Here is an 82,801-nt window from a genome sequence, read left to right as displayed (position 1 = left end):
GCCCCCGGGGCCCGGCCCCCCGCCCGGGGCCCCGGGCCGGGGCCGGCCCGGCCCCCCCCCCCCGCCCCCGGTCCGGGTACCAGCCGCACGAGGGACCTTCCCCGGCCGTCCGGCCTCGCCACGTATGAGCGCAAACCTCGCAGGGCAATGATCTGGGTGGCACCCGGTTGACGCGGTTGACGGACGAGGAGTGGCGCATGCAGTTCGAGGTGTGGGCACCCGAAGCGGAGACGGTCGGGCTACGGGCGGCGGGCGTGACGCAGCCGATGGAGCGTGACGCGACGCGGCCCGGCTGGTGGACCGCACTCGCGGAGTCCGCCGACGGGGACCGTTACGGCTTCTCGGTGGACGGCGGGCCCATGCTCCCCGACCCCCGCTCGCGCCGCCAGCCGGACGGCCCCGACGGCGAGAGCGCCGTGTTCGACCAGAACACCTACGTCTGGCGCAACGAGTGGGAGGGGCGCGGACTGCCCGGCGCCGTCCTGTACGAGCTGCACATCGGTACGTACACGGAGGCCGGGACCTTCGACGCAGCCGCCGAACGGCTCGGGCACCTCGCGGAGCTGGGCATCACCCATGTGTCGCTGATGCCCGTCTGCCCCTTCCCCGGCACCAACGGGTGGGGGTACGAGGGGGTGTCGCTGTGGGCCGTGCACGAACCGTACGGCGGCCCGGCGGGGCTGAAACGGTTCGTCGACGCCGCACACGGTCTGGGCCTCGGCGTCGTCCTGGACGTGGTGCACAACCACCTGGGCCCCTCCGGCAACTACCTCCCCGCGTTCGGCCCCTACTTCACCGACACCCATCACACCCCGTGGGGCTCGGCCGTCAACCTGGACGCTTCGGGGTCCGACGAGGTGCGGGCGTATCTGCTGGGCAGCGCGCTCGCCTGGCTGCGCGACTACCGTCTCGACGGGCTGCGGCTCGACGCGGTGCACGCCCTCGCCGACAGCCGGGCGCTCACGTTCCTGGAGGAGCTCACCACGGCCGTCGACACCCTCGCGGAGGACACCGGCAGGCCGCTCTCGCTCATCGCCGAGTCCGATCTCTGCGACCCGCGTACGACGACACCGCGCGAGGCCGGTGGGCTCGGGCTGCAAGCCCAGTGGAACGACGACTTCCACCACGCCCTGCACACCGCGCTCACCGGCGAGTCCCAGGGGTATTACGCCGACTTCGCCGCCGCCCCGCTCGCCGCCCTCTCCAAGACCGTGACCAGCGCGTTCTTCCACAACGGGACGTACTCCAGCTTCCGCGGCCGTACGCACGGCCGCCCCGTCGACGTCACCCGGACCGCCGCCCACCGCTTCGTCGGCTACGCGCAGACCCATGACCAGATCGGCAACCGGGCACTCGGCGACCGGCTCGCCGCCTCCCTCTCCCCCGGTCTCCAGGCGTGCACGGCGGCCCTGGTGCTCACGGGTCCTTTCACCCCGATGCTGTTCATGGGCGAGGAATGGGGCGCCCGCACCCCGTGGCAGTTCTTCACCGACCACACCGATCCGGAGCTGGCGGAGGCCGTACGCAACGGCAGACGGCGCGAGTTCGGGGCGCACGGCTGGGCGGAGGAGGAGATTCCCGATCCGCAGGACCCGGCCACCCGGGACCGTTCCTGCCTGGACTGGAGCGAACCGGAGCGCGAGCCGCATGCCCGTCTGCACGCCTGGTACCGCGAACTGATCGCGCTGCGCCGGGCGATGCCCGATCTGCGCGACCCCGACCTGGCGACGGTGAAGACCGCGTACGACGAGACCGGCCGCTGGCTGGCGTACCGCAGGGGCGATCTGCGGATCGCGGTCAACCTCTCCGAGAAGCCGGCCACCATCCCGCTGGGCGGTGGCCGGCACCGCGGCGGTGGCGGCAGGGTGCTGGCGGCGTGGGAACCGGTCGACGCACCGGGTGCTGACGGGCTGCTGCATCTGCCGCCGGAGTCGTGCGTGGTGCTCGCCGACGACTGACGCGTACCGGATTCTTGATTTCCGCTACTCGACGATCGCCAGCTCGCGCGGCGTCGAGTTCAGCCTGCGTCCGCCGTCCTCGGTGACCGTCACGATGTCCTCGATGCGGACCCCGAAGCGCCCGGGGAGGTAAATACCGGGTTCCACGGAGAAACACATGCCCGGCACGAGCGGCTGTTCCTCGCCCTCGATCATGTACGGCGGTTCGTGGGTGGTGACGCCGATGCCGTGACCGGTGCGGTGGATGAACCGCTCGCCGTAGCCGAATTCGGTGATGACGGCGCGGGCCGCCCGGTCGATCTCCTGGCAGGCGACGCCGGGCCTGACGGCACGGCAGCCCGCTTCCTGAGCCTCGCGGACGATGTCGTGCACCCGCTGCTCCTCGGCGGTGGGCTCGCCGACGTGGACCGTACGGGAGGTGTCGGAGCCGTAACCGTGCTTGAGGCCACCGAAGTCGAGCACCACCATGTCACCTTGCTCGATGACACGTTCACCCGCCTCGTGGTGCGGGTTGGCGCCGTTGGGACCGGAGCCGACGACGGTGAAGTCGACCTGGGAGTGGCCGAACCGCTTCAGCAGCGCCGACAGGTCGGCGGCCACGTCGGTCTCCTTGCGGCCGGAGAACCGCACCTTGAGGATCTCTTCGTACGTGGCGTCGGCGGCGGCTCCGGCTGCCGTGAGCCGCTCCAGTTCGTGGGCGTCCTTCACCGCCCGGAGCATGGGCAGGGCCTCGGTCAGCGAGGCGTACGAGGTGCCGGGGAGGAGCTGCTGGAGGCCGAGGAGATGCATCGCCCAGGCGTTGTCACTGATCCCGAACCGGCCCGCGGCGTCGAGCAGCGGTGCGGTGACGGCGTACGGGTCCTTGCCGTCGGTCCAGTCGCGCAGGGTGAGCGCCGGGGCTCCGACAGCACGCTCGGCGTCCGGTGCCTCCAGGGTCGGGACGACGAGGACCGGGTCCTGACCTGCGGTGAGGACGAGGACGGTGAGACGTTCGGTGATCGCGGTCGGCTGGTAGCCGGTGAGGTAGACGAGGTCGGGGCCCGGTGCGACGAGGAGGCCCGCGAGGCCCGCAGAGGTGGCGGAATCGACGGCGCGGGACATACGCGCCCGGTAGTCGTCGGCGGTGAACGGCACGGGCTGGTTCGGGCTGGACATGCGGACCTCCTGGCGGCGCGACACGGCACACAGCATCCTGCCCGCACGGGCGGGCGCGCGCGAGCGGGGGTTCGAGCGGGGGGTTCGCGCGGGGGTTACGGTGCCGGACGCAGGTGTACGACGAGGTCGGCGCGGGCGCGGCCCCGCTCGACGAGACGGGCGTTCGGCTCGTCGGAGCCCGCCACCCAGCGCTCGGCGTACGGGCGGGGCTTACCGAAGCGCACATGCCGGTCGACGAGCCGGCGCACCCGCAGGCCGGGGTCGATGTCGAGGTACCAGGCCTCGTCGAGCAGCCCGCGCACGGATGCCCAGGGCCCGTCGTCGTAGAGGAGGTAGTTGCCCTCGGTGACGACGAGCGGGATGTCCGGGGGTACGGGGATGGACCCGGCGATCGGTTCCTCCAGTGCGCGGTCGAAGGCGGGGGCGTAGACGGGACCGGGGCCGGGGTCGCGGAGTCTGCGCAGGAGGGCCGCGTATCCGGCGGCGTCGAACGTGTCGGGGGCGCCCTTGCGGCCTGCGCGGCCGAGGCGGTCCAGTTCCGCCTGGGCGAGGTGGAAGCCGTCCATGGGGACGAGGACGGCGAGCCCGTCGAGTGCGTCGACGAGACGGGCGGCGAGCGTGGACTTCCCCGCGCCGGGCGGGCCCGCGATGCCGAGGATGCGGCGGCGGCCGGGCACGGCGAGGAGCCGGGCGCGGGCCGTCAGCGCGGCGAGGTCGAGGTCACTCGTGTCCATGCCGGTCATTGTGCTGGCGGGGGTGGCGGGAGCGTTAGTGTTACGTACAACGTCACGAGCCGCCGTCACGCGTCACATTGAGGTATGACATGTCACAGATCGCCCTCGTCGCCCTGGTCGTCACCGACTACGACGAAGCCATCGCCTTCTACCGCGACGCCCTGGGCTTCGAGCTGGTGGAGGACACCGACCGCGGCGACGGCTCCCGCTGGGTGGTCGTGCGTCCGCGCGGCGGAGCGGCGGGTGCGGGGACCGGCGGGACCGGGTTGCTCCTGGCCCGCGCCAAGGACGAGGCACAGCAGGCGAGTGTCGGGGCGCAGACCGGTGGCCGGGTCGGCTTCTTCCTGCACACCGAGGACTTCGCGGGCGACCACGAGCGCATGCGGGCCGCCGGGGTCCGGTTCCTGGAGGAGCCGCGGCACGAGGTCTACGGTTCGGTGGCGGTCTTCGAGGACCTGTACGGCAACCGCTGGGACCTGTTGCAGCCCGCGTGACATTGCAATGTCACCGCGTTCGCGCGGTGAGGTTCTCCTCCCGTGTGCCCGCCGCGCTCAGCGCGTCCAGGACCGGCCTGATCAAGGGGTGACCCTCCGCCCCCTGCCGTACCGCGGCGAAGACCCGGCGGGTGGGTGCGCTGCCCTCCACCGGGCGGACGACCACGCCGGTCAGTTCCATCCCCCGCAGCGCCGACCTCGGCACCAGCGCCACTCCCGCGCCCGCCCCGGCCAGCGCGACCACGGCCCGGAAGTCGTCCGACGAGTGCTCAAGACGGGGTTCGAAGCCGGCGAACTCGCAGGCGAGGACGACCACGTCGTGGCACGGGTTGCCGGGGTACGGACCGATCCACGGGTCCTTCGCGAGGTCAGCGACCGCCACCTGGTCCTGGCCGGCCAGGCGGTGCCCGACCGGCAGCACCGCGTCGAAGGGTTCGGAGTACAGCGGCACCCTGGTCAGCCGCTCGTCGTCCGCCCCGGGCGCACCCCGGTACTCGACTGCGACGGCCACATCCACCTGCCGGTCCAGGACCATCGGCACGCTCGCGTCGCCCTCGGCGTCCTGCACCCGGACCCGGATGCCGGGCGCGGTCAGGTTCAGCTCGGTGATGGCGGGGGCGAGGACGAGGCCGATGCCGGTGGCGAACGCGGCGACCGTCACCGTACCGGCCTCCCCCGCGCTGTACGCCGCGAGCTCGGCCTCCGCCCGCTCCAGCTGTGCCAGCACCGCGTTGGTGTGGGTCAGGAGGATCTCGCCCGCCGCCGTGAGACGCGCCCCGCGCGCCCCGCGTTCGACGAGCCGGTGGCCGGTCTCCTGCTCAAGGGCGGCGAGCTGCTGGGACACGGCGGACGGGGTCAGATACAGCGCGGCGGCTGCAGCGGTCACCGTGCGGTGGTCCGCCACCGCACGGAGAATTCGCAGCCGCCGTGCATCGATCATTGCCCTATTGTCCCAGGTCCGGCGGAAACTCCCGGACAGCCCGGCGGGCTACGCCGCCAGCGCGGCCCGGGCGTCGACGAACGCGTCCACGGCACGGTTCACGTCGTCCGTGGAGTGCGCGGCGGACAGCTGGACACGGATGCGTGCCGCACCCTGCGGGACGACCGGGTACGAGAACCCGATCACGTACACACCGCGCTCGAGGAGCAGCTCCGCCATCCGGCCTGCCTTCGCCGCGTCCCCGAACATGACGGGGGCGATGGCGTGGTCGCCGGGCAGGACGTCGAAGCCTTCCTCGGTCATCCGGGTCCGGAAGAGCGCGGTGTTGGCGTTGAGCCGGTCGCGCAGCTCGCCCGCGGACTCCAGCAGGTCGATGACCTTGAGGGAGGCGGCGGCGATGACGGGCGCGAGCGAGTTGGAGAAGAGGTACGGGCGCGAGCGCTGGCGCAGCAGGGCGACGATCTCGGCGCGGGCTGCGACGTAACCGCCGGACGCACCGCCGAGCGCCTTGCCGAGGGTGCCGGTGATGATGTCGACGCGGTCCATGACGTCGTGCAGCTCGGGGGTGCCGCGCCCGCCCGCGCCGACGAAGCCGACGGCGTGCGAGTCGTCGACCATGACCATGGCGTCGTAGCGGTCGGCCAGGTCGCAGATCTCGCGCAGCGGAGCGACGTAACCGTCCATGGAGAACACACCGTCGGTGACGATGAGCCTGCGCCGCGCGCCGGACGCCTCCTTGAGCTGCTGCTCCAGGTCTGCCATGTCACGGTTGGCATAGCGGAAGCGCTTGGCCTTGGAGAGTCGGATGCCGTCGATGATCGAGGCGTGATTGAGGGCGTCGGAGATGACCGCGTCCTCGGCGCCGAGGACGGTCTCGAAGACTCCGCCGTTGGCGTCGAAGCAGGAGGAGTAGAGGATCGTGTCCTCCTGGCCGAGGAACGACGAAAGCCGCTGCTCCAGCTCCTTGTGGACCTCCTGGGTGCCGCAGATGAAGCGGACCGAGGCGAGCCCGTAGCCCCAGCGGTCCAGCGCCTCGTGCGCGGCGGAGACGACCTCGGGGTGGTCGGCGAGGCCGAGGTAGTTGTTGGCGCAGAAGTTGAGGACCTCGCCGGGGCGTCCGCCGGAGGTGACCGCCACGGTGGCGGACTGCGGGGTGCCGATGACGCGCTCGGGCTTGTGGAGCCCGGCGGCCTTGATCTCGTCGAGGGTGGTGCGCACGTCGTCGCGTACGGAGTCGAACATGAGGAGTGTCTCCCGGCTCAGTAGCTGGTTACGTCAGTAGCGGGACTGGATACGCGGTGGTCAGGCGGTCCAGTCGAGGATGACCTTGCCACCGAGACCGCTCGCCGCGTCGTCGAACGCCGCTTCGAAGTCACGGAAGCCGTATCGTCCGGTGATCACGGGGGCCAGGTCGAGGCCGCCCTCCAGCAGTACGGACATCGCGTACCAGGTCTCGTACATCTCGCGGCCGTAGATGCCCTTGATGGTGATCATCGAGGTGACGACGCGCGACCAGTCGACGGCGAACTCCTCGGACGGCAGTCCGAGCATCGCGATGCGACCGCCGTGCGTCATGTTCGCGATCATGTCGCGCATCGCCTCGGGCCGGCCGGACATCTCCAGGCCGATGTCGAAGCCCTCGCGCAGTCCGAGGTGCTTCTGTCCGTCGGCGATGGTCTCGTCGGCGACGTTGAGCGCGAGGCTGACGCCGACCTTGCGGGCCAGGGCGAGGCGCGCCTCGCTGACGTCGGTGATCATGACGTTGCGGGCACCCGCGTGGCGGGCGACGGCCGCGGCCATGATGCCGATCGGTCCGGCGCCGGTGATCAGGACGTCCTCGCCGACCAGCGGGAACGACAGCGCGGTGTGCACGGCGTTGCCGAAGGGGTCGAAGATCGCGGCGATGTCGAGGTCCACGGGGACCCGGTGCACCCAGACGTTGGACGCGGGCAGTGCGACGTACTCGGCGAACGCACCGTCCCGGCCGACGCCGAGCCCGACGGTGGAGCGGCAGAGGTGGCGGCGGCCGGCCAGGCAGTTGCGGCACTTGCCGCAGACCAGGTGGCCCTCGCCGCTGACGAGGTCGCCGACCTTGATGTCGACGACGTCGGAGCCGAGCTCGGCGACCTCGCCGACGAATTCGTGGCCAAGGACGAGCGGGGTGCGCACGGCCTGCTGGGCCCAGCCGTCGTAGGCCCGGATGTGCAGGTCGGTGCCGCAGATGCCGGTGCGGAGCACCTTGATGAGTACGTCACCGGGACCGATCTCCGGTTCCGGGACGTCCATCAGCCAGAGCCCCGGCTCGGCCTTCTGCTTCACGAGTGCCTTCACGGCTGCGGCTCCCTGTTCTGGTACGGCGTTGCGTACCCCGGGCCGGGGGCATGGGGAAGAAAGCCTGCGGCCCGGGGAAGACATGAGGTACGGCAGATAGCCGGTGCGCGTCGGACGTCCGGCTGCGCGCACCACTCTCTGCCGTCAGGGAGCAATCTGCCGCACCCCGCGCCGCAGGTCCATCGAGGATTTCTTAAGCGCCACCGCAGCTCCGCTTCACGCCGTCGGCGCCTCGGCTCAGCCCTTCAGCAGGAACGTGCTGATGTGCGCGGCGAGCACGGCGGGCTGGTCCTCCGGGATGAGGGTGTAGCTGTCGGCGACCTCCACCAGCTGTCCCTGGGGCAGGAGCTCGGCGAGACGGCGCCCGTGCTCGGGTGGCATGACCTTGTCCTCCGCCGCCCAGACGACGAGCGCCGGGCGGTCGAATTCGCGCAGCTTGTCCGTCCAGCGCAGGAGTTCGGCCTTGGGCGGCACTCCGAGGACGTACTTCCGCAGATCGCGGCGGATCTCCGGGGAGGTCCACAGCGGCCGGAACCACTCGTCCATCACCTCGTGGGGGACGGGTCGCTTGCACATGCGGCCCCAGGTCATCGGCAGCCGCCGCATGGGCTTCAGCTTCAGCAGGGCGAAGGCGAGGTTCAGCCCGCCGGGCATTTTCGCGGAGGCGTGGAGATTTGAACCGGGCAGCCCGGGAGGGTAGTTGTCGAACGCCTCGCAGGACGTGATCACCAGCTTGCCGATCCGCTGGTCCCGGCCGTCCGCGACGAGGGACTGGGCCCCGCCCCAGTCGTTCATCACGAGCGCGACGTCCTGGAGGTCGAGCGCTTCGAGGAATTCCGCGACCAGCCGGGCCACCCCGAGGACCGAGAGGTCCGCGTCCGGCCGCATGGGCGTCCGGTGGCCGCCGAGCGGCAGGGTCGGTACGACGCACCGGAAGTCGGCGCGGAGTCCGGCGACGACGTTGCGCCAGAGTGAGCCGTCCATCGCGACGCCGTGCAGGAGGACGATCACCGGCCCGTCCCCGCCCGTGTCCTCGTAGGTGATCACACCTGCGGAGAGCTCGACTTCGGACACCACCGGCAGTTCGGACGCTTCAGCCATCGGTCCAGTCTGTCAGCCCGGCCGGACGGGGTTCCGCCGTCGTCCACTTTGAACACAGTGGTGACAAAGTATGGACGCCGTCAACAGAAGCCTCCTACTGTTTCCGTCGCAACCCCCCGACTTCCACTCAGGTATGGCGCCGCCGGACCACTCCCGTAGAACGTTCGCCCACGTGCTCCTCACTGGAGGAGCCAGGAGGAAGAATGAACTCACGGCTGTACCAACGCTGTCGCAGACGCCTGGTGGGTCTGCTCGTCGCCTCGTTCCTCGTCGGCGCGTTCTCGACGTCACCGGCCGGTGCCGAACCCTCGGAGCGGGCCGAACTCCCCCCGCAGGAGCCCGGTGTCACGCTGCGCGTCTTCGATGTGCAGGTGCCGCTGAGCGAGTTGTGCGACATCAAGAGCGGACAGACCCCGAACGTCGACAAGTTGATGCCGGTGATCGACTGGAGTTCCACGGACGACTTCGGCTTCGGTGACTACTTCGTGGCCCATGTGATCGGCAATATCGCCGTCCCGCAGGACGGCGAGTACACCTTCCGGCTGACCAGCGACGACGGCTCGCGGCTGCTGATCGACGATCAGCTGGTCATCGATCACGACGGACTGCACGGGGCCGATCCCAAGGACGGCAAGGTCACCCTGTCGGCCGGCTACCACTCCCTGCGTATCGAGCACTTCGAGCGCACCGGAGGTCAGCAGATCACGCTGGCATGGCAGCCGCCGGGCGCCTCCGGCTTCTCCGTCGTGCCCAACTCCGTGCTGAGCACCGACGCCGACGTCGTACGTGTCACGGCGCCCGGTCGCAAGGAGTGCGAGGGCGTATCGGACGCGCCGGGCGACGGGCTGCCCCTCAACTCCGTCCACCCCGACTACGCGCTGACGGATCTGCGCCCCGCGGGATTCGAACCGCAGGTCACCGCGATGGACTGGCTGTCGGACGGCCGCCTGGCCGTGACCACCTGGGGCGGCAGCACCAACACGGCGGGCGAGGTCTACCTCCTCGACAACGTCCAGGGGAACACCGATACGAGCAAGGTGACGGCCAAGAAGATCGTCGGCGGGCTCAAGGAACCCATGGGCATCAAATCCGTCGACGGCAAGCTGTACGTCTCCCAGAAGCACGAGCTGACCGAGCTCACCGATGCCGACGGCGACGACGTGATCGACGGGCAGAAGACGATCGCCACCTGGCCGTACGGCGGCAACTTCCACGAGTTCGCCTTCGGCCTGCTGTACAAGAACGGCTTCTTCTACCTCAACCTGTCGGTCGCGATCAACTACGGCGGCGCGACGACCGATCCGCAGCCCGCGAAGAACCGGGGCTCCACGATCAAGGTGAACCGGAAGACCGGTGACATTTCATATGTCGCAGGTGGTCTGCGTACTCCCAATGGCATCGGCTGGGGGCCGGACGGCGACATCTTCGTCACCGACAACCAGGGCGGCTGGCTGCCCTCGTCGAAGCTGGTGCACATCAAGCAGGACCGCTTCTTCAACCACTACACGAACCCCGACGGCCCGTTCGACGCGAACCCGGTGACCAAGCCGGTGCTGTGGCTGCCGCAGAACGACATCGCGAACTCGCCCAGCACACCGCTCCAGCTCACCGAGGGCAGGTTCGCGGGGCAGATGCTGTTCGGTGATGTGACATACGGCGGTATTCAGCGCGCGTACCTGGAGAAGGTCAAGGGCCAGTACCAGGGCGCGGTGTTCCGCTTCACCCAGGGTCTTGAGGCCGGGGTCAACCGAATCAGCATGGGGCCGGACGGCGCGATCTACGCCGGTGGTCTGGGCGCGGGCGGCAACTGGGGCCAGGAGGGCAAGCTCACCTACGGTCTGCAGAAGCTGTCACCCAGCGGCGACAAGGCGTTCGACATCCTGGCGATGCGTGCGAAGCCGGGCGGTTTCGAGCTGGAGTACACCCAGCCGCTCTCCGACGAGACGGTGACGGAGCTGGCCGAGAAGTACAAGGTCAAGCAGTGGTACTACGTTCCGACCCCCTCGTACGGCGGTCCGAAGGTCGACGAGGAGACCCTGTCCGTCAGGTCGGCCACCGTGTCGTCCGACCGCAAGAAGGTCACCCTGGACATCCCGGGCCTGAAGGCGAACCGCGTCGTCCATGTCCGCTCCCCGCGCCCCTTCAGCTCCGCGAGCGGGGAATCACTGTGGAGCACGGAGGCGTGGTACACGCTCAACTCCCTTGCGGGTAAGCAGCCTCCGTCGCCCTTGTACGAGGCGGAGGAGGCAACACTGACCGGCGGCGCCTCCTTCGCCACCGACCACCCGGGTTACTCGGGCGGCGGCTTCGTCGCCGGCTACGGCACCCATGGCGCTTCCACCGCCTTCGATGTCGAGGTCGAGGAGGAAGGCACGTACGACGTGGGCCTGCGCTACTCCAACGGCCCGAATCCGTTCACCGGCACCAAGAGCGTCAGCGTCTACGTGAACGGTACAAAGATCAAACAGACCAGTCTGCTCAGCACACGCGACTGGAACACCTGGTCGACGCAGACCGAGCCGCTGGCCCTGCGTGCGGGGAACAACACGATCACCTACCGGTACGACAGCGGCGATACGGGCCACGTCAACCTCGACCTGATCAGTGTCCGCCCCCAGGGCGAACGCATCCCCCTGTTCGACGGATCGAGCCAGGCGGCCTGGCAGCACACGGACGGCCGCAAGGTGCAATGGCCGCTGACCGAGAAATCCATGGAGGTCTGCTGCGGTGACATCCGCACCAAGGAGGCGTTCAAGGACTTCACCCTGCACGTCGAATTCTGGCTCCCGAACCTCCCTCCGGACGTGACCGGCCAGAACCGCGCCAACAGTGGCGTCTACCTCCAGGACCGCTACGAAGTCCAGATCCTCGACTCGTACGGTGACACGACGCTCGCGAACAACGAGGCCGGGGCGATCTACACCAAGAAGGCGCCGGACATCAACGCGGCGACGGCACCGGAGACCTGGCAGTCGTACGACATCACATTTCACAGTGCACGCTTCGATGCCACGGGTAAGAAGACCGCCGATGCCCGCGTGACGGTGGTGTGGAACGGCAAGACCGTCCACGACAACGTGGCCATCAACGGACCGACGGGCGCCGGAGCCCCGGAGGGCCCGACGGCCGGAGCCATCCGCCTCCAGGACCACGGAAGCAAGGTCCGCTACCGCAACATCTGGATCGAGCCGCTGACCTAGGCACTTAGACCAGCAGGCTCAGGAGTCGACAGAAGGCAGCGGCCGGGGTTTTCTCCACACCCCGGCCGCTCAGCCCGTCAGGCCTTGCTCCTCGCCTGAACCGGGCGCGAAGGTGAGGTCGAGCGCGTACCTCGCTATCCCGAACGGCAGGAAATCCGCATCGGCAAGGATGCGGTAGAGGAACTCCGAGGTGGACATGTCGTACCGGTGCCATGGGTCACCGTCGTGGGTCCGCGCGAGGACGGGGTAGTCGCCGGGATGCTCGGCATCGATCAGCCAGCAGTACTCGTCGGCCCATTCGGTGCTGGCCCAGGGGACCAGCCCCTTGCCGCCCGGCGCGTAGATCGCATGGGGCTGAACGGCGGAGATGCCTCCGAGTCTGAGGTCCTGATCGACCGACAGGGAAACCCGCCACTGCGTCAGGAAGTCGAAGGCGAGGCCCGCGTCGCGCCCCAGAAAGTAGACGGAGTCACTGAAGACGCCGCCGCCGAAGGCCTCGTAGAGCTCCTTGTAGTCCGCCGGAAGCGGGACTCCCAACTCACCCTCGATCGACGCCCAGTCGACGGAGATGCCGAGCGGCTCCCACCCGGTCAGTTCGATCACTCGCTGAACCCACATGCAACAACCCTTCATACAGCGAGCGGTTGCGGACTCCCAGTGGCGTAATCCGCAACGGAAAGTCCGCAACCTCCCCGATTTAGAGGGGGTTCAGGCGGGCCTTGAGCAGGCAGAACTCATTGCCTTCGGGGTCGGACAGGACATGCCACTGCTCCTCCCCCGTCTGGCCGATGTCGGCCGGGCGCGCACCGAGCTTCAGGAGGCGTTCGAGCTCGGCGTCCTGATCGCGGTCGGTGGGGTTGACGTCGATGTGCAGCCGGGGCTTCCCCTTCTCCGGCTCATCCCTGCGACTGAGGATGATCGTCGGCTGCGGACCACCGAAGCCTTCGCGCGGCCCGATCTCGTAGCAGTCGTCCCCTTCGACGTCGAGAACGACGAAGTCCAGGACCTCGCACCAGAACCGCGCGAGCATCTCAGGGTCGCGGCAACCGAGCACGAGCTCACTGATACGACATGCCATAACGAAACCTGCTCTCAAGCCTGGCGAAAACAACCCCGCGACCGTATCGGACGAGTCGAGCACGGGCGAGATGTTTTCGGACCGCGCCCACGGGCTGCTTGTGTGTGTGCCGACTACGTGTCGGCGGTGAGGCGGGCCACGGCCTGACGGGTCAGGGCGCGGTCGTGTGGTGAGTCGTCCAGTGCACGGTGCAATGTCATACCCTCGATCAGCGCGTCCACCTGGCGCGCGGTGTCCGCGTCGAAGTGCTGCTCCAGGAGGTCGCGGCTTCGCCGCATCCACTCCTGCGTCAACGACCGGTACTCCACGTGCCGGGCAGCGAGCGTGTAGAGCTCCTGTGCGAGGACGAGGTCGCGGCGGGGGCCTTCGGAGAGTGTGTGGATGAGGTCGGTCACCGCTTCGCGGGCCTGTTCGGCGCTGTCGGCCCGGCCCAGGTGCAGTGCGAACACGTCCTCGATATGACGGGCGAATCCGGTGAACGCTTCTCGCAGCAGGTCGTCGATGCCGGAGAAGTGGTATGTCATCGATCCGAGGGGCACCTCGGCTCGCGTGGCGATCTTGCGGTGGGAGACGCCTGCGACCCCGTCGTCGGCGATCAGGTCGAGTACGGCAGCGAGAATCCGCTCGCGCCGCTGAGGATCGGTCTGTCCGGTGGCCATGGAGGGGTGGCCGCCTCAGATGCTGCGGACGGGCCGCGCGGGATTACCGACCGCGACCACATTGGCGGGGACATCCTTGGTCACTACCGCACCAGCACCGATGACGGAGTTGTCGCCGATCGTCACACCGGGGCACACGATCGCTCCACCGCCGAGCCAGACGTTGTCACCGATGGTGATGGGGAGTGCGGCTTCAAGTTTGTCGCGCCGGGGCTCGGGCTCAACGGGGTGGGTGGGCGTGAGGAGTTGAACGTTCGGGCCGATCTGGCAGTCCTCGCCGATGGTGATCCGCGCGACGTCCAGCGCGGTCAGGTTGTAGTTGACGAACGTACGGGCTCCGATGGCGATGTTGCTGCCGTAGTCGACGTGGAGCGGCGGCCGTACGTCGACACCCTCACCCACGGAGGCGAGCAGTTCGGCCAGGAGCGGCCCCGCCTCGGCCGTGTCCTCAACGTAAGCGGCCTGGTAGCGCGCGGCGATCTGCATGGCGCGCCGCTGACGGCGGGCCATCTCCGGGTCGTCGGCGATGTAGTGGTCACCGGCGAGCATCCGCTCCAGGTTAGTGCGCGGGTCGTCAGCGAAGCAGTCCGTCGGCGTCGTCATGTGTACGATCGTACACTCCTAGGCGTGGCCAGTCGCTGTGGTCAATCGCTGTGATGCGTACCACTCTCCGGGTGACCTGGGTCGGGCCCGCGCGATCATGACCGGCATGGACGAGGCGTCGCTGGTGCTGTGCGCCGGCTTCGTGGTGGCGGAGGCAACGGCTCGGCTTTTGCGGACGCGCAAGGGCGACACGGTCACATTCGTGGTCACTGGCGACGACGGGCAGGCCGATGAAGACCTGGCGTGTGCTCAGTACATCGCACAACGGGCGTCCCATACCCCGGCAGGGCGGTCGCCCACTGGACCGGGGCAGAAGCCGCCGACGCTCTGACCTTGATCGTGGACCTGCCCGGCAGCGAACAGTCCCGCTGCTGGTTCTCACCGGGCTGGAGCATTCGGGCGTACGAGGACTCTATTGAACTGGCGCTGTTCGAGGCGGCGTTCTGTTTCAGTTGCCACGAGGTCCGCATGCACGGCACGGCCGTGCCACCCGCGACCGCGATGCCCTGCCTCGGCTTGTGCATCGGCGACGCCGTCACGGGGCGGGTGGTGAACTCCCCGCGCAAGGGCTCCAGCTTGCCCCGTACCTGACTTCTCGATCAGTACAGCAAGTCCAGTTCCGCGCGGACCGTCTTGCCGGGCGGCCGGCGGTCGAGCACTTCCCAGCGGTCGGCCAGGGCATCGACCAGGACCAGGCCCCGGCCGCTCTCGGCGTCGGGCGGGGGTGCGGTGATGTCGCCGGGGGAAGGCGGACGAGCGTCGCCGCGGGTGTCGGAGAGCTCGATACGGAGAGTGCTGAGGGCCGGGCCGCGCGGGGTGAGCGTCAGGGCGAGCTCGAAGTCCCGGCCAGGGACACGGCCGTGGGTGGCGGCGTTGGCCGCCAGCTCCGCGACGAGCAGCGCGGCCGTTTCGGACACGTCGCCTTCGTACGGGATGCCCCAGCGGTCCAGTTCGAACCGGGCGAACCGCCGGGCGAGGCGGGCGCCTCGCGGGGTGGCGCTGAAGCGCTGGGTGAACTCACGCACAGTGAGCGGACGTTGGGTGAGGGGAGCGGCTTCCATGGGACGAGCGTGGCGGTCACATCCCTCGTACCTCCAGATCGCGCGGCCGTACGCGGGGCTGCGTACGGGTACGCCCGCCGAACCGTCGGGGTTACGGACCGTAACCCCCGAGCCCGCCCGTCCCGCTCCTGAGAGACTGGTGCGCATGGATGCGATAGAGCGGTTCCGTCTGGCGGTCACGGAGTGGGCAGCCGGCGGGACGGGGGCTGCGGCAGCCTCCGAGGCCGCACGCGAACTGGCTGCCGCATCCGCTGTGCGCACGGCCGTGCTCGTGGAAGGGGTCAGCGACCGGGTGGCGCTCGAAGCGCTGGCGGCACGTCACGGCCGCGACCTCGGTGCACAGGGCATCGCCGTCATCCCGCTCGGAGGTGCGACCAGCATCGGCAGATTCCTGAATCTGCTGGGTCCTCAAGGGCTCGACATCAGAGTGGCCGGACTGTGTGACGCCGGCGAGGAAGCGCACTTCTCGCGCGCCCTGGAGCGAGTGGGCCTCGGCAGCGACCTCGCTCGCGCCGACATGGAGGCGCTCGGCTTCTACGTGTGCGTCGCCGACCTGGAAGAGGAGCTGATCCGCTCTCTCGGCGCCGGCGACGTGCAAGAGGTCATCGACGCCCAGGGTGACCTGCGGGCCTTCCATATCTTCCAGAAACAGCCCGCCCAGCGGGAACGGAACGTCGAGCCGCAGTTGAGGCGCTTCATGGGGACCATCAGCGGCCGGAAGAGCCAGTACGCACGCTCGCTCATCGATGCCCTGGACCTCACCACCCAGGTGCCACGGCCACTGGATCGCCTGCTTGCGCATCTGTCGTAACAGTGGCCCGCCCCGAAGCTCGGGGCTGGGGGCTCGGGGCTCGGGATGCGAGATCCGGGGCGGGTCGCTCACTCTTTGGAGCGTACGTACGGGGGTGCGCGCCCCGAAGCTCAAGACCCGGGATTCGGGCGCCGGGACGCGAGACACGAGAGTCGAGCTTCTTCCCAACCACCGGGTAAATAAAGCTGGTTAAGGAAAACCAACCCCACCTCCCCCACCCGTCACGACGAGTAAGTACGACTAGTCGGGACCGGCTTGCGGCGCGCCCGCGCGGCTGCTTACGGTGCCGACACACAACAAAAAAGCGACCCCGACTCGGTGTTAGAGCACCAGGCCGGGGTCTCACCCCAAGATCGAAGTATGGAGTCGATCCCGTGGCTAATGAGAACTTTAGCGCTGCCCTGTCAGCGCCCGCATCCCCGTCCTCGTACCCGATGGCCAGTCCCGGTTACGGCAAGCGATCCACCCCCGACCAGGCCCCGCGCCACGCCGAGGACTTCGCCCTCCTGCCCGAGCGCGAGCGGTACATCGCGTCCTTCGTCGACCGGCTGCCGGAAGGCGCCGCGATGACGGTCAAGACCCTCGCCCAGCAGCTCCCCCGCTACGGCCAGCAGGCGGTCGGTACCGCGCTCACCGCCCTGTCGGTGGCGGGACACCTTCGCCGCGTACGGCGTCCGGCCGGCACGGGCGACCAGATCCGCTGGGTCTTCCGCACCTTCTGGTCCCGCACGGCGCGCGACAACGAGTGGTGGGCCGCGTTCATCGCCGCCGAGGACAGTAAGGGTGGTGTGGCGGTGGGCGAGTGTGCCCCGGTGCCCGCAGCACCCGTCGATGTCGTCGAACCCCCTGCTCCGCAACATGACCACTCCCCCACGCCCGCCTACCTCGCGCTCGCTCAACTTGGCTGCCGGGAGCGGCGCCTGGCTCTCTCGGCCGCCGACTGCGAGGCCCTGGAGGGTCTTGCTGCGGAGTGGATGGCGCGTGGTGCGAGCGCGGAGTACCTGACGCACGCCCTGACCGCCGGACTCCCGGAAGCGGTCGACGTGCCGCGCGGTTTCGTACGCCGCCGCCTCCGCGACAAGATGCCGCCCCGCATGCCTGCCGCTGTTCCGTCCGATGTTCCCGTACGCAGCACGATGGTCGAGTGCACCAATTGCGGGGTCCCCGGCCGTGCGGAAGCGCTCCCGGACGGGCTCTGCCGCGCCTGCCGCCCCACGCTCGCGACGGCTGCGGAATGCGTCACCGACAGCACCGTTGCGCGCGACGTCCACGCCCTCGTCGACCAGCTCCGCGTACTGACTCGGACTCCGTGACTCGTACGCTGCGTCAGCGTACGGGTACACACCGTGGACAGTACGCCTCACGGAACGTGACGATGGATCAGTTGGGTTGGAGCGGTTGGGGACAGGCGCGAAGGGTGACCGGACATGGCTGACATCGGGGGCAGTACGAGTGGAGTTACGAGCGGTGGGGAGCCGGAATCCTCGGACAGCCTCAAGGCGTTCGGCGAGGTCGTGAAGGCGTTCCGGAAGCGTGCCGGTCTGACACAGGAGGAATTCGCGCCGTTGGTCTGCTACTCGGTACCGACGATCGCCTCCATCGAGCAGGGGCGGCGCTTCCCCCCGGCCGACTTCGTGGACCGTGCGGAAGTGGTGCTGGACGCGTTCGGGGCGATCAGGGGTGCGGCACGGCATCTGTCCCGGCGGCCGGGGCTGGCGAGCTGGTTCCGCCAGTGGGCGAAGCTGGAGGCGGAGGCGGTGAGCCTCTACACGTACGAATGCCGGTTGGTTCCGGGGCTGTTGCAGACGGAGGCGTACGCGCGGACGTTGTTCGTGAACCAGCTGCCGCCGCTGGGCGACACCCAGGTCGAGGAGCAGATGGCGGCACGGTTGGACCGGCAGCGTCTCCTGCGGGAGCGGCCGAACACCCCGTACAGCTTCATCGTCGAGGAGCATGTGTTCCGGCGGCTGATGGGCGGGCGGGAGGTCACGCGCGAGCTCATCGGCCATGTGCTGGAACTCGCCCAGTTGCGGAACATCGAAGTGCAAGTGATGCCGCTCGAAAGCACGGGCCATGCGGGGCTGGCCGGGCCCATGCAACTGTGCGAGACCCCGGAGAATCGATGGCTCGCATACTGCGAGGGACAGAAAAGCGGACAGCTCATCGGCGACTCCAAGGTGGTCAGCACGCTCCAGATGCGGTATGCCAGGATGCGGTCACAGGCTCTCTCTCTGGAGGACTCCCTGGGCCTGTTGCGGCAGATGCGAGGAGCGGTATGAGCACCACGGAACTGACCTGGTTCAAGAGCAGCTACAGCAGTGGCGACGGCGACTCCTGTGTAGAAGTAGCCCTCTCCTGGCACAAGTCCAGTTACAGCGGTGGTGACGGCGACTCCTGCGTAGAAGTAGCCACCTGCCCCGACACCATCCACATCCGCGACTCCAAAGTGACCGACGGCCCGCAGCTCGCGCTCCGGCCCGGTTCCTGGACGAGTTTCGTCTCGTACGCCGCTGGGGCCTGAGCCCGCACATCAGTGCGCCCCGGCTTGATAGCGTCGCCCCCACGGCTGCGGGACTTCTCCCCACCCCCAGCCGTGGGGTGCATACGGGGACGCTCGCGGCAGGGACGAAGAGGGCCGACGCATGAGCCTTGCACAGTTGCACTACACCTCCGCCGCGCCGGGGAGCGAGGCTACGGGGGGACGGTTCACAGCGGTCGGTCCCGGGATCTCGGCGGCGTTGCTCGCGGAGATCGAGCCGTTGATCGGGTACGAGTTTCCGGCCGATGTTCCGTTCCTGCCGTCGGATTCCGAACTGTGGTCGTTGCCGCAGGCGTTCAGCTTCAGTGTGCTGTCCGACGGCAGTCGGCTGCTCTGTCGCACGGTGCCCGTGCGCGGGGCGGGCTCCGCTCCCGTACGGTTCCATGCCCATGCCGTGCATCTGCCCGTGGATGCGCGACTGACAGGCAGCCGTTTGCCGGTCGACGCGTGGCGGTCGCCTCAGTGGGTCTCCGTGACGCCCGGCGGCGCGATACCCGATCCCCTCAGCAGCTTGCCGCCGGGGCACGGGGCGGTGCGTGAGGGGCTGGGTGACTTCGCCGTTTCGCGGAGTCCGTGGCTCGCGTCCGTCTTCGCCGATCTGCGACGGGTGAGCGAGGAGAACCCGCCGGTATCGCCGGTCGTGCTCGTCGAGCGGCAGAGTGCGGACGTGGCGCGGTGGATCGCGCTGGCCGGGGCCGCGTTGCCACGGGAGAGCGCGGAGCGGCTGACGTTCACGACGTACACCCGGAAGCCGGGGGGTGCGCCGCACCGGGTGGTGGGTGTACTTCCCGACGATGTACGGGAGTTGGGCGGCGATCTCCGTGTGCATGCGTGCACCGGGGCCCGGCCGCAGGGGGTTACGGGGGATGCCTGGGCGGAGACGGCTGCCCGGATCTGGCGGAGTCGGGCGCCCGAGCTGTTCCGGGAGGCGGGCGAGCTGCACGGGGAGCCGTTTGCCGCCGGTCCGCTGGCCGTGACGGCGCTGTGTGCGGGGATTGCGCTGGCCGCCAATGAGCGTGCTGCCGCCGCTGGTTGGGCGGCGGAGCGGCCGTACGCGCTGGATGACAAGCAGACGCGGCAGTTGGTCGAGGCGCTGACGTCGGCCGGGATCGATGACCGTACCGGGCCCGAGTTCGACGCGGTGGGGCGGCTGTTCGGTGCGCTCGACGGGCGTTCGCCCGTCACGACGACCGCTCCGCTCGCGGCGATGCTGGTCACGGAGGCGGTTCGTGGAGGGAATGGTTCGCTCGAACTGCCGGGCCGCTCCGCATTCGCGGGTCCGGAGGGCGAGGCGATCGGGACCGTACTCGGGCCGGAGATTCTCGCGGAGCTGAGTGCTCCCGCGACCAGTGGTGACGTGGCGCGGACGGTGCAGTTGCTTCGGGTGGCGCGGCTGCTGGACGTGGACTGTGCGGAGTTCCTGCCCGGTGTCGTACGGCGGTTGGCGCCGGCGCTGCTCGCCGAGGACGATCCGGAGTTCGGGCCTGCGCTGCTGGAGTTGCTGGACGAGCAGTTCGACGTACGGACGGCGCTGCTCGGTGCGCTGGACCGGATCGCGCCGGACGACCCGGTGGCGGTGGAACGTCTACTGGGACGTGTGACATTGCCCTTCACGGGGACGCAGGCGCTTCCGCATCTGCGGATGTGCTCGGAGGCCGCCGGGGCGCGGGCGACGCTGGGTGGTGACCGGGCGGCCGTGTGGCAGCGGGTGCTGCGGGCGGCCGGGCTTTCGCCGTTCGCGGAGCCGATGGTGCTGCGTACGGCTGCGGGTCTGGTGTGGGGGGATCGTGCCCCGACGGCCGGGGAGGCGCGGCTGTTGCTGGAGGCGGCCACGTCGGATGCGCATCGGACGGCGGGGACGTGGTCGAGGCTCGTCGAGGCGGCGCTCGCCGCGTCCGCCGACGACGAGGAGGCGGCCGGGCTCACGCACGATCTGCTGCGCGGCTTCCCGCAGGAGATCGAGGGGCGGGTGCGGGGGGCGCTGCTGCTGCTCGATTTCGCCCGCGAGGTGGGTTCCGGGGTGGCCGAGGAGGGCTGGGTGGAGCGGGCCAGGGAGTTGTGCGCCCAGGCCGAACCCGTCGAACCGGCTGTACGGGAGCGGGCGTTCGGGGCCTTGGCCGTACGGCTGCTCGCCCATGACCGTCCGGAGGCCGAGGTGTACGCCTTCGTGCACAGCGAGGACGCCGACCTGGTGGCGGCGTACGACCGTGCGGCCCGTACGGACGGTGTCGCGCAGAGGCTGAGGACCGATGCCGGGTATACGGCGGGCTGCTTCGGCGTCTGGACCGCGTACCCGCACGCGGGCAAGGCGTGGAACACCACGGCCGACGCCCTGCTCCGGGATGTGCTGCGCCCCGCCGTGCGCACGCTCCCGCCCGCCCTTCTGAAGGAGGTCGAGCAGGCCGTGGAGAGTGCCGGAAGCAGCGGCCGGGCGGACGCGTTCCGTGCGTGGAACCGGCCCAGCACCCTGGGGCGGCTCGGCCGGCGGATCTCGGGGCGGGTGCGGCGGGGGTGAGGGCGGTTGCTGACCGGTCGGCGGGACCGGGCCGGCCGGATCGGAGCGGTTCAGCGGGATCGGAGAGCGGTTCGGCGTGCCTGTGGCCCGGGCGATGTGTGATCAGTAAAGGTTTCTCCCGCGGTACAACCGTTGGCCGGATCCGGCTGTCACAGCGTGTGTAGATCAACTCCAACCACACGAAGGAGTCCGCGTGGCATCCCGTGCGCTCGGCGTAAACCTGGCCCTCGCCATCACCGTGGCATCCGCCGTCGTCAGCCTGCCGACCGCCGCCCAGGCCGCCGCGCCGTCCGCCGCCCAGGCCGCCGCGCCGTCCGGCCCCGTACGGGCGACGACCGCCGCCGCCGGGCTCCAGGACGATTTCAACGGCGACGGGTACGGCGATCTGGCGTTCTCGGCGCCCGGTGCGAGCGTCAACGGTTTCGCGGGTGCCGGGTTCGCCGGAGCGGTCTACGGGTCCAGCAGTGGCCTGAAGGTCACCACCAAGCAGGTCATCACGCAGAACTCGGCCGGCATACCCGGCGTGGCGGAGGCCGGTGACCGCTTCAGCAGCACGCTCGTCTCCGCCGACCTCGACCGGGACGGTTATACCGACCTGGTGGTCGGCTCGGCGGGTGAGCAGGACGGCACCGCGGTGCGGGCCGGGGCGCTGTCCGTCGTATGGGGTGGTGCGGCCGGTCTTTCGGGCGGCGCCACGCTTCTGGTGGGCGCCGCGTCCAGTGAGGTCGGCAGCGAGCTGACGGCGGGCGACTTCGACGGGGACGGGTTCAAGGACCTCGCCACGTTCCGGTACGAGGACCTCCAGGTGCTGGCGGGTCCGTTCACGCGTGCGGGAGCCTCGGCCGGTGTCACTCTCACTCCTGACGTGGATGACAACCGCTGGCACGATCTCGCGGCGGGCGATGTCAACGGCGACGGGCGCGATGACATCGTGGGTCTCTCGCACAACGGCAACGAGGACGACATGCGGCGCGTCAGCATCGCTGCCGGTGGCCCTGCCGGTCCGGGGCCCTTCGGCCAGGTGACCGGCAGCAATGGGTCCGGGCTTGAGGCCGGGGAGACTCTTGCCGTCGGCAATGTGAACGGTGACATGTACGCAGACCTCGTCGTGGGCCGGCTCGAAGGCTACGACAGCGATGCCGAGAACCCCCTCTCCCTCGGCGGCCAGGTGACGTATGTGCCGGGCGGGGCCACGGGTGCCCAGGGCGCCAAGGCGCAGGTCTTCAATCAGGACTCGGCGGGCGTACCCGGCGCAGCGGAGCGCGGTGACCTGTTCGGTTCGTCCCTCGCCATCGGCGACACCAACGGTGACGGCTTCGGCGAGGTGGCGGTCGGTGTGCCGGGCGAGGCGCTCGGCACGACCACGCGGGCGGGCGGGATCGTGATCCTGCCCGGTACGGCAGTCGGTCCGACGGGGACGAAGTCCACGGGATTCAACCAGGACACCGAGGGCGTCACCGGGACCGCGGAGCAGGGCGACCTGTTCGGCGAGGCCGCCGCCTTCGTGGACGGCAACAAGGACGGCCGCGCGGAACTGGCCGTGGGCGCGCCGGGCGAGAACGCCGGCGAGGGCTCTCTCTGGGTCTTCCCGTCCATGACGACAGGGACAGGCTCCTTCACCTTCGGTCACGGCACGCTGGGCACGGTGGCGGTGAAGGCGGCGCTGGGTTCGTCCTTCGGTCGCTGAGGGGCGCGGCACCGCCCCCGGCTCTTCTGCCGGGGGCGGTGCCCGGTGATGACCGTACTCAGTACGCGAACGTGGACTTGCCCGTCGTCGCAGCGGCGACGTGAGCGACACCGCTGCCTGCCGGAAGTACGGTCACCGGCTTGCGCGTCGGGGTGACCGTGCCGTCGCCGAGCTGGGCGTTGGCGTTCGCGCCGAACGAGATCACGGCGCCGTCGTCCATGGCGGCGACCGTGTGGTCGTAGCCGCTCACGACCTCCGTTGCGCCCTGGAGCGGGGCGATCTGGACCGGGGTGGTGCGGGTGGTGGTCGTGTCGTCGCCGAGCTGGCCGACGCTGTTCCAGCCCCAGGCGCTGACGCTGCCGTCGTCCAGGATCGCGAAGTTGGTGTAGGCGTTGGCGGAGATCTTCGCGACGCCTTCGAGGTGGTGCACATCCACCGGGACGTTGCTGTCGGCCACGGAGTCGTTGCCGAGCTCGCCCTCCGTGTTCTTGCCCCAGGACTTGACGGTGCCGTCGGCCGTGAGTGCCAGCACGTGGGCGCAGCCGACCGAGATGGACACGACGTCCGCCAGGTCCTTGACCTTCTGCGGGGTGTTGCGGGCGGTGTTGTCGCCGTTGCCGATACGGCCGTTGGCGCCCTCGCCCCAGGCCCAGACCGTGCCGTCCTGGCGCAGGGCCACGCTGAAGTCGCAGCCCGCGCCGACGTCCTTGACCTTGTTGAGGCTCTGGACGTCGACCGGGGTCTTCTGCACTCCGGCCGGGTCCGCGGCGTTCAGGCCGTTGCCGAGCTGGCCCTTGGTGTTGCTGCCCCAGGACAGGACGCGTCCGGCGCGCACGGCGAGTACGTGGTTGCTGCCGGCGGAGACCTCGCTGACTCCGGCGAGTCCTGCGACGGCGGCCGGGAATGCCTGGCCGAGGACGGTGCCGTTGCCGAGCTGGCCGGTGAGGTTGGCGCCCCATGCCTTGACGGTGCCGTCCTTGAGGAGGGCGACGGCGAAGGAGTTCTTGTCGGCGTCGCCGCCGCCGGACATCTCCCGTACGGAGTCGCGGGCGATGCCCTGGACGTCGGCGGGTGTCTGCTGGTTGATGACGCTGCCGTTGCCGAGCTGCCCGAGGTTGTTGATGCCCCAGGCGCGGACCCAGGGGTCGCTGGGGGCGGCGTGCGCGGGGAGGCAGGGGGCGGCGAGCGCCGCGAGGGTGAGGGTTGCGGTGAGGGTGGTGCGCAGGGTGCGTGGGATGGTGCCCATGTGGGACCTTTCGGAGGTGTGTGGGTCAGTACGCGTACGTGGACTTGGCGAAGAAGCCCGCCGCGACATGCGTGGCTCCGCTGCCTGCGGGCAGCGCGACGACCGGGGTGCGGGACGGGGTGACTGTGCCGTTGCCGAGCTGGCCTGCCGCGTTGTCCCCCCAGGTCACGACGGACTGGTCGACGAGGACTGCGACGCCGACCTCCCTGCCCGGGACCAGCTCCTGGACGTTGTGGAGGGCGTCGAGCGGGACAGGTGTGGTGCGGTCGACGGTCGTACCGTCACCGAGCTGACCGGACGCGTTGCCGCCCCAGGCGCTGACGGTTCCGTCGTCCAGGACGGCGAAGTTGTGCCGCCAGCCCGCGTGGATGCTGCTGACGCCGTCCAAGTGGGCGACATCGACAGGCGCGTTGACATCGACGACTCCGTCGTTGCCCAGCCGTCCTCCTTCGCCCGCGCCCCAGGACTTGACCGTGCCGTCCGCTGTCAGGGCGAGAGCGTGCTGGCATCCGGTGGAGATCGCCACGATGTCGGCAAGGCCGTTCACCTGCTGGGGCGTGTTGTTGCTCGTGTTGCTCCCGGTGCCGAGACGGCCGCTATCGCCCGCGCCCCAGGTCCAGACGGTGCCGTCCTGGCGCAGAGCCGTACTGAAGACGCAGCCCGCGCCGATGTCCTTGACCTTGTCGAGGCTCTGGACAGCCACCGGCCGGTTCTCGGTGCCTTCCTTGTGAGGCACGGTGCGCCCGTTGCCGAGCTCTCCGTAGGCGTTGCCGCCCCAGGCGAGCACCTTGCCCTCGCGCAGGGCCAGGATGTGGGTGGTGCCCGCGGCGATCCGGCTCACTCCGGTGAGACCGGTGACCACGGCAGGCGTGTTACGGCTGGTCGTGGTGCCGTCGCCGAGCTGGCCGAGGGCATTGTTGCCCCAGGTCGTCACGGTGCCGTCCTTGAGCAGGGCGGCGCCGAACGCCGTGGTGTCGGCGTAGCCGCCGGCCGCCAACTGGCGTACCTCGTCGAGTACCAGGTCCCGCATCGAGCCGGGCGTCTGCTGACCGACCGTGGACCCGTTGCCGAGCTGGCCCGCCGCGTTGCTGCCCCAGGAACGCACCCACGGATCGCTCCCGGCGGACTGCGCGGGGACGGTCGCGGCGAGCGCGAAGGCCATGGTCAACGCGGCGCCGGTGGCGGCTCGGAGACCGTACGCCTCAGTACGCATAGGTCGTGTTGCCGCCGAGGGACGCTGCCACGTCCTTGATCGCGGAGCCCTCGTTGAGGATTTTCACGGACTCGTAGCGCGGGACCGTGGTGCCGTTGCCGAGCTGGCCCTCGCCGTTGTGGCCCCAGGTGTAGACGTCGTCGGCGGTGACGGCGACGCCGTGGCGGGCGCCTGCCGCCAGGTGCTGGACGCCCTTGAGGCGGGGGATCTGGACGGGGGCGGTGCGGTTGGTGCGTGAGACGTTGGCGTCGAACGCCTCGTCGGACTCCAGCAGCTGGCCGTACTGGTTGTTGCCCCAGCCCCAGACCTCGCTGTCGCTGGTGATCACGTAGTTGTGGTGGGCGCCGGCCTCGATGTCGGAGACGTCCTCGATCCAGTCGACGTCGACGGGGGTGACGGCGGACTTGGTGGAGGAGTTGCCGAGCTGTCCGTAGAGGTTGTAGCCCCAGGACTTGACGTTGGAGTCGGCGGTCAGCGCGAGGGCGTGGTGGCAGCCCGCGTCGATCTCGGTGATGTTCTCCAGACCCTCGACCTGGCGGGGTACGGAGCTGACGGCACGGCTGCCGTTGCCGAGCTGTCCGTAGACACCCCGGCCCCAGGCGTACACCTTGCCGTTCTCCAGGAGGGCGAGGCTGAAGTCGCAGCCGGCCGAGATCTGCTTGACCCGGGGCATGCCCTGGACGCGGTCCGGGACGGTGCGGCTGTCGCCGGTGCGGTTGTTGCCGAGCTGCCCGTAGGCGTTGTCGCCCCAGGAGTAGACCTGGCCGCTGGTGTCCAGGGCGAGACCGTGACCGCCTCCGGCGGCGACGTCCTTGATGTTGGTGAGGCGCGGGACCGTGGTGGGGACGGTCTGGTTGATGGAGCCGCCGTTGCCCAGCTGGCCCATGGAGTTGTTGCCCCAGGACTTGACGGTCTTGTCGGTGCGGGCGAGCACGAAGGAGTCGGACGAGGAGGTGCCGCCCGCCGAGATCTGGTCGACGTCGCCGCGGAAGAGGCTCGTCACGGAGGCGGGGCTGAGACTGTCGGTGCTGGTGCCGTTGCCCAGCTGGCCGGTGCGGCCGGCTCCCCAGGCGAGGACCGTGGGATTGCCCTCGTTGGCACTGGCCGGGGAGATGAGTGCCGGTACTGCGGTGAGTGCCGTGGCCGTCGCGGCGAGAGCGGCCAGGGCGCGCAGGCGCGGGGTACGACGCGTGAAATGTGACATGGGCGTCCTTCGGTGTGGGGTACGTGGGACGAGTCGAGGCGGGGCGGGTCCGGGGCATGGGGACGGCCGCGGGCATGGGAGGCCCACGACGATGCCCGGCGGACCGGGTCACGGCCGCCGCGCTCACTTCAAGACTGTCCACGCAAGATCGTTTACGCGCGCCGAACCGGCTTCACCACCCGAGCGACGGGCCGCTGTACGGGGTACGGGGTGAGCGCCGGCGGCTCGCGGCGGGGTGCGACGGGCCAGTCGGGAGTAAGGCCGCAGGCGTCTGGAGCCTTGTTGCGAAAGGGACTTGGGCGCCACTACGCCGATGCGGTGAGCTTCCCTCCCGGGCCATGACTCCCGTGTGTCCCGGGCCCGGGAGCCCGCGGTTTATGTACTTTTTCCCTGCGCTTGATGATCTTGGCAGGGCCGTCCCCCGGCCCCGCCCCGCGCCCCTTTTCCCTTGCCGATCCCCCTGCCGACCGACGGCCCGCCCCCACGGGCCGCGCGTCCCGAAGGGCCCTCCCACGGGCCCGGCCGTCCCCCACCCCCCGATCGCCTGGAGTTCCCCCATGCGCATCCGTTCGCTGCCCACCCGCACCGCCCTGCTGGCCGCCGCCGCGTGTGCCGTCGCCGTCTTCCCACTGGCGGGCGCCGCCTCCGCGTACGGCGGAAGCCACTCCGTACAGGCTTCAACTGCCGTCCCCGCCGAGGAATGCAAGCCCGACGACCAGGAGTGCAAGGACCGCGAGACCAACGCGAACGAGTCCAAGGACATCGAGAAGGAGCAGAAGAAGACCCAGGAGGCTGCGACCCAGGCCGGCAAGGACATCGAGGCGGCCGAGAAGAAGCTGAAGGAGTGCCCGCCGGACTCCAGTTCCTGCATGGGGAAGCTGGCGGGCTCCGGCAAGGCCGAGAAGGACGGGATCGCGGACATGACGGCCACCCTCGGCTCGTTCAAGCCGGATCCATCGGACAACGCCTCTTCGGCCGTCGAGTCCACCTGCGCCGACTTCCCCGGGTCCCTGCCGGCCGGTGCCGCCGACGACGGTGCGGCGCCCTTCCCGGCCTCGCAGCTCTGCTCGCTGCTCGGTTCCTGAGCCTCCCCCGCTCTCCCGCTCCCCCACTTCCCCGCTCCCCCACTTCCCCGCTTTCCCACAGCCGGAAGGAATTCCGTCATGCCCAAGCGCGCCCTGCACCGCTCCACGCTGCTCCTCCCCCTGATCACCCTCGGCCTGATCGCCCCGCTCGCCCCCGCGATGGCCGGCACCGGCGCGGACAGCGTGCCCACCGCCCGTGCGTTCACCGCCGACAACCGGCCCGCGAAGATCAGTGACGTGCTGGAGTACTGCGAGAAGAACAAGTCCAGGAGCAACGCCTGCACGTTCACGATCGACCCGGCCAAGGGCCGTGAGTTCGCCACCGCTGTCAAGTCGCTGGGCAATGCGGTCGTCAATTGCACCGTGGACCCCATCGATGTAACGCGAACTGTGACATTGCGTACCAGCAGCACCGACAACATCGGCGGCGAGATCTCCGGCAGTGTCACCGCCACGGGCACCGTCTCCGCCACCGGCGAGGTCTCCACCTCGCTCGGCAACGACATCACCAGCAACCACAAGACGCCGAACCTCAAGGAAGGTCCCACCTCCGAGAACGGCACCAAGACCAGCGTCACCGCCGGGGCGAAGGCATCCGGCACGATGACCGCCGCCCTCGCGTTCCAGGCCGCCTTCAAGGCCACGTACTCCAAGTCCTGGACGGTCGACAACACCGAGGCCACCGCCTACAAGAGCACCGTCAAGCCGTACGACATGCTGGTGTTCGGAGCCAGTGCGGCGATGCGCCGGGTGGTCGGCAGCCTGGTCACCGACAAGGGCCAGAGGATCAGCAACATCGCGGTGGACAGCCCCTCGATGGTCAACAGCAGCACGTTCGTGGCGCAGACCTACCCGGTCCCCGACAGCCTCTGCGGTCGCAAGCGGCCCACGGGGAACACGGCGGGAGACGGTGACACCGGCCGTTCCGCGAAGCCCCAGTTGCGAGAGGTGCCCGCCCAGGGCCTCGTACCGCGCGGAGCCCTGCCCACGCACGAAGACGCCCTGCTGCCCGCCGAGCGCTGACCCCTGCCCCCTGTCCCCAGGAGCCCCGCCATGACTCTCCCTCTTCGCACGCTGGCCGCGCTCGGTATCGCCGGGCTCGCGCTGCCCGTCACACTCGGCGCCGCCCCCGCCGGTGCCGCGGCCCCGTCCCAGTCCGTCCCCGTCCTCAACAGCGACTTCGCCGAACCCGTCATGAAGGGGGACGGCCCCACCACCGTCGGTATCGACTTCTGGACCGGCACCAACCAGCGCTACTCACCGTCCGCTTCGGGCCGCACCGACAGCGCCCACGGCGTCGCACTCCAGAAGGACAACAACTCGCTGCACCAGCGGCTGCGCGGCGTACGCACGGGAGCCAAGGTCACGGTCAGTTACGAGGACAGCCCGGCCGTGTCCAAGGAGTGCGCCCCCGAACAGGTCGCCGACGGCCAGCCGTACACCGTGGAAGGCACCGGGGGCACGGTCCGCGAGGTCACCACCGCGGGCGACCCCGGCCGTACCAAGGGCAGGGCGGGGAACGGCCGTTGGACCGCCCGCAGCTACGAGTTCACCGCCACCGAGAACGAACCGCTGCTCACCTTCACCTCGAAGGTCACCGACTCCCGTACACATGTGACATGTTCACCGATGATCGCCAAGGTGCGCGCGGTGGAGGTGCCGCCCGATCTGGACAAACGGGTGTCCAGGATGAGCCTGGAGCGCTCGGAGGCGTACAAGGGCAACGAGCGCGAGAAGACCCTGCACAACGCCGCGGCCTCGTGCAACGGCGAGAACGCGTGCGTCTTCCGGCCCGACACCCGGATGTCGTTCCGCTACTACGGCTTGGCGCGGGTGATCGGCGAGGCGTTCGTCAACTGCACCCGCAACCCGCTGGAACACACCCGGGTCCTCAGTTACGCCGAGCGCACCCACGACAGCATCGCGCAGACCTATGTGGACGCGGGGCTCGCGCTCAACGAGGTGGCCAGGCTGCCCAGTACCGGGGAACGCGAGGAGGACAAGAAGCGCCTCAAGGAACGCCCGATGGCGACGCAGTTCGCCCTGGCCTACGAGAAGGGCTGGCAGCGGCCCTGGCAGTGGTTCTCCAGCGACCGGCGCGAGATCGAGGAGAAGATCCAGCCGGGCGAGGTGAGCTGGGTGGAGCTCCAGCCGAGCAGGGAACGGATCGAGGGCTGGTTCCACAGCAACAAGGAGGACTACCGGCTGCACGCCGTCATCGACGGCCCGTCCCGCGCGGTCCCGGACCGCATCCTCCAGCGGACCGGCCCGATGTCCGAGTCGGAGAAGCAGCGGTGCGCCGCCGCACGGCCGATGACCACCACCCCGGTGGGCGCGGACGCCCCGGCGGACTCCGCCGACAAGGGACTCCTGGAGATCCCGGCGCCGACGGCCCCGGGCGTGCGCGCGGTCCACGGCACTTCGGCGGACTGATCCCGGCCTACCGCCCCGAGGGGGTGGCCCCCTCGGGGCGGTAGACGTCGGCGGGTCAGACGTTGGGCACCTTGAGCTTGTCCCAGCTCGACTTGCCCGGGATGCCGTCGGCGTCGCTCCCCGCGAAGCCGAGCTTCCGCTGCCACGCGGCGTACGACTTGCGGTCGGCCTCCGACCAGTCCGGGCCCGGACCGACCTCGTACCGTCCGCAGCCCTCGGCCACCAGCCTCTTTCCCATCGCCGTGATGACGGGGCTGCGACGGCCTGCCCGGAAGAACGCGGCTCCGGGGAACGGCTCGTACGTCGCCGGGGGCTTCGGTGCGGGCGGCTTCGACGGGCCGTCGGGGCCGGCGCCGAGCCGTGCCTTGATCCGGCTGCGCATCGAGTCCATCGTGAACCCGCGCGGGTCGATCTTCCCCGGCTGCCACTCCTTGTGACCGATCACCGAGCGGTGAGTCCAGCCGTGTACCCGGCAGAGCGCGGCTGCCGCCTTCTCGATGGCTTCCAGCTGGGCGGCCGGCCACGGGTCCGTGCCGTTGCCGAGGTTGACGCACTCGAAGCCGTAGAAGGAACGGTTGCCGTCGGTGTTGGCCTCGTTGTCGGCGGGCAGCGCCGATTCGTTGATCACCGCGCGCAGGACGTCGTCGTCGCCGAGCCCGGCGTGATTGGTGCGGCCGTGGCCGACCAGGTGGACCGAGCCGTCCTTGGCGATCACCCCGTGGCACAGCGGGCCCGGCAGGCTCGAATGGCCGTTGTAGCAGATGTCCACGGAGTTCTGGGTACCCGAGGTCACAGTGTGATGGACCATTACACCGTGCACTGGCCCCCACGGACCCTTGTGGTTGCGGTTGTGCGTGCGCCAGCTCCGGTGCTCGACGACATGCAGACCTTCGTCCCGGAGGGCCTTGAGCAGTCTGTCGGCGGACAGAGGCGTTGCCATCGTGGTGTTCCTTTCCCAGTGATGCGGGTGATGCGGGTGATGCGGGTGATGCAGATGACGCGGGTGATGCGTCAGTTCTCGGGCTGTCCCTCGTCGTCCTGCCCCGCAGGACGCGGGACCGAACCGGCCGCGGCAGCCGCCTCCGCCGCCGTGGCCTCCGCCTCGGCCGCCGCCTCCGCCGCCAGCTCCTCCTCGTCGGCCGCGGGAATGACGGCGGCCAGCGGTGCGAACGTCATCCGCAGATCCGGGACCGTGGCCTCACCCAACACCCAGGCCAGGGGCGCGTAGTGGACGTCGATCCCCATCGGGGACCGCAGCAGCGGCCGACGGGCCGCGTCCGTCGGCCACTCGACGTCGCCCGTCGCCGTACGGGCCGGGACGGTCCAGAAGTCACCGGCCCGGTACGTCCTGCCCGGCTCGAAGTACACGAGCACACCGTCCTCCAGAGGAAGCCAGCCGCCTTCCTCGATCCGGACCGCGCCGCCTCGCAGTTTCGCGGCGGCCCGCTTCGTACGGCCGGAGCCGGTTCCGTGGCCGGAACCTGAGCGCTGGTCCCAGCGCCGCAGGAACGGGTGGAGTTCGGGGCGCCGCCCGACCGAGGGATCGGGCTCGTCCGAGAGCCGCACCCGCCGCCCCGGCAGGTCGATCTCCTCGATCCGCAGCAGAGGCAGCGGCTCACCCCTGCTGGTGTAGGCGGTGTCCACGAACTCCACCTGGTCACCGACGTTCAGATCCAGTTTGTCGTCGCTGCCCAGCGAGGCCAACTCCACCCAGGTTCCGTCGACTTCGTCGACCGAAAAGGTCACCGCACCGTTCTCCCGCGACCATTTGAAGGTGGCGTCCTTCGCCTGGCCGCCCTCATGGATCTCCACGCGGTACATCTGGTTCTCCGGGCCCCGGTACCGGGCGTCCGGCCTCACCAGGCAGGGGTCCTCGTCCGCCTGCTCCGGACGCAGGCTGCGCGCCGCCATCCGCGCGGTCGGCGCCTGCGCAGCCGTCCACCGCGCGAACGCCGCACGGACCTCGTCCTTGCTCGCCCCGTCCTCCAGCTCCAGCTCCGAGCCGGGCAGGGGCAGCACCTGCCACACGGTCTTGAGCCGGGCCGCCGTGTCGGGCATCGCCGACCCGAGCGCCACCTCGCGCAGCAGCGGGTCCTCGGCCGCGGTCACCGAGCGCTCCCACACCTTGAGGTAGGCCAGGTACGGGAATTGGGTGGGCAGCCGGTCGCCGGGGCGCTCCGCGTCCCGGTATCCGTCGGGCTGGTCCCAGTACGTCCAGGTCGCCGGGGCCGCGGCCGGTGCCTCGCCGCCCTCGGGGGCGGCGTCGGCGTCGTCATCGGCCGGGACGCCCGGCTCCGGGCGGGTCGCGTCCAGCAGGATGCCGTCCACGTAGTACCGGCCGCCGCCGATGGACAGATCGTCGAGCTCCCGGCCGCCGCCCACGAACGTCAGGCCGAAGCCGGTGGCGCCGCGCGGGCCGCCGTGCTGCCCGATGAGGTCGGCCGCGGTCGTGCGGGCCCGGAGCAGCTGGATGGCGGCCTGTTCGTTGGCATCGGCGTCGAGCTGGACCCGGCCCTGCTGTGCGATGACGGCCGAGTAGTGCCGGTCCGGCCGGAAGGTGATGCGGGAGATGTCTGCGTGCATGGGAAGGGGTCCCCCTTGGAAGTTCGGCAGTCGGAAGAAGTCGAGTTGGGTGCCAGGAATCCGGTGACGGGCATCAGGCGACGGGAGTCAGGTGACGCGGATGATCCCGGCGTCCGTACCGGCCGGGGTGTACTCGGCGAGCCGGGCCCGCAGGCTGTCCTCGCGCTGCGGTTCGTACAGGTCGTGGAAGACGCCCAGCTCGGAGCCGTCGTCGGCGCCCCGCCGGAGCTGCCACGGGCCGGCGTCGGCGAGCCGCCCGTACGCGGGTGTGCCGTACCGCTCGCTGCTCAGCAGCGGACGTACCGGCTGCGCCTCGTCCGTGCCCACGGGGCCGGGCAGGCAGCGGTGGCGGCGCGGGGTGCGGGAGCCGGGCGGCACGTACGAGTACCGCAGGCAGCCGATGCCGCGCCGGGCCACCCGCAGCTGCCCGGTGAAGATGCTGTTCTCGGCGATCTGCACCGCGTGGGTGTGGACCTCGCCGATGACCGTGGTGCGGTGGGCGTGCAGCACGGCGTGCGCGTGGCGGCAGTCCGGTGCGGAGAGCGCTGCCCGGTCGTGGCCGGTGGCGTCCAGGATGCTGTCGCGGATGTGGATCGGCAGCGGGTCGTGGCTCACCTCTTCACCGATCACCTCGATGGTGCCGAGGATGCTGCGGTCGATGGACACGCACGCGGTCGTGCGGTCCAGGACCAGGCTCGGCTCCTCGGGCGAGTGCGGGTCGCACTCCGGCTCCAGCGACCAGCCCGGTACGAGCGTGCAGTGGCGCAGCACGACCGCGCCGACGGGGCCGCTGACGTGGAGCCCGCGCCCGGTGATCAGCAGACCGTCCAGCACGATCCGGGGAGCATCGCCCTCACCGCCGTCACTGCCCGCACCGCCCTCACCGCTTTCCCGCGCCCGGATGTTGAGCGCGTCGGGCCGGTTGCTGTACCAGTCGAGCAGCCGGATCACCGGACGGCAGCCCTCGGCCGCACGCAGCTCAAGACGGTCGCCGCGGTCGAGGTCGAAGTCGAGCTGCTCCTGATAGGCGCCGCTGTGCGTGATCTCGATGACGCCCTCGGGACCGCAGTGCCCCGCGCGCCGGTCGGTGCACCACTGCTCGTACGCGTCCATGATCCGCTGGTGGCCCTCTCCCGGGCCCACCCGGTAGAGCCGTGCCGCGGGCGAGGTGACGCGCTCGCGCGGGTACTCGCCGCCGCCGGTGTCGTCGCCGAAGGCGTAGTGATACGTCACCCAGACCCCTTGCCGGGGCGCCGAGCGTGACCCGAAGGCGATCCGTCCCAGCACCGGGTCCACGGCCACCTGCCCGAGCTTGGGGCGGTAGCGCCAGTCCGTCAGGTCCGCGACGACGATGTCCGACATCGGCACCGGCTCGTCCTGGCCGTCGCGCCAGACCGTGAAGCTCTTGCCCGGCCCGTAGTAGTCCGCGAGCCGGTCGGCGAGCTGCCGCCTGGTGATGTACGCGGGCACGTTGTCGACGGTCGCGATGTGCGTGACCGACGGCTCCGGCACCGGCAGGGTCACGAGCGGACTGTCGTTGCCGAGGATCGAGAACGTGTACAGACTGCGGGCGCGGTCGATGCAATATGCCGGTGCACGTGTGACGTGGTACGGCTTCAGCCGCCACACGAACAGCCCGACGCCGGCCGGGGAATGGCCGCCCTGGCGGCGTACGGAACCGGCCCTGCGTACGTCCACGGAACGGGCCGTCGTATCGAACGGGCCGCCCGCCAGGTCGAGTTCCGCCCCTTCCCGTACGTCGGCCAGCCTGCCGCGTCCCAGCCTGCGTACGTCGTCGGGCGCCGCCCCCGTCCCGTACAGCTTGACCGGCTGCTGGTGGGAGACCAGCCGGGAGAACTCCACGGCCCTGGCCGGCCACCCGGCGACCTCCTGCGCCAGCTCCTCCAGCAGCGCGAGGGTGCCCTTGCGGCGGCGGTTCGCGACCGTCGCGGCGACATCGCGGCGCGGCGCGAGCGCCTCGGCGAGCCGCGCGCGGGCATCGCCGCCGCCCCCGCCGTCGCCCGTGCCTCCGCCGCCGAGACCGGTCGACTGGACGCGCTCGTACCCGGGAAGCGGGCGGTAGCCCACCAGGTCGCCGAGGTACGGCAGCACCCAGGGCGCGGCCGTCTCCACGAACAGGTCCTCGTAGCTCTGCTCGACACCGTCGCGCACCCGGTCGACCTGTTCGGCGATCACCGCGAGCAGTGCGCGCAGCGGCTCGCCTTCCTCGGCGTCCCGCAGCCGGTGCCACTGCGGGAGCAGCTCCGCGAGCCCGTCCGGTTCCCTGCTCATGCGAGGCTCCTTTCCTGGGTGTTCATCCGGTGACCTCCGTGAGAGTCAGCGTGTCCGGGACGTCCGGTGACAGCAGGGCGAGCTGGGCGGGCCGGATTCCGCGGAAGACGAACACCGCGCGGCCCTTCTCCAGGCGCCGGGTGTCGGTGATGTCCGGGTTGAGGCGCAGCAGTTCGGCGAGGGCGATGCCGTACCGGGCGGCGACGTCGGTGAGCGTCTCGCCCTCCGGTGCGGTCACGCGGTGCACGTCCTCGTCGTACGCGGCGAGCCGCGCCGGGACCGTCGTCCATGGCTCGGCGAGCGCGTCCGCGAGTCCGGGCAGATCGGCGGGCGTGAGGGATGCGGGTACTCCGCCGAAGACGTCCACGTCCACGTGGTCGACGCCGGGCACCGAGTGGGCCGTCGCGAGGACGTCCGAGAGGTGCGCCGGGGTGCCCAACTCGCGCCGGCTACTGCCGAACCGGGTCAACAGGGCCTGGCGCAGCCGGGGTTCGACCACCTGCCAGCTGTGGTCGCGGGCCACTTTCACCTTCGCCGCGAGCAGCAGCAGGACCAGTTCGCGGACCTGCACCCGTACCGGCAGCCGGGAGTCGCCGTAGCGGGCGAGCGAGGAGCGCAGTGCGGTGAGTACATCGGAGTCCTCGGCGATCGGGATGTCCTGCACCCCGGCGACCGTCACGTGCAGCATCCGCCGCCTGCCGTCGAAGATCTCACGGGCCGCCGCCCGGCCGATCCCGCCACGGGCACGGGCGAAGTCCTCGTAGTCCGCGACCGAAACGAGCCGGTCGAGAGCCGCCACGGCGAGCGGGATCGTGGACCGGGTCGCTCCGGGGCCGTCCGCGTCAGCGCCGCCCGTCGCGGGCTGCGGGTTGGTGACCCCGGTGACGCCCAGCGGCCGGGTGACCGCCTGGGTGATCCTGTCGGCCCGGACGTTGGCGGCCCGGCCGGTGCCGAAGCGGTAGCGGGCCCGGACGTTCTCGTGCCCGCCGGGCAGCCGGGCCCCGTGCACCCCGTCGCCGAAGGTCACCGTGGTCCGGTCGCCCGCCACTCCACTGACGTAGACCCGTTCGCGGGGCCCGTGCCCGGCGAGGCTGTCCACCTCGCGCCACAGCAGCCCGTCGACCCGTACTTCGAGGGTCGGGGTGGCCCCCAGCGGGTTGTCGGCGGGCAGCCAGGTCAGCGGTGACTGCCACAGGGCGAACGTCTGGTTGGTACGGTCCGGGTCGCCGCTGCCGATCGGCTCCTCCCGGCTCTCGCCGTGCGTGGCTCCCACGACGTTGCCCCGTACCCGTACGGTGGCCCGCCGGTAGCGGTGGACCAGGTCCGTCGTCAGGGTCAGCCTCGTGTGCACATGGTCGCCGGGAAGCAGCAGGTCGAGCACCTGCTCGACGCCCGCGATCGTCACCAGTTCGGCGGCCTGCGCCGCGGGGACGTCCGTGCGTTCCCCGGACACCATCAGCCGGCGGCCCGGGCGCAGCCCGTCGTACAGTTCGGCCAGTTCCAGTTCGTTGCCGTGCACGTCCTCGCCGAGCGGCTCGTCGGCAAGCCGCAGTGGCTGCCCGCCCGCGTGCACGGTCGCGTCCCGGACGGTGGAGAGCAGTACGTCGTGCTCGTCGAGCCAGGGGTCTGCGAGCGTCAGCTCCGTACCTCGGCCTGTGATGCCGAAGTCGGTGTACACGGCGGTGCGTACGGCGGTGACCCTGGTGGTGACGAACCCGAGTTTCCCGTCGCCCGGAATGCCGTCCGGTCCCTCGGCGCCCTTGCGGGGGCGCTCGATCGCGACCCAGCTGCCGACCGTGACCGAGTCCTGCACCGAGTCGAGCGCGATCACTTGGCGGTTGGCGGGCTCCGGCACCGTCGCGATGCCGATGACCACGTTCGCCGGTTCGCTGCCGACCGTGTACCGCACGGTCAACTCGTAGCCCTCGTGCCTGATCTGCTCGTGATCGCCGGGTGCGAGACGCCAGCTCCTGGGCTCTCCGTTGTGCACGGCGACATGGACCCGGCCGTCGTCCGCGGGCCGGGAGACGAACAGCGTCCGCTCGGGCAGCCCTTCGTGCAACTGGGCGGTGACACCCGGCTCTTGAGAGTCGGCGGGCCGCCGGTTCAGCCAGCTCAGGTCGTGGTCCTGGCCTGCCCTGGTCTTGATCGTGACCCGGCCGGGTCCGAGGTCGAACGTGGCCTCCGACGGCAGGATCTCCGACTGCTGGACCGATGATCCCGTCTCGGTGTGCTGGAACTCGGCACGCACCGGGACCTTGCCCGCGGTGTCGAACACCACCCTCATCGTCGTCAGTGCCGAGCCGGTCAGCGGCCAGTCCGCCTGCCTGATCACCCGTCCCCGTTCGTCCTGGACAGGCCGCAGCGGGGCCATCGCGCCGAACGGCGCCGTCGTCACCCGCAGCGCCTGCACCTCGTGCAGGAGCGGCGGCGTGGTGGGGGCGGACTGCCGCCACGCCGGATACATCCCGTCGGTGATCCGCGGGTCGAGCGCCGCCAGCAGCCGCGCCCCCAGGTCGGAGCCGGGAGCCGACAGGCGGTCCGCGCCGGCGTCCGCCGACACCGAACCGTCACGGGAGCCGGGCCGTACGACCTCGCTGCGCAGCGCGGGAAGCACCGCGCCGAGCGCCCGCAGCGCCGCGGAACCGGCGGGCGCGGCAGCTCTCAGTGCGTCGGGCGCGGGCCTGGAGGGCTCCAACTCGGCTGCCTGCGCGATTACTTCGCCAACCATGGCCTCCAACTGCTCGAACCAGGCGGCGACGTCCTCGTACGCTCCGGCGACGGCCTGCGCCTCGGCCAGCCGCTCGTGCGGTTCGGTCAGCCTGGCAGCGAGGCGGGCGGGCGAGGCAATGCCGTCCAGATCAGCCCGCAGCGGGGCGAGCACCTGGGCGTCGAAGTCCGCGATGAACCGGCTGACCGGACGCGGGTTGGGGTTGTCGGGGGCGGGTTCGCCGTCCTCGGCCGCACGGTCGTCCTCGGTGATCCACTCGCGCAGCAGTGCCACGAGTTCGGCCAGTGACGGCGGGGCGGACCGGTCGAGGCCGATCCCCGTCACGTCTTCCTCGCGGTCGGTACGGAGCCGGGCCACGGTGCGGAGCAGCCGCTGCCCCTTGTTGTCGCCGTCCCCCTGCTGCCCCTTGAAGACGAACAGCAGCCGGTCGCCGGTCTGGAGGCCGGTCGTGGTGCCCGCTACCTGGATCTCGGAGCGCCGGCTCAGGTCCTGCTCGGTCAGAGTCGAGGGCCTGCGCCGGCGCACCGCGAGTTCGTTCCATGCCGCGCGGGCCACGAGATCGGCATCCGTCTCGAAGACCTGCGATTCCTCCTGGGAGGTGAGCGGAACGCTGTTGCTGCGCGCCCCTCGCGGGATGACCACCTCCACGTCCGTGCCCCGCGGGTCCTGGTCCAGGGTGTACGCGAGATGGGTGTCGGCGGCGATGCCCGGCCTCGGGCGGTGCCCCACCAGGCGCCCGAGAAGCGCCAGTGAGCGGTACTCGTTCGCGGTGCGCAGATACGCCTCGTCCACGATCCGCTCGGAGTGGAACGTCAGCAGGTCGCCGACGACGGCCCACGAGTCGAGGAGGCCGATCGCCGGATCGTCCGGGGTGCGGACCGTCAGCCCGCGCAGCGCCGGATAGGCGGGCGAGGCGAGCCGGTCCGTCATGGCTGCCAGGAAGGAGCCGTAGTCCCCGACCCGGTAGTCGAGTGCCGTGCGCCCCGGCGGGTTGTACAGGGCCTCGGGGGCCCGGCGCTCGTCGTGTCCGCCGCAGCCGCAGCCGCAGTTGCCCGTTTCGCTCATCGGGTGCCTCCGGCGAGTTCGATGGTCAGCCGCCCGTTCTCGGGCCGGTCGGGGTCGTTGTCGCACCGTGCGATCTGGAGCGGGCCGATCGGCAGCACGCCTGCCTCCAGGGCTGTGTCGTCCCCGTCGTCCCCGTCATCCCCGTCGCCCCCGGCCGTGTCGTCGAAGAGCCGGCGCAGCCGGGTCACCGTCACGCTCTCCACCCCTTGTACGGCAGCCGCGGCGGCCACCAGCCGGCTGAGCCGCACCGGCTCGCCGAACACCAGGGCATCGGGATGGAAGAAGCCGAGCCGCCCGTCCGGCATTCGCCCACTGCCCAGCAGCCGGTACAGCTCGGCGAGGATCTGCCCGTGCTGATGGCCGGGGGTCGCACAGACCGACAGTGCAATGTCCAGCGGTACATTGCGCGCGGCGCCAACCACCAGGTCGTGTCCGATCCGTCGGTAGCTCTCCAGTGCGTACGCCACCGAGTCGAGGAGCTCGGGCGCCGGTTCGCCGGCCCCCAGCGTGTCGACGGCGACATGGGCCTCCTGCACACTGCCGGTCCAGCGGATCTCCGCCGCTGCCCGCTGCACCCCCGGCAGGGCGGAGGCCAGTGCGGCGTAGTCCTCGGCGGTCACCGCGCGGTGACGGGTGCGCTTCAGGTCGAGCGGGGCCAACTGCCGTACCTGCTCTATGGGTTCGGGCTCCGTTCCGCCGACGGCGGGCAGCGGATTGCGTACCCCCGCGACCGGGAGCGCCTCTCCGGCATCCTCGGTATCGGGATCGCGTCGCAGCACCAGATGGCCGACGGCCTCGGCGCCCACGTTGCCCGCCGTGCCGCCGCCGAGCCGGTAGTGCAGTTCGAGCCGGGCGCCGGGTCGCGGCCGGGCACCATGCCGACCGTCGCCGAACCGCAGCGCGACCCGCCCGTCGTCCTCCAGCTCACCGACGAGATGCCGGTCCCGGTGCCCACTGGCGAGCAGATCCCGCCGCGCGGTCCACGTCTCGTCGCCGTCCACGCCCGTCACCGCGGGCAGCGCGGCACGCGGGTCCTGGACCAGGGCGGCCGCCGGGCCCCGCAGCACCGGCTCGTCCGGATGCAGCCCGGTCGCGTAGCCGGGGCCCCAGCTGTGCGCGATCTCCCAGGCGATGCCCGCGTCCAGCACCGCTCCGGCGCGGGCCCGGGCGGTGAGCACGTGGAGCCTGCGCAGCTTCGGTGCCAGCAGCCGCTCGCTGCGGTGGAGGAGCTCGCGCAGCGCATGTACCGGGTGATGGTGCAATTTCACATGTTCCAGGGCACGTAACCCGAACAGCACCGTCAGCTCATCGATCTCCGCCTCGGTCAGCCCGTCGCAGTCACGGGCGCTGCGCCACAGCTCCACCAGCCGCTCCCGCACCCTCCCGGGCACGGCGGCCAGCCGGTCCGCCTGCCCGGCACAGACGTGCTCCGGCAGCGGGAAGGGCGCCGCCTGGACGACGGGTGACCGCTGTAGCACCGGCCGGAACCGGGGCCGGATTCCCGGGTACACCACCTGCGCGAGCAGCGTGGCCAGCGCCTCGGCCTGCTCGTACGCGGTGCCCGGCACGACCTTCTCGCGCCGTCGCCCCGCCAGCTCCAGGCCGAGACCGGCGCGCGTCAGCTGATCGTCGCCGACCTGCGTCGACAGCTCCCGTATCTGCTCGGCGGTGAGCAGCCGTCCGTGCCGGGTCTGTTCCAGACGTTCGCCCAGGAGGCGGGCCGTCGCGTTGCCCGCGTCGATGTCCCCGCACCCGAAGCCGGACGGCTCGCAGGAACCGAGCACGGCGGGCTCCGGGGGCACGACCACGGTCTCCGGCAGGGCCCCGCCGAACGTCAGCGACCTGCCGTGATCGACGAGGACCACATTGCCCCGCGCGACACTCACGTCCGCCACCGGTTCGCAGCCCGGCCCGCCGCGCGTCGTCAGACACACGGGGAACGCGAGCGCGTCCTCCCGGGCCCAGGTGACCTCCAGCACCGGCCGGCCGCACAACGTGTCCACGCCCGGGGTGACCGAGGTCAGGCGTACGGCCTGCCGGTGCGCGGGATCCGCGTCACCCGGCGTACCCGAACGTGCTCCGCGTACCTCCTCGAACAGCAGCAGATCGCCCGGCGCCAGGGCCAGCTCCCGTACCGTGCACTTCTTGTCGGTCCACTCGTCCCGCAAGGTCGCCGACATGGCGCCCTTCGGCAGGGCGCGCACCTCGCCGCCCCAGGTCCACAGGCGGATGGTGTTGTGCGCGGGGCGGAGCTCGGCCGGTTCGCCGGCCACCAACGGCTCGAACACCTCCACCGACCCGCGCTCGGCCAGCACCGCGAGATCGCGGTCCTCGATGACGGTGCCGATCTCGGGCCGGTCGCGCGGCCCCAGCGTACGGACGTCGACCGCGGCGAAACGGAACGTACCCGGCAGCAGCGTCAGCCGCTTCGTCACCTCGACGGTGACCAGGGCACGGGCATTGCACCCGTCGTGCATCGGATAGTCGATCAGCCGCACGTGCCGGCGCACCGACACCCGCCTGCGGGCGGTGTCCAGATACGCCTCGGTGGCCACCGCGTCCTGCTGGTAGCTGATCCGGTCCGCCATGTGTGCCAGCAGTTCGACGAGAGTGACGCCGAGGTCGGCGGGGTTGCGCTCGACCCAGTCGGGTGTGGTCAGCGCGAGCCGGTCCAGAATGAGCCGTCGGATGGAGTCGTAGTCGCGTGCCGTGTAGTCGATGACGGGCGCCTCGGTCCGGGGGCCGGGGTCACGGCCCGCCGAGTCGTCCGCGCAGTCGAAGGGCGTGGGGCAGTCGGGCCGGAACTCGAACTCCGCCCGGAAGTACCGATGATCGAAGCCGGGGAACGGGTCCGTACCCGGCCGCCCGTACGGATCGGTGTCCACGACCGAGAGCCGGTAGCGCGAGGTGTCCCCGGTGCGGTCGACCGTAACGAGCAGGCGGTCGTCGAGCTCCGGGTCCTCCTCCCGCTCCACGGTCACTTCGACCGCCTCGATGCCCGTGATCCGGCGGCCACCGTCGATCCGGATGTTCTCCGGGCACAGCCCGTGCGGCGCCTTGCCGAGGAACGTCACCGTCAGCGTCAGACCGTCGTCACCGGCCTCCACCGCGTCCACGCCGTCGAGCCGTGCCGCACGCACCTTGTCTCGCCTGCCGTCCGTACGGCAGACCAACTCCCCGCTGGGGCTGCTCATGCGGGCCCGCTCCCTTCGAACACCTCGTCGCGCCGGCTCCCGGTGGAGCGCACCACATAGCTCAGATACACCCGGACCACGTTCTCCTCGCTCACCACGTCCAGGGACTCCACGTCGATCAGCTCGCCCAGCCAGCGCTGCAGCGCGGCCTGCACCGACAGCTCCAGGGCCGAGGCCAGCTCGGGGCTGTTCGGTGTGAACACCAGGTCCAGCAGCCCGCAGCCGAAGTCGGGCCGCATCACCCGCTCGCCGGGGCTGGTGAACAGCAACTGCTCGACCAGATCGCGCACATGCTCGTCGTGCGCGGCGTGGGCCGTCCGCCCGCGCCGGTCGCTGCGGAACGGGAACGCGATGTCGCCGCGTACGGTCCTCATCGGCATGTCGCCCCCTGCTGCGTCGCGGTCACGACCGGCGGCCCCTGCGGTACGAGCGCCGAGCTGTAGCACTGCGCCCCGCTCGTGTGCAGCAGAACGGGCGCGCCGTCGACGAGCACCCCGCCCCCCTGCGGGCTCCACCGGACGGTGGTGCACGGGTGCGGCACCCCGTCGACGGTGTGCGGGCACCCGGTCACGGCGAAGGTGTCGGACGCGGTGTGCACGGGCAGCCCGTCGAGGCGCACGGCCGAGTGCGCCGAGGTGGCGGATGCCCGGCCGCCGTGCGGGCAGTGGAGGGTGGCGGCGGCGCTGACGATGGTCCCTGAGCGTGTGGACAAGAGTCCTCTCCCCGTTGTCTGTTGTTACTTCTTCTTGGCCACGATCAGCCGGCCGTCATTGACGTTGACCTCGCCGCCTGCCAGCACGATCGAGGCCCCCTGGCCGTTGGCGATCGTCACGCCCTTCTCGTCGACCTGGATGTACGCCCCCGTCGCGGCCTGGAGGCGGATGCCGTTCCCGCCGTCCGGCACGTCGCCCATGACGAACTTGTGCCGGTCGGAGGTCTGGATCACCACGTTCTGGTGCGCCGGGCCGCCGGTGAGCGCATCGGGTGGCACCTCGCTCCTGTCTCCGTACCAACACCCGGTCCAGACAGGGAAACTGACGTCCCCCTGCTCGAACTCCACCCACACCCCCGCCCCTTCGGCCGGCACCGCGTACTGCCCCGACTGCGGCCCCGTGAACGGCAGACACGGCAGGGCCCAGGTGGACGTCTCGTCCCCCAGGACGTCCGGCACCTTGACCGTCACCCGCCCGATCCTCAGCGGATCGTCGTTGCTCACCACCCGCCCCCGGAACTTGCCGAGAAACCGGTTGTTGGGCCCTGCAGCCATACGAAGCTCTCCTGGTTCTTGGGGGCGCTACGGCCGTACGGTGGCGCTCCGGGCGATGAGGCCCTCGCGCGAGAGCGTGAAGTTCTGCTGGTAGGAGCCCGGCCTGATGTTGTGGGTGACGGACTTGACGAAGTAGTCGCCGTCGTACGTCACCCCGGCGCCTCGCACCCCGACGAGCTCGCGCGACCGGAGGATGTAGCCGTGCCGGTTGACGTCAAGGGACCCGGAACCGGAGATGGCATCGGCCGACAGCGCGGCGCGTGCCAGCAGCTCCGCCTGGGCCTGCGCCGATTCCTTCTTGGCCGTGCCGGACAGCGTCCTGCGCTTGAGCGCGGGAGTGGCGCGGCGGCCCAGCGGCGGGCGCAGCGGCCCGATGTCGGGCTGCGGCAGGAGCCGGCTGTCCCGGGTGGCGGGGTCCTGCACACGCGCCTGCGGTTCCTCGCGGGCGGTCCCGTCGTACGCGAACGTCAGCTGGTCCACGGTGGAGTTGACGTCCATGTTGACGTTGAGCGCGTGCTGCCGCTGCCCGATCCGGGCCTCGGGGCCCCAGACGGCTGTGGAGTAGCCGGGGCGTGGCCCGGGTTCGAGATAGAACGTGTATCCGTTGGCCCGCGCCAGCTCGTTCACGTAACTCAGGTCGGTGCCCGACTGGTAGTCGACCCTCAGCCGCTCGCGCGGCGGCTGCTCGATCTGCTCCTGGAAGACGCGGGGTTCGATGCCGTAATCGGCATACTTGGCCAGGATGCGTGCGACGCGTCCGGCGGGACGCAGGTTGGGATACCGGTCGGTGCGCTCCTCGAGATCCATGAGGAGGGTGAGATCCTCGCCGGTCACCGTGAGGGTGGAGTGCCCCGGCTGATTGCTGGCGCCGACCTCCTGCCGCACGATGAGTCCGTCGAGCAGTACCCGGGCGGTGCCCTTCACGCTGACGCTGAGAATCACCCGGGTCTTCGGGTCGAAGAACCCTTCGGGTAACAGCCTCCGGGACAGCGCCCCCGTCTTGGTGAGGTCGAAAGCCATCTGGAATCCGCTGCGTTCGCCCGCGGTCGCCGTGATCTGCGCCGACAGCAGCGCCTCGGTGACCTCGGGCGGAACGGGCCGGGTCAGCCGCGAACCCGTCTGCAGGGTGATGTGGATGGGCCCGCCCCCCACGGGCTGGTCAGGCATACCGCGCCCCCGCCCCCGGGAAGCCCCCGGCGTGCGGGACGGCGATGGTGCGGCCCGCCTCTTCGGTCAGCTCGCGCGGGTCCAGCACTGGATTGGCATCGGCGATCTGCCACCACTGTCCCGGGTCCCCGAAGTACCGCTGGGCCAGCAGATCCGGCCGGTCGCCGCTGCTGACGGTGTGCGGTGCGCTCTCCTGTGCCGCTTCGTCCAGCGATGGCAGCAACCGCCGCTTGGCGTACCGCACTTCGGTCCCGTCGGGCATCCGGTGCACGCCGATCTCGGCGTCGTGGTACCGGCTGGAGCGGGGGTAGGGGTGGGCGCCGGGTATCGCGTCCAGCGCGTTCTCGTACGCTTCGATGTCGGCCATGTCCTTCACTTCCTCCCCGTGACGGCGTTGCCGCCGGCGAGCCCCAGCGAGCCGAGCCCGCCACTGCGCGCGGCCCTGGCGAGCCGCTCCTTCTGCGCGAGATGGGCCAGGTACAGGTCGGCCCCGCGGTGCCCGGCCGGCAGATCACTGACGCTGAGCACCTTCATGCCGATGCTCAGTGCGGCCCGGATCGGATTGAGATTCACGTCGAACGCGGACTCGTTGATGGACAGTTCGGTGAGGCGCACGGGCATGACGCGCTTGCTGCCCCAGGTGAAGAGGGTGAGCGGCATCTCGATCGGACTGATCTCGATGGTCCCCTTCTTGGCGAGGCGGCTCGCTTCGCGCAGCTGAGCGGTGGTCGGATGCACCAGCATTTCGAGGGTGGCCAGCTCGGGGTGGATGCCGTCGGGAGCGGCCACCTCGAACTGATCGGTGGCATCGATCTCGGCGGTGAACTTCCAGGTCTCCTGAGCGGGCCCCTTGAGCCGAAGAGCCTCGTTCCGGTCCCCGGACCCACTGCCCCCTCCCCCGGAGTCCCCACCGGAGCCGGCCGACTGGGGCGCGAGGCTCCGTTCCAGGGTGTCGGGGTTGAACTGGAGGACGATGATGCGCTGGGGGGTGCCGCGTTCGGGGTCCACTACGACTATGCCGGAGCGGATGGGCTTGGGTATGTCTGCGTAGCGGGTCATTGTCAGCCCTCCAAAAGGTCATGCCGGGGTAACGCCGAATCAACTTTTCACATGCTCAGTTCCCCTGGGAAAGCCCGTCCAGGAGTAGTTGCGCGTTCCGCCGCACATGCTCTACGGGGTCGCTGTCCCGCAGCTCCCTGACCAGGTCGACAAGACCTGGGTACGGGAAATACCCTGCGGCAAGGATCACCGACTGGCGAATTCCTGCATCGGGGTCGCGCGTGACGTTCCGGAATTCCTGAGTGACCTGCTCCCCATCTTCTTCACCGGCAGCCAGAGCCGCGGCGTAGACGCAGACAAGCTTATCGCTCCTTGCGCTCACCCCACGCAACTCACTCAATGCTTCCTGCGTGGACCAGAGTTCACAGTCCTCACGAATATGTTGAGAAACTTCGCCACTGCCGGGCCCACGCAGGGTGAAGTACCGAGTACCGATGGGCCGGTCGTCGACCTGGTGGATCTCCGTCTTGCGATCGAGTGTCACCCAGACGTCAATAAATGCTCCGGACTCAGGTTTCTGCGCCTGCTTCAGAATCCAGCCTCGTTGCATGGAGACGAAGTCGACATCGTCCGATGTGAAACTGGCCTTGATAACCAGTCGTTCAATGAAATCCGTCATGGGGGACACCTCTCCTCGTTACAGTCCGTAGAACTTTATCAGGAACTCTCTGATGATTTCTCGAACCTTTCGCTCGGCATCCTGCTTGTCGTCGAACTTGATTCCCTCGCCGCCGATCTTGGCAAGCAGCCATTTTTCCGCGAGGTCCGCTTCGCGTTGCTTCAGCTCATCTCGTTGCGCCTTGCTCCCCTTCAGTCCTGTTTTCTGCCCCTTGGCTTCCTCCTCGTTGCCTTGCGCGGCAGGGGATGCGCCGACCATGGACATCGGGAACTGGCCGCGCCCTCCGAGCCTCTTCCCTTCGTGCTCGGCGAACGCCTGGTGCGGACTCAAGCCACCCCGTTCGGAGCCGTAGGTGAGGAGATCCGCGGTCATGGCCGCGTAGGCGAGGTTGGTCGGGTTCCGATGGGATTCACGGACGAACATCAGCCAATGGGCGTTCTTCACCAGTTCGGCCTGAGCGTCCGTGAAACCGTCCGGCGCCTTTCCTTCGAGGATGTACGAGCGCAGCCCGATCGCGAATCGTGGACCGGACAGACCGACACTCTTCAGACTCTCCTCGGGCTTCCGTCCCTTCGGCTTTTTAGGAGCTCCTTCCGGTAGGTGCTGGTACTTACCTATTCCTTGCGTGACTGAATTGGTCTGCCCCGTCTTCTTCTGTTCCTTGACCCGTTCCTGGTTCCCGCCGATGTCGTAGAGCTCCATCTTGCCCCAGCCGACATCATAGGGATCCGCAATGTCCGGGTCCTCGCCCGGCTTCGATACATCCAGCTGATCACCGCGGTCGCGGAGATATCGCACCGCCGCAGGGATGTCCCGGCCGCCGCCGATCTGCAACGCCTCGTCAATTCCTTGACGTTCGTCGTCCCCTTCTGCCTCGTGCTTCTTCCGCCGCATCTCCAAGGCTGCTTCAGCCACGTCGTCACGGTCCAGGATGTCGTTCGTGACCTCCCTGATCAGCGGTCGAATTTCGGCTCCGGAAAGCTGGTATCCGTCCTCCGCCTTTCCGGTCGGGTTGAGTTTGGCCACCACCTCGAAGGCCTGGGACCCGTTGCGCGTGAGATCCGTCAATCGATGCCAGGCTCGCATTCCTGTGAGTACGGCATCGAACGGTCGTTGCGGAACCGACTTTCGCAGCAGGCTGCCGATCTTCGGGCGTATGCGTCCGATGATCTTCCGCAGCCGTTCTTCCTTCGACTCCTGCGAGTCCTCGTCCTTCTTCCGCTGGTCCTTCTTTTCCTGCTTCTCCTGCTTCTCCTTGGCCGGGTCCTTGTCCTTACCGGGCTTCGGCTTCTTCGGGTCCTTGTCTGCGTCCTTGGGCTTCGGCTTCGGCTTCTTACCGTCGCCGTCCTTGTCTTTGTCCTTGGGCTTGGGCTTGGGCTTGCCCGGGGTGTCGTCCTTCGGTTTGGGCTTTGTGTCCGGCTCCGTCTTCGGCTTGGCCGGGGGTTCCGGCTTGGGCTTGGGCTTCGGGGACGGCGTCGGGCGGGTGTCCGGCTTGGTGCCGTCCTTTTCCTTCGGCTTGCCATTCCTGTCGTTGCCCGGGGTGTTCTTGGGTTTGCCGGGCTTGGTCAGGTCCGGCTTCGGGGGCGAGGGGTCCTTCTTCGGGTCCTGCTCCTGGTTCTTCTTGTCGCCGCCCTTGTCCTTGCCGAGCTTGGCCGCGACGCCCTTGAGGCGCTTGCCCACCTTGGAGACGTACTTGCCGATGCCGGTCATCAGCGCCTGGTAGAGCACTTCGAGGAGGGCGACCACGCCCGCCGCGACCGCCTTGGCGAAGAGGATGCCGGCGCCGCCGCTCCGGACCGCCTTCAGCCAGTCCAGGACCATGCCCAGCGCGCTCAGGATCGCGCTCAGCGCACCCCAGGCCGTACGGATGGCGTCGATGACGGCCATCACCCAGCCCGCGCCCGGAATCAGCTTGGCGACGATCTTGGTCATGACCAGTTCGCCGATGATCAGGGGGAGTTGGGGGACTACGGCGTCCCAAGCCTCCTTGACGATCTCTTCCATCTTGATGCCGCCCTTGAGCAGCTTGTCCAAGATGGCCTTCGGGACGCCGATGATCTCCTGGATCTTGTCGTTGAACCACTGCTTCACCGCGGCCTTGACCTCGCGGAACAGGTGGTTCTTCGCGCCGTCCACCGCAGAGTTCTTCGCGCCGCCCAGCCAGCCGCCGGGGTCGGAGAGGAAGTCGACAGCGATCAGCATCCAGTCGCCGAGCGCGCTCAGCAGCTTCGAGGCGAAGTCGAGAACCGCCTTCACCGCCGCCACAACCGCCTTGACCGCCGCCTGCAGCATCTTCTTGAGCAGGTCAAGGATGCTGCTCAGGAGCTTTCCGATGGCGTTCAGCAGATCCGTGATGATCTGCTTCAGCGCCGTGGCCAGCTTGTTCACGAAGGCGATCGCCGCCGCGATCAGACCGGTGATGAACTTCCTGATCCGGTTGGCGAGTTCGATGATCGCCCGCACCATCGCCTTCGCGAACTCGATCAGATCATTGATCAGATTCTTGATCGCGTCGACGATGAACTTACGGGCCTCGTTGATCCAGCGCTCGACCGTCTCCTTGAAGTTCTTGATGAAGCCGACGACCGCTTCACGCGCCTCCTTGATGACGCGGACGATCGCGTCCTTGATCTCGATGACCTTCTTCTTGATCCAGTCGAAGGCCTTGCTGACCCAGTTGCCCGATTCCTCGACACTGTCGTCGCGCTTCTTCTCCGCGTCCTTCTCGGCCTTGGTGTTCTCTTCCTGGATCTTCTTGTCGCCGTCGTCCTTCTCCTTGACGACGTCTTCGTCGGTCTTCTTCTCCTTGTCCTTGACGTCCGTGCGGACCTTCTCGTGCCGCTCGGTCTTCTTGGTGCCGAGGGTCTTGAGCTCCGCGTCCTGCTCCGTGCGCCAGTCGGCCCGCTCGGCGGTGACCTCGTTCAGGGCCTTCTCGCGCTCGCCCGCCTGGCTCTTGGTGTTGGTCGCGATCTCGGCGTCGACCTTCGCCTTGTGCTTCTGCTGCGAGTCGCGGAAGTCCTTGTCCTTGGTCTGCCGACCCTCGGACATGCCCTTCTGGCCCTCGCCGAACGCGGCCTGGAACTGCGGCCCCTGTTCGTGCTCCGCCACTTCGGAGGCCGCCTCCGGGGGTACGGCTCCGGTTCCGGCGCTGCTGTCGGGCGCTCCTCCGTTGCCGCCCTGCCCGCCAGGCACCTTCGCCGTCATCTGCTCCTTGGGAGCATTGGGGTAGACCTGGTTCTCGCCCATCGGGCGTGCGGCGTCGTCCTTGCCCGTCGCCACCGTTTCCTGGCCCTTGGTGTCGACGGCCGTGCCCTGCTCGCCCGCCGTCTGCTCGGCGGCGCCTTCCATCTCCACGCCCGGCGCGTTGCCCGCCTGGGCCTTCTTGAGTGCTTCGTCCTTGGTCGGCAGCCCTGCGAACTTGGCGGCAAGTTCCGACGCGTCGATGTCGGCGCCGAAGAAGTTGGCGACCTTGGCCAGGCCGAAGCCCAGGGCCATCTTGAAGGTGTCCCAGCCGCCGGGTTCTTCCGCCTTCTCCGCCTCGATCTGCCCCTCGGGCTCCTTGGCCCCCTTGACCTCGGCCTTCTCGTCCTTCGGGGCCTCGGACTTCGCCGCCGCATCCTGGGAGTACTGGGCCGGCGCATCAGCCTTCGGCTTGCCCTCCAGGGTCTGCGGGGCGCCCGCCGGGCGTTGCATCGAGGGCGGCGCGGCTGCGAGGGTCCTGTGCTCGTCGCCGACGGTGCGGTCAACGGAGCCGCTCACACCGGTCATCGCCTGAAGTGCCTTGTGCGGCTTGAGCTTCGAGGCCGTCGTCAGGCCGGCTTCCGGGGCCACCCCGGAGAGGTTCGGAGTCGATGCCGAGTCCTTCTTGCCCTTGCCCTTGCCCGGTGCGGCAGCCTTCGCCCCGCCGCCGCCTCCGCCGCCACCTCCGCCGCCCGACCCCTTGGCTGCGGGAGCCGGTTTGGACGCTGCGGCCTTGGGAGCCGGTGCGGCCTTCGCCGCGGTCGGGGCGGTGGTGGCCTCCGTGGGCTCCGGGGCGGCGGGTGCGGGTGCTGGTGCAGAGGTCTTCGGCGCCGGGGTCTCCGTACGGGAAGCGGGCTCGCTCGGTGCACCGCCCGACGTATCCACGTTGGACCCGCCGGAGACATGCGTGTCCCGCGCGGGTGAGGGGGCCTGCGCATCCGCCGTCGGCTCGCTCCCGCCCGCAGGCGCCGCGTCCGTCCTCTTCTGCTCCTCCCTGGCCGCCGGTTCCGGCGCCGCCGCGTTGCCTGCCACCGCCTGCGGGGACGCCTTCTCCTGCCCACCCGCCGACGTCCCGCCCCCGGCGGCAGTGCCCTTCTCCTCCTTGGCCGCCGCCTCCTTGGCATCGCTGCCGCTCTCGGACGTGCCCGGCGCCTCCTGCACCGCCGTCTGCGCGGCGACGGGGCCTGCCTTCGGGTCGGCGCCGCTCTTCGGGTCTCGTGAACCCGTCACCGGCCGTACCTCGGCGGCCTGTTCCAGCGCGAGTCCGCCGAGCTGTGTGTCCCCCTGCGTGCCCTCGTCCGCCTCAGCCGACGGGTCCGTATCCGCGAGTGAAGCGGCACCGTCCTGCTCGGGCTCGGGCTCCACCGCCGCGTCCTCGGCGTCCTCCGCTTCCCGCTCGGCCTGCACCCGGTCGGCCTTGGTCACCGGTGGCGCGGGGAAGGACGGGGTGGCGGACGAGGCGGAGTCCAGCTTGTCCGCCGTCGGTACTGAGGACACGTCGAGGTCCTGCGCGGGCAGGAAGTCCTCCGGCTGGAGCTTTACGTCCCAGGCGCTCGGCTCTCCGCCGCCGACCTCCACCTCCGACTCGCTGCCGGAGCCGAACGGGTCGTCCTGGGACTTCTCCTCCGGGCCGTCGAGATCCTGGTTGCGTATGCCGTCGAGCGTGCTGAACGCACCGGGCAGCTGGTCGTCCTTGCCCGAGGCGGCCGGCGAACCCGCGGGCTTCTCCGAGCCACCCTTGTCCTCCTGCTTCAGCTGCTGTCCCGCTACGAGCGCATCGACCGCGCCCGGACGGTTCCTGGCCGCGGACTCCTCCTTGCTCGCGGCCGGGGCGCCCTGCTGATCCGTGCCCTCCGTGCCCTCCGTACCTGCCGCGCCTGCCTGGCCCTCCTGACCGGCTTTGCCTTCGGCGGCGCCTGCGGGTTCCTTCCCGCCGCCCTCGGACGACGGCTGCTGCTGCGGCGCGGCAGCCGGCGCCTCGGGAGCTGCTTGAGCTGCCGAATCCTGGTCCCCCGCCGTCGCGCCTTCGCCCGCCTCCTGGCCCGTGTCCGTGTCCTTCTCCGGACCCGGCGCGGGCGCGGGCTGCTGCTCCTCTTCCTGCTGTTCCTCGGCCGCACGCCGTTCGGTCTCGCGCTCGTACCAAAGCTCCTGGACCGGATCGTTCTCGACGGTCGGGGCTTCGAGGGAGTTGCGCTCCAGATCGTCGTACGCCTCGACCTCGTCGACAAGGTCGAGCACCCGCTCGTGCTCCGAGCTGAGCAGCCTGGTCTCCAGGCGCTCAAGGACGTTGTCCTGCAACTCCTCGGGCAGCCTGGCCAGTTGCTTGCGGGTGCGCTTCGACCGGTCTTCCGGGTCGCCGCGCAGCGAGCGTACGACCGAGTTCGCCAGCCGCTCCACGAGCGTTGCCGGGTCGATCTGCTCCATACGGTTCCGGTCCGCGTCCACCGTCGCGTACCGCAGCCAGCCGGGCGTCGACTGACCCTCCTCGACCTGGGTTTCGGACTCCTCGTCCCGTACGAGATCCTGCGCCGCCGACTCCGCCTCGCGCTCCATCGCCTGCTGCGGCATGCTCACCGCGCCCAGGTCGCGCCCGGCCCGCAGCGCGCCGAGACCGTGCGGGTTCTGCACCGTGTGCAGCAACTCGTGGGCGAGCAGCCGCTGACCGTCCGTCGTGCCGGGACGGTAGGTCCCCTCGCGGAAGAAGATGTCCTGGCCGACAGCGACCGCGTCCGCGCCGAGCATCTCGGTGAGCGCGCCCGCTTCCGGGTCGGTGTGCAGCCGCACCCGGCTGAAGTCGTGCCCGAGCTGCTCCTCCAGCTCCCGCCGTACGCTCAGGTCGAGCGGCTGGCCCGCACCGCTGACGATGTTCTTCGGCTCGGGCCCGCGGGATGCGGCGCGTTCCTTGCGCTTGCGGCGCCTGTCGGACTGGTCGGACCGGGCCTCCTGGGAGTGGGACGTACTCATCGCGTGACCTCACCCCCGCCCGAGAGCCCGGTGTGCACCGCGCGCGCCAGCTCCTGGCCGAGGCGCCGCGCGGAGAGCGACGCGGGCAGCGGGGGCAGCCCCGCCAGGGCGTCCAGCGCCTGGCCGCCGTCCGCCGCCAGCGGGACGCCCCGTTCCCGTACGAGCCGCCCCAACTCCGCCTGGAAAGCCTCCGATACGCGTTCCGGGTCCACTCGGCCGAACCCGTCCAGCACCAGCTCGCCGATGTCCACCCGTACCGTGTGCTGCTGCTCGTTCAGACCCATCCGTGCACCTCCGAAGGCGTCAGGGAACGGTCGAGCTTCAGGTATTCGGTACGGGCGGCCTCCAGCATGTGGCGCATCTGGAGCCTGTCCCCCTCCTCCGCGGCGAGGAAGGCACCCGACAGCGCGATATTGCGGATGGAGCCGCCCGCCACGGTCAGCCGGGCCAGCAGCTCCGGATCGACGCCCTTCATCGGTGCACGCGACGGCAGCACCCGGCGCCAGATCTCGGCCCGCTCGCTCTCGCCGGGGAAGGGGAAGTCGACGACGAAGCGGATACGGCGCATGAACGCTGTGTCCAGGGCCTGCTTCATGTTCGTCGTGAGGATCGCGAGCCCTCGGTACGCCTCCATCCGCATCAGCAGATAGCTGACTTCGAGGTTGGCGTACCGGTCGTGGCTGTCCTTGACCTCACTGCGCTTGCCGAACAGCGCGTCGGCCTCGTCGAACAGGAGCAGCGCCCCGCCCTGCTCGGCGGCGTCGAAGACCTTACGCAGGTTCTTCTCGGTCTCACCGATGTACTTGCTGACCACCTGGGAGAGATCGATGATGAACAGGTCCAGGCCCAGTTCCTTCGCCATCACCTCGGCGGCGAGGGTCTTGCCGGTGCCGGAGCCGCCCGCGAAGAGCGCGGTGACGCCCAGGCCCCGGCGCAGCGTCTCCGCGAATCCCCACTCCTGGTACACGGTCGGCCGCTGCCGCACATGCGCGGTGATCTCACGCAGGACCCGCAACTGCCCTTCCGCCAGCACCAGATCGCCCCAGGCAGCCTGCGGCTCGATCCGCCGGCCCAGCTCGTCCATGCCCATCCGGGCCTCGGTCAGGCCCGCCTGCCAAGCCAGCCCCGTCGCATCCAGCTCGTCCTCGCCCGGCAGGTCCCGGGCCACTGCCGCTCCGGCCGTACGGACCAGATGGGGTGGCAGTGAGAACTGGGCCACGAGGTCGCGCAGATCGGCCGGTGAGACATCGGGTACGTCGGCGAACGCGTCGGTCCACACCCCGAGTTGCTCGTCCGCGTCCAGCGGCGGAACGGTGACGCGTTCGCCTCGGGGGCGTGCCGTCTGCCGCGGATCGGGACTCGACACGACCAGCGGCACGGCCGCACTCTCGACGAACACGTCGGTGGCGGCGGTCTGTTCGCGGTCCAGCTCGCCGACCTCCACCAGCAGCGCAGCCGGCAGCAGAATCGCCTCGCGTTGCCACAGGCGGGCGAGCAGGTCGCGTCGGTCCGGAGCGGTCGGAACGTCGGCGGCCGACATCTCGTAGAGGCCGAGTCCGGAGCGTTGGGCCGCGACCGCGGCGATGTCCGCACGGGTACGAAGATCGCCGCCGACCAGCTCGACGCGGAGCGGCGCCCCGCGCCCCGCCCCCGACCAGCCCGCCGCGACCCGGCTCGCCGCCAGGTCGTACGAGGTGGGCAGCGAGTCCGGCACGGTGGTGCGGCGCAGCAGCCCGTGCAGCCGGGCGTCCAGGTAGGGCGAGCCGACCAGGAAATGCAGGATCCGCTCGTCGAGCCGGAGCCGGGACGTGGTCAGGCGGGTCTCGTCGTCGAGCTCGACGATCCGCCAGCGCCGCAGCGGGGCGACGGGCGTGAGGGCGCTCCAGTGCGGATCGCCGAGCGCGGCGAGGGAGAGCGAGAAGGTGGGGTACGTACGCTCCGGGTCGCCGCCGGCCGCGGCGCACCGGGTGCCCGTGGTGGGCTCCAACTCGGCTGCTGCGGCCAGCAGGACGATCTCGCGCTCGAACGGGCTCAGGCCGAAGCACGCGACGAGGGCGTCGAGGGCGGCGGGGGTGGCGCTGTTCGAGGGGGTGACGTCGGTGCCGGTGCTCTGTGCGGGCTGCGCGGCCCGTGCGGGCTGTACGGGCTGTGCGGCCCGGGCGGGACGTGCGTGCTGCGCGGCTCCTGCCGTGTCGGCCGCCCCCGCCGCTCCTGCCGCGCGCGGGGGACGCGTCGCGCCCGTGGGACGTGTCGCGCGCCCGGCGTGTGCGTCGACGCGGGCGAGTACGGCGTGGATGGCCGCCGAGAGCGCCCGTCCCTGCGCTGCCGCGTCCCGGCCGCCCTCGCTCCGACCGGCCCCTTCGTTCGTACCCATGCCCTCACCCCCCGTGTTCCGCACTCCCGCTCAGCCCTTGTCGTCCGGCGTCGGCGTATCGCTCCCGGCCGCCCTGCGGGGCCGAGGCGGAGCCGCTCGCTTGGCGGGCGCCTTCTTCGCCGCGGCCTTCTTCGCCGGGGACTTCTCAGCCGTGGGTGCCGGGGCCTTCTCGGCCGCGGCCGGGAGCGGGTTGCCTTCGGCAGTCACCGGAGGCGTCTCGTCCGCCCCCGGCGGCACCGGAGCCCCAGGCGCCCCGAACGGAAGCACCCGTACCGTGCGTTCCTGCACCGGCTTCGCCGGGACCGGCTTCTCGCGGCCCTCGATCACCACCAGCGATGCCTGGTAGGCCACCGACAGCGTGTAGGGGGTCTGGTGCAGCATTCCCCAGAGCTTGGACGTCTCGTCGACGTCCATGACCGTCGGCGTGAAACGCACCTTCTGCAGTGAGGCCGCCAGGTCGCTGCCCGCCAGATACGGTCGATCGGCAGCCAGTTCGATCAACTCCAGGGGCAGTACGGGTATTTCGTGCAAGGTGCGGATCACGCATCCCAGCAGCCGCTGCCCGACCAGCTCCGTCTCCTCCCCGTACGCGCTGATCACGTAGTGCAGGTCCAGCGGCGCGGTCGCACGGTTGCGCAGGGTGCCGTCGGCGGCGCGTGTCGGCAGGTCGTTGTTGCGCATTCCGGCGTTCGGCGTCACCTGGTAGAGGAACACCGTGATGGTCGGCTCGCTCGGCGGTTCCGACGGCGGTTTACGGGTCTCCACCTTGACCGCGATGTCCATCTCGGGCCCCAGGTTGCTCTCGATCAGCAGAGCGAGCGCCTGGGTGACCGTGGCGACGGCGAGTGCGTTGCTCATGTCGTCAGTCCCTCTTCCCGCCGCGCGACAGGTAGTCGTCCAGAGTCAGTACGGGGGCCGGCCGGCCGGCCTGTTGTGCGGGGCGCCCGGCCGGTGAACCGTTCGCACCGGGCCGCGCTGCCGCGCTGACCTCCAGCCGGCCGATCTGTACGTGCACGACGCGTTCGGCCGGGCGCGGCGCGCGCCGCCCCACCGAGCCGAGCGCCGCACCGCGCGCGGCAGCGGTGTCGGAGTCGCGTGGCGCGGGCAGCGCCGCCGCACGCGCCGGTATTGCGGCCAGCGGTGGGGGGCCGGCCTGCACGGCAGGCGCCGACGTCGCGTCCTCCGGCGTGGACGGCCTTCCCCGGCGTCCCGCACGCGCGCCCTCCGCCCCGGCGGGCCGGGCCATCGGCGAAGGGGCGGACGGGGGCCGCAGGAGTGGTGCCGGGGCCGGTGTCCCGGGCGGGGCCTGCGGAACCGGCTCGCCGGACTGCGGCGCCCGCTCCGTGCGCACCACGGTGTGGCGCTCGGTGCGCACCTCCCGGTCCGGCCGCACCGACCGGGGCCGGTCCGGGGCGGCCGTCGGAGCGGAAGGGATCAGCGCGGCCGGCTCGTCCGCCTCTGGCGGCCCGTACCGCAGCGCCTCGGCCCGCTCGAACGGGCCGGCCAGTCGGGGCCTCACCCGCACCCGCGCACCGGAGTCGCCGGTGCCGGTGGCCGCGGCCACCGGCGTGTACCGGGCGAGCAGCCGGTCGAAGTAGTCAGGCATCGGTGCACAGCTCCAGGTAGTAACGACGCCGAATGGGGCTGAGCGCCAGAATTTCCGGTTCGGACCACCCGTAGGCGGTGGCGAGCAGATGGACATCGAGCAGCAAGTCCCGTGCCCAGTTGTCCAGTTCGGTCCACAGGTAGAAGGTGATGTCCAGCTCGGCCGGGGTGGCCTCACCGCATTCGGGGCACGCCACGTTCAGCGTCACCTCGGCCGTCGGGTCCGCCTCGGCGGCCTTCTCGGCGATGAGCCGCTCCACCCGTTCGGGCAGCAGAGCCGCCAGGTGCTCCGCGGCGACGGGCTCCCCGCCGCGCAGCGCCCGTACCGTGCAGTCGGTCACGAGCAGCCGACGGGCCTCGGCGGGCGAGCCTGCCGCGCCGGCCGCCGCGAGACCGGCGACGGTGGGCAGCCGGAACTCGACCACCCAGTCGTCCTCCGCCACCCGTAGCGGCCGGTCCCGCGCCGCCGGACGCGCGCCCAGCGCACCGGCGTCGAGGTCGAACTCCATGGCCTCGCCGCAGGCACCGCACTCGACCCGCACCTGCATGCGCTCACCGAACAGCGACCGGCGCAGCGCGAACAGATCGGCCTCCCGCTCACCGACCGGTACCGACAGCAACTCGTCGGTACCGGCCCCCGGGCGGGCCGCCCGGTGCAGCAGCAGTGACTTCTCCGCCGCCCCCAGGGCCAGCCCGGTCTCCCAGGCGGCCAGTAGCTCGGCGGGCCCCACCGGGGCTGTCCCAGGGTTCACGGTGTCGTTCAGGCCGGGTGGGTGAACGACGGCTCGACCGGTTCCGGAATCTCGTAGTCCCGCTCCCAGCCCTCGCACTCCAGCTTCACGCTCTGGATGGCGACGGCATTGGCGTTCGCGTCGAGTTCGCCCATGACCTGGTACTCGCTGACCCAGGCCCGGTACAGCTTGTGCGAGACGGCCACCTGCCCGGCCTCGTTGAGGACCTGGATGATGATGTCCTTGCGGAAGTCCCGGAGCGAGACCTCCGAGCCGAGCCCGGCACCGACCTGCCAGACCTTGTTGGCCCACCGGTCGAATTCGGGGTCGTGTGTGACACCGCGCTCCAGTGTGACGCCCTCGAATTCGGAGCGGCCCGGCGACTTGCGCGGTGAACTCGGGTCACCGCCGTGGCGGTGCTTGACCACCTCGGTGGTGCGCTTCAGGGGACTGATTTTGCTGATGCCCGCGACCGTTCGACCGTCCCAGAGGACCAGGAACTTGAAATTCTTGTAGGGGTCGAAGCGATGGGCGTTTATCTGGAACTCAGCCATCGGTTTCCTTCGTGTTCCTTTGCTTGGTTACGAGAGGGAGAACTCTCCGGCGACCTGCTGGATCTTGACGATCACGAACTCCGCGGGCTTGACGGGCGCGATGCCGATGACGACGTTGACCACTCCGCGCTCGATGTCGGCGTCGGTGGTGGTGTCCTTGTCGCACTTCACGAAGTACGCCTCGCGCGGTGTGCCGCCCTTGAACGCACCCTGCCGGAACAGATCGTTGAGATAGGCCGATGCCTTGAGCCGGATCTGCTGCCAGAGCTGCTCGTCGTTGGGTTCGAAGACGACCCACTGCAGACCGCGGAAAAGGCTCTCCTCGACATGCAGTGCGAGCCGGCGCACCGGTACGTACTTCCACTCGCTGTCGAGCGCGTCCGCGCCTTCGAGCGTGCGGGCGCCCCACACCAGCGGACCCACCACGGGGAAGGTGCGCAGGCAGTTCACGCCCAGCGGATTGAGCAGCCCGTTCTCCCGGTCGGTCAGCTTGACGGTCAGCGACCGGACGCCGGCGAGCCGTGCCTCGGTCCCGGCGGGCGCCTTCCATACACCGCGCTCGCCGTCGGTACGGGCGATGACCCCGGCGACGGCACCCGAAGGCGGGAAGGAACGCAGCCGTCCGGTCAGCGGGTCCGTCAGCCGCAGATGCGGGAAGTACAGCCCCGCGTGGTTGCTGCGTACGGGTTCGAAGGCCCCGATCCCGGCCCGTGCGGCGTCGACGCTGCCCCAGGTGGAGGGCGAGTCGACAAGCAGGAAGATCCGTCGCTCGCGGCAGAGCTGCTCGGCCGCGGACAGGACGGTGACCATGTCCTCGGTGGACTCGTACGCCGAGAGTTCCGGCAGGACCAGCAGGTTGACGTCGTCCACGTCGCGCAGCGCCTGCACGCCGGTCTTGCGCGCTTCGCTGCCGATGAGGTCGCGCGGGCCGGGCGGGTCCCCGTCCTTGCCGCCCTCCAGCGGGAAGACGGGCGGGTTGACCGAGGCCTCAAGACCCAGGTCGTTGGCGCACTCGCCGACGAAGCGGACCACGTCGTCCGGGTCGACGGACCCGGCGACGACCTGGAGCCGCCGGCCGAAGGCGGTGACCTCGGCCCCGGCGAAGGCGTGCTTCCCCGGGGCGTCGGGCAGCGCGCGCAGCTTGCGTTCCAGCAGAAGCGCCAGCTCGGTGACGTTGGCCGGCGGCTCGCCGTCTCGGTCGGGCTCGTACAGCGTGAACTCGCGCTCCACATCGCCGATCTTGACCTTCAGCTCGACTTCCAGGTCCGGCAGTTGCGCCGCGAAGGGCTTGGAGACCGTGCCGGACGGGTCGGGCCGGTCCTCGTCGAGGGCCTTCACCCGGACGAGGGAGGAACCCGCGTTGACGACCGTCTCGACGAAGCGGCCGTGGCCCGCGTTCATCGAGAGGCCGGTGAAGGACTCCCGCGCCCCGCCGCGCGCGTCGAGGATCTGGAGATTGAACGTCTTGTCCGGAGCCGGGGTGTCGTGGTCGATCGCCACCCGCAGGCCCGAGCCCCAGACGCCGGGCTCCTTCGCGTGCACCTCCAGCACCGGGCACTCGCTGTGCCCCTCGGTGGAGTGGAGCGTGACGCAGGCTTCCTCACCGGTGCCGGCCTTGGCCACCCGGACGACGACGGCCTGGGTGCCGCCGTTGCCGAAGAACTGGTGCACCGCGTAACCGACAGCGCTCTGCGAGGTGAGCCCGCCGAAGCGGCGCTCGAAGTCGGCGAAGCTGGTGACCCGCACCGGTTGGTTGAGCGGGCCCCGGCGCGTGTGCCCGACGAACGCGGTCACCGAGGTGGTGACCGAGGCGATGGTACGGATGCTGCTGGGAAGTTCTTCGATGTAAACGCCGGGATAGCCCATATGCGTCGGCATTCCCCCTCCATTCCCTTCGCGCATCAAGAGATGAGACAAGAGATGGGAGAGGACGTGAAGGAATTGCGTGCATGCGTGGATTCCGCATGAACGATCCCCGTGCTTTCCCCCGCCGTTCACCCCGTGCGATATCGGTCTCGCAGGGCCATCCGTATGCGAATGCGCTCGGTGGCTCCTGATGCATGAGTGCCTCTTGGGAGTCTGTATCGCGCCAAGAGGCCGGTCAAGGGAGGGTTTCGGTCAACCGGCGATCATTGCCGGTTGAATCGGCCATGGACCGTTTTCGGTGGTCAGGGTATTTCCGCGTCGGAATATGAAGACCGAATTCACGACCGCTTCACAGGAAAGTCAAGATCAGGGCGGAGGAACAAGCCGAATGAACTCGACGACGGCGCGCCGCCTTGCGTCCCACTCGCGAGGAATAGTCACTTTGTTCGGTTCTCGGCCGAAGCGCCCCGGACCGGGCAGGGAGTGCGGGGACCGCCGGTGCGGCGCGACAGGTACCGTAGGGAGAACGATTTCGTGGGCCTCCTGACGGGCTGCGTACACCCAGGAGGAACACATGACGACCAACCGCGGACGCAAGGACGTGATCCGGGACCGGATGGCGGCCACCGGCGAGTCGTACAACGTCGCCGCCCGGAATCTGAAGGCCATGAAGGACATGGGGCAGACCCGGGAGGCCCTCCTCGTCCAGCACTGGCGCCCCGCCGAATCCCTCGACGTGCCCTGCCCGTGCGGCGGGACCTGTGAGCCGGGCGAGAAGTGCGACCGCTGCCACGCGCGGCACCTGCACGTGAAGCGGTACCCGGGAAGCGTCACGGACGTGGAGACCTGGGCCGACCGCTACGAGTGCACCGGCTGCTCGTCCTCGTACACCATCACCGTGCAGCTGACCGGCCGCCCCTGGGGCGTCGCCGAGACGGTCATCCAGGGCGGCTCGGCCGAGCCGGTCGTCCGCGCCCGGGTCTTCCCCAGGGTCGTGCACCCGCTGCTGCGCCCCGAGTCCCCCGAAGAGGACTAGGGGCGGTTCAGCGGATGAGCTCGGCTCAGCTCTCGTCCGGCGCCAGCTTCAGCGAGATCGAGTTGATGCAGTACCGCTGATCGGTGGGCGTCGGATAGCCCTCGCCCTCGAAGACATGGCCCAGGTGGGAACCGCAACGGGCGCAACGCACCTCGGTGCGCACCATGCCGTGGCTGCTGTCCTTGATCAGCTCTACCGCGTCCGTGTCCTTCGGGTCGTAGAAGGACGGCCAGCCGCAGTGCGACTCGAACTTCGTGTCGGAGCGGAACAGCTCGGAGCCGCACGCCCGGCAGGAGTAGACGCCCTCGGTCTTCGTGTCGGTGTACTCGCCCCTGAAGGCGGGCTCGGTGCCGGCCTGGCGCAGCACGGCGTACTCGGCGGGGGACAGCTCCGCCCGCCATTGCTCGTCCGGCTTCTCGATGTCGTACGCCACAGTGGCTCCCTCAGCTCGACAGGTGGTCCAGGATCTGCGGGCCGAGGTCCGTGACGTCGCCCGCTCCCATGGTGAGAACGAGGTCACCGGGCTTGGCCATTCCCGCGATGACCCCGGGGATCGCCGCCTTGTCGTGGACCGCCACGACGTCGGCTCCGGCGGCCTTTGCCGCGTCGACGATCAGGTTGCTGGTGATGCCCGGGATCGGGTCCTCGCGGGCCGGGTAGATGTCGAGGACCACGGAGGCGTCGGCGAGTGCGAGCGCCTGGCCCATCTCGGTGCCGAGCTCCTGGGTGCGGGAGTAGAGGTGGGGCTGGAAGACGACCAGGAGGCGGGCGTCGGACGCGGCGCCGCGCATCGCTTCGAGGTCGGCGGTCATCTCGGTGGGGTGGTGCGCGTACGAGTCGATGACCTGGACGCCCGCGGCCTCGCCCTTGAGCTGGAGGCGCCGCTTGACCCCGGTGTACTTGCCGAGGGCCGAGGCGAGGTTGTGGGCGGGGATGCCGAGGGCGACACCGGCGGCGAGTGCGGCGACCGCGTTGTGGGCGTAGTGGCTGCCGGGCACGGAGACGGTGAAGGTGAGGTACTTCCCGTTGAGGACGACCGTGACCTCGCTGGTCAGGCCGCGCGGGGTGACCTTGTGGACGCGTACGTCGGCGGTCGGCGCTGAGCCGTAGGTGACCACGTTCAGGGTGGAGATGTCGCGGACCCGCTGGACCAGCTCGACGGCGCCCGCCTGGTCGGCGGAGACGACGAGGGTGCCGCCGGGGACGACCTTGCCGACGAACGTCTCGAAGGAGTCGTAGATCTCGTCCATCGAGGCGTAGTTCGCGTGGTGGTCCAGCTCGACGTTGAGGACGATCGCGACCTCGGGGTCGTACTTCTGGAAGCTGCGGTCGCTCTCGTCGGCCTCGGCGACGAAGATCTCGCCTTCGCCGTGCCGGGCGTTGGTGCCGGGACCCTCCAGGTCGCCGCCGATGGCGTACGAGGGGTCGAGGCCCAGCTCGGACAGGGCGACGGCCAGCATCGACGTGGTGGTCGTCTTGCCGTGCGTACCCGCCACGGCGATCGCGCGCAGGCCCGTCATCAGGGAGGCGAGCGCGTCGGAGCGGTGCACGACCGGGACCGACAGCTCGGCGGCGCGGACCAGCTCGGGGTTGTCGGCGCGGATGGCGCTGGAGACGACCACACAGGTGGCGTCGTCGGCCAGATGACCGGCGGCGTGCCCGATGTGGACGGTCACCCCCAGCGCCCGCAGCGATTCGGCGGTGGCGGACTCCTTGGAGTCACTTCCGGCCACCTTCGCGCCCCGCTGGGCGAGGATCTTCGCGATGCCCGACATTCCGGCGCCGCCGATGCCGATGAAGTGCGGCCGTTCAAGGGCGGCAGGAATTCCGGGTGCCATGCGCGTGTCTCCCAGGGTCGAGGCTAGTAACGGTCCCCCAGCCTATTCGCTGTGCGCGAAGAGCTTGAGCACCGGTACGCCGACCTTGTGACGGGCCCTGGAGGCCCAGTCGCGGTGGAAGAACTCCTCCACGTAGTGGGGTGCGGTCAGGACGATGACCTCGTCCGCGCTCGCCTCGTCGACGACGGTCTTGAGCTTGTCGAGGGGGTGGTCCTCGACCACCTGTCCGACGGCGTCCGAGCCGGCCTGGCGCAGCGCCCGCAGGGAGAATTCCAGGGCGATCTCGGCGGGTTCCCGGGCGGCTCTGCCGGCCGGTTCCTCCCCCTCGCGGGTCGCTTCCTTCAGCTCTCCGATCGCCACGTCGTCGATCGCGCGCAGGAGTACGTCGGCCTGGTCACCCCGCGGCTGCATCAGTACGACGAACGAGATCCGCTCCTCGCCGTGGAGGGTGGTGACGAATTCCACGTCCTCCGGGGTGAGGGGCTTCTCGATCATCAAAACGCTTGTGAACACGACAGGCGCCCTTCCGCTTTGTCCCATCGACCGTGACGGCCGCTGCTGAAACCATCCTTCCCCGCGCTGCCACGGGGTCTGCAGAAGTAAGTGTGCCCATCCGGAGCTAACCGGAACGGGAAATTCCGTTACTTGTCAGATCGCGTGTCAACGAGACGGATCACGACGGTACCGAGTGAAGAGAAACCCGTCCTCCTCCAGCAACGACGCCAGGACGAATCGTTCCGGCACACCGACCGACGGGCCGACCGCGATCCGCTGCGCGTCACCCGCCGACAGCATCGGGGAGACGGTCAGACAGAGCTCGTCCACCGCGTCGGCCGCCACGAACTGGCCGAGCAGCCGCGGTCCGCCCTCCGTCAGCAGCCGGGTCAGACCGCGGGCGGCCAGCTCACGGACCGCACGCTCCGGCGCGACCGCGGAGCCCTCCCCGGCGACGACCACCTGGACGCCCGCCCGCTCGGCCTCGCGGACCCGGTCGGCAGGGGCTCCCGCCCCGGTCAGGACCAGGGTCGGGACGAGGGGCGAGGTGAAGAGCGGAAGTGAGAAGTCCAGGTTCAGGCTCGCGCTCACCACGGCGATCGCGGGGGCGGGGCCCTGGCCGGCCGCCGCGCGCCGCGCGGCGAACGCCTCGCGGGCCCTGGCCGGCCGGTACCCCTCCAGACGCGCGGTCTCCGCGCCGACCACCACCACGTCGGCCAGCCCGCGCAGTGTGCCGAAGATCCGCATGTCGCTCGCGCAGGAGATGCCCTGGGAGCGGCCGTCGTGCTGGGCCGCACCGTCCAGGGTGGACACCATGTTGGCGCGCAGCCACGGACCGACCCTGTCCGGATACGCGTACGCATCGGCCAGCTGTTCGAGACTCCACTCGCGGTCGTCGGCCGCGTTCGCGGGGACGCTCGTCGGGGCGGTCGCGTCGGCGGCCCGGCCGCTTGCGCCGGCGGCAGGGCCGGTCTCGTCGGTTGTCAGGTCCGTCACAGGGAGCAGGCGTCGCATGTGGTGCAGTCTGGCATGGCCCTTAAGGTGGCGAGTTGTGTCGTCATCCACCGCCGTTCCGGGGCAGAGCCCCATAGCCGAAGCGGCCCCCCTGTCCCTGTGCGCCCGTGAGCCGCGCGTTCCCGCCGACCGTCTGGTCGCCGAGATGGTGCCGCCGCCGCGCTTCGATTCGGTGCGCTTCGCCACGTACGTCCCCGACCCGAACCAGCCGAGCCAGACCGAAGCGGTCAGGGTGCTGAGCGATTTCGCGGGCGGCCTCGGCGGAGCGCACGCCACGGGGAGCGGGAAACGGAAGTGGTTCGGCCGGAAGGCGGCCGTTGCTCCGACCGGGCCACGCGGGGTCTATCTCGACGGTGGTTACGGGGTCGGCAAGACCCATCTGCTGGCCTCCCTCTGGCACGCCACGCCCGCGGCACCTGAGCTCAAGGCGTTCGGCACGTTCGTCGAGCTGACCAACCTGGTCGGCGCGCTGGGCTTCCAGAAGACCGTGCAGACGCTCAGCGGGCACCGGCTGCTCTGCATCGACGAATTCGAACTCGACGACCCGGGTGACACCGTGCTGGTGTCCTCGCTGCTCAGCAGGCTGGTCGAGGCGGGGGTCGCACTGGCCGCCACCTCCAACACCCTGCCCGGCAAGCTCGGCGAGGGCCGCTTCGCGGCCGCCGACTTCCTCCGCGAGATCCAGGGTCTGTCCTCGCACTTCCGGCCGCTGCGCATCGACGGCGAGGACTACCGCCACCGCGGGCTGCCCGAGGCTCCGCCGCCGTACTCGGACGAGCAGGTCACGAAGGCCGCGTACGCCACGCCCGGCGCCGCCCTCGACGACTTCCCCGGTCTGCTCGAACACCTGGCCAGGGTCCACCCGAGCCGGTACGGGGCGATGACGGACGGCGTCAGCGCCGTCTGTCTCACCGGAGTGCAGCCGGTGCCCGACCAGTCGACGGCGCTGCGGCTCGTGGTGCTCGCGGACCGGCTCTACGACCGGGAGGTCCCGGTGCTCGCCTCGGGGCTCCCCTTCGACAAGCTGTTCAGCGAAGAGATGCTGAACGGCGGGTACCGGAAGAAGTACTTCCGGGCGATCTCCAGGCTGACGGCGCTGGCGCGCGACGCAAAGGGACTGGTGGCGCAGTAGGTTCGGGGGCGTAACGCCGTACGAGGCACCTTCGGGAGGCTCGTACATCCCGTACAACCGCGCACACCGTTTGAAGGGAATCCAGCATGGCTACCACGCGTCAGGCGCACACGGTCTGGGAAGGCAACCTGATCGAGGGCGAGGGCGTCGTCACCTTCGACTCCTCCGGCATCGGCGAGTACGCGGTCTCCTGGCCGTCGCGCGCGGAGAAGGCGAACGGCAAGACCAGCCCGGAGGAGCTCATCGCCGCCGCGCACTCCAGCTGCTTCTCGATGGCTCTGTCCAACGGGCTCGCCAAGGCGGGCAACACGGCGACCCGGCTGAACACCCAGGCCGATGTGACCTTCCAGCCCGGCACCGGCATCACCGGAATCCACCTCACCGTCGTGGGCGAGGTGCCCGGTCTCGATGAGGCGGGCTTCGTGAAGGCCGCCGAGGACGCCAAGTTGAACTGCCCGGTCAGCCAGGCGCTGACGGGCACGACGATCACCCTCTCGGCCTCCCTGGCCTGATCGCACGGGCCCCTCGGACCGCTGAGGTCCCAGGGGCCGCTGTGAGGCTCAGTGGCCCGCATGGTTCCCGCGCGGCAACACGCGTGGTACACACATGCGGGTCACTTCACCTGTCCGCCAACAGGGAGTTGCCTCATGTCATCAGCATCACGACGCCCCGCGACACGACGTCAGGTCCTGGCCGGGGGCGGCGCAGCCGCCGTCTCGGTCACCTTCGCCGGCGCCTTCTCCGAACTCTTCGCGGGCACCTCGGCCGCCGTGGGCCACAGCGGTTACGGCCCCCTCGTCCCCGATCCGGACGGCCTGCTCGATCTGCCGGAGGGGTTCCGCTACCGAGTGCTTTCCCGGCAGGGCGACGAACTCCGCTCCGGTGAGGGCATCGTCCCCGGCAACCACGACGGCATGGCCGCCTTCCGGGGCCACCGCGGCCGAGTCCATCTCGTGCGCAACCACGAGAACCGGGCCACCGCCGCGCTGGGGGTCCCCACGGTCGACGGCCTCACCTACGACCCGATGGCCAAGGGCGGCTGTACGGCCCTGGAGCTCGACAGCCGCGGCAGGGTCCTCGGCGAGCGCGTCGCCATCGCCGGTACGGCGGTGAACTGCGCGGGCGGCCCCACCCCCTGGAACACCTGGCTGACCTGCGAGGAGACCGAGGACAAGGCCGGTACCAACGGCTACACCAAGGACCACGGCTTCGTCTTCGAGGTGGACGGCGCCGATCCGCGCCGTACCGGAGCCGTACCGCTCACCGCGATGGGCCGCTTCCAGCACGAGGCCGTCGCCGTCGATCCGGGGAACGGGATCGTGTACGAGACGGAGGACGCGTTCCAGCGGCCGTTCGGGCTCTTCTACCGGTTCCTGCCCGAGAAGCCACTGGGCGGGCGGGGCTCGCTGCGGGCCGGTGGCGCACTGGAGGCCATGCGGGTGCCCGGCGTGCCCGACCTCTCCGCCGTCCAGGAGACAGGGGCGAGCTTCGGCGGGGTCGAGTGGGTGCCCGTACCCGATCCGCTGGCGGCCGTAACCCCGATCCGGCTCCAGGACTTCGGCCCGAAGGGCATCACGCACGCCCAGAAGCTGGAGGGGTGTTACTGGGGCGGGTCGTCGGTCTACTTCGTCTCCAGTTTCGCGCGCCGCTCGGAGGGGTCGTCCGGTGACCACTACGGGCAGGTGTGGCGGTACGAGCCGAAGCGGCGCCGCCTCACGCTGGTGGTCGTCTTCGGCCCGGATACGGACATCCAGCTGCCCGGCGAGTCCCCCGACAACATCTGTCTGTCCGCCGACGGCGGGCTGATGGTGTGCGAGGACGGCAACGGGGCCCAGTACGTGCTCGGGGTGACCCGGCGGGGCGAGGTGTACACGATGGCGCGCGGCCGGCAGAACACGGGGACCCCGGAGGAGCCGGAGTGGGGCGAGTTCGCCGGAACGACCTTCTCGCCGGACGGTCTGACGATGTATCTGAACTGCTATGCGCCGGGGACGACCTTCGCGGTGACGGGGCCGTGGCGCTGACCGGCTGACCTCCGGAGGGCCGTCCGGCGGCGCGTGAGCGCCGTCGGCGGCCCTCCGCAGGGTGATCGGTTAGTTTCCGGGAGTGACCAACTCTGTACGGAAAACGACTGTTCTGACCGTTTTGGGGGCAGTGCTCGGAAGCGGCCTCCTCGGTTGCGGGAGCTCGGCGGGGCCGCGTAACCACGTCCCCCCGACCGCGACCCCCTCCGCACCCGCCCCCTCGGCACCCGCCGCCTCCGCGCCCGCCCCCGCCGGTGCGCCGGCCACGCCGCCCGCCGCCGGACGGAAACCGCCCACCATGGCGCCGGGACCTGCCGGACTGACCCCGGTCTTCCTGCGCGCCCCACGCGGGCGGGCGGGCAACACCGGGTCCCGCGACAAGGTGGTGGCGCTGACCTTCGACGCGGACATGACCGCGGACCAGGGAGCGCGCGCGGCCTCGGGCGAGCGCTTCGACAACCCGGAACTGATCGCGCTGCTGCGCCGGCTGAAGGTCCCTTCGACGGTCTTCATGACGGGCCGGTGGGCGCAGGAGTATCCGGCGCAGACCCGGTCCATCGGCACCGACCCGCTGTTCGAGATCGCCAACCACTCGTACCGCCACTACGCCTTCACGTCCCCGTGCTACGGCCTGCCCGTCGTCGAGAAGGCGGACATGCGCGACGACGTACGGCGCGCCTTCACCGCGTTCCGGAAGGCGGGGGCACGCAACGTGGTGCCGTACTTCCGCTTCCCCGGCGGCTGCTACGACGACGCGGCGCTGCGCACCCTGGCATCGGAGAAGGTGACGGCGGTGCAGTGGGACGTCGTCAGCGGTGACGCGTTCGCGAAGGACGCGGACGCCGTGGCCGAACAGGTACTTGCGGGAGTCACTCCGGGATCGCTGGTCGTCATGCACTGCACGCGCAGCGCGGCACCGGTGACCGACGAAGCGGTGCGGCGGGTGGTCCCGGAGCTGCGCAAGCGCGGTTACCGCTTCGTGAAGGTCTCCGAGCTGATGCGCGGCTGAGCCCCTGGCACCGCCTCAGCCGGAGCAGGCCCTGCGGGCCGCCTCCTGCCACTCGCACACCGGGCACAGGGTGATGCCCTTGGCCGACTCCGGATACTCGGTCGGCTCGCGGCACAGTAGGCATTCGGCGAACGGAGGCCCCACGTCCGCGCCGGTGACCACAGGCTTCGGAGGCGCAGGAGGCTCGCAGTACGAATCGTCCATGAGTACGAGCCTACTCAGCCGCGCCGCGAAACGAGTCCGGCGGCCAGAGCGGCTGCCCCGGCGGCGAAGGCCGCGGCACCGAGGAGCGGCAGGGCGGGCACCGCGACCACCCCGGTCCGCGAGCCGGAGACCAGTGCGGTCACCGCGTACTTCGCCGGCGAGCCGGTCGTGACCAGGGCCAGCAGGGCGCCGAGCACGGTGGCGGCGACGGACCAGCCGCGGGCGTGCAGCAGCGGTCTGGTGCAGAGCGCGCCGACGGCCGCACCCACCAAGGCGCAGCAGACGGCGGCGAGGAGTCCGGCCGTGGCCGCCTGGACCGGGGAGACGGCGACCGTGCGGTCGTTGCTGACCGGGCTGCTGACCAGCAGCACGACCGCGGTGGCCGCGGCGCCCAGCGCCGTCGCGCATCCGATGGCCGCAAGGAGCGTGGCCAGATGGAGCCGGTGCGGTCCGGCGGCGGCTGCGGCGACAGTCCGGGCGGCGGGCGGCTCCTGACCGGCGCAGAGCTGGACGAACCAGGCTGCGACCGGCAGCAGCGCGGCGGCTGCGTAGCCGAGCGAGTCCAGCACGGGCTGCCCCGCCTGAACGCCGACGCCGAGGAACGCCGCGTACAGGAGGACGGGGGCGAGCCAGCGCTGCGAGCGCAGCAACAGGGCCGCCTGGTACCGGAGCAGGGCCGTCATGTCACACCTTCCGGTGACCGGTGACCGGGCTCGGAGCCCGAACGCGCGGCTCGGGGGGACCGGCCGCGCGTTCGGGCTCCGGCACGGGGAACAACTGCCGGATACGCCAGGGCGGGCGGGCCGCGAGGAGCGCCCGCAGCAGATCGTCCGAGTGCGTGGCGCCGACCGTGAGGTGCAGGGTCCCGGCGGGCCCGGATGCCTGGACGGGTGCGCCCGGCAGTCCGGTCGGGAGTACGGCCCGGGGCGGGCCTTCGACCTCGATACGGATCCGCGGTTCGGGCCGTTCCGCCCCTTCCGCCGCCGGCTCACATACCCGGACCACGGAGTGCCCCTCGACGCGGTGGACGGCGCGGACCGCTCCCGCGAGGCGGCGCGGGTCGTGGTCGACGAAGACGACGGTGGCGCCCGCCGTGACGCGTTCGGCGACGGCCCGGTCCAGTTCCTCGCGGGCCGCGGTGCCCAGGCCGGTCCATGCCTCGTCCAGGACGAGCAGTCCTGGTTCGGCCAGGAGCGCCTGGGCGACGGCCACTTTCTGGCTGGTGCCCTTGGAGAGCTCCGCGAGGGGTGTCCCGGCATGCTCGGCGGCCCCGAACCGCGCCAGCCACGCTTCGGCGCGCCTCTTCGCCTCGGCGGTGCGCAGGCCGTGGATGCGCCCCAGGTGGACGAGGTATCCGGCGGCGGTGAACGGCAGGGCCGCCGGGAAGCGCTCGGGGACGTACGCCGTACGCGGCCTGTGGCCGGTGATCCGGCCCTCGCTCGGTGCGTCGATCCCGGCGAGCAGCCGCAACAGGGTCGACTTCCCGGTGCCGTTGGCCCCCTCGATCCGTACCAGGGTCCGCGCGGGCAGGTCGAGATCGACCCCGCGCAGGACCCAGGGGCCGCCGAGGCCGTACCGGCGGCCCACCCCTCGCAGATTCAGCTGGACGTCGCCTTCTCGGGCCTGGCCTCGCTGGGGCGCACGATGACGAACCCCTCGCCCTGGAGCATCAGCTGGACGGCCTCGCCCGAGCCGCCGCGCACCATCGAGCCGAAGCTCTGCGAACGGTGCAGGGACGTGGTGAGCTGCTCGCTCCAGCCGACGACGGCGTCCGTGTCGACGTACACCGGCTGCTGGGCGGTGACGGGGATCACCAGCGGGTGGCCCTCACATATCAGGCCGAGCTTCCCGTATCCACTGAAGACGCTGTTGAAGAGGCCGCCGCCGGTCATTCCGGCGCCCTTCACCGTCTTGATCTCGTACGAGAGGCTGGCGTCGAAGCACAGGACGTTACGGCCGTTGACGGTCAGGACGTCGCCCTGCTCCATCTCCACGATGAAACAGCTCGCCGCCTCGTGGGCGAACCACGCCTCGCCCTGGCCGCGGACCGCCATGAGCGCAAGACCCTCGCCGGTGACCGCGCGCTTCAGCATGCCGCCGAGGCCCTGGCCCTTGCGCTCGAACTGGAGATTGCCGCGGAAGGCGATCATCGAGCCCTGGCGTGCGTGCATCTCACCGTTGACGGCGTACTTGATGGACTTGCTGTTCTGCAGGGTCATTCCGGGGACGGTGGCCGGCTGGACCATGTGCTCGCTGGAAAAGAGATCGCTCTTCATGCCGTGCATCCTCACCCGGAGCGTTTCGTTCCGCCAAGAAGCGGTGGTCGATCGCCTGGCAGACTGGGCGGGTGAGCAGCAACGACATCCCCGCATCCGAGTCCCCCGCCGTGCCCGGGGCCGAGTCCCCCGCCGCGTCCCTTCCCGAGGACAGTCCGTTCCGCACGGAGCCGACCGGCCGCGACGAGGCGCCGCAGTTCGTCCTGCCGCTGGTGGTGCACATCGAGAAGACGGCGCCCCCGGCCCGTACCGACGCACTGCGGACCGCTGCCCGTGCGGTGCTCACGATCCTCTCCGACGAACGCTCGCTCGACGAGGGCGAATGGGCCCAGCTCATGCGGGACTGGCAGGACGCCCGGATCCGCAAGGTGGTGCGCCGGGCACGCGGTGCGGAGTGGCGCAAGGCGTCCGCCCTGCCCGGGATCACGGTCACGGGCGACAGCGCCGAGGTGCGGGTGTTCCCGCCGGTGCCGCTGGACGGCTGGCCCAAGGAACTGGCCAAACTCCAGGTGTCGGGCACGGACCTGGACGACCCCGAGCCCCCGGCCGCACCCGACCCCACCGGCCCCGTGCTGTGGCTCAACCCCGGTCTCGACATGTCGGCCGGCAAGACCATGGCCCAGGTCGGACACGGTGCTCAGCTCGCCTGGTGGGAGCTGTCGGAGACGGAGCGCAAGGAGTGGCGCGAGGCCGGTTTCCCGCTCTCGGTGGCAACCCCGGACGCGGCCCGCTGGCGGGAACTCACTGTGAGCGGGCTGCCGGTGGTGCGTGACGCCGGGTTCACCGAGATCGCGCCCGGAGAGACTGTCGTAGCCGAAGGGGGCAGTCGCTTTTGCCCCCTCCCGCGAGCACCGCGGTAGGCGTCAGGGCGTCATTCGGGCCACACGGAGCCGCCCGAGAGCAGCGAGCGGGCGGCGTACCGGGTTTCGCCCATGTCGAAGAGTTCGATGCGCCAGGTCGTCGAGCGCACGCTGCCCCGGTTCCGGTAGGAACGCACGATCCGCACATGGTCGTGGCGCGCCACGAAGCCCGCGAGACCAGACGGTGGCCGGCATGGCGTTCTCCTCGCGAGAGCGGGACGGGGGACTTGCTCGGCATATAACAGCACGGTCGTTCGTGCTAATTTAACACTCCGATACCGACCGAGGAGCACTGAGCATGATTCCCACCGAGGCACTTGCCGGCACCGCGCTCAACACCGTCTCCCGGATCCCGGGAGGGTTCGCGGGTGCCGGCGCCTACACCTTGTTCCACATGCCGCTCGCCCGGAGCGGCATGCGGGACACGGAACGGGAGCTGTTCACCATGGCCGACGTCACGAGGCTTGAGATCAACGGCAAGTCCGCGGTGACCTACCGGTGGGGCAGCGGCGAAAGGCCCGTAGTCCTGGTGCACGGCTGGCAGTCGCGCGGCTCACGTCTCGCCGACTTCGTGCCGGGGCTCCTCGACCGCGGATACAGCGTCATCACCTTCGACGCCCCAGGCCACGGCGGCTCCACCGGACGTAGCACCACGATTCTCGAATACCGCGACATCCTCGGCGCACTCCACGATCAGTACGGTGAGTTCGAAGCCCTGGTCGCACACTCGCTCGGCGTCCTCGGCTCGTTCTTCGCATTGCAGCACGGAGTGAAGGCGAAGGGGATCGCCGCCATCAGCGGGGTCTGCGACTTCGACTATCTGGTCGAGGAGTTCTGCTCCGCCCTCGACCTGCGCCACCGGCTGAAGGCCGAGCTGCACGACCGCATCAGGAAGAACCTCTTCCCCGGCCCGCCGGCCGACCGGACACCCTTCTCCGCGGTGAACACCGTGACGGACATAAGGTCTCCGATCCTGGTGGTCCACGACGAGGACGACACCAGGATCACTGTGGAGCAGGGCCGCCGGCTCGCCGGCGCGTTCGGCGGTCAGGCACGCCTGATCACCACCCGCGGCCTCGGACACCGCCGGATCCTGGGTGACCCCGACGTCGTACGCGCCGTCCTGGACTTCGTCGGGCACGGTCCGGACCGGTCCGGCAAGGCGGGCTCCGAGGCGGTAGGGCCCCGTAGCGACTCAGTAGGCTGGAGCTTCGGCGGCACCATGGGGGTCCGGCCCGAGAGATAGGCAGGACATGGCAGCGACACACACCGACGGGCGGATCGCGCGTGGGAACCAGACGCGACAGCTGGTCCTCGGGCGCGCCGTGGAGATCGCCTCCGTCGAGGGTCTGGAGGGCCTCTCGCTGGGACGGCTCGCGACCGAGCTGAAGCTGAGCAAGAGCGGCGTGTTCGCCCTGTTCGGCTCCAAGGAGGACCTGCAGCTCGCCACGGTCCAAGCGGCCGTCAAGGTCTACGTCGAACACGTCGTCCGGCCGGCCCGCGACCTGCCGCCGGGGCTCGACCGCCTGTGGCGGGTGTGCACCGGCTGGCTCGACTACTCCCGGCAGCGGGTCTTCCCCGGCGGCTGCTTCTTCTACTCGGCCACGGCCGAGTACGACGCCCGTGCGGGCAAGGTCCACGACGCACTCGCCGCGGCCCGCGTCAACTGGCTCACCTTTCTCGAACAGACCGTGCGCGACGCGCAGCAGGCGGGCGAGGCCGATGAGGGAACCGACGTGGCCCAACTCGTGTTCGAAATCGCCGCGTTCATGGAGATGGCCAACGCCGAATCCGTCCTGCACAACGAGTTCACCTGCTACGACAAGGCGGCCAAGGCCATCCTGAACCGCCTGCGCGGCGTGGCCACCGACACGTCCCTGCTCCCGTCCACCGCCGCTGACTGAACATCCCTGCGCACACTTACGTACCTCCCGATACTGCCGTACCGGCATTACCGCCAAGTAGCCTGCACGGCGAATCAGTTGGCGGTTGATTCGACGCTGTCACGCATCGGCCCGGGAGACACCTTGTTGCGACGCATCAATGGCACAGCCCTCATCATCGCGGCACTTGTCGCCACGCTCGGCGCGCTCGCCTTCCCCGTCTGGTCGTACGCCGACCGCTCGGGCACCGGCGAGGCCAATCTCAACGCGTCGAGCGTCGCCACCCAGTGGGGACCCCTCTCCGCCACCGACCGGGACTTCCTGATCAAGGTGCGGCTCGCCGGGCTGTGGGAGCTGCCCGCCGGGCAGCAGGCGATCCAGCGGGCCCCGAGCGAGGCGACGAAGGCGGCGGGCGACCACCTCGTCGTGGGTCACACCGATCTGGACCGGCGGGCGCGGGACGTCGCGGCGAAGCTCGGGATCGAGCTGCCGAACCAGCCCACACCCCAGCAGCAGGGCTGGCTCCAGGAGCTCACGGCGGCGAGCGGCGACGAGTACGAGCGGAAGTTCGCCAATCTCCTGCGGGCCGCGCACGGCAAGGTCTTCGCGCTGGTCGCCCAGGTGCGGCACACCACCCGTAACGCGCTGATACGGCAGCTTGCGTCGGACGCCAACCAGACGGTGCTCGATCACATCACCATGCTGGAGGGCACCGGATTCGTCGACTTCGACGGCCTGGCGCGCGAAGCGGCGGGCGCGTCGACGGCAAGCCCCTCGGGTCCGGCGGTGTCGCCCGGCGGCGCGGTCCCGCAGGTCCCGGTGCCGGTCACACCGACCGGGGACCAGTCGTTCACCTCACGCCCGGTGCCCCCCACGATGATGCCGATGCCCTGACGGGCGCTCCCCGGGAACCTCAAATCAAGCTCTGAACGTCCCCCTGTTCGGATTCATCACCGCTCCCCGGGGCCATCACCCCTGCACGAGCGGACCGAGGGGGACACACATGAGGCTGGGAATCGGGATCGGCTGGCGGCCGGAGATCGCCGACGCAGTGGCGGCGCTGCCCGGGATCGACTGGGTGGAGGCGGTCGCGGAGAACATCTGCACCGGCCACCCGCCCGAGGCGCTGATGCGGCTCAGGGAGCGCGGCGTCACCGTCGTCCCGCACGGCGTCTCCCTCGGGCTCGGCGGGGCTGACCGGCCCGCCCCGGGCCGTCTCTCCGATCTGGCGGCGCGGGCCACCCTGCTGGGTGCGCCGCTGGTGACGGAGCACATCGCGTTCGTACGCGGCGGGGGGCCGCTGACCGCGTCGCCGAGGCTCGAAGCGGGCCACCTGCTGCCCGTGCCGCGCACCTGGGACGCCCTGGACGTGCTGTGCGAGAACGTGCGGATCGCGCAGGACTCGCTGCCCGTGCCGCTGGCCCTGGAGAACATCGCCGCGCTGATCTCCTGGCCGGACGAGGAGCTGACCGAGGGGCAGTTCCTCGCGGAGCTCGTCGAACGCACCGGGGTCCGGCTGCTCATCGACGTCGCCAATCTGCACACCAACCACGTCAACCGCGGCGAGGACCCGGCGACGGCGCTGGACGAGCTGCCGGTCGAGGCCATCGCGTACGTACATGTGGCGGGCGGCGTCCAGAAGGACGGCGTATGGCACGACACGCACGCGCACCCCGTGACGCGGCCCGTGCTGGACGTCCTCACCGAGCTGCGCTCCCGGGTCGACCCGCCGGGAGTGCTGCTGGAGCGCGACGACGACTTCCCGCCGGCCGCCGAGCTGGCGGGCGAACTGGCCACGATCCGGGCGACGCTGGCGGCCGCGGAGGCCACGTCACGGGGCGGCCGGGGGCGGACCGAGGCCGTAGGTACCGGAGCCATACGTCCCGCGGCTGTATGTCCTGCGGCTGTACGTCCCGCGCGGGCCGCGGCTCCGGTGGAGGGTGCCCGGGACCGTAGCGCCATGGCGCAGACCTCCCTGCTCTCGGCGCTCGTCGCCGGTACCCCGGCACCGGAGGGCTTCGACCACCGGCGGCTCGGCGTGCAGAGCCGGGCCCTGGCCGCGAAGCGGGCCGGTGTCGTGGCGAAGGTGGCTCCGGAACTCCCGGAGATCCTCGGCGACGGCTACCGCCGGGCCTTCGTCGACTACGCGAGGACGCACCCGATGTCCGACGGGTACCGTCGCGACGCGGTGGACTTCGCGGAGCGGCTGCTGATCGACGGGCTCCCGGCGGACAGCGCGGCCAGGCGGCGGCTGACCCGCTGGTGGCAGGAGTGCGTCGATCCGCGACCGCCCCGCCGCTCCGTCCGACTCGTCCGTGCGGCCCGTGCCGCTCTCGTGGGGAAGTGAACCGATGAACGCTCTCGCCCTTTTGCTGAACCTCGCCGTGGCTGTCACGTCGGTCCTCCTGATCACCCGCGCCGTCGCCGCACGCGGCTCCGCCGCTGGAGCCGACAGCCAGGTGCACGACATCTACGAGGCGGCGTTCCTCAACGGTGGCCCGGCCCGGGTGGTGGACACCGCGCTGACCGCCATGCACTCGGACGGCCGGCTGGCCGTCGGCGGACCCGGCATCGTCGCCGTCCTGCGGAACGAAGCCCGTGACCCGGTGGAACGCGCCGTGCTCGAACAGCTCGCCGCGGCCCCGAGCGGCGCCCTGCACACGCTGCGGGCCGCGGTGATGCGCCACCCGGCCGTACAGGAGACCGGCGACGGGCTCGCGGCACGCGGACTGCTCATCGCTCCCGCCACGAACCGGCCACTGCGTGTGCGGGCCCTCACCCAGGGCTTCGCCTGCCTGGCGGCCCTGCCGGTCTGTCTGGTGCTGACCTTCGTTCAGTACGCCGTGCACGACGGCTACTCGGACATCCCGTTCCCCTTCATCATCAAGATGCTGCCGATCCTTCTGTTCGGCTCCCTGACCGGCATGCTCGTGGCCTCGTCCACCGGGAGAAGGATCACCAAGGCGGGCCGACGGGCCGCCGACGGCTACCGGGCCGCGCACGCCTACACGATGACCCCGGCCCACCTGGTGGCCACGCTGGGGCTGCGCGCACTGCCGGATCCCGTACTCCAGGCGCAGTTGGTCGCAGCCGCCCGGGTCCGGACCACCGGACGGGGTGGATCGTCGAGGTCGTCGGGGTACACGGGGTCCATGGACTCCTCGGGCTCGTCCTCGGCGCTCCTCGTGCCGGCGGTGTGGTGTGCCGGGGTGGGTCCCGGCGGTGCGAGCTGCGGAAGTTCCAGCGGAAGCGGGGGCAGTGGCGGGGGCAGTGGCGGGGGCGGTGGTGGCTGCGGCTCGGGCGGCGGGTCCAGCTGCAGCTCAGGCTCCAGTTGCGGAGGGGGCGGCGGAAGCAGCAGCGGCGGGTCGAGCTGCGGGAGCAGTTCCGGCGGCTCCAGTTGCAGCAGCAGCTCCTGAGCGCAGGCAGACAGACCGGAACCAGCCACGCGTACCAGCAGATGGACCGCATCGCATCCATATGATGAACAGGGCATGGCGTTTCCTTCACGCCTCGCATACAAATCCGGGATGCTCTGGGTCTTGTTCCTGCTGGTCGCGTGGGCTGCGGCGGCCATTGCCTGTCTCCGCCTCTGCCTCGCCACCGCTGCCGCGGCACCCCGTCCGGCCGACGCACGGGAATCGGCCCACCATGCGCTGAATCTGTACGAGACGGCCTTCCTGGCCGGGGGGCCGCACCGGGTCGCCGATCTCGCGCTCGTCTCCATGCATCTGCGGCGCCGGCTGCTGCTCGCGCACACCGGCTGGGCGACGGTCGTCGACCCGGAGGGCCGCGACGAGGTCGAACGCACCGTCATACGGGCCATAGGGCCTGAGGGTCAGTCCCGGATCACGCGGATACGGGCCACCGCCGCCGCGGCCGACGCGGTACGTGCCCTCGCGGACCGGCTCGTCGCGGCGGGCCTGGCCGTTCCGCCCGGGACCCGTACGGGCATCGCGTCGGCGGCGCGGGGGGTACGCGCCTCGGCCGTGCTCGTCGTGGTGCTCGCCGGGGCCGCTGTGCTCCTCCCGGGCGGGGAACCGGGTGGCGCCGGCCTGGTGGTGGCCTGGTTCGGGCTGCCGCTCGTCCTGACGCTCGGCTGCCTCGCGATCGCCCGGGTCGAGAGCCATCCGTACAGCCCGTGGGCCTCCCCGTCCGGACAGCGGTGGCTGGACTCGCTGCCCGCCCCGGTGTCGGGCGCGGACCGCGACCTGCTGGCCGCGGTGGCCGTCCAGGGGGTGCGGGCGGTGGAGGACCCGGCGCTGCGTGCGGCCCTGACGGGCCGTCGCACCGGGTGGTCGGCCCATCCGGGGCATTACATATGACATTGCAGTGTGGTGCTTTACATCCCTGATCAAGCACCCGACCATCCCCTTCGGCTTCGGCTCGGCTTCGGCCTCGGCCTCACAGGCCCCACAGGCCCCTGTACGAAGGGAACGCGCGTGAGAGCAGCAGCGCTGTACGGAACTGTCGTGTGCGTGGCCCTGTCGGTCGTATCCGCTCCCGCGACCCCCGCCACGGGCCTCGACCGCACACCATCCGTGTCCCCGGCCACGTCCGGCGGCGTCGCCGCCGAGGCCCGCGGGACCGAGCTCGCCGCGGCCCGCGCCGCGGCCACCGGCATCTCCTTCGGGCCGTGTCCCGAGGAGGAGATGCTGCCCGACTCCCTCCGGTGCGGCACCGTCGCCGTGCCGCTCAACTACGCCGCGCCTTACGGCCGGCAGATCGAGCTCGTCGTCAGCCGCGTCCGCGCGACCGGGAGCGCGGACAGCCGTCAGGGCTCGTTGGTCTACAACCCGGGCGGCCCCGGCGCCTCCAGCATCACCTTCCCGCTGGCCGGTGAGATGCCGGAGTGGAAGAAGATCGCCCGCGCGTACGACATGGTGGGTTACGCACCACGCGGCGTCACCCCCTCGGCCCCGCTCTCCTGTCAGGACCCCGCCGAGTTCGCCGAGGCGCCCGCCGAAGCGCCGGTGCACCCGTCGGCGGCGTACAAGCAGCAGCGGATCACGCGGGCGAAGGCGTACGCGGACGGCTGCGCGCGCGACGCGGGTCCGGCGCTGCGGCACTACCACTCGCTCAACAACGCCCGTGACCTGGACGTCGTGCGGGCGGCGCTGGGTGAACGGAAGCTGACGTTCATGGGCGCCTCGTACGGGACGTACTTCGGCGCGGTGTACGCCACGCTCTTCCCGTCCCACGTACGCCGCATGGTCTTCGACTCGGCCGTCGATCCGGACCCGGGCCAGATCTGGTACCGCTCCAACCTCGACCAGTCGCTCGCCTTCGAGTCGCGCTGGGCGGACTTCCGTACGTGGGTCGCCAAGCACGATGTGACATATCACCTTGGAACGTCACCCATGGCGGTGCAACGCAGTTACGACAAGGTGCGCGCCGCCGTCGCCCGGCGGCCCGCGGGCGGGAAGGTCGGGCCCGCGCAGCTGCACTCCGCGATTCTCGGTGCCGTGTACTACGACGACTACTGGGCGATGCGGGCGACGGCCCTCTCGGAGTACGTACGGGGCAACCCGGAGCCGCTGACCGAGCAGGCGTCGCCACGTGAGGTGGCGGCGCGGGACAACGAGAACGCCAACGCGGTCTACACGGCCGTCCAGTGCAACGACGCGCCGTGGCCGACGGACTGGCGGGTGTGGGACCGCGACCACACCGCGGTCGCCGGGATCGCCCCGTTCGAGACCTGGGCCAACGCCTGGATGAATCTGCCGTGCGCCTACTGGCCCGCGCCCAGGCAGGAGCCGGTCGACGTCGGTACGGAGTGGGGCGAGCTGCCCCCGGTCCTGATCCTGGCGGCCGAGCGTGACGCGGCGACGCCGTACGAGGGGGCGTTGGAACTTCAGCGGCGGCTGCGCGGCGCGGCGCTCGTGACGGAGCGGGACGCCGGTTCGCACGGCATCGGCGGCAGCGGCAACGCCTGCGTCGACAAGCATCTGGAGACGTACCTGCTGACCGGAAGAACACCGGTGCGGCGCGCGGAATGCGCGCCGCACCGGGAGCCGAACCCGGTGTCGCTGGAACGGCGGGCGGGACAGAGAATGCCGGTGCCCGCCGTCTGATCTTCCGGGTTGGGGTGGTCGGGAATCGCTGGCTATGCGAGCCCGGCCACCAGGTCTGCGACGGACTTGCGGCGGCCCGTGTAGAACGGGACCTCTTCGCGGACGTGGAGCCGCGCCTCGGAGGCGCGCAGGTGACGCATGAGGTCGACGATGCGGTACAGCTCGTCGGCCTCGAAAGCGAGGAGCCACTCGTAGTCGCCGAGGGAGAAGGAGGCGACGGTGTTGGCGCGGACGTCCGGGTAGCCGCGGGCCATCTTGCCGTGGTCCGCGAGCATGCGGCGGCGGTCCTCGTCCGGCAGCAGGTACCAGTCGTAGGAGCGCACAAAGGGATAGACGCTGATGTAGTTGCGCGGCGTCTCGTCGGCCAGGAAGGCCGGGATGTGCGACTTGTTGAACTCGGCGGGGCGGTGCAGCGCCATGTTCGACCAGACCGGCTCGAGGGCGCGGCCCAGCTTGGTGCGCCGGAAGAGGTTGTACGCCTCCTGGAGCTCGTCGGCGGTCTCGGCGTGCCACCAGATCATGAGGTCGGCGTCGGCACGCAGCCCGGACACGTCGTACGTGCCGCGCACGGTGATGTCCTTGGCCGCGAGCTGGTCGAACAGCTCCTGGACCTCGTCGGCGTACCCGGCGCGGTCCAGCGGCAGCACGTCGCGCAGTTTGAAGACCGACCACAGCGTGTAGCGGATGACCTCGTTGAGGTCCTTGGCCTTCTTGCCGGCGTTCGGGGCCTTTGATGTCGCAGTCTCAGCAGCACTCATACGGCTATTGTCCCGCCTCGCTCCGAGTGCCCTGAACCAGGGGTGGGGTGTCGATGATCTCTCGTGCAATGTCACGGGTGATCTCGTCCGCCGCGCGGTGCGCGCTCGCGATGCAGGCGGGGATGCCGACCCCGTCGTACACCGCCCCGCAGACCCGGAGCGCCGGCAGCTTCGCGACTTCCTCGCGGATGCGGGCGACCCGGGTGAGGTGCCCGACGGGGTACTGCGGGAGTCCGCCGATCCACCGGGTGACCTCGGTGTCGACGGGCTTGGCCGCGAGTCCGGTCGCGTCGGCGAGGTCGCGCAGGGAGACGTCGACGAGCTCGTCGTCCTCGCGGTGGAGGTGGTCCTCCTCGCCGTACCTGCCGACGGACGTACGCAGGACGAAGAGGTCGGGGGCGGAGTCCGCCACCCACTGCCACTTGTGGCTGGAGAAGGTGGACGCCTTGATCGTGCGGCCGTCGACCGGCGGCACGAGGAAGCCGGAGCGTCCCTGGAGCGCCTCGGTCGCCGCGATGTCGGAGCGCCGGAACGCCATGGTGACCAGGGCCATCGAGGCGTATTCGACCCCGGCCAGATCGGCGGAGGCGGCCGGTGACTCGGCGGCGAGGAGCGTGGAGGCGGACCAGGCGGGGGTGGCGAGGACGATGCCGTCGGCGGTGATCACGCGGGTGTCGGTCCGTACGTCCCAGCCCGCGGCGGTACGGGTCAGGCCGAGCACGGGCGTACGGGTCAGGATCTCGGCGCCCCCGGCGCGTACGGCGTCGGCGACGGCGTCGGGCAGGCTGCCGATGCCACCGTCGATGCCCTGGAAGACCGGTCCCGTCTGCTGCCGGGCGGCGGCCCTTTCCTGGGCGCGCCGCACGCCGTCGAGCAGCGAGCCGCCCTCCTTCACCACCTCGAAGAGCTGCGGTACGGCGGCCCGCATCGAGATCCGGTAGGCGTCGCCCGCGTAGACCCCGCCGAGCAGGGGCTCCACGAGGCGGTCGACGACCTCGCGGCCGAGCCGGTCGGCGACGTACGCGCCCACGGCGACGTCGTGGCCGACGGCGGTGGGGGTCAGGTCGCGTTCTTCGGCGATCCGGGCGAGGCCGGCCGGGGAGAGCACTCCGCTGAGTGCCGCCGGGTCGCCGGGTACGCCCATGAGGTGGCCCTTGGGCATGGGGCGCAGTGCGTCCCGTGTCCACACCGACGCGGTGGCGGTTGCGGGCGGCTGGAGACGGTCGCCGAGTCCGACGGCCCGGGCGAGCTCGACCGCTTCGGGGCGGCGCGCGAGCATCGACTCGGCCCCGAGGTCGACCCGTGTGCCCGCGATGTCGCCCGTCATGAGCTTGCCGCCGACCCGGTCCGTCGCCTCCAGGAGCGTGACCCGCAGGCCGGTGGCGAGCAGCCGGTGGGCGGCGGCCAGACCGGCGATGCCACCGCCGATGACGACGACATGACCCGTGCGCGTGTTCACGCGCTGATGAGAACCCTGCATGGGTCCACTCTCTCAAACCCGTACCGAGTCCCGACCGTGACCGCATCGAAACCGCTGACAGGCAACCCTCGCAGGGGGCCCGTACGTCGAAGGTGCAACGTCAAACACCATCGTGGGGGGCCCAGTTATGGACACCGAACAGCACACGGAACGACCACGCGCCAACCGGCGCACCACGGCGGCACTGACCGCGGGTCTGCTCGCCGCGGTGCTGGCCGTCGGCGGCTGCGGCGCCGGCTCCGGCGACGACGGGGCCAAGGGGATGGCCCGGTCGGACTCCAAGGCGGACGGCGCCGGTTCGGCGGCGGACCGGTCCGCGGAGAAGCCGGCCGACGGCTCGAAGAACGCGGCGGAAGCCGACAGGCCGAAGGCCGTCAGCCACGTCATCCGCACGGCCACCCTGTTCGTCGAGGTGAAGAACGTACCGAAGGCGGTCTCCGCGGCCCGGGCGGCGGCGGAGGGTGCCGGTGGTCTCGTATCGAACGAGACCACGGAGCGGGTCGACGACGAGCACGAGAGCTCGCACCTCGTGCTGCGCGTGCCCGAGGACCGGTACCAGGAGGTCCTGCGGAGTCTCGGGGGTACCGGGAAGGTGCTGTCGCGTACGTCGAACGCGAAGGACGTCACCGATCAGGTCGTCGACGTGGACAGCAGGATCGCCACGCAGAAGGCGAGCGTCGCACGGGTCCGCAAGCTGATGGACCAGGCGGAGAAGCTCACCGATGTGGTCACGCTGGAGGGCGAACTGAGCAGTCGGCAGGCGTCCTTGGAGTCGCTGCTCGCCCAGCAGGCCAGTCTGAAGGACCGCACCTCGCTGGCGACGATCACGCTCGACCTCGTCGAGCCCGACTCCCCCGCCGCGAGGCCGGACGACGACGAGCCGGGCTTCGTGGATGCCCTGGGCGGTGGCTGGGACGCGTTCGTGACGATGCTGCGGTGGATCGCCGTGGCGATCGGAGCGTCGGCCCCGTTCCTGGCCACGGCGGCGATCGTGGTGCTGGTCTGGCGCCGGCTGCGCCCCGCCCGGCAGGCCCCGGCTGCCCGCCCGTCCGCGTTCCCGAATTCGGGCCCGCCACGGGCGTCTGCGTCGGGCCCGTCCGCGGCGCCGCGTCCCGGCTCGTCCGAAGCGCCGGATTCGAGCCCGTCCGGCGATTGAGGACACCGTGGGGCCGAAGGCCCCGCGGCCCGCACGACGCCGTAGCGTGGGCCGTCGGACACGCACGGCGAAGGGACCCGGCATGGCAGCGGAGCGACTGGTCGTCATCGGGGGCGGCGCGGGGGGGCAGTGCCCCCCCGCCCCCGCCCCCCCGCGCAAAGGGGCCCGGCCGGAGGGCAAAACCCCCCACCAAACGGGGCCATTAAA

72 protein-coding genes and 1 pseudogene are annotated in these 82,801 nt (G+C 70.5%); 28 read left to right on the top strand and 45 right to left on the bottom strand.

Translation table 11 applies throughout. The features are described from left to right. The first annotated feature begins 197 nt into the window (after positions 1 to 197). Positions 198 to 1,958, top strand: a complete 1,761-nt coding sequence (treZ, locus tag ACWGO0_RS25420) for a malto-oligosyltrehalose trehalohydrolase (RefSeq protein WP_453539378.1) — start codon at positions 198 to 200, stop codon at positions 1,956 to 1,958. Between the two features lie 24 nt (positions 1,959 to 1,982). Here treZ and ACWGO0_RS25415 read toward each other — a convergent pair whose 3' ends face one another. Both ACWGO0_RS25415 and ACWGO0_RS25410 read right to left on the bottom strand, forming a co-directional pair. Continuing rightward, entirely contained in the window at positions 1,983 to 3,113 is a 1,131-nt protein-coding gene (locus ACWGO0_RS25415; RefSeq protein WP_453539375.1) for a M24 family metallopeptidase, read from the bottom strand. A 95-nt stretch (positions 3,114 to 3,208) separates the two neighbouring features. After that, positions 3,209 to 3,847 (bottom strand): nucleoside/nucleotide kinase family protein, encoded by a 639-nt coding sequence (locus ACWGO0_RS25410; protein WP_453539372.1) that lies wholly within the window; start codon positions 3,845 to 3,847, stop codon positions 3,209 to 3,211. A gap of 89 nt (positions 3,848 to 3,936) precedes the next feature. Between ACWGO0_RS25410 and ACWGO0_RS25405 the strand changes: the two genes are divergently transcribed. After that, positions 3,937 to 4,341, top strand: a complete 405-nt coding sequence (locus ACWGO0_RS25405; RefSeq protein ID WP_453539369.1) for a VOC family protein — start codon at positions 3,937 to 3,939, stop codon at positions 4,339 to 4,341. A gap of 10 nt (positions 4,342 to 4,351) precedes the next feature. Here the strand turns inward: ACWGO0_RS25405 and ACWGO0_RS25400 are convergent, their stop codons facing one another. From ACWGO0_RS25400 to ACWGO0_RS25385, 4 genes are all read right to left on the bottom strand, one after another. Then, a complete protein-coding gene (locus ACWGO0_RS25400; protein ID WP_453539366.1) occupies positions 4,352 to 5,281 on the bottom strand; it encodes a LysR family transcriptional regulator in 930 nt (309 codons plus the stop codon). 48 nt (positions 5,282 to 5,329) lie between these two features. Beyond that, positions 5,330 to 6,523 carry a glycine C-acetyltransferase gene (locus ACWGO0_RS25395; protein ID WP_453539363.1) on the bottom strand — a complete coding sequence of 398 codons (1,194 nt, stop codon included), beginning with the start codon at positions 6,521 to 6,523 and terminating at the stop codon, positions 5,330 to 5,332. A 60-nt stretch (positions 6,524 to 6,583) separates the two neighbouring features. Next, positions 6,584 to 7,612 (bottom strand): L-threonine 3-dehydrogenase, encoded by a 1,029-nt coding sequence (gene tdh, locus ACWGO0_RS25390; RefSeq protein WP_453539360.1) that lies wholly within the window; start codon positions 7,610 to 7,612, stop codon positions 6,584 to 6,586. Between the two features lie 237 nt (positions 7,613 to 7,849). Continuing rightward, positions 7,850 to 8,686 (bottom strand): alpha/beta fold hydrolase, encoded by an 837-nt coding sequence (locus ACWGO0_RS25385; RefSeq protein ID WP_453539393.1) that lies wholly within the window; start codon positions 8,684 to 8,686, stop codon positions 7,850 to 7,852. A 230-nt stretch (positions 8,687 to 8,916) separates the two neighbouring features. Here ACWGO0_RS25385 and ACWGO0_RS25380 point away from each other — a divergent pair, with 230 nt between their 5' ends. Beyond that, the gene (locus tag ACWGO0_RS25380; RefSeq protein ID WP_453539357.1) at positions 8,917 to 11,913 is read left to right on the top strand and encodes a family 16 glycoside hydrolase; all 2,997 of its coding nucleotides are present in this window, start codon (positions 8,917 to 8,919) and stop codon (positions 11,911 to 11,913) included. Positions 11,914 to 11,982: 69 nt separating this feature from the next. Here ACWGO0_RS25380 and ACWGO0_RS25375 read toward each other — a convergent pair whose 3' ends face one another. The 4 genes from ACWGO0_RS25375 to ACWGO0_RS25360 all read right to left on the bottom strand — a co-directional run bounded on the left by ACWGO0_RS25375 (position 11,983) and on the right by ACWGO0_RS25360 (position 14,253). Beyond that, positions 11,983 to 12,531: an SMI1/KNR4 family protein gene (locus tag ACWGO0_RS25375; protein ID WP_453539354.1), complete on the bottom strand. Its 549-nt coding sequence runs from the start codon at positions 12,529 to 12,531 to the stop codon at positions 11,983 to 11,985. Between the two features lie 79 nt (positions 12,532 to 12,610). After that, positions 12,611 to 12,991, bottom strand: a complete 381-nt coding sequence (locus tag ACWGO0_RS25370; RefSeq protein WP_453539390.1) for a VOC family protein — start codon at positions 12,989 to 12,991, stop codon at positions 12,611 to 12,613. Positions 12,992 to 13,104: 113 nt separating this feature from the next. After that, positions 13,105 to 13,650, bottom strand: coding sequence for a TetR/AcrR family transcriptional regulator (locus tag ACWGO0_RS25365; RefSeq protein WP_453539352.1), 546 nt, complete (start codon positions 13,648 to 13,650; stop codon positions 13,105 to 13,107). Positions 13,651 to 13,665: 15 nt separating this feature from the next. Next, positions 13,666 to 14,253, bottom strand: a complete 588-nt coding sequence (locus ACWGO0_RS25360; protein ID WP_453539349.1) for a sugar O-acetyltransferase — start codon at positions 14,251 to 14,253, stop codon at positions 13,666 to 13,668. Between the two features lie 109 nt (positions 14,254 to 14,362). On the opposite strand from ACWGO0_RS25360, the pseudogene ACWGO0_RS25355 reads away from it, so the two are divergent. Then, positions 14,363 to 14,533, top strand: a pseudogene (locus tag ACWGO0_RS25355) (2-phosphosulfolactate phosphatase); the annotation flags it as partial. Positions 14,534 to 14,592: 59 nt separating this feature from the next. Next, complete coding sequence (locus ACWGO0_RS25350) at positions 14,593 to 14,844, top strand: hypothetical protein (RefSeq protein WP_453539387.1); 252 nt, start codon at positions 14,593 to 14,595, stop codon at positions 14,842 to 14,844. Positions 14,845 to 14,852: 8 nt separating this feature from the next. Here ACWGO0_RS25350 and ACWGO0_RS25345 read toward each other — a convergent pair whose 3' ends face one another. After that, positions 14,853 to 15,314 carry an ATP-binding protein gene (locus tag ACWGO0_RS25345; protein ID WP_453539346.1) on the bottom strand — a complete coding sequence of 154 codons (462 nt, stop codon included), beginning with the start codon at positions 15,312 to 15,314 and terminating at the stop codon, positions 14,853 to 14,855. A gap of 145 nt (positions 15,315 to 15,459) precedes the next feature. On the opposite strand from ACWGO0_RS25345, the gene ACWGO0_RS25340 reads away from it, so the two are divergent. The 6 genes from ACWGO0_RS25340 (at position 15,460) to ACWGO0_RS25315 (ending at position 22,866) form a co-directional block, all read left to right on the top strand. After that, positions 15,460 to 16,125, top strand: a complete 666-nt coding sequence (locus tag ACWGO0_RS25340; protein WP_453539343.1) for a TOPRIM nucleotidyl transferase/hydrolase domain-containing protein — start codon at positions 15,460 to 15,462, stop codon at positions 16,123 to 16,125. Positions 16,126 to 16,559: 434 nt separating this feature from the next. Continuing rightward, positions 16,560 to 17,438: a MarR family transcriptional regulator gene (locus tag ACWGO0_RS25335; protein WP_453539340.1), complete on the top strand. Its 879-nt coding sequence runs from the start codon at positions 16,560 to 16,562 to the stop codon at positions 17,436 to 17,438. Between the two features lie 114 nt (positions 17,439 to 17,552). Further along, positions 17,553 to 18,404 carry a helix-turn-helix domain-containing protein gene (locus ACWGO0_RS25330; protein ID WP_453539337.1) on the top strand — a complete coding sequence of 284 codons (852 nt, stop codon included), beginning with the start codon at positions 17,553 to 17,555 and terminating at the stop codon, positions 18,402 to 18,404. Continuing rightward, positions 18,401 to 18,646 (top strand): DUF397 domain-containing protein, encoded by a 246-nt coding sequence (locus ACWGO0_RS25325; protein ID WP_453539334.1) that lies wholly within the window; start codon positions 18,401 to 18,403, stop codon positions 18,644 to 18,646. The genes ACWGO0_RS25330 and ACWGO0_RS25325 overlap by 4 nt, the downstream gene beginning before the upstream one ends. A 121-nt stretch (positions 18,647 to 18,767) precedes the next feature. Further along, positions 18,768 to 21,179 carry a GTPase-associated protein 1-related protein gene (locus ACWGO0_RS25320; RefSeq protein ID WP_453539332.1) on the top strand — a complete coding sequence of 804 codons (2,412 nt, stop codon included), beginning with the start codon at positions 18,768 to 18,770 and terminating at the stop codon, positions 21,177 to 21,179. A 193-nt stretch (positions 21,180 to 21,372) separates the two neighbouring features. Continuing rightward, positions 21,373 to 22,866 carry a VCBS repeat-containing protein gene (locus ACWGO0_RS25315; RefSeq protein ID WP_453539329.1) on the top strand — a complete coding sequence of 498 codons (1,494 nt, stop codon included), beginning with the start codon at positions 21,373 to 21,375 and terminating at the stop codon, positions 22,864 to 22,866. A 58-nt stretch (positions 22,867 to 22,924) separates the two neighbouring features. Here ACWGO0_RS25315 and ACWGO0_RS25310 read toward each other — a convergent pair whose 3' ends face one another. Genes ACWGO0_RS25310 through ACWGO0_RS25300 form a run of 3 tightly spaced genes read right to left on the bottom strand, consistent with a single transcriptional unit; the run spans position 22,925 to position 26,529 of the window. Continuing rightward, positions 22,925 to 24,112 (bottom strand): RCC1 domain-containing protein, encoded by a 1,188-nt coding sequence (locus ACWGO0_RS25310; protein WP_453539326.1) that lies wholly within the window; start codon positions 24,110 to 24,112, stop codon positions 22,925 to 22,927. A gap of 25 nt (positions 24,113 to 24,137) precedes the next feature. Continuing rightward, entirely contained in the window at positions 24,138 to 25,325 is a 1,188-nt protein-coding gene (locus ACWGO0_RS25305) for an RCC1 domain-containing protein (protein WP_453539323.1), read from the bottom strand. Further along, positions 25,315 to 26,529, bottom strand: coding sequence for an RCC1-like domain-containing protein (locus ACWGO0_RS25300; RefSeq protein ID WP_453539320.1), 1,215 nt, complete (start codon positions 26,527 to 26,529; stop codon positions 25,315 to 25,317). Before ACWGO0_RS25300 ends, ACWGO0_RS25305 begins: the two co-directional genes overlap by 11 nt. Before the next feature lie 557 nt (positions 26,530 to 27,086). Between ACWGO0_RS25300 and ACWGO0_RS25295 the strand changes: the two genes are divergently transcribed. From ACWGO0_RS25295 to ACWGO0_RS25285, 3 genes are all read left to right on the top strand, one after another. Beyond that, the gene (locus tag ACWGO0_RS25295; RefSeq protein ID WP_453539317.1) at positions 27,087 to 27,614 is read left to right on the top strand and encodes a hypothetical protein; all 528 of its coding nucleotides are present in this window, start codon (positions 27,087 to 27,089) and stop codon (positions 27,612 to 27,614) included. Positions 27,615 to 27,692: 78 nt separating this feature from the next. After that, positions 27,693 to 28,637 (top strand): hypothetical protein, encoded by a 945-nt coding sequence (locus ACWGO0_RS25290; protein ID WP_453539314.1) that lies wholly within the window; start codon positions 27,693 to 27,695, stop codon positions 28,635 to 28,637. A 30-nt stretch (positions 28,638 to 28,667) separates the two neighbouring features. Beyond that, the gene (locus ACWGO0_RS25285) at positions 28,668 to 30,047 is read left to right on the top strand and encodes a hypothetical protein (protein ID WP_453539311.1); all 1,380 of its coding nucleotides are present in this window, start codon (positions 28,668 to 28,670) and stop codon (positions 30,045 to 30,047) included. Between the two features lie 55 nt (positions 30,048 to 30,102). On the opposite strand, the gene ACWGO0_RS25280 is transcribed toward ACWGO0_RS25285, so the two are convergent. From ACWGO0_RS25280 to ACWGO0_RS25185, 20 genes are all read right to left on the bottom strand, one after another. Further along, on the bottom strand, positions 30,103 to 30,987 hold the full coding sequence (locus ACWGO0_RS25280; protein WP_453539308.1) for a peptidoglycan-binding protein: 885 nt from the start codon (positions 30,985 to 30,987) through the stop codon (positions 30,103 to 30,105). A 71-nt stretch (positions 30,988 to 31,058) separates the two neighbouring features. Next, on the bottom strand, positions 31,059 to 32,630 hold the full coding sequence (locus tag ACWGO0_RS25275) for a DUF6519 domain-containing protein (protein ID WP_453539305.1): 1,572 nt from the start codon (positions 32,628 to 32,630) through the stop codon (positions 31,059 to 31,061). An 87-nt stretch (positions 32,631 to 32,717) separates the two neighbouring features. Further along, positions 32,718 to 34,922: a hypothetical protein gene (locus tag ACWGO0_RS25270; RefSeq protein ID WP_453539302.1), complete on the bottom strand. Its 2,205-nt coding sequence runs from the start codon at positions 34,920 to 34,922 to the stop codon at positions 32,718 to 32,720. Positions 34,923 to 34,944: 22 nt separating this feature from the next. After that, the gene (locus ACWGO0_RS25265) at positions 34,945 to 38,718 is read right to left on the bottom strand and encodes a putative baseplate assembly protein (RefSeq protein ID WP_453539299.1); all 3,774 of its coding nucleotides are present in this window, start codon (positions 38,716 to 38,718) and stop codon (positions 34,945 to 34,947) included. Further along, positions 38,715 to 41,912 (bottom strand): putative baseplate assembly protein, encoded by a 3,198-nt coding sequence (locus tag ACWGO0_RS25260; protein ID WP_453539296.1) that lies wholly within the window; start codon positions 41,910 to 41,912, stop codon positions 38,715 to 38,717. Before ACWGO0_RS25260 ends, ACWGO0_RS25265 begins: the two co-directional genes overlap by 4 nt. Next, the gene (locus ACWGO0_RS25255) at positions 41,909 to 42,292 is read right to left on the bottom strand and encodes a GPW/gp25 family protein (RefSeq protein ID WP_453539293.1); all 384 of its coding nucleotides are present in this window, start codon (positions 42,290 to 42,292) and stop codon (positions 41,909 to 41,911) included. The genes ACWGO0_RS25260 and ACWGO0_RS25255 overlap by 4 nt, the downstream gene beginning before the upstream one ends. After that, positions 42,283 to 42,624, bottom strand: a complete 342-nt coding sequence (locus tag ACWGO0_RS25250; RefSeq protein WP_453539290.1) for a hypothetical protein — start codon at positions 42,622 to 42,624, stop codon at positions 42,283 to 42,285. Before ACWGO0_RS25250 ends, ACWGO0_RS25255 begins: the two co-directional genes overlap by 10 nt. Before the next feature lie 24 nt (positions 42,625 to 42,648). Beyond that, positions 42,649 to 43,179 carry a phage baseplate assembly protein V gene (locus ACWGO0_RS25245; protein WP_453539287.1) on the bottom strand — a complete coding sequence of 177 codons (531 nt, stop codon included), beginning with the start codon at positions 43,177 to 43,179 and terminating at the stop codon, positions 42,649 to 42,651. A gap of 27 nt (positions 43,180 to 43,206) precedes the next feature. Beyond that, the gene (locus tag ACWGO0_RS25240) at positions 43,207 to 44,346 is read right to left on the bottom strand and encodes a hypothetical protein (protein ID WP_453539284.1); all 1,140 of its coding nucleotides are present in this window, start codon (positions 44,344 to 44,346) and stop codon (positions 43,207 to 43,209) included. Continuing rightward, complete coding sequence (locus ACWGO0_RS25235; protein WP_453539281.1) at positions 44,339 to 44,713, bottom strand: hypothetical protein; 375 nt, start codon at positions 44,711 to 44,713, stop codon at positions 44,339 to 44,341. The genes ACWGO0_RS25240 and ACWGO0_RS25235 overlap by 8 nt, the downstream gene beginning before the upstream one ends. 5 nt (positions 44,714 to 44,718) lie before the next feature. Continuing rightward, the gene (locus ACWGO0_RS25230) at positions 44,719 to 45,405 is read right to left on the bottom strand and encodes a hypothetical protein (protein ID WP_453539278.1); all 687 of its coding nucleotides are present in this window, start codon (positions 45,403 to 45,405) and stop codon (positions 44,719 to 44,721) included. Between the two features lie 55 nt (positions 45,406 to 45,460). Next, positions 45,461 to 46,024: a HEAT repeat domain-containing protein gene (locus tag ACWGO0_RS25225; protein WP_453539275.1), complete on the bottom strand. Its 564-nt coding sequence runs from the start codon at positions 46,022 to 46,024 to the stop codon at positions 45,461 to 45,463. Between the two features lie 18 nt (positions 46,025 to 46,042). Further along, complete coding sequence (locus ACWGO0_RS25220; RefSeq protein WP_453539272.1) at positions 46,043 to 52,228, bottom strand: eCIS core domain-containing protein; 6,186 nt, start codon at positions 52,226 to 52,228, stop codon at positions 46,043 to 46,045. Further along, positions 52,225 to 52,512 (bottom strand): hypothetical protein, encoded by a 288-nt coding sequence (locus tag ACWGO0_RS25215; RefSeq protein ID WP_453539269.1) that lies wholly within the window; start codon positions 52,510 to 52,512, stop codon positions 52,225 to 52,227. The genes ACWGO0_RS25220 and ACWGO0_RS25215 overlap by 4 nt, the downstream gene beginning before the upstream one ends. Next, the gene (locus tag ACWGO0_RS25210) at positions 52,503 to 54,602 is read right to left on the bottom strand and encodes an ATP-binding protein (RefSeq protein WP_453539266.1); all 2,100 of its coding nucleotides are present in this window, start codon (positions 54,600 to 54,602) and stop codon (positions 52,503 to 52,505) included. Before ACWGO0_RS25210 ends, ACWGO0_RS25215 begins: the two co-directional genes overlap by 10 nt. Before the next feature lie 30 nt (positions 54,603 to 54,632). Then, positions 54,633 to 55,460, bottom strand: a complete 828-nt coding sequence (locus tag ACWGO0_RS25205) for a DUF4255 domain-containing protein (protein WP_453539263.1) — start codon at positions 55,458 to 55,460, stop codon at positions 54,633 to 54,635. 4 nt (positions 55,461 to 55,464) lie between these two features. Further along, the gene (locus tag ACWGO0_RS25200; protein WP_453539260.1) at positions 55,465 to 56,208 is read right to left on the bottom strand and encodes a hypothetical protein; all 744 of its coding nucleotides are present in this window, start codon (positions 56,206 to 56,208) and stop codon (positions 55,465 to 55,467) included. Next, positions 56,201 to 56,959 (bottom strand): T4 family baseplate hub assembly chaperone, encoded by a 759-nt coding sequence (locus ACWGO0_RS25195; protein WP_453539257.1) that lies wholly within the window; start codon positions 56,957 to 56,959, stop codon positions 56,201 to 56,203. Before ACWGO0_RS25195 ends, ACWGO0_RS25200 begins: the two co-directional genes overlap by 8 nt. Before the next feature lie 8 nt (positions 56,960 to 56,967). Next, positions 56,968 to 57,492 carry a phage tail protein gene (locus ACWGO0_RS25190; protein WP_329206313.1) on the bottom strand — a complete coding sequence of 175 codons (525 nt, stop codon included), beginning with the start codon at positions 57,490 to 57,492 and terminating at the stop codon, positions 56,968 to 56,970. A 27-nt stretch (positions 57,493 to 57,519) separates the two neighbouring features. After that, positions 57,520 to 59,370, bottom strand: coding sequence for a phage tail sheath family protein (locus ACWGO0_RS25185; protein WP_453539253.1), 1,851 nt, complete (start codon positions 59,368 to 59,370; stop codon positions 57,520 to 57,522). A gap of 562 nt (positions 59,371 to 59,932) precedes the next feature. Between ACWGO0_RS25185 and ACWGO0_RS25180 the strand changes: the two genes are divergently transcribed. Then, positions 59,933 to 60,394 carry a hypothetical protein gene (locus ACWGO0_RS25180; protein WP_453539251.1) on the top strand — a complete coding sequence of 154 codons (462 nt, stop codon included), beginning with the start codon at positions 59,933 to 59,935 and terminating at the stop codon, positions 60,392 to 60,394. Between the two features lie 25 nt (positions 60,395 to 60,419). On the opposite strand, the gene msrB is transcribed toward ACWGO0_RS25180, so the two are convergent. From msrB to ACWGO0_RS25160, 4 genes are all read right to left on the bottom strand, one after another. Then, complete coding sequence (msrB, locus tag ACWGO0_RS25175) at positions 60,420 to 60,827, bottom strand: peptide-methionine (R)-S-oxide reductase MsrB (RefSeq protein ID WP_453539248.1); 408 nt, start codon at positions 60,825 to 60,827, stop codon at positions 60,420 to 60,422. A 10-nt stretch (positions 60,828 to 60,837) separates the two neighbouring features. Further along, entirely contained in the window at positions 60,838 to 62,232 is a 1,395-nt protein-coding gene (gene murC, locus ACWGO0_RS25170) for a UDP-N-acetylmuramate--L-alanine ligase (RefSeq protein WP_453539246.1), read from the bottom strand. A gap of 42 nt (positions 62,233 to 62,274) precedes the next feature. After that, positions 62,275 to 62,727, bottom strand: coding sequence for an indole-3-glycerol phosphate synthase (locus ACWGO0_RS25165; protein WP_453539243.1), 453 nt, complete (start codon positions 62,725 to 62,727; stop codon positions 62,275 to 62,277). A 165-nt stretch (positions 62,728 to 62,892) separates the two neighbouring features. Further along, a complete protein-coding gene (locus tag ACWGO0_RS25160) occupies positions 62,893 to 63,741 on the bottom strand; it encodes a pyrimidine reductase family protein (RefSeq protein ID WP_453539240.1) in 849 nt (282 codons plus the stop codon). Between the two features lie 37 nt (positions 63,742 to 63,778). Here ACWGO0_RS25160 and zapE point away from each other — a divergent pair, with 37 nt between their 5' ends. The 4 genes from zapE (at position 63,779) to ACWGO0_RS25140 (ending at position 67,906) form a co-directional block, all read left to right on the top strand. Continuing rightward, entirely contained in the window at positions 63,779 to 64,873 is a 1,095-nt protein-coding gene (gene zapE / locus ACWGO0_RS25155) for a cell division protein ZapE (RefSeq protein ID WP_453539237.1), read from the top strand. Positions 64,874 to 64,959: 86 nt separating this feature from the next. After that, the gene (locus tag ACWGO0_RS25150) at positions 64,960 to 65,385 is read left to right on the top strand and encodes an OsmC family protein (protein ID WP_453539234.1); all 426 of its coding nucleotides are present in this window, start codon (positions 64,960 to 64,962) and stop codon (positions 65,383 to 65,385) included. A 135-nt stretch (positions 65,386 to 65,520) separates the two neighbouring features. Continuing rightward, a complete protein-coding gene (locus ACWGO0_RS25145; RefSeq protein ID WP_453539231.1) occupies positions 65,521 to 66,897 on the top strand; it encodes an alkaline phosphatase PhoX in 1,377 nt (458 codons plus the stop codon). Positions 66,898 to 66,979: 82 nt separating this feature from the next. After that, entirely contained in the window at positions 66,980 to 67,906 is a 927-nt protein-coding gene (locus tag ACWGO0_RS25140; protein ID WP_453539228.1) for a polysaccharide deacetylase family protein, read from the top strand. Positions 67,907 to 67,921: 15 nt separating this feature from the next. On the opposite strand, the gene ACWGO0_RS25135 is transcribed toward ACWGO0_RS25140, so the two are convergent. From ACWGO0_RS25135 to ACWGO0_RS25120, 4 genes are read right to left on the bottom strand one after another with little or no spacing between them, the layout of a single operon-like run. Beyond that, on the bottom strand, positions 67,922 to 68,110 hold the full coding sequence (locus ACWGO0_RS25135; RefSeq protein ID WP_453539225.1) for a hypothetical protein: 189 nt from the start codon (positions 68,108 to 68,110) through the stop codon (positions 67,922 to 67,924). A 14-nt stretch (positions 68,111 to 68,124) separates the two neighbouring features. After that, complete coding sequence (locus tag ACWGO0_RS25130; protein ID WP_453539223.1) at positions 68,125 to 68,793, bottom strand: ABC transporter; 669 nt, start codon at positions 68,791 to 68,793, stop codon at positions 68,125 to 68,127. A gap of 1 nt (position 68,794) precedes the next feature. After that, positions 68,795 to 69,712: an ATP-binding cassette domain-containing protein gene (locus ACWGO0_RS25125; RefSeq protein ID WP_453539384.1), complete on the bottom strand. Its 918-nt coding sequence runs from the start codon at positions 69,710 to 69,712 to the stop codon at positions 68,795 to 68,797. Continuing rightward, positions 69,709 to 70,386 carry an AIM24 family protein gene (locus tag ACWGO0_RS25120; protein WP_453539220.1) on the bottom strand — a complete coding sequence of 226 codons (678 nt, stop codon included), beginning with the start codon at positions 70,384 to 70,386 and terminating at the stop codon, positions 69,709 to 69,711. Before ACWGO0_RS25120 ends, ACWGO0_RS25125 begins: the two co-directional genes overlap by 4 nt. A gap of 71 nt (positions 70,387 to 70,457) precedes the next feature. Here ACWGO0_RS25120 and ACWGO0_RS25115 point away from each other — a divergent pair, with 71 nt between their 5' ends. Then, positions 70,458 to 71,246, top strand: coding sequence for a peptidyl-tRNA hydrolase (locus tag ACWGO0_RS25115; RefSeq protein WP_453539217.1), 789 nt, complete (start codon positions 70,458 to 70,460; stop codon positions 71,244 to 71,246). A gap of 11 nt (positions 71,247 to 71,257) precedes the next feature. On the opposite strand, the gene ACWGO0_RS25110 is transcribed toward ACWGO0_RS25115, so the two are convergent. Further along, a complete protein-coding gene (locus ACWGO0_RS25110; RefSeq protein ID WP_453539214.1) occupies positions 71,258 to 71,383 on the bottom strand; it encodes a hypothetical protein in 126 nt (41 codons plus the stop codon). A 161-nt stretch (positions 71,384 to 71,544) separates the two neighbouring features. On the opposite strand from ACWGO0_RS25110, the gene ACWGO0_RS25105 reads away from it, so the two are divergent. The 7 genes from ACWGO0_RS25105 (at position 71,545) to ACWGO0_RS25075 (ending at position 79,200) form a co-directional block, all read left to right on the top strand. Next, on the top strand, positions 71,545 to 72,492 hold the full coding sequence (locus ACWGO0_RS25105; RefSeq protein WP_453539211.1) for an alpha/beta fold hydrolase: 948 nt from the start codon (positions 71,545 to 71,547) through the stop codon (positions 72,490 to 72,492). A 7-nt stretch (positions 72,493 to 72,499) separates the two neighbouring features. Further along, on the top strand, positions 72,500 to 73,150 hold the full coding sequence (locus tag ACWGO0_RS25100; RefSeq protein ID WP_453539208.1) for a TetR/AcrR family transcriptional regulator: 651 nt from the start codon (positions 72,500 to 72,502) through the stop codon (positions 73,148 to 73,150). Between the two features lie 126 nt (positions 73,151 to 73,276). After that, positions 73,277 to 74,023, top strand: coding sequence for a DUF4142 domain-containing protein (locus ACWGO0_RS25095; protein ID WP_453539205.1), 747 nt, complete (start codon positions 73,277 to 73,279; stop codon positions 74,021 to 74,023). 109 nt (positions 74,024 to 74,132) lie between these two features. After that, entirely contained in the window at positions 74,133 to 75,476 is a 1,344-nt protein-coding gene (locus ACWGO0_RS25090) for a DUF692 domain-containing protein (protein WP_453539202.1), read from the top strand. Between the two features lie 4 nt (positions 75,477 to 75,480). Next, positions 75,481 to 76,545 (top strand): TIGR04222 domain-containing membrane protein, encoded by a 1,065-nt coding sequence (locus tag ACWGO0_RS25085; protein ID WP_453539199.1) that lies wholly within the window; start codon positions 75,481 to 75,483, stop codon positions 76,543 to 76,545. Between the two features lie 111 nt (positions 76,546 to 76,656). After that, on the top strand, positions 76,657 to 77,451 hold the full coding sequence (locus ACWGO0_RS25080) for a TIGR04222 domain-containing membrane protein (protein ID WP_453539196.1): 795 nt from the start codon (positions 76,657 to 76,659) through the stop codon (positions 77,449 to 77,451). Between the two features lie 117 nt (positions 77,452 to 77,568). Then, positions 77,569 to 79,200: an alpha/beta hydrolase gene (locus tag ACWGO0_RS25075; RefSeq protein WP_453539193.1), complete on the top strand. Its 1,632-nt coding sequence runs from the start codon at positions 77,569 to 77,571 to the stop codon at positions 79,198 to 79,200. A gap of 32 nt (positions 79,201 to 79,232) precedes the next feature. Here ACWGO0_RS25075 and hemQ read toward each other — a convergent pair whose 3' ends face one another. Beyond that, positions 79,233 to 79,958 (bottom strand): hydrogen peroxide-dependent heme synthase, encoded by a 726-nt coding sequence (hemQ, locus tag ACWGO0_RS25070; protein WP_453539189.1) that lies wholly within the window; start codon positions 79,956 to 79,958, stop codon positions 79,233 to 79,235. 4 nt (positions 79,959 to 79,962) lie between these two features. Then, positions 79,963 to 81,438, bottom strand: coding sequence for a protoporphyrinogen oxidase (gene hemG / locus ACWGO0_RS25065; RefSeq protein ID WP_453539186.1), 1,476 nt, complete (start codon positions 81,436 to 81,438; stop codon positions 79,963 to 79,965). Positions 81,439 to 81,565: 127 nt separating this feature from the next. On the opposite strand from hemG, the gene ACWGO0_RS25060 reads away from it, so the two are divergent. Further along, positions 81,566 to 82,594, top strand: coding sequence for a DUF4349 domain-containing protein (locus ACWGO0_RS25060; protein WP_453539183.1), 1,029 nt, complete (start codon positions 81,566 to 81,568; stop codon positions 82,592 to 82,594). The last annotated feature ends 207 nt before the right edge of the window (positions 82,595 to 82,801 follow it).

Source organism: Streptomyces sp. NPDC055749, assembly GCF_053617235.1.
Note: the sequence above shows the minus strand (reverse complement) of the source record. Positions and strands in the feature narration are given on the sequence as shown.

Coding starts and splice junctions, on each gene's coding strand:
- treZ (WP_453539378.1), top strand. CDS start 198: ATGCAGTTCGAGGTGTGGGCACCCGAAGCGGAGACGGTCGGGCTACGG.
- ACWGO0_RS25415 (WP_453539375.1), bottom strand. CDS start 3,113: ATGTCCAGCCCGAACCAGCCCGTGCCGTTCACCGCCGACGACTACCGG.
- ACWGO0_RS25410 (WP_453539372.1), bottom strand. CDS start 3,847: ATGGACACGAGTGACCTCGACCTCGCCGCGCTGACGGCCCGCGCCCGG.
- ACWGO0_RS25405 (WP_453539369.1), top strand. CDS start 3,937: ATGTCACAGATCGCCCTCGTCGCCCTGGTCGTCACCGACTACGACGAA.
- ACWGO0_RS25400 (WP_453539366.1), bottom strand. CDS start 5,281: ATGATCGATGCACGGCGGCTGCGAATTCTCCGTGCGGTGGCGGACCAC.
- ACWGO0_RS25395 (WP_453539363.1), bottom strand. CDS start 6,523: ATGTTCGACTCCGTACGCGACGACGTGCGCACCACCCTCGACGAGATC.
- ACWGO0_RS25380 (WP_453539357.1), top strand. CDS start 8,917: ATGAACTCACGGCTGTACCAACGCTGTCGCAGACGCCTGGTGGGTCTG.
- ACWGO0_RS25375 (WP_453539354.1), bottom strand. CDS start 12,531: ATGTGGGTTCAGCGAGTGATCGAACTGACCGGGTGGGAGCCGCTCGGC.
- ACWGO0_RS25370 (WP_453539390.1), bottom strand. CDS start 12,991: ATGGCATGTCGTATCAGTGAGCTCGTGCTCGGTTGCCGCGACCCTGAG.
- ACWGO0_RS25365 (WP_453539352.1), bottom strand. CDS start 13,650: ATGGCCACCGGACAGACCGATCCTCAGCGGCGCGAGCGGATTCTCGCT.
- ACWGO0_RS25360 (WP_453539349.1), bottom strand. CDS start 14,253: ATGACGACGCCGACGGACTGCTTCGCTGACGACCCGCGCACTAACCTG.
- ACWGO0_RS25345 (WP_453539346.1), bottom strand. CDS start 15,314: ATGGAAGCCGCTCCCCTCACCCAACGTCCGCTCACTGTGCGTGAGTTC.
- ACWGO0_RS25340 (WP_453539343.1), top strand. CDS start 15,460: ATGGATGCGATAGAGCGGTTCCGTCTGGCGGTCACGGAGTGGGCAGCC.
- ACWGO0_RS25335 (WP_453539340.1), top strand. CDS start 16,560: ATGGCCAGTCCCGGTTACGGCAAGCGATCCACCCCCGACCAGGCCCCG.
- ACWGO0_RS25330 (WP_453539337.1), top strand. CDS start 17,553: ATGGCTGACATCGGGGGCAGTACGAGTGGAGTTACGAGCGGTGGGGAG.
- ACWGO0_RS25325 (WP_453539334.1), top strand. CDS start 18,401: ATGAGCACCACGGAACTGACCTGGTTCAAGAGCAGCTACAGCAGTGGC.
- ACWGO0_RS25320 (WP_453539332.1), top strand. CDS start 18,768: ATGAGCCTTGCACAGTTGCACTACACCTCCGCCGCGCCGGGGAGCGAG.
- ACWGO0_RS25310 (WP_453539326.1), bottom strand. CDS start 24,112: ATGGGCACCATCCCACGCACCCTGCGCACCACCCTCACCGCAACCCTC.
- ACWGO0_RS25305 (WP_453539323.1), bottom strand. CDS start 25,325: ATGCGTACTGAGGCGTACGGTCTCCGAGCCGCCACCGGCGCCGCGTTG.
- ACWGO0_RS25300 (WP_453539320.1), bottom strand. CDS start 26,529: ATGTCACATTTCACGCGTCGTACCCCGCGCCTGCGCGCCCTGGCCGCT.
- ACWGO0_RS25295 (WP_453539317.1), top strand. CDS start 27,087: ATGCGCATCCGTTCGCTGCCCACCCGCACCGCCCTGCTGGCCGCCGCC.
- ACWGO0_RS25290 (WP_453539314.1), top strand. CDS start 27,693: ATGCCCAAGCGCGCCCTGCACCGCTCCACGCTGCTCCTCCCCCTGATC.
- ACWGO0_RS25285 (WP_453539311.1), top strand. CDS start 28,668: ATGACTCTCCCTCTTCGCACGCTGGCCGCGCTCGGTATCGCCGGGCTC.
- ACWGO0_RS25280 (WP_453539308.1), bottom strand. CDS start 30,987: ATGGCAACGCCTCTGTCCGCCGACAGACTGCTCAAGGCCCTCCGGGAC.
- ACWGO0_RS25275 (WP_453539305.1), bottom strand. CDS start 32,630: ATGCACGCAGACATCTCCCGCATCACCTTCCGGCCGGACCGGCACTAC.
- ACWGO0_RS25270 (WP_453539302.1), bottom strand. CDS start 34,922: ATGAGCAGGGAACCGGACGGGCTCGCGGAGCTGCTCCCGCAGTGGCAC.
- ACWGO0_RS25265 (WP_453539299.1), bottom strand. CDS start 38,718: ATGAGCGAAACGGGCAACTGCGGCTGCGGCTGCGGCGGACACGACGAG.
- ACWGO0_RS25260 (WP_453539296.1), bottom strand. CDS start 41,912: ATGAGCAGCCCCAGCGGGGAGTTGGTCTGCCGTACGGACGGCAGGCGA.
- ACWGO0_RS25255 (WP_453539293.1), bottom strand. CDS start 42,292: ATGCCGATGAGGACCGTACGCGGCGACATCGCGTTCCCGTTCCGCAGC.
- ACWGO0_RS25245 (WP_453539287.1), bottom strand. CDS start 43,179: ATGGCTGCAGGGCCCAACAACCGGTTTCTCGGCAAGTTCCGGGGGCGG.
- ACWGO0_RS25240 (WP_453539284.1), bottom strand. CDS start 44,346: ATGCCTGACCAGCCCGTGGGGGGCGGGCCCATCCACATCACCCTGCAG.
- ACWGO0_RS25235 (WP_453539281.1), bottom strand. CDS start 44,713: ATGGCCGACATCGAAGCGTACGAGAACGCGCTGGACGCGATACCCGGC.
- ACWGO0_RS25230 (WP_453539278.1), bottom strand. CDS start 45,405: ATGACCCGCTACGCAGACATACCCAAGCCCATCCGCTCCGGCATAGTC.
- ACWGO0_RS25225 (WP_453539275.1), bottom strand. CDS start 46,024: ATGACGGATTTCATTGAACGACTGGTTATCAAGGCCAGTTTCACATCG.
- ACWGO0_RS25220 (WP_453539272.1), bottom strand. CDS start 52,228: ATGAGTACGTCCCACTCCCAGGAGGCCCGGTCCGACCAGTCCGACAGG.
- ACWGO0_RS25215 (WP_453539269.1), bottom strand. CDS start 52,512: ATGGGTCTGAACGAGCAGCAGCACACGGTACGGGTGGACATCGGCGAG.
- ACWGO0_RS25210 (WP_453539266.1), bottom strand. CDS start 54,602: ATGGGTACGAACGAAGGGGCCGGTCGGAGCGAGGGCGGCCGGGACGCG.
- ACWGO0_RS25205 (WP_453539263.1), bottom strand. CDS start 55,460: ATGAGCAACGCACTCGCCGTCGCCACGGTCACCCAGGCGCTCGCTCTG.
- ACWGO0_RS25200 (WP_453539260.1), bottom strand. CDS start 56,208: ATGCCTGACTACTTCGACCGGCTGCTCGCCCGGTACACGCCGGTGGCC.
- ACWGO0_RS25190 (WP_329206313.1), bottom strand. CDS start 57,492: ATGGCTGAGTTCCAGATAAACGCCCATCGCTTCGACCCCTACAAGAAT.
- ACWGO0_RS25185 (WP_453539253.1), bottom strand. CDS start 59,370: ATGCCGACGCATATGGGCTATCCCGGCGTTTACATCGAAGAACTTCCC.
- ACWGO0_RS25180 (WP_453539251.1), top strand. CDS start 59,933: ATGACGACCAACCGCGGACGCAAGGACGTGATCCGGGACCGGATGGCG.
- murC (WP_453539246.1), bottom strand. CDS start 62,232: ATGGCACCCGGAATTCCTGCCGCCCTTGAACGGCCGCACTTCATCGGC.
- ACWGO0_RS25165 (WP_453539243.1), bottom strand. CDS start 62,727: ATGATCGAGAAGCCCCTCACCCCGGAGGACGTGGAATTCGTCACCACC.
- ACWGO0_RS25160 (WP_453539240.1), bottom strand. CDS start 63,741: ATGCGACGCCTGCTCCCTGTGACGGACCTGACAACCGACGAGACCGGC.
- ACWGO0_RS25150 (WP_453539234.1), top strand. CDS start 64,960: ATGGCTACCACGCGTCAGGCGCACACGGTCTGGGAAGGCAACCTGATC.
- ACWGO0_RS25145 (WP_453539231.1), top strand. CDS start 65,521: ATGTCATCAGCATCACGACGCCCCGCGACACGACGTCAGGTCCTGGCC.
- ACWGO0_RS25135 (WP_453539225.1), bottom strand. CDS start 68,110: ATGGACGATTCGTACTGCGAGCCTCCTGCGCCTCCGAAGCCTGTGGTC.
- ACWGO0_RS25130 (WP_453539223.1), bottom strand. CDS start 68,793: ATGACGGCCCTGCTCCGGTACCAGGCGGCCCTGTTGCTGCGCTCGCAG.
- ACWGO0_RS25120 (WP_453539220.1), bottom strand. CDS start 70,386: ATGAAGAGCGATCTCTTTTCCAGCGAGCACATGGTCCAGCCGGCCACC.
- ACWGO0_RS25105 (WP_453539211.1), top strand. CDS start 71,545: ATGATTCCCACCGAGGCACTTGCCGGCACCGCGCTCAACACCGTCTCC.
- ACWGO0_RS25100 (WP_453539208.1), top strand. CDS start 72,500: ATGGCAGCGACACACACCGACGGGCGGATCGCGCGTGGGAACCAGACG.
- ACWGO0_RS25090 (WP_453539202.1), top strand. CDS start 74,133: ATGAGGCTGGGAATCGGGATCGGCTGGCGGCCGGAGATCGCCGACGCA.
- ACWGO0_RS25085 (WP_453539199.1), top strand. CDS start 75,481: ATGAACGCTCTCGCCCTTTTGCTGAACCTCGCCGTGGCTGTCACGTCG.
- ACWGO0_RS25080 (WP_453539196.1), top strand. CDS start 76,657: ATGCTCTGGGTCTTGTTCCTGCTGGTCGCGTGGGCTGCGGCGGCCATT.
- hemQ (WP_453539189.1), bottom strand. CDS start 79,958: ATGAGTGCTGCTGAGACTGCGACATCAAAGGCCCCGAACGCCGGCAAG.
- hemG (WP_453539186.1), bottom strand. CDS start 81,438: ATGCAGGGTTCTCATCAGCGCGTGAACACGCGCACGGGTCATGTCGTC.
- ACWGO0_RS25060 (WP_453539183.1), top strand. CDS start 81,566: ATGGACACCGAACAGCACACGGAACGACCACGCGCCAACCGGCGCACC.